Here is a 115,343-nt window from a genome sequence, read left to right on the forward strand (position 1 = left end):
TCGAACCTTGAAAACTGAACAAAACAACCAGTACGTCAATTCGCTATTTAAATAGCATTTTGAATATGAGCATTATGGATTTTAACATCCAAACTTATTGGAGAGTTTGATCCTGGCTCAGGACGAACGCTGGCGGCGTGCCTAATACATGCAAGTCGAGCGCGTGAAACAAGTTGATTCCTTCGGGATGAAACTTGTGGAACGAGCGGCGGACGGGTGAGTAACACGTGGGCAACCTGCCTGTAAGATCGGGATAACTCCGGGAAACCGGGGCTAATACCGGATAACACCTCCGACCGCATGGTCGGAAGTTGAAAGACGGCTTTTATGCTGTCACTTACAGATGGGCCCGCGGCGCATTAGCTAGTTGGTGAGGTAAGAGCTCACCAAGGCAACGATGCGTAGCCGACCTGAGAGGGTGATCGGCCACACTGGGACTGAGACACGGCCCAGACTCCTACGGGAGGCAGCAGTAGGGAATCTTCCGCAATGGACGAAAGTCTGACGGAGCAACGCCGCGTGAGTGATGAAGGTCTTCGGATCGTAAAGCTCTGTTGTCAGGGAAGAACAAGTACAAGAGGAACTGCTTGTGCCTTGACGGTACCTGACCAGAAAGCCACGGCTAACTACGTGCCAGCAGCCGCGGTAATACGTAGGTGGCAAGCGTTGTCCGGAATTATTGGGCGTAAAGCGCGCGCAGGCGGTTTCTTAAGTCTGATGTGAAAGCCCACGGCTTAACCGTGGAGGGTCATTGGAAACTGGGAGGCTTGAGTGCAGGAGAGGAGAGTGGAATTCCACGTGTAGCGGTGAAATGCGTAGATATGTGGAGGAACACCAGTGGCGAAGGCGACTCTCTGGCCTGTAACTGACGCTGAGGCGCGAAAGCGTGGGGAGCGAACAGGATTAGATACCCTGGTAGTCCACGCCGTAAACGTTGAGTGCTAGGTGTTAGGGGGTTTCCGCCCCTTAGTGCTGAAGTTAACGCATTAAGCACTCCGCCTGGGGAGTACGGCCGCAAGGCTGAAACTCAAAGGAATTGACGGGGGCCCGCACAAGCGGTGGAGCATGTGGTTTAATTCGAAGCAACGCGAAGAACCTTACCAGGTCTTGACATCCTCTGCTACCTCTAGAGATAGAGGGTTCCCTTCGGGGACAGAGTGACAGGTGGTGCATGGTTGTCGTCAGCTCGTGTCGTGAGATGTTGGGTTAAGTCCCGCAACGAGCGCAACCCTTGACCTTAGTTGCCAGCATTAAGTTGGGCACTCTAGGGTGACTGCCGGTGACAAACCGGAGGAAGGTGGGGATGACGTCAAATCATCATGCCCCTTATGACCTGGGCTACACACGTGCTACAATGGATGGTACAAAGGGCAGCGAAGCCGCGAGGTGAAGCTAATCCCATAAAACCATTCTCAGTTCGGATTGCAGGCTGCAACTCGCCTGTATGAAGCCGGAATCGCTAGTAATCGCGGATCAGCATGCCGCGGTGAATACGTTCCCGGGCCTTGTACACACCGCCCGTCACACCACGAGAGTTGGCAACACCCGAAGTCGGTGGGGTAACCTTTTGGAGCCAGCCGCCTAAGGTGGGGCCAATGATTGGGGTGAAGTCGTAACAAGGTAGCCGTATCGGAAGGTGCGGCTGGATCACCTCCTTTCTAAGGAAGATAAGGTCACTTCGTGACCAAAAAAGAGCGTACTCGGTTGTTTTGTTTAGTTTTGAAGGATCGAAGGATTCTTCAAATAGCACCTTGAAAACTAGATAAGAAAGCAATCAAGAGCAGACAACGGACAATATTGTCCGTGTGCGTTATAAGTTAAGTGAATAAGAGCGCACGGTGAATGCCTTGGCACTAGGAGCCGATGAAGGACGGGACAAACACCGATATGCTTCGGGGAGCTGTAAGTAAGCTTTGATCCGGAGATTTCCGAATGGGGAAACCCGCTGTCCGTAATGGGGCAGTATCCTTATCTGAATCCATAGGGTAAGGAAGGTAACCCGGGGAACTGAAACATCTCAGTACCCGGAGGAAGAGAAAGCAAACGCGATTTCCTAAGTAGCGGCGAGCGAACGGGAAACAGCCCAAACCAGAAGGCTTGCCTTCTGGGGTTGTAGGACACTCCATACGGAGTTACCAAGAAATCAGGTAGATGAAACGGTCTGGAAAGACCTGCCGAAGAAGGTAACAGCCCTGTAATTCAAACCTGGTTTCCTCCGGAGTGGATCCTGAGTACGGCGGAACACGTGAAATTCCGTCGGAATCCGGGAGGACCATCTCCCAAGGCTAAATACTCCCTAGTGACCGATAGCGAACCAGTACCGTGAGGGAAAGGTGAAAAGCACCCCGGGAGGGGAGTGAAAGAGAACCTGAAACCGTGTGCTTACAAGTAGTTGGAGCCCGTTAATGGGTGACAGCGTGCCTTTTGTAGAATGAACCGGCGAGTTTCGATCTCATGCAAGGTTAAGCAGAAGATGTGGAGCCGCAGCGAAAGCGAGTCTGAACAGGGCGTATGAGTATGAGGTCGCAGACCCGAAACCGTGTGACCTACCCATGTCCAGGGTGAAGGTAAGGTAACACTTACTGGAGGCCCGAACCCACGTACGTTGAAAAGTGCGGGGATGAGGTGTGGGTAGCGGTGAAATGCCAATCGAACACGGAGATAGCTGGTTCTCTCCGAAATAGCTTTAGGGCTAGCCTCAAGAATCGAGTTTTGGAGGTAGAGCACTGATTGGACTAGGGGCCCTCATCGGGTTACCGAATTCAGTCAAACTCCGAATGCCAACAACTTGAGCTTGGGAGTCAGACTATGGGTGATAAGGTTCATAGTCGAGAGGGAAACAGCCCAGACCGCCAGCTAAGGTCCCTAAGTATACGTTAAGTGGAAAAGGATGTGGAGTTGCTTAGACAACCAGGATGTTGGCTTAGAAGCAGCCATCATTTAAAGAGTGCGTAATAGCTCACTGGTCGAGTGACTCTGCGCCGAAAATATACCGGGGCTAAACGTATCACCGAAGCTGCGGATTGTACCGTTGGTACAATGGTAGGAGAGCGTTCTAAGCGCAGCGAAGTCCGATCGGAAGAACGGGTGGAGCGCTTAGAAGTGAGAATGCCGGTATGAGTAGCGAAAGACAAGTGAGAATCTTGTCCACCGAAAGCCTAAGGTTTCCTGAGGAAGGCTCGTCCGCTCAGGGTTAGTCGGGACCTAAGCCGAGGCCGAAAGGCGTAGGCGATGGAAAACAGGTTGATATTCCTGTACCACCTTTCATCCGTTTGAGCAATGGGGTGACGCAGGAGGATAGGGAAGCGTGCTGATGGATATGCACGTCCAAGCAGTGAGAGTGATGAGCAGGCAAATCCGTTCATCGTAAGCTCGGGCTGTGATGGGGAGGGAAATAGAGTACCGAAGTTCCTGATTTCACACTGCCAAGAAAAGCCTCTCGTGAGGATGAGGGTGCCCGTACCGCAAACCGACACAGGTAGGCGAGGAGAGAATCCTAAGGTGAGCGGGATAACTCTCGTTAAGGAACTCGGCAAAATGACCCCGTAACTTCGGGAGAAGGGGTGCTCGTTCAGGCTTCGGTCTGGATGAGCCGCAGTGAAAAGGCCCAAGCGACTGTTTATCAAAAACACAGGTCTCTGCGAAGCCGAAAGGCGAAGTATAGGGGCTGACACCTGCCCGGTGCTGGAAGGTTAAGAGGATGAGTTAGCCCTTTGGGCGAAGCTCTGAATCGAAGCCCCAGTAAACGGCGGCCGTAACTATAACGGTCCTAAGGTAGCGAAATTCCTTGTCGGGTAAGTTCCGACCCGCACGAAAGGTGCAACGACTTGGGCACTGTCTCAACGAGAGACCCGGTGAAATTATACTATGCGTGAAGATGCGCATTACCCGCGACAGGACGGAAAGACCCCGTGGAGCTTTACTGTAGCCTGATATTGAATGTTGGTACAGCTTGTACAGGATAGGTGGGAGCCATCGAAACCGGAGCGCTAGCTTCGGTGGAGGCGCCGGTGGGATACCACCCTGGCTGTACGGACATTCTAACCCAGAACCGTGATCCGGTTCGGAGACAGTGTCAGGTGGGCAGTTTGACTGGGGCGGTCGCCTCCTAAAGAGTAACGGAGGCGCCCAAAGGTTCCCTCAGAATGGTTGGAAATCATTCGCAGAGTGTAAAGGCAGAAGGGAGCTTGACTGCGAGACCTACAAGTCGAGCAGGGACGAAAGTCGGGCTTAGTGATCCGGCGGTACCGAATGGAAGGGCCGTCGCTCAACGGATAAAAGCTACCCCGGGGATAACAGGCTTATCTCCCCCAAGAGTCCACATCGACGGGGAGGTTTGGCACCTCGATGTCGGCTCATCGCATCCTGGGGCTGTAGTCGGTCCCAAGGGTTGGGCTGTTCGCCCATTAAAGCGGTACGCGAGCTGGGTTCAGAACGTCGTGAGACAGTTCGGTCCCTATCCGTCGTGGGCGTTGGAAATTTGAGAGGAGCTGTCCTTAGTACGAGAGGACCGGGATGGACACACCGCTGGTGTACCAGTTGTTCCGCCAGGAGCACGGCTGGGTAGCTACGTGTGGAAGGGATAAGTGCTGAAAGCATCTAAGCATGAAGCCCCCCTCAAGATGAGATTTCCCATCATTTTAAATGAGTAAGATTCCTCAAAGACGATGAGGTAGATAGGTCCGAGGTGGAAGCGTGGTGACACGTGCAGCTGACGGATACTAATCAATCGAGGACTTAACTTATACGAAAAGCGGAGGCAAGCGCATGCAAGTCGAAGCTGGACAAAAAACGCAGACGGATTTATAAACCACTGCCTGCTCACATGATTGCTTTTCTTATCTAGTTTTGAGGGTGTTAAAAATTTATTTAAAAAAACACTTGCTTTTTTAATCAAAAGTAAATATAATATTACTTGTCCTTGAAAAAAGAATAAGTTTGTTATTGTCTGGTGGCGATGGCGGAGAGGTCACACCTGTTCCCATTCCGAACACAGTAGTTAAGCTCTCCAGCGCCGATGGTAGTTGGGGTTCTTCCCCTGCGAGAGTAGGAAGCCGCCAGGCTTAAGATCAAGGAGGATTAGCTCAGCTGGGAGAGCACCTGCCTTACAAGCAGGGGGTCGGTGGTTCGAGCCCGCCATCCTCCACCATATATCTTTTGAAATATGCCGGCCTAGCTCAACTGGTAGAGCAACTGACTTGTAATCAGTAGGTTGGGGGTTCAAGTCCTCTGGCCGGCACCATTTTATTTTGAGCCATTAGCTCAGTTGGTAGAGCATCTGACTTTTAATCAGAGGGTCGGAGGTTCGAATCCTCCATGGCTCACCATCCTTGCGGGTGTGGCGGAATTGGCAGACGCGCTAGACTTAGGATCTAGTGTCTTTCGACGTGGGGGTTCGACTCCCTCCACCCGCACCATGTATATTATAAATTATAGTGATTTTTAAAATAAAATATGTTAATATTTTATTTATTGGGTCTTAAACATTATATCTTGCGGAAGTAGTTCAGTGGTAGAACACCACCTTGCCAAGGTGGGGGTCGCGGGTTCGAATCCCGTCTTCCGCTCCATATAATGCCGGGGTGGCGGAATTGGCAGACGCACAGGACTTAAAATCCTGCGGTAGGTCACCTACCGTGCCGGTTCGAGTCCGGCCCTCGGCACCATATATTTGCGCCCGTAGCTCAATTGGATAGAGCGTCTGACTACGGATCAGAAGGTTAGGGGTTCGACTCCTCTCGGGCGCGCCATTTAACGGGAAGTAGCTCAGCTTGGTAGAGCACATGGTTTGGGACCATGGGGTCGCAGGTTCGAATCCTGTCTTCCCGACCACTTAGTTATAATGGGGCCTTAGCTCAGCTGGGAGAGCGCCTGCTTTGCACGCAGGAGGTCAGCGGTTCGATCCCGCTAGGCTCCACCAATTAATTCGAACCTTGAAAACTGAACAAAACAACCAGTACGTCAATTCGCTATTTAAATAGCATTTTGAATATGAGCATTATGGATTTTAACATCCAAACTTATTGGAGAGTTTGATCCTGGCTCAGGACGAACGCTGGCGGCGTGCCTAATACATGCAAGTCGAGCGCGTGAAACAAGTTGATTCCTTCGGGATGAAACTTGTGGAACGAGCGGCGGACGGGTGAGTAACACGTGGGCAACCTGCCTGTAAGATCGGGATAACTCCGGGAAACCGGGGCTAATACCGGATAACACCTCCGACCGCATGGTCGGAAGTTGAAAGACGGCTTTTATGCTGTCACTTACAGATGGGCCCGCGGCGCATTAGCTAGTTGGTGAGGTAAGAGCTCACCAAGGCAACGATGCGTAGCCGACCTGAGAGGGTGATCGGCCACACTGGGACTGAGACACGGCCCAGACTCCTACGGGAGGCAGCAGTAGGGAATCTTCCGCAATGGACGAAAGTCTGACGGAGCAACGCCGCGTGAGTGATGAAGGTCTTCGGATCGTAAAGCTCTGTTGTCAGGGAAGAACAAGTACAAGAGGAACTGCTTGTGCCTTGACGGTACCTGACCAGAAAGCCACGGCTAACTACGTGCCAGCAGCCGCGGTAATACGTAGGTGGCAAGCGTTGTCCGGAATTATTGGGCGTAAAGCGCGCGCAGGCGGTTTCTTAAGTCTGATGTGAAAGCCCACGGCTTAACCGTGGAGGGTCATTGGAAACTGGGAGGCTTGAGTGCAGGAGAGGAGAGTGGAATTCCACGTGTAGCGGTGAAATGCGTAGATATGTGGAGGAACACCAGTGGCGAAGGCGACTCTCTGGCCTGTAACTGACGCTGAGGCGCGAAAGCGTGGGGAGCGAACAGGATTAGATACCCTGGTAGTCCACGCCGTAAACGTTGAGTGCTAGGTGTTAGGGGGTTTCCGCCCCTTAGTGCTGAAGTTAACGCATTAAGCACTCCGCCTGGGGAGTACGGCCGCAAGGCTGAAACTCAAAGGAATTGACGGGGGCCCGCACAAGCGGTGGAGCATGTGGTTTAATTCGAAGCAACGCGAAGAACCTTACCAGGTCTTGACATCCTCTGCTACCTCTAGAGATAGAGGGTTCCCTTCGGGGACAGAGTGACAGGTGGTGCATGGTTGTCGTCAGCTCGTGTCGTGAGATGTTGGGTTAAGTCCCGCAACGAGCGCAACCCTTGACCTTAGTTGCCAGCATTAAGTTGGGCACTCTAGGGTGACTGCCGGTGACAAACCGGAGGAAGGTGGGGATGACGTCAAATCATCATGCCCCTTATGACCTGGGCTACACACGTGCTACAATGGATGGTACAAAGGGCAGCGAAGCCGCGAGGTGAAGCTAATCCCATAAAACCATTCTCAGTTCGGATTGCAGGCTGCAACTCGCCTGTATGAAGCCGGAATCGCTAGTAATCGCGGATCAGCATGCCGCGGTGAATACGTTCCCGGGCCTTGTACACACCGCCCGTCACACCACGAGAGTTGGCAACACCCGAAGTCGGTGGGGTAACCTTTTGGAGCCAGCCGCCTAAGGTGGGGCCAATGATTGGGGTGAAGTCGTAACAAGGTAGCCGTATCGGAAGGTGCGGCTGGATCACCTCCTTTCTAAGGAAGATAAGGTCACTTCGTGACCAAAAAAGAGCGTACTCGGTTGTTTTGTTTAGTTTTGAAGGATCGAAGGATTCTTCAAATAGCACCTTGAAAACTAGATAAGAAAGCAATCAAGAGCAGACAACGGACAATATTGTCCGTGTGCGTTATAAGTTAAGTGAATAAGAGCGCACGGTGAATGCCTTGGCACTAGGAGCCGATGAAGGACGGGACAAACACCGATATGCTTCGGGGAGCTGTAAGTAAGCTTTGATCCGGAGATTTCCGAATGGGGAAACCCGCTGTCCGTAATGGGGCAGTATCCTTATCTGAATCCATAGGGTAAGGAAGGTAACCCGGGGAACTGAAACATCTCAGTACCCGGAGGAAGAGAAAGCAAACGCGATTTCCTAAGTAGCGGCGAGCGAACGGGAAACAGCCCAAACCAGAAGGCTTGCCTTCTGGGGTTGTAGGACACTCCATACGGAGTTACCAAGAAATCAGGTAGATGAAACGGTCTGGAAAGACCTGCCGAAGAAGGTAACAGCCCTGTAATTCAAACCTGGTTTCCTCCGGAGTGGATCCTGAGTACGGCGGAACACGTGAAATTCCGTCGGAATCCGGGAGGACCATCTCCCAAGGCTAAATACTCCCTAGTGACCGATAGCGAACCAGTACCGTGAGGGAAAGGTGAAAAGCACCCCGGGAGGGGAGTGAAAGAGAACCTGAAACCGTGTGCTTACAAGTAGTTGGAGCCCGTTAATGGGTGACAGCGTGCCTTTTGTAGAATGAACCGGCGAGTTTCGATCTCATGCAAGGTTAAGCAGAAGATGTGGAGCCGCAGCGAAAGCGAGTCTGAACAGGGCGTATGAGTATGAGGTCGCAGACCCGAAACCGTGTGACCTACCCATGTCCAGGGTGAAGGTAAGGTAACACTTACTGGAGGCCCGAACCCACGTACGTTGAAAAGTGCGGGGATGAGGTGTGGGTAGCGGTGAAATGCCAATCGAACACGGAGATAGCTGGTTCTCTCCGAAATAGCTTTAGGGCTAGCCTCAAGAATCGAGTTTTGGAGGTAGAGCACTGATTGGACTAGGGGCCCTCATCGGGTTACCGAATTCAGTCAAACTCCGAATGCCAACAACTTGAGCTTGGGAGTCAGACTATGGGTGATAAGGTTCATAGTCGAGAGGGAAACAGCCCAGACCGCCAGCTAAGGTCCCTAAGTATACGTTAAGTGGAAAAGGATGTGGAGTTGCTTAGACAACCAGGATGTTGGCTTAGAAGCAGCCATCATTTAAAGAGTGCGTAATAGCTCACTGGTCGAGTGACTCTGCGCCGAAAATATACCGGGGCTAAACGTATCACCGAAGCTGCGGATTGTACCGTTGGTACAATGGTAGGAGAGCGTTCTAAGCGCAGCGAAGTCCGATCGGAAGAACGGGTGGAGCGCTTAGAAGTGAGAATGCCGGTATGAGTAGCGAAAGACAAGTGAGAATCTTGTCCACCGAAAGCCTAAGGTTTCCTGAGGAAGGCTCGTCCGCTCAGGGTTAGTCGGGACCTAAGCCGAGGCCGAAAGGCGTAGGCGATGGAAAACAGGTTGATATTCCTGTACCACCTTTCATCCGTTTGAGCAATGGGGTGACGCAGGAGGATAGGGAAGCGTGCTGATGGATATGCACGTCCAAGCAGTGAGAGTGATGAGCAGGCAAATCCGTTCATCGTAAGCTCGGGCTGTGATGGGGAGGGAAATAGAGTACCGAAGTTCCTGATTTCACACTGCCAAGAAAAGCCTCTCGTGAGGATGAGGGTGCCCGTACCGCAAACCGACACAGGTAGGCGAGGAGAGAATCCTAAGGTGAGCGGGATAACTCTCGTTAAGGAACTCGGCAAAATGACCCCGTAACTTCGGGAGAAGGGGTGCTCGTTCAGGCTTCGGTCTGGATGAGCCGCAGTGAAAAGGCCCAAGCGACTGTTTATCAAAAACACAGGTCTCTGCGAAGCCGAAAGGCGAAGTATAGGGGCTGACACCTGCCCGGTGCTGGAAGGTTAAGAGGATGAGTTAGCCCTTTGGGCGAAGCTCTGAATCGAAGCCCCAGTAAACGGCGGCCGTAACTATAACGGTCCTAAGGTAGCGAAATTCCTTGTCGGGTAAGTTCCGACCCGCACGAAAGGTGCAACGACTTGGGCACTGTCTCAACGAGAGACCCGGTGAAATTATACTATGCGTGAAGATGCGCATTACCCGCGACAGGACGGAAAGACCCCGTGGAGCTTTACTGTAGCCTGATATTGAATGTTGGTACAGCTTGTACAGGATAGGTGGGAGCCATCGAAACCGGAGCGCTAGCTTCGGTGGAGGCGCCGGTGGGATACCACCCTGGCTGTACGGACATTCTAACCCAGAACCGTGATCCGGTTCGGAGACAGTGTCAGGTGGGCAGTTTGACTGGGGCGGTCGCCTCCTAAAGAGTAACGGAGGCGCCCAAAGGTTCCCTCAGAATGGTTGGAAATCATTCGCAGAGTGTAAAGGCAGAAGGGAGCTTGACTGCGAGACCTACAAGTCGAGCAGGGACGAAAGTCGGGCTTAGTGATCCGGCGGTACCGAATGGAAGGGCCGTCGCTCAACGGATAAAAGCTACCCCGGGGATAACAGGCTTATCTCCCCCAAGAGTCCACATCGACGGGGAGGTTTGGCACCTCGATGTCGGCTCATCGCATCCTGGGGCTGTAGTCGGTCCCAAGGGTTGGGCTGTTCGCCCATTAAAGCGGTACGCGAGCTGGGTTCAGAACGTCGTGAGACAGTTCGGTCCCTATCCGTCGTGGGCGTTGGAAATTTGAGAGGAGCTGTCCTTAGTACGAGAGGACCGGGATGGACACACCGCTGGTGTACCAGTTGTTCCGCCAGGAGCACGGCTGGGTAGCTACGTGTGGAAGGGATAAGTGCTGAAAGCATCTAAGCATGAAGCCCCCCTCAAGATGAGATTTCCCATCATTTTAAATGAGTAAGATTCCTCAGAGACGATGAGGTAGATAGGTTCGAGGTGGAAGCGTGGTGACACGTGCAGCTGACGGATACTAATCAATCGAGGACTTAACTTATACGAAAAGCGGAGGCGAGCGCATGCAAGTCGAAGCTGGACAAAAAACGCAGACGGATTTATAAACCACTGCCTGCTCACATAATTGCTTTTCTTATCTAGTTTTGAGGGTGCTAGTCACCTGAAATCAATAATGATAAGGAAGTTCTGCTAAAAGCGCTCATTTGTATGAACAACGCAGAACGACCAAGCCAAAGTCCAGTGGCGATGGCGGAGAGGTCACACCTGTTCCCATTCCGAACACAGTAGTTAAGCTCTCCAGCGCCGATGGTAGTTGGGGTTCTTCCCCTGCGAGAGTAGGACGCTGCTGGGCAAAAGCCAAGAAGACATTTTCTTCTTGGCTTTTTTTTCGTATAATAATATTTAATATAATTTATTGAACAAACATTTCATGACCAGTCAGTGAATAATCTATATTAAAGAAAAAATATAAGAGACTGACATTTACACTAAAAAGGGAAAGCAACAGGAGAGAAATTAAATTTCACTGATTATTGCTTGAACAAAGGGACTAAGGGGAGAAAGCTATGTTTGAATCAGTCTATTGGTTAAATGATAACTTTGAAATTATGGCCTTTCGTCTTATATTAGCTGCAACCTTATGTGGGGTTATTGGTTTTGAACGGGAGATAAAAAATCACTCGGCCGGTTTTCGAACTCATATATTAGTTGGTGTAAGTGCCTGTCTGATGATGCTATTATCCCTTTATGGATTTGATCAGTATTTGGATAATTTTGAAAACATCCGGTTTGATCCAGCGCGTATACCATCCTATGTGATTAGTGGAATAGGCTTTTTAGGGGCTGGAACTATAATGGTTCATGGAATGACTATCCGAGGACTTACAACGGCTGCTTCCATATGGACCGTTGCCGGACTTGGTCTCGTTATTGGGGCAGGAATGTATGGACCTGCATTGTTAACAACATTTGTCGTTCTTTTAAGTCTGATTTTCCTCAATCAATTTGAAAATCGTTTAGCGAAAAATAAAAAGAGTGATCGTAAAATCCGATTAATTTTAAATAGAGATGCGAAACTGAATGACCTCCTGAAGGTATTTGATGATTTTCAATTAAGGGTAAAAAGAGTGGAAGTGAACCATCAGGACAATGATGAGAGATATTTGTTAGTTGAAATTGACAAGGGTCAGGATTTTGAACGAAATGATCTGCTCGACCATTTAACCAAAATCAAAAATGTGACATATATATATGATAAAAATTAAATTATTAAATTGTTGTTTTGTCAGGTTTTATTTGAAGTTAAACGGATAAACTTTAAATAGAGAAACGGTTTTTGAGAGTTTTTCCCTTTGTTAATGGCATACATATTATTTGCATGAATGCGTAATTTGAGTATAATGAAGATAAAGTCAAAGATAGTCAAAGTCAAATTGTGCAGAGATACAGTGTTAATAGTGAAATGATTTAAGGAGGAGGGAAGATGCGAAATATATCCGACATCATTGAGAATTATTTAAAAGAAGTTCTGAAACAGAGCCACCAGAACGCAATTGAAATTAAAAGAAGTGAAATTGCAGACCGTTTCCAATGTGTACCTTCTCAAATTAATTATGTTATTAAAACAAGGTTTACCATCGAAAAAGGTTATTTAGTGGAAAGTAAACGTGGTGGTGGTGGATATATTCGTATTATTCGTGTTAAACCACAAAGCAAAGTGGAGTTAATTGAACAAATCATGGAGCTTGTCCAGCCTCAGATTACTCAGCAGGCGAGTTTGGATGTTATTGAGCGTCTGCTTGAAGAAGAGATTATAACTGAACGTGAGGCCAAATTGATGCTCAGTGCATTAGATCGGAATGTAATTTCCATTCAATTACCAGCACGTGACGAACTAAGATCGAAAATTTTAGTAGCTATGCTTGATGTATTAAGATACAGAATGTAAGGGAGGTTGATTCGCATGAAATGTCAGGAGTGCGAGAAAAGACCTGCTACCGTTCATTTCAGCCAGGTAGTAAATGGCGAAAAAACGGAAGTGCACTTGTGTGAATATTGTGCCCAGGAAAAAGGGTATATGGATCAATACAATCAGAATTTTTCCTTCCAGGATTTATTATCAGGTTTGTTTAATTTTGATTCGGGAACATCATTTAAAGAAAGCCAAGGCTCGTCTTTTCAATCAAACCATTCGTTGCAATGTGATAAATGCGGCATGACTTATGAGGAATTTAAACGACGCGGAAAATTTGGATGTGACCAGTGCTATGAAACTTTTGATCAGCATTTAAATCCTATTTTCAGAAGAGTTCACAGTGGAAATACAACTCATGATGGAAAAATTCCAAAACGTGTAGGAGGAAATCTTCATCTGAAGCGTAATCTTCAGCAGTATCGGCTGGAATTACAAAAATTAATTGAAAAAGAACAATTTGAAGAGGCAGCTAAAATGCGGGATCAGATACGTGAATTGGAAAAACAACTTAATAATGATAAGGGCGGTGAAGTCTAATGTCCTTACAGCAATTTATTAACGAAGCCGTTAGCCCATGGTTAAAAGAAGAGGGGCAGGATAGTGATATCGTTCTTAGCAGTCGTATTCGGCTAGCCAGGAATTTTAAAGAATATCCGTTTCCGATTGTTGCTAATTCCGATATGCTGAATAAAGTCCTGGATGTTTTTGAGGATCATTTCGAAAATCAATCCTTAGAAAAGAACGCAAAGCTTGAATTAGTAAGGATGTCCGATTTAGAACCCATTGAAAAGAGGGTATTGGTGGAAAAACATCTCATCAGCCCGCAGTTAACCGAACATAATGAGTCGGGGGCTGCTTTAATTTCAGAGAATGAACAAGTATCCATCATGCTTAACGAAGAGGATCACATACGTATACAGCTTTACTACCCTGGACTTCAGTTAGAGAATGCCCTGGACTATGCATCTAAAATTGATGACTGGCTTGAGGAAAAGATTAATTATGCCTTTGATAAAGACCGTGGTTATTTAACCAGCTGTCCAACAAATGTCGGGACGGGTATGAGAGCTTCGGTCATGATGCATCTGCCAGCTCTTGTGATTACACAGCAAATAAACAGAATGATACCTGCCATCAACCAGTTAGGCCTGGTCGTGAGAGGGATTTATGGAGAAGGCAGTGAAGCGTTAGGCAATCTGTTTCAAATTTCCAATCAGATTACATTAGGTAAATCTGAGGAGGATATTGTTGAAGACTTAAAGAGTGTCGTGACACAGTTAATTGAACAGGAGCGCTATGCACGTCAGCGTCTGATGAGTAATTCAGGTATACAACTGGAGGATAAAGTGTTCCGTTCTTACGGAATTTTAGCCAACAGCCGGATCATCCAATCCAAGGAAGCAGCGCAATGCCTGTCTGATGTAAGGCTTGGAATTGATTTAGGAATTATTGAGAATATCTCAAAAACAATTTTAAACGAACTGACTGTATTAACTCAGCCCGGTTTTCTGCAGCAATATGCGAAAAAGCCATTGAAACCGGAAGAAAGAGATATAAGAAGAGCTGCTTTAATAAGAGAACGACTTCATTTAGAAAAGATGTAAGGAGTGAATAGAGATATGATGTTTGGGCGATTTACAGAAAGAGCACAGAAGGTTTTAGCCCTTGCCCAGGAAGAAGCCATGCGTCTAGGGCACAACAATATTGGTACAGAGCATATTTTGCTTGGATTAGTTACAGAAGGAGAAGGGATTGCTGCGAAGGCCTTAACCACCCTGAACGTAGAACCGGATAAAATCCAGCAGGAAGTTGAGCAGCTAATTGGAAAAGGGGAGAAGGCTAATCAGACGATTCACTATACACCACGGGCCAAAAAAGTAATTGAATTATCTATGGATGAAGCCCGTAAACTTGGTCATTCCTATGTTGGTACTGAACATATACTTCTTGGTCTTATTCGTGAAGGAGAAGGGGTTGCTGCACGTGTTTTAAATAATTTGGGAGTCAGTCTCAATAAAGCCCGTCAACAGGTCCTTCAGCTATTAGGAAGCAATGAATCCACTTCCAGCCACCGCGGAGGAGTCGGTCGTCAGTCTTCAAATGCCAATACACCAACATTGGATTCTCTGGCGAGGGATTTAACGGCCATCGCAAAAGAGGATCACATTGACCCTGTGATTGGAAGAAGCGAGGAAATTGAGCGTGTCGTTCAGGTGCTTTGCCGTCGAACTAAAAATAACCCTGTCTTAATCGGGGAGCCTGGGGTAGGTAAAACAGCCATTGCAGAAGGTTTAGCCCAGCAAATTGTAAATAATGAAATTCCGGAGATTTTAAGGGATAAACGAGTGATGACCCTGGATATGGGTACCGTTGTTGCAGGTACGAAATATCGTGGTGAATTTGAAGACCGTCTGAAAAAGGTGATGGAGGAAATTCGCCAGGCAGGGAATATTATCCTGTTTATTGATGAGCTTCATACTCTTATTGGTGCTGGTGGAGCAGAAGGTGCGATTGATGCTTCCAACATCTTAAAACCAGCGCTTGCCAGAGGAGAGCTCCAGTGTATTGGAGCGACCACGTTAGATGAGTACCGTAAATATATTGAAAAAGATGCGGCACTTGAACGCCGCTTCCAGCCTATTCAGGTGGATGAGCCAACTAAGGAAGAGTCCGTACAGATTTTACAGGGCTTAAGAGATCGCTATGAAGCCCACCATCGTGTCTCGATTACAGATGAGGCCATTGAGTCATCTGTAAGACTTTCTGACCGTTATATCACGGACCGCTTTTTACCGGATAAAGCGATTGATTTGATCGATGAAGCAGCTTCTAAAGTTCGTCTTCGTTCTTACACAGCTCCACCTGATTTAAAAGAACTGGAGCAGCAATTGGAAGAGGTGCGTAAAGAAAAGGATGCTGCGGTTCAAAGTCAGGAATTTGAAAAAGCGGCTTCTTTACGTGATAATGAGCAGCGTCTTCGTGAACGTCTGGAAAAAACACAATCAGAGTGGAAGGAAAAACAGGGGCAGGAAAACTCTGAAGTGACACTTGAAGATATCGCAAGTGTGGTATCCACCTGGACTGGAGTACCCGTGTCAAGACTGGCTAAGGATGAGAGTGAACGCTTGCTTAACCTTGAGGAGACATTACATTCTCGGGTTATTGGGCAGGATGAGGCAGTTAAGGCTATTTCCAAAGCAATTCGCAGAGCCCGTGCAGGTCTGAAGGATCCAAAACGTCCAATCGGTTCCTTTATCTTCTTAGGACCAACCGGTGTGGGTAAAACCGAACTCGCACGTGCCTTAGCATCATCCATGTTTGGTGATGAGGACGCGATGATTCGCATCGATATGTCCGAATATATGGAGAAGCATTCCACCTCAAGACTTGTAGGGTCCCCTCCAGGCTATGTAGGATTCGAAGAAGGAGGACAGTTAACGGAAAAGGTACGTACCAAGCCTTATTCAGTTGTACTTCTGGATGAGATTGAAAAGGCCCATCCGGATGTATTTAACATGCTTCTGCAGGTCCTGGAAGATGGCCGTTTAACAGACTCAAAAGGACGTACCGTTGATTTTCGTAATACGGTTCTCATTATGACCTCCAACGTAGGAGCCCGTGAACTGCGCAGGAATAAATATGTAGGGTTCACATTAGGAGATGAAGAGCAGGATTTCCAAAATATGAAGTCAAAGGTTATGGAGGAACTGAAGAAAGCTTTCCGTCCAGAGTTCCTGAACCGAATTGATGAAACCATTGTCTTCCATTCCCTTGAGAAGAAGCATCTTAAAGAAATTGTCTCATTAATGATTGAACAGCTCAGACAACGATTGGTAGATCAGGAGATTGATTTCGAGGTGACAGATCCGGCGCTGGATAAAATCTCAGATGAAGGCATTGACCTTGAGTATGGTGCCCGTCCATTGCGCAGATCCATTCAGAAAAACATTGAGGATCTGTTATCGGAGGAACTGCTTAAAGGTAATGTGGAAAAAGGTAAAAAAGTCACAATTGATACCAATGATGATGGAGAAATCATCGTAAGACCTTAAAATTTTTCAAAAATTGAAGGATAAAACGTGATAAAATAAAAATATCGGAGGGTGATTCCCTTCCGATATTTTTTTATACTATTAAATAACGGTGTTCAATGATTTGTCACAAAAATGTGCAACTAAGTACATGTTTTATTCGTATATATATATGAAGGGCAAAGAAGGAAGGATATTATGGCTAAACCCAAAGTGAAATTTGTCTGTCAGGAATGTGGATATGAATCGCCAAAATGGATGGGGAAATGTCCGGCCTGTCAGACATGGAATACATTAGTAGAAGAAAAGGAAATAACCAATACACGTCAGACTGTTTCCGGCGGCTCACAGAAGGCGAGCAAGCCTGAACGTATAACAGGTATTGCCATACAGGAGGAAAAACGTATTGCCACTCAAATGCCGGAGTTTAACAGAGTTTTGGGTGGAGGAATTGTACCGGGATCCCTGGTTTTAATCGGTGGCGATCCGGGTATAGGGAAATCAACCCTCCTATTGCAAATTTCTGCTCAGATGGCCCAAAAAGGACTGGACATCTTATACATATCAGGTGAAGAATCCGTTCGTCAAACGAAGCTTCGGGCAGATCGGCTTCAGATAAATTCCGATCGTCTCTATGTAATGGCTGAAACAAATTTACAGCAGTTAGCGGATGCAATATATGATATGAAGCCGTCTCTTGTAGTGGTAGATTCTATTCAAACCGTCTATCATAGTGAGATTACCTCAGCTCCTGGGAGTGTTTCTCAAGTCAGAGAGTCGACATCGGAACTGATGAGAATTGCCAAGCAGAATGGAATCCCTGTGTTTATTGTAGGTCATGTAACAAAAGAAGGGTCCATTGCCGGCCCTCGTTTACTTGAGCATATGGTGGATACAGTACTTTATTTTGAAGGAGAGCGGCACCATACCTTTCGTATTGTAAGAAGTGTAAAAAACCGCTTTGGAAGTACTCACGAGATGGGGATTTTTGAAATGAAGGAGGAAGGTCTTACAGAAGTTCTGAATCCTTCCGAAATTTTCCTGGAAGAACGCTCAAGCGGGGTGGCAGGGTCAACGATTGTAGCATCAATGGAAGGGACAAGACCGGTCCTTGTTGAAATTCAGGCCTTAATTTCACCGACAAGCTTTGGAAATCCGCGTCGAATGGCAACCGGATTGAGTCAGAACCGTGTTCATCTTTTAATGGCGGTACTGGAAAAAAGAGCAGGCTTGTTGCTGCAAAACCAGGATGCCTATATTAAAGTAGCCGGGGGTATAAAACTTGATGAACCTGCAATTGATTTAGCCATCGCTGTCAGTATTGCGTCCAGTTTTAGAGAAAAGTCCCCCCGACCGGACGATATTCTGATTGGTGAGGTTGGACTGACAGGTGAGGTTCGCCGTGTATCGCGAATCGAACAGCGCGTTCAGGAGGCAGCCAAGTTAGGATTTAAACGGGCCATCATTCCAAACAATAATTTATCCGGATGGGACCCGCCCTCATCCATTGAAGTCGTTGGTGTGGATAGTATTCAGGATGCTTTAAAAGTTACTTTTGAAACATAAATGAAATGATTCAGGATTCTTTTTAGGTCTTTGGAATGACTAAGGCCCGTAACCTGACTCATAGGGTTTCCGCGATAAAGGTCTGGGATATCCGCCTGCTAATGATGGTGCCAGTATTTGAAGCAAATCAGGGAACTGTTCAGCTCGTTTTGTAAAATAGGCTGAATTCCGTAATAAGTTTGACACATTGTAAAATTAGTGTTAAACTTGTCTGTTTAATATTTTGACTAGTGCATAATAGCGTGATATAATAAGTATCTACCAAATATTTGTATTTGGTAGTCCATGAAATTATAATTTTTCTTATTATTTTTGTATTTTTTGGTAACAATAGTTGATAGGAGGTGAAATGGATGCTGAAAAAGATTATTCAGGTCTTTATAATAGTTGCCGGAGGGGCAATAGGATATTTATATGTCCCCGATCTCTTAAAGCTGATTGGCCTTGAAAGTCCGTTATGGCTGTTGTCGCCATACGTTGGTACGGTAATAGGTGCTATTATATTATTTTTATCTGCATTTTGGCTGGTTGACTATATTGTGAATTTCATCCGTTGGGTTGAGGAGACGCTGGTTAAAGTCCCTGTTACCGACTTATTGTTTGGAAGTATTGGATTAATTATCGGTTTGATTATTGCGCTGTTGGTAAATAGACCAATACAGGATATTGAAATTCAGCTAGTATCACAGGTTATTCCTATTTTTCTAACGGTGATTTTAGGTTATTTAGGATTTCAGGTTGGTTTTAAGCGGAGAAATGAGTTTACCAACTTATTAGCTAATGCAAAAAAAGAGAAGCGGAAAACGGGAGAGGAAGAAGAGGATACGTCCGGTGCCTTCCTGAACTCAAAACCGAAAATTCTTGATACAAGTGTCATCATTGATGGCCGGATCGCTGATATATGTCAGACAAAGTTTTTAGAAGGTACAATCGTTATTCCGCAATTCGTACTTGAAGAACTGCAGCACATCGCTGATTCATCAGACGTATTGAAACGGAACCGGGGAAGACGGGGTCTGGACGTGTTGAATCGTATGCAAAAGGACCTTCCTGTTGATGTCCAGATTTATGAAGGTGATTTTGAGGATATTCATGAAGTTGACAGCAAGCTGGTAAAGCTCGCTAAAACGTTTCAAGGCATTCTTGTTACAAATGATTTTAACTTAAATAAAGTTTGTGAGTTTCAGAATGTTGAAGTGTTAAATATTAATGATTTGGCTAACGCCGTGAAACCTGTTGTTCTTCCAGGTGAGGAGCTATCTGTACATGTTATTAAAGATGGTAAGGAGGATAAACAGGGGGTTGCCTATCTGGATGATGGAACGATGATCGTCGTTGAAGAAGGGCAGAATTATATCGGCAAAACTATTGAAGTAATTGTCACCAGCGTTTTACAAACCTCTGCAGGACGAATGATTTTTGCAAAGCCAAAATTACTTGAAAAAGCACTGTAAAAACGGAATAATAAAAGGATGAGGACAAAAGTGATAACAAACCAGCTTGTTATCGCTTTTGTTTTGTTAAAGCTCTATAGACATAAGGAAACGAGTTTTGAAAAGGCGGTACATAATATGAATTATCAAGTGATTGTTCTTGCTGCAGGCCTTGGGAAACGAATGAAAACGGGAATGAATAAACAGTTTTTACAGCTTTACAGCAAACCATTAGTGATTCATACTCTGGAGGTTTTCGAGAAGGACTCCTGGTGTACGGATATTTATCTTGTCGTCAATCCTAAAGAAAAAAAGGATATGGAAGCTTTGGTGGATGAATATCAGCTTGCAAAGATTACGAAGCTTGTTGATGGAGGAGCTGAACGTCAGGATAGCGTAAACAATGGTCTAATGGCCTGTCAGACAGAGGATATTGTCCTGATCCATGATGGAGCAAGACCCTTTGTGGCAGAAGAAGCGATTCATCAGTTGGTGGAATCTGCAGCGGAAAAAGGGGCCGGGCTGCTCGCTGTCCCGGTAACAGATACGGTGAAGAAAAAAGAGGGAGAGCTTCTGGAAACCCTCGATCGGAAAAGCCTTTGGGCTGCCCAGACGCCTCAGGGTTTTCAATATCAAAAAATTAAACAGGCACATGATCAGGCGGGACGTGAAGGATACAGAGGCACAGATGATGCTTCACTGGTAGAACGTCTAGGGGAGCATGTTGAAATTGTTCAGGGCAGCTATGATAATTTTAAATTAACAACACCGGAGGATATTAAAAAAGCAGAGAACCTGTTAAGAGAAAGGGAGGAGTCGCGCTTGCAAATGAAGGTGGGTACAGGTTATGATGTTCATCAGCTTGTTGATGGACGTCCATGTATTATCGGAGGCGTGACCATTCCGTACGAGAAGGGTCTGCTTGGTCATTCTGATGCTGATGTTCTTTTACATACAGTAGCCGATGCATGTCTGGGTGCAATTGGAAAAGGGGATATTGGAACTCATTTTCCGGACACAGAAGCTGCTTTTAAAGATGCCGATTCTAAGGTATTATTAAAAGAAGTGTGGAACCTGGTTAAGAATCATGGATTGCAGCTTGGAAATATCGATTGTACGATCATTGCTCAGGCACCCAAAATGTCCCCGTACATAGAACCAATAAAAGAAAATGTTGCTGAGATCCTGGAAGCAGATCCTTCCCAGGTTAATATAAAGGCTACAACAACTGAGAAACTCGGTTTTACAGGACGAAAGGAAGGCATTGCCGCTCAGGCGACAGTCCTTTTGCAAAATAAATAAAGCAATCGTAAAATAAGTTTTACGTGGAATCATAATTGGAAAACGAGAATAAGGAAGGGGTATATATATGACAAATGATATTCGGGTAAGGTACGCACCGAGTCCAACCGGTCACCTTCATATTGGAAATGCGCGTACCGCATTATTTAATTATTTATTTGCCCGTGCGACTGGCGGTAAATTTATCATTCGGATTGAGGATACGGACCAGAAACGAAATGTAGAGGGTGGAGACATCAGCCAGTTAAAATATCTTAAGTGGTTAGGTATTGACTGGGATGAGAGTATCGACATCGGTGGAGATTACGGTCCTTATCGCCAAATGGAGCGCTTGGATCTCTATGAAAAGTATGCAAATGAGCTGTTAGAAAAAGGTCTTGCTTATAAATGTTATATGACCGAAGAGGAACTGGAAAAGGAACGGGAAGAGCAGAGGGCCCGGGGAGAAGTGCCTCGTTATTCCGGTGCTCACCGTGACTTGACCGAGGAACAACAGCAGCAATTTGAAGCGGAAGGCAGAAAACCAAGCCTTCGTTTAAAGGTTCCTCAAAATCACACGTATCGCTTTAAGGACATTGTAAAAGGCAATATTACTTTCGAGTCAGAGGATTTCGGTGACTGGGTGATTATGAAGAAGGATGGAACGCCTACATACAATTTTGCTGTGGCAATTGACGATCATCTCATGGCGATTACCCATGTCCTGCGTGGAGAGGATCATATTTCCAATACACCAAAGCAAATGATGATCTATGAAGCGTTTGGATGGGACGTTCCAACCTTTTGTCATATGACCCTGATCGTAAATGAAGAACGGAAAAAATTGAGCAAGCGGGATGAGAGCATTATCCAGTTTATTGAGCAATATGAGGAGCTTGGGTATTTACCTGAAGCACTGTTTAACTTCATCGCTCTTCTTGGCTGGTCTCCTGAGGGTGAAGAGGAGCTGTTTACGAAAGAGGAGTTTATTGAAATTTTTGATGCAACCCGTCTCGCTACATCTCCGGCTGTTTTTGATCCGAACAAACTAAAATGGATGAACAATCAGTATATCAAAGAAGCCGATTTAGACCGTATTATTGACCTGACGCTTCCGCATTTAGTTCATGCAGGGAAATTACCGGAAAAAATGGACGATACTCAGCGGAAGTGGGCAGAGGAGCTGATCGGACTCTATCAGGAACAGTTAAGCTATGGAGCTGAAATTGTGGAGCTTACTGAACTTTTCTTCAGACAGGAAATTGATTATGATGATGCAGGTATGGAAATTTTAAGCGGTGAACAAGTCCCTGCAGTGATGGAAACCTTCCTGAATAAGCTTGAAGAACTGGAAAGCTTTGAGCCGCAGGAAATTAAGGCAGCTATTAAGGCGACGCAAAAGGAAACGGGCGCAAAAGGCAAGAAATTGTTTATGCCGATCCGTGTGGCTACTACAGGACAAAGCCATGGTCCGGAGCTCCCAAATGCCATTCATTTGTTAGGACTGGAGACAGTTAAAGTAAGATTAAAAAATGTTAAGGAGCGCATACGTTAACGTCACCAAATTTATCGTTTATAATATAGTATAACAGGAATATCTAACTGAACGTTGATGAGGAGAAGTAAAAAGGCTCATCCTGTATACAGAGAGAATCGCCACCGGCTGAAAGTGATTCTACAGGACCCTTTTGAAATGCACCTCTGAGTCCCTTGTTGAATAGTAGTATACAAGGGCGGCGATCTCCCGTTACGAGACTGAGTTGAGGAATGAGTGATCGTTCCTAAACAGAGTGGGACCGCGTGCGAACGTCTCTGTATAGCTTTTATACAGGGACGTTCTTTTTTTATACTTTTTAAAGCTTCGGATTAGAGGAACTGGGGAAAGTCGTGTCTTTCTAAATGGATTTCAGATTTTGATGAATCAACAAGGAGGGGAAACAGGTATGGGTGGATTTTTTAAATTGTTAAAGGCTGATGTGGATGTTGTGTTTGACCAGGATCCAGCTGCACGCAATCGGTTTGAAGTTATTTTATTATATTCAGGTTTGCATGCCATATGGGCGCATCGGGTGGCCCATGCTTGTTATAAACGTAAGCTTTTGTTCCTTGCGCGTCTGATTTCACAGGTATCCCGGTTTTTTACCGGAATTGAAATTCATCCTGGTGCCAAAATTGGAAAACGTTTTTTTATTGATCATGGCATGGGGGTTGTTATCGGGGAAACGTGTGAAATTGGTGATAATGTCACCCTGTTTCAAGGTGTAACATTAGGTGGGACCGGAAAAGAGAAAGGGAAGCGGCATCCTACCGTGAAGAACAATGCATTAATCGCCTCAGGTGCAAAAGTGCTCGGGTCCATTACGATAGGAGAAAATTCAAAAGTCGGAGCAGGTTCGGTTGTATTACGTGATGTGCCGAATAATTCCACCGTGGTCGGTATTCCGGGGAAGGTTGTTGTCCAGGATGGGAAAAAGGTTCGGAAAGACCTCGATCACCATAAAATGCCTGACCCTGTAGCTGATAAAATCAAACAACTGGAAGAGGAAGTACAAGAATTGAAATCTGCCATGCAAAGTGTGCATAAGGAGTGATGAGTAGTGGCCATTCAGATTTATAATACACTGACAAGACAAAAAGAGGCATTTAAACCGTTGGAAGATGGAAAAGTTAGAATGTATGTATGCGGTCCTACCGTTTATAACTATATACACATAGGGAATGCCCGTCCTGCTATTGTGTTTGATACTGTAAGACGTTATCTGGAGTACAGAGGATATGACGTGAAATACGTCTTAAATTTTACAGATGTAGATGATAAATTGATAAAAGCGGCAAACGAATTAGGGATGGAGGTTCCTGAAGTAGCAGACCGTTTTATTAACGCCTACCATGAGGATGTCAGTGCGTTTGGTGTGAGAAAAGCGGACCGCCATCCCCGTGTAACGGAAACGATGGACGATATTATTGAATTTATTCAGGGGTTAATTGATGCTGGCTATGCTTATGAAGAGGATGGAGATGTTTATTTTAAAACCCGTTCCTTTGATGAGTATGGAAAGCTCTCCCATCAGTCCATCGATGAACTGCGGTCAGGGGCAAGAATTGAAGTAGGCGAGAAAAAGCATGACCCACTGGATTTTACTCTCTGGAAGCCTGCCAAGCCGAATGAAATTGCCTGGGATAGTCCATGGGGCAAAGGTCGTCCGGGCTGGCATATTGAATGCTCGACGATGGCGAAAAAATACTTGGGAGAAACCATTGATATTCATGCTGGAGGGCAGGATTTATCCTTTCCACACCACGAAAACGAAATTGCTCAATCTGAATCACTGAACGGAAAAACCTTCGCAAATTACTGGATGCATAATGGTTATATTAATATTGAAAATGAAAAAATGTCTAAATCCCAGGGAAATTTTGTCCTCGTTCACGATGTGGTTAAGGAACAGGATCCTAATGTAGTCCGTTTCTTTATGCTGAGTGTGCACTACAGGAACCCGATTAACTTCAGCAAATCCCTGCTGGAAAGTGCGGAAAACGGACTGGACAGAATCAGAACGGCCCGGGTCAACCTGGCTCACCGTAAGCAGGCAAGCACGAATCTTACCGGCCAGGACGATGAATGGTATCAAAGAATTGAAGAATTTAAAAACCGTTTTATGACCGAAATGGACGATGACTTTAATACGGCAAATGCGATTTCTGTTTTATTTGATTTAGCAAAAGAAGGGAATGTGTATCTGCAGGAGAGTCATACATCCACAGGGGTTATTGATGCTTTTATACAGACCATTGATGACCTTATGAACATCCTCGGGGTATCAATCGCAGAGGAAGAGGATGAACTGCTTGATGATGAGATTGAACAATTAATAGAAGAACGAAATCAGGCCAGAAAAAATCGGGACTTTGCACGTGCAGATCAGATTCGCGATGAATTAAAAGAAAAAAATATTGTTTTGGAAGATACTCCTCAGGGAACCCGGTGGAAAAGAGGCTAGAATATGACGGAGAAAAAACTGGACGTAAAACAAATGAAAAGTTTAACTCTTGCTTATATGGGGGATGTCATATACGACAAGTATATTCGGGAATATTTAATTCAAAAAGGCTTTGTCCAGCCCGATCAATTACACCATAAAGCTGTAGAGTTTGTGGCAGCCACGTCTCAGTCTAAGGTGCTGAAGACGTGGCTGTCGGAGGAGTTTCTTGATGATGAAGAATCAGGTGTTGTTCGCAGAGGCCGAAATGCAAAATCCAGAGTCCCTAAAAATACAGATGTCATGACGTATCGATATAGTACAGCCTTTGAAGCACTTTTGGGTTTTCATTATTTAACGGGCAATAACGAACGACTGGAACAGCTTATTCATCATGCCATACAGAATACTGAAGAAAGGAGCCGGTAGCGTATGAAGGAAGAATGGATTGTCGGTAAAAATCCAGTCATCGAAGCATTGAAGTCGGGCCGCGAAATGAACAAAGTCATGGTTCTGGAAAATTTGAAGCCCCAGTCTGCAAAGCAAATCCAGCAGCTTGCGAAAAAGAAAGGGGTAACGGTACAAGCTGTTCCTAAACGAAAGCTGGATCAGATCGGCCAGCATCATCAGGGGGTTGCTGCCTCCATTGCCGCTTATGATTATGCAACTCTTGATGACTTGTATGATAATGCGGAAAAAAAGGGAGAGAGCCCCTTCTTCATTATTTTAGATGAGCTTGAGGATCCACATAATCTGGGGTCCATTTTACGTACAGCTGATGCAACAGGTGCTCATGGAGTTATTATCCCTAAAAGACGCTCTGTTCAGCTGACCCAGACCGTTGTCAAAGCCTCTACAGGTGCTGTTGAGTATATCCCTGTGGCCAGAGTTACCAACCTGGCTCGAACCATTGATGAGTTAAAAGAGAAAAATATCTGGGTAGCTGGTACAGATGCAAAGGGAACAGAGGATTATCGTGAATTAAACGGTGATATGCCTCTTGCCCTTGTGATTGGCAGTGAAGGAAAAGGAATGAGTCGCCTGGTCAGGGATAAGTGTGACTGGCTGGTCAGTCTGCCGATGAAGGGAAAGGTTACTTCGCTGAACGCATCTGTTGCCGCGGGTTTACTCATGTACGAAGTCTATCGGAAACGCAGTCCAATAGGTGAATAGACAATGGATGTGCTAATTGTGGATGGATATAATATCATTGGTGCCTGGCCCGAACTGCAGGTCCTGAGAGATAGGGATCTGGCACAGGCCCGTGAGCTTCTGGCAGAAAAAATGGCCGATTATCAAGCTTACACTGGCTCCCGCGTAATTATTGTTTTTGATGCTTATGGTGTACAGGGGATTGAAACGAAAAATAAACATCGAAATGTACAAGTGATTTATACCCGGGAACATGAAACTGCAGACGAACGGATTGAAAAGCTTGTAGGGGAGATCAAAAATATTAAGACAAAGGTTTATGTGGCTACCTCTGATTATACAGAGCAGCGCACGATTTTTGCTCAGGGGGCATTTCGGCTCTCAGCAAGGGAATTACTGATTGAGACGGAAAACATAGAAAGTGAAATTGAGCAGGATGTGAAGGTGAGACACTCTGTCCAGACCAGGGCAAAAATTCCGATCGATAAAGATGTCTTAGAAATCTTTGAAAAGTGGAGAAGAGGCAAGAAGTAAAATTAACAACGTTGACGCAATTTTGACAATTCCTGTATAATAACGTTATATCACGGATTATGTGAATCAGGGGGAATCCTGTGTGACCATCAGACTCGAGGATCACGAAAACCAAGATATTGATTTAGAGCATACTTCAGATGAAATATTAGTGGAGCTTGTTCATAGTGGGAATAGTCAGGCGCTGGAGTACTTAATTAACAAATACCGTAATTTTGTACGTGCAAAAGCAAGGACTTATTTTTTAATTGGGGCAGATCGTGAGGATATTGTACAGGAAGGTATGATTGGTCTTTATAAAGCTATACGGGATTATCAGGAGGACAAGCTATCTTCTTTTAAAGCCTTCGCAGAACTTTGTGTAACCAGGCAAATTATTACCGCTATTAAAACCGCTACCAGGCAAAAGCATATTCCGCTGAACTCCTATGTATCCCTGGACAAGCCTATTTATGATGAAGAGTCTGATCGTACATTACTGGATGTATTGGAAGGTTCAAAGACGATGGACCCTGAACAGCTAATCCTTACACGGGAACGCTATGGGGATATGGAAGATAAAATGAGCGAAATCTTAAGTGACCTGGAAAAAGAGGTGCTGAATTTGTATCTGGATGGTCGCTCCTATCAGGAGATTTCCGCAGAATTAAATCGTCATGTAAAATCAATAGACAATGCACTACAGCGAGTGAAACGCAAACTGGAACGATATTTGGAGCTGAATGGACTAACCCCCTAGTATAGATTGACAGACCCCGTGACACATGCTAAATTTAGATAAGTGACAAGACCCTGATAGAGGGATGATAAATCGTGCGTAAAAAAATCATCTTGGCTTGTTCAGAATGCCATAATCGAAATTATACAACTTATAAAAATAGCAAATCAGATTCAGATAGACTTGTAATAAAAAAGTATTGCAGGCAATGTGGAAAGCAAACACTCCATTCAGAAACAAAATAAACGACTGTTTTTTGCAGGTTGGGGGTTCAAACATGAAGTTTTTGAAAGATGTCGTTCGTGAAATGAAGAAGGTTAGCTGGCCTAAAGGCAAAGAGCTGACCCGTTACACGATTACAGTTGTGACAACTGTTGCATTTGTAACCGTATTTTTTGCCGTTGTAGATTTAGGCATTTCACAAATATTAGAACTGTTTTTTGAATAAACGAACGATAAATATGCTATAATGTAAAATATAGTTATTTCATGGAAAAAACCCGCGATAAGGGTTTTTTTCTATTGAACAGATTTTCAGAGATGAAAGGATTGTCCGGAGTCTCATTATACATCAGCTGACACTAGATACTATGAGTAAGGGAGGGAAGGACAAAGGATTGTCCTAACTTATGGAAAAGAATTGGTATGTCGTTCATACGTATTCAGGGTATGAAAATAAAGTAAAAACAAATTTAGAGAAGCGAGTAGAAACCATGGGGATGCAGGATAAAATTTTCCGCGTACTGGTTCCTGAAGAGGAAGAAACGGAGATTAAGAATGGGAAGCGGAAAACCAATAAAAAGAAAGTTTTCCCGGGCTACGTAATTGCTGAAATGGTGATGACGGATGACTCATGGTATGTTGTACGTAATACACCTGGTGTAACAGGTTTTGTTGGTTCAACCGGATCTGGAACGAAGCCTATCCCTCTCTTACCGGAAGAAGTAGACACTATTCTGAAGCGCCTGGGTATTGATGAACCTGTTACCGATATTGATATTGAAATAAATGAAAATGTTCGTGTAACAGATGGACCGTTTGCCAATTTCGCTGGTACAGTGGAGCAGATTGATCTAGATAAGCAAAAAATCAAGGTCCATGTAAATATGTTTGGACGGGAAACCCCGGTAGAACTGGAATTTTCACAGGTGGAAAAACTATAATCCAGGAATACCCCTTGCAATTGTAAGGTAAAGATGCTAAAATTTTTATGTTCTTTATGCCTAGAGTATGAGGATTTTATAAAGTTGAAAATAAGTGGGAGGGGCCAGGACCCCAAATACCACATCACGGACTTAAGGAGGTGTGTCTCGTGGCTAAAAAAGTAATTAAAGTTGTTAAATTGCAAATTCCTGCAGGTAAAGCGAACCCAGCTCCACCAGTAGGTCCTGCATTGGGTCAGGCTGGTATTAATATCATGGGATTCTGTAAGGAATTTAACGCTCGTACGCAGGAACAAGCTGGTATGATTATTCCGGTTGAAATTACGGTTTTTGAAGACCGTTCATTTACATTTGTTACGAAAACCCCGCCTGCTGCAGTTCTATTGAAGGATGCGGCCGGTATCAAGTCAGGATCAGGTGAACCAAACCGCAATAAAGTTGCGACTGTAAAACGCGATAAAGTACGCGAAATTGCAGAGACAAAAATGCCTGATTTAAATGCTGCTAACGTGGAAGCTGCTGTGCGTATGGTTGAAGGAACCGCGCGTAGTATGGGTATTGTAATTGAGGATTAATCCCACGCTTTCGTGGAAGTAGGTAGAGGTTGCGGGGGTTCCAGTAAAACTTCCGCAACCTTTATAGTGGGAGGTAAAACCGTTAAAACCACAATTTTGAGGAGGAAAATAGTATGGCTAAACAAAGCAAAAAGCATGCAGAAGCTTTAAAGCTTGTGGATCGCTCAAAAGCATATGAAATAAATGAAGCTGTTGAAGTTGTGAAAAAGGCTGCAACAGCAAACTTTGATGAATCTGTTGAAGCTGCTTTTCGTCTGGGCGTAGATCCTAAGAAAGCAGACCAGCAAATCCGCGGAGCAATGGTGCTTCCACACGGAACCGGTAAAACTCAGCGAGTATTAGTATTCGCTAAAGGGGATAAAGCCAAGGAAGCAGAAGCTGCTGGAGCTGATTATGTAGGAGAGCAGGACTACATCAACAAAATTAACCAGGGATGGTTTGATTTTGATGTTGTTGTAGCAACTCCTGATATGATGGCTGAAGTAGGTAAGCTTGGTCGTGTGTTAGGACCTAAAGGACTAATGCCAAACCCTAAAACCGGTACTGTAACTTTTGAAGTAGAAAAAGCCGTTAACGAAATTAAAGCTGGTAAGGTTGAATACCGTGTTGATAAATCCGGTAACATCCATGTACCAATCGGTAAAGTATCCTTTGAAGATCAAAAGCTTGTAGAAAACCTTGAAGCTGTTGTTGAACAGGTTGTTAAGGCTAAGCCGCAATCTTCCAAAGGTGTTTACATGCGCAACGTATCTATTTCTTCAACAATGGGACCTGGCGTACACGTAGACGTTTCTAAATATCTATAATTAAAATAGATATTGACACCGGGTTTGATTTTGAATATAATATGATTTGTTGTTAAATTAAATATAAGAAATACCGAAGACAGTAGGTGCGTTTATCGCTTAATTTCCTACCGAGGTGTGTTAATACGATATGTAAAACATACACCATGTATGTTTATAAATTGGTTAATGCGTATACCTCCTCTGTCTTTCAGTGGAGGTATTTTTAATGAATACACCCGCAATCGGTATAAACAAACCATAGGAGGTGGAAAAGTGAGCCAAATCATCGAACACAAAAAACAAATTGTTTCCGATATTGCTGATAAACTAAAAGACAGCAAAACCACTCTTCTTGTTGATTATCGCGGACTTGATGTTGAAGAAGTAACTGAACTCCGTCAACAGCTGCGTGAAGCAGATGTGGATTTTAAAGTTTACAAAAACACAATGACTCGCCGTGCAACAGAAGAGACAGGCTTTCAGGAACTTGACGAAGTGTTAGTTGGACCAACAGCACTAGCATTTGGTAAGGATGATGTTGTAGCTCCGGCTAAAATTATAAATAATTTTGCTAAAGAGCATCAGGATTTAGAAATTAAAGGCGGAATTATTGAGGGGAACGTAGCAACTCTTGATCAAATCAAAGAGCTTGCCGAGCTTCCATCCTACGAAGGTCTTCTATCCATGCTGCTTAATGTGCTTCAGGCACCAGTACGTAACTTCGCATATGCAACAAAAGCTATTGCGGACCAAAAGGATGAAGAAGAAGGGGCTTAATCGCCTGGTTATTCAGATTTTTAAGTCAGTTTATATAGATAAGCCGAAAGAAACGGTTTATAAAATTAATTACAAATTATAAGGAGGAAATGAAATTGACTAAAGAACAAATTATTGACGCAATTAAAGAAATGTCCGTTCTTGAACTGAACGATTTAGTTAAAGCAATCGAAGAAGAATTTGGTGTAACAGCTGCTGCGCCTGTTGCTGTAGCTGGTGGCGCTGCAGGCGGAGAGGCTGCTGAAGAGAAAACAGAATTTGATGTTGAACTTTCAGATGCAGGTTCTTCCAAGATTAAAGTTGTTAAAGCCGTACGCGAAATCACTGGTCTTGGCCTGAAAGATGCAAAAGATCTAGTAGATAACGCACCAAAGCCTGTTAAAGAAGGCGCTTCTAAAGAAGAAGCTGAAGAAATCAAAGGTAAACTAGAAGAAGCTGGTGCTTCTGTAGAATTGAAGTAATAAAATGATAGAGAGAAAAGCTCGCTGGACACCGGCGAGCTTTTCTTATATGGTGCAGGAAATTATAAAGCATCCTCCATGTTATATCAGCTTTTCCAAGTATGTAACTTTATGTTTGGGATATAACTAGATTTAAACATGACATGCTTGAAAAACAGGTGGTGTTCATTCTATGTCGGAGCATTATTATTCAACAGATCCTTCAAGTAAAAGTAACCCTGCAACGTGGACATACAGACTTCGGAATTATCCATTACAATTTACTTCGGATATTGGTGTTTTTTCAAAGGGTGGGGTTGATTTTGGTTCGGGAGTACTAATAGAAAACTTCGAAGAGCCACAAGCGGAAGGTGATTTTCTGGACCTTGGCTGTGGTTATGGACCTATCGGACTAAGCCTTGCTAAATCCTTTCCGCATAGACACGTTTTTATGAGTGATATCAACAAAAGAGCGTTAGGATTAGCTGTGCAGAATGCTGAACAGAATCGCATTTCAAATGTTACGGTTTTAGAGAGTGATTTATTTGCGGCATTCGATCAGCAAAAGTTTGCGGCGATTCTTACCAATCCGCCAATCCGTGCGGGTAAAAAAGTTGTTCACACCATACTTGAAAATAGTTTTGATTATATAAAGAGTGGTGGAGCTTTGTGGGTAGTTATTCAAAAGAAACAGGGGGCTCCATCTGCAAAGAAAAAATTAGAAGAAATTTTTTCGGAAGTAAGTGTGATGAAGAAAGATAAAGGTTATTATCTTTTAAGAGCAGTAAAGTTTGACTGAGTTTTTAAGCTGTGCTATTATTAAAAAATGCCAATAATAACTTCCTCTTGTCAAGGGGGATTTTTATATTTTTGATATAAGGTATAGAACATGCGAAAGTTTGGTTACACTAATAAAATCAGTAGAGATATTGTAAGACTTATAAGAAATATATGATGCAGAACTACATAACCATACTTCTCCATAAAGTGTAAATACCTTTCAGCCTTTATACGTATATGTATTAGGATTCTATTTTCTTTACAGTCCAGCATGATACATCTTGGAATAAACACTGACGTCCATGTTGGCTTTTCTCTGGAACGACTGCTGCCCGATGCTTGTGGAGATTTATAAACAAATCAGAAGCAAGCATGTTCAGTATGCCGTTCTGTTTAAGGTTCCGGATCCGGACAGATAAGGACCGGATAATCTTATCATTACGATTTTGTTCAGTAAACTCCGGGCTTTTAGAGTGTGGAAGTCTGGGTTTTCTATAATAAATATGCTTGTTTTGAGGGGTGAATCAGTTGGCAGGTCAACTAGTTCAATATGGTCGACTACGCAAGCGTAGGACATACGCACGTATAAGTGAGGTACTGGAATTACCAAACCTTATCGAAATTCAGACTGCATCCTACCAGTGGTTTTTAGAAGAAGGTTTGAAGGAAATGTTTAAGGACATTTCTCCAATTGAAGATTTTACTGGCAATTTATCGTTGGAATTTGTGGATTACAGCTTTGGTGAACCAAAGTATCCAGTGGGTGAGGCAAAAGAGCGAGATGTCACTTATTCCGCTCCTCTACGTGTGAAAGTTCGTTTGTTAAATAACGATACAGGTGAAGTGAAAGAACAGGAAGTATTTATGGGAGATTTTCCTCTCATGACAGACACCGGTACTTTTATTATAAATGGTGCTGAACGTGTCATTGTTTCACAGTTAGTCCGTTCTCCAAGTGTGTACTTCAGTGAAAAAATCGATAAAAACGGTAAAAAAGGGTATACCACAACCGTAATCCCTAACCGTGGTGCGTGGCTGGAGTTTGAAACAGATGCGAAAGATGTTGCGCATGTACGTATTGACCGTACGCGTAAACTTCCGATCACTGTTCTGCTTCGCGCTTTAGGATTTGGAACTGATGAAGAAATTATTGATTTAATTGGCGAAAATCAATTTCTGAAAAACACCTTGGATAAGGATAACACTGAAAACAGTGAAAAGGCGCTGCTTGAAATTTACGAGCGTCTGCGTCCAGGTGAACCGCCTACTCTTGAAAGTGCAAAAAGTCTGCTGATTTCACGCTTTTTTGATCCCAAGCGTTATGACCTTGCACGTGTAGGTCGCTATAAAATGAATAAAAAGCTGCATATTAAAAACCGTTTATTTAATCAGACATTGGCTGAAACCATTGTTGATGAGGAAACGGGTGAAGTGATCGGCCGAAAAGGGGATAAAATTGATCGACCACTTCTGAATAAACTTCTGCCTTATCTGGAAGGTTCTGAGGAAAATGTGGGCGAACAGATTCTTGAACCACATGAAGGCGTTCTTGATGATCCTGTGCGCATACAGTCCATTAAGATTATGGATCCATCAGACCCTGAAGGTGAAAGAACGCTAAAGGTAACAGGTAATGCTGGTATTGATTATGATGTGAAGCATATTACCCCTGCTGATATGATTGCATCAATCAGTTATTTCTTCAACATCCTGCATGGTGTTGGAGATACAGATGATATTGACCATTTGGGTAACAGACGTTTACGTTCAGTTGGTGAACTGCTTCAAAACCAATTCCGGATTGGTTTATCCAGGATGGAAAGAGTTGTCCGTGAACGGATGTCCATTCAGGATACGAATTCTATTACACCACAGCAGCTCATTAATATTCGACCTGTTATTGCATCTATTAAAGAATTCTTTGGAAGCTCGCAGCTTTCACAGTTTATGGACCAGACGAACCCATTAGCTGAACTGACTCATAAACGACGTCTGTCAGCACTTGGACCAGGCGGACTCACCCGTGAACGCGCCGGTTTTGAAGTGCGTGACGTTCACTATTCTCACTATGGCCGTATGTGTCCGATTGAAACACCTGAGGGTCCGAACATTGGTTTGATTAACTCATTATCTTCTTATTCCAAGGTCAATGAATTCGGTTTTATTGAAACCCCTTATCGACGAGTGGATCCTGAGACAGGTAAGGTTACTGAGCAGATTGACTATTTGACAGCGGATGAAGAAGATAACTATGTAGTTGCGCAGGCAAACGCCAGCTTAGATGAAGAAGGCCGATTTGTTGAAGAAGAAGTTATTGCCCGTTTTCGAGGAGAAAACACAGTCGTCCGTCGAGATCGTATTGATTATATGGACGTATCACCAAAACAGGTGGTATCTGCGGCGACAGCTTGTATCCCATTCCTTGAAAATGATGACTCCAACCGTGCGCTTATGGGTGCAAACATGCAGCGCCAGGCTGTACCGTTGATTAATCCAAAATCACCAATTGTGGGTACTGGTATGGAATACGTTTCCGGTAAGGACTCAGGTGCTGCGGTTAGAGCCAAGCATGCCGGGGTTGTTGAGCGAGTAGAAGCTAAAGAAGTACATGTCCGTCGCATTTCCGAAGTTGATGGGAAAGAGGTAAAAGGAGATGTAGACGTTTATAAGTTCCAGAAATTCATTCGCTCCAACCAGGGAACTTGCTATAACCAGAAGCCAATTGTTGAGAACGGGGAAAGAGTAAAACAAGGTGATATTCTTGCTGATGGACCATCCATGGAGCAAGGTGAACTGGCTCTTGGTCAAAACGTACTCGTCGGCTTCATGACCTGGGATGGATACAACTATGAGGACGCTATTATTATGAGTGAGCGCCTTGTAAAAGATGATGTTTATACATCTATTCATATTGAAGAGTATGAATCAGAGGCACGTGATACGAAATTAGGGCCGGAAGAAATTACTCGTGACATTCCAAACGTAGGTGAAGATGCCCTGCGCAACCTTGATGAGCGGGGAATTATACGAGTTGGAGCTGAAGTGGGTGACGGAGATCTTTTAGTAGGTAAAGTAACTCCTAAAGGTGTTACAGAACTAACAGCCGAAGAAAGATTGCTGCATGCCATATTTGGTGAAAAAGCCCGTGAAGTACGGGATACTTCATTACGTGTTCCGCATGGCAGCGGAGGTATTGTCCTTGATGTTAAAATCTTTAACCGTGAAGACGACGATGAATTGCCTCCAGGTGTCAATCAATTAGTGCGTGTTTACATTGTTCAGAAACGTAAGATCAATGCCGGGGATAAAATGGCCGGACGTCACGGAAACAAAGGTGTTATTTCAACCATTCTTCCGGAAGAGGATATGCCATTCTTACCTGACGGAACACCTATTGATATCATGCTTAATCCACTGGGTGTGCCATCCCGTATGAATATCGGTCAGGTATTAGAATTACACCTCGGAATGGCTGCTCGTGAACTAGGTATACACGTCGCAACGCCAGTATTTGACGGTGCTTCCGACTATGACGTATGGGATACATTGGAAGAAGCAGGTCTGTCCCGGGATGCAAAAACCGTCCTTTATGACGGTCGTTCAGGGGAACCGTTTGACCACCGTGTCTCCGTTGGTGTCATGTACATGATTAAGTTGGCACATATGGTGGATGACAAACTGCACGCTCGTTCAACTGGACCATATTCCCTTGTAACTCAGCAGCCACTTGGTGGTAAAGCACAGTTCGGGGGACAGCGTTTTGGAGAGATGGAGGTTTGGGCATTAGAGGCCTATGGTGCAGCCTATACACTCCAGGAAATCCTGACTGTCAAGTCCGATGATGTTGTCGGTCGTGTGAAAACTTACGAATCTGTGGTTAAGGGAGATAATGTTCCTGAACCAGGCGTTCCAGAGTCATTCAAGGTATTAATTAAAGAATTGCAAAGTCTTGGCATGGATGTGAAGATTCTATCAAGTGATGAATCTGAGATTGAAATGCGTGATATTGAAGAAGATGATCAATCTGCTGAACAATTGAATGTAGATATGGAACAACGTGAAGACGCAAATTGATAAAAGGTAAACTAGCGAAAATCCGGATAATCTAAGGGAGGTAGGCCCTTTGCTAGATGTAAATAATTTTGAATACATGAAGATAGGTTTAGCCGCACCTGAAAAAATTCGTTCCTGGTCTTATGGTGAGGTTAAAAAACCAGAAACCATTAATTACCGTACGTTAAAGCCGGAAAAAGACGGTTTATTCTGTGAACGTATTTTCGGCCCTCAAAAAGATTGGGAATGTCATTGCGGGAAGTATAAGCGGGTGCGTTATAAAGGGATTGTTTGTGACCGTTGTGGAGTCGAAGTTACAAAATCCAAAGTACGAAGAGAGCGTATGGGGCATATTGAATTAGCTGCCCCTGTCTCTCACATTTGGTATTTTAAGGGAATTCCAAGCCGTATGGGTCTGGTACTTGATATGTCCCCACGTGCGCTTGAGGAAGTCATTTACTTTGCGGCTTATATCGTAACTGATGTTGGTGACACACCACTTGAAAAGAAGCAATTGCTGTCCGAAAGAGAATATCGTCAATACCGGGATAAATATGGGGCAACATTCCAGGCTCAAATGGGAGCTGAAGCCATCCGCAAGCTTCTTCAGGATGTTCATTTAGACGAAGAAGTTGATATGCTGAAGGAAGAGCTGAAAACGGCTCAGGGTCAGCGCAGAACTCGTGCCATTAAGCGCCTGGAGGTACTTGAGTCCTTCCGTAATTCCGGCAATGATCCGTCATGGATGGTGTTAGATGTATTACCAATCATACCTCCAGAACTTCGACCAATGGTTCAACTGGACGGCGGCCGCTTTGCTACATCCGATCTGAACGATTTATACCGTCGTGTGATTAACCGTAACAACCGTTTGAAGCGTTTGTTGGACTTAGGTGCACCAACGATTATCGTTCAAAATGAAAAACGTATGCTTCAGGAAGCTGTAGATGCCCTGATTGATAATGGACGCAGAGGCCGTCCGGTTACAGGACCGGGAAATCGTCCGCTGAAATCCTTATCTCATATGTTAAAAGGTAAGCAGGGTCGTTTCCGTCAGAACTTACTTGGTAAGCGTGTAGACTATTCTGGCCGTTCCGTAATTGCGGTTGGTCCGAGCCTTAAGATGTACCAATGTGGTCTGCCGAAAGAAATGGCTATTGAATTATTCAAGCCATTCGTTATGAAAGAGCTTGTTGACCGTGGTATTGCTCATAATATTAAATCAGCAAAACGTAAAATTGAACGGCTGCATCCGGAGATTTGGGATGTTCTTGAAGAAGTCATTAAGGAACATCCAGTGTTATTAAACCGTGCACCAACCTTGCACAGGCTTGGTATCCAGGCATTCGAACCGACGTTGGTTGAAGGTCGTGCGATTCGTCTTCACCCATTAGTCTGTACAGCATATAATGCAGACTTTGACGGTGACCAAATGGCTGTGCACGTTCCATTATCTGCGGAAGCACAGGCGGAGTCCCGTATTCTGATGCTTGCTGCTCAGAACATCTTGAATCCTAAAGATGGAAAACCAGTTGTTACACCATCACAGGATATGGTATTAGGGAACTATTATTTAACTCTTGAGAGAAAAAATGCTGTTGGTGAAGGGAAGGTATTTAAAGACTTAGACGAAGCATTAATGGCTTATCGAAACGGCTATGTACACCTTCACACGCGTGTTGCTGTAGATGCCGGGTCTTTAAACAACAAAACTTTTACAGAAGAACAAAACGGCATGCTGCTTCTGACTACTGTCGGTAAACTGATCTTTAATAATATGCTGCCAAATGCATTCCCTTATCTGAATGAGCCGACAGCAGATAACTTAGAGGTAAAAACGCCTGAAAAATACTTTATTGCTAAGGGCACAAACGTACCTGAAGAAATCGCCCAACGCGAAGTTATTCCTCCATTTAAGAAAGGTATTCTGGGAGATATCATTGCGGAGGTCTTTAAACGCTATAAGATTACAGAAACATCCAAGATGCTAGACAGAATGAAGGACTTAGGCTTTGAGTACTCGACGAAGGCGGGTATTACTGTCGGTGTATCTGATATCGTTGTTCTTTCTGAAAAGCAGGAAATCCTGGATGAGGCACAGGAAAAAATCGATAAAGTTGTTAAACAGTTCCGCCGAGGCTTAATCACCGGTGAGGAACGTTATGATCGCGTGGTCGCTATCTGGACGGAAGCAAAAGATAATATTCAGGATAAACTGATGCAGTCTCTTGAATCGACAAACCCAATCTTTATGATGAGTGATTCCGGTGCACGTGGTAACGCATCAAACTTCACTCAGCTTGCAGGTATGCGTGGTCTGATGGCCAATCCATCCGGTCGAATTATCGAACTTCCGATCAAATCCAGTTTCCGTGAAGGACTGACTGTACTTGAGTACTTTATTTCAACACACGGTGCCCGTAAAGGTCTTGCGGATACCGCGCTTAAGACAGCTGACTCCGGATACTTGACACGTCGTCTTGTAGATGTTGCACAGGATGTAATTGTTCGTGAAGATGACTGTGGTACCGACCGTGGTATGTTCGTCAGTGCCTTAAAAGAAGGGGACGAAATTATCGTTCCATTAATCGATCGTCTTATCGGACGTACAGCCTTTAAGACTCACCGTCACCCTGAGACCGGTGAAGTTCTTCTTCGTCGTAATCAATACATTACAGAAGACAAAGCAAAAGAGATTGTTAATGCAGGTATTGAGGAAGTTTATATTCGTTCCGTATTCACATGTAATACAAAACATGGGGTATGTAAGGAATGTTATGGACGTAACCTTGCTACAGGTTCAGAAGTTGAAGTGGGAGAAGCAGTGGGAATCATTGCAGCTCAATCCATCGGGGAACCAGGTACACAGCTTACAATGCGTACCTTCCACACTGGTGGGGTAGCAGGAGACGATATCACACAAGGTCTTCCGCGTATTCAGGAATTGTTTGAAGCAAGAAATCCTAAAGGTCAGGCCGTAATCAGCGAAATATTTGGTACGGTTGAGAACATTAATGAAGTAAAAGATAAACTTGAAATTGTTGTACAGGGTGAAGTAGAAAGCAAGACCTATAATGTGCCTTACAACGCACGACTAAAAGTAACTACAGGAGATAAAGTCGAAGCAGGTCAGCCGTTAACAGAAGGTTCTATTGATCCTAAAGAGCTTCTGAAGGTTAGCGGTACAAAAGCGGTTCAGAAGTATATTCTGAAAGAGGTTCAGAAAGTTTACCGTATGCAGGGTGTTGAAATCTCTGATAAGCACATTGAAGTTATGACACGTCAGATGTTTAGAAAGGTTCGTGTCGTTGAATCTGGTGAAACAGATGTACTTCCAGGATCACTGCTGGAAACATTCCAATTCAGAGATGCTAATACGAAGGCGCTTAGAGATGGAGAAAATCCTGCTGTAGGTAAGCCAGTCATTTTAGGTATTACCAAAGCATCCCTTGAAACGGATTCATTCTTATCAGCCGCATCCTTCCAGGAAACAACAAGGGTACTGACAGATGCAGCTATCAAAGGAAAACGGGATGAACTATTAGGCTTGAAAGAAAATGTGATTATTGGTAAACTTGTTCCTGCTGGTACCGGAATGAACCGTTACCGCAGCATAGATATGAAAAAGAACGTTGAACCTGAAGTTGTTTCAGAGGAAGTCAACGAACAAATAACAACACAGTAATCAATGTTAAATAGGTAAATAGAGCACCTTGGATGATATGAAAATCAAGGTTGACTTTCATAATCTAGAGTGATAATATATTCAAGGTGCTTCTATTTAGCCCTGTTGCTTTGGAGGATGCATATGTCTTATGAAAAAGTAGCACAGGATAAATCGAAAGCAGTAATAGGTACAAAACAGACAATGAAGGCTTTAAAGAGCGACCAGGTTTCAGAGGTATTCGTTGCAGAAGATGCTGAACGAAAAGTAACTGATAGGGTAGTACGCCTGGCTGAAGATTTAAAGACACCCGTCGTTTATGTGGATTCCATGAAGCAATTGGGAAAAGCATGCGGGATTGATGTTGGTGCAGCTACCGTCGCAATAAAGAAATAAAGCTCTGGCGATTATGTGATCGTTAAGACTTTGTTTTTTTGCCTTTTTATGAACCACCTGGATGTGTGGTATTACAAAACGGCGAATGAAGGGAGGAAAACTAAGATGCCAACTATTAACCAATTAGTACGTAAAGGTCGTACAACCAGAACTGGAAAGTCAGACTCTCCAGCACTAAACAAAGGATATAATAGTCATAAAAAGAAAATGACTGACCAATCCTCACCACAAAAACGTGGCGTGTGTACACGTGTTGGAACACTAACACCTAAGAAACCGAACTCAGCACTTCGTAAATATGCACGTGTTCGTTTAACAAATGGAATTGAAGTTAGTGCTTACATTCCTGGTATTGGTCATAACTTGCAAGAGCACAGTGTTGTATTAATTCGTGGTGGTCGTGTTAAAGACTTGCCAGGTGTGCGTTACCATGTTGTACGTGGTGCTCTTGATACTGCAGGAGTTGAAGGTCGTCAGCAAGGTCGTTCCAAATACGGCACAAAGAGACCTAAGAAATAACTTTTATACAAACCAGAATAATTGAACAGAATGAAAGGAGGGGAACGTATGCCTCGTAAAGGTCCAGTGGCAAAACGTGACGTACTGCCAGATCCGATTTATAATTCTAAACTCGTAACACGTTTGATTAACCAGATTATGGTTGACGGTAAACGTGGAACAGCACAAAAGATTTTGTACAAAGCGTTCGAACTAGTTAATGAACGCAGCGGACAAGATGCTATGGAAGTATTTGAAGAAGCGATGAAAAACGTAATGCCTGTGCTTGAAGTTCGTGCCCGTCGTGTTGGTGGTTCAAACTATCAGGTACCAGTTGAGGTTCGTCCGGAACGTCGTCAGGCATTAGGTCTTCGTCATATTGTCCTATACTCCCGCCAACGCGGTGAGAAGACGATGGAAGAACGTCTTGCAAACGAAATTCTTGATGCATCCAACAACACAGGTGCAGCAGTAAAAAGACGTGAAGATATGCACAAAATGGCAGAAGCCAATAAAGCATTTGCTCATTATCGCTGGTAATGACATTCATTCTACAAAACTATACTCTAGGAAGGAGAAAAGTTCATGGCTAGAGAGTTCTCCTTGGAAAGAACACGTAATATTGGGATAATGGCCCATATTGATGCCGGTAAAACAACCGCAACTGAACGTATTCTTTTCTATACAGGACGTATCCATAAAATTGGGGAAACTCACGAAGGTGCTTCCCAAATGGACTGGATGGATCAGGAGCAGGAACGCGGAATTACCATTACTTCCGCTGCAACAACTGCTCAGTGGAAAGATCACCGTATCAATATCATTGATACACCAGGACACGTGGACTTCACGGTAGAAGTTGAACGTTCATTGCGTGTTTTGGATGGCTCCGTGGCCGTACTGGATGCGCAATCCGGAGTGGAGCCGCAGACAGAAACGGTTTGGCGTCAGGCTACAACCTATCATGTACCGCGTGTTGTGTTTGTTAACAAAATGGATAAAGTAGGGGCGGACTTCCTATACTCAGTAAGCACCCTGCATGATCGTTTAGGTGCAAACGCACAAGCGGTTCAACTTCCTATCGGTGCCGAAGATGAATTTGAAGGTATTATTGATTTAGTCACCATGCAGGCATTCTATTACATGGATGACCTCGGTACTCGTACAGAATCAAGACCTATTCCTGATGAATACAAGGAGCAGGCAGAAGAATATCGCGCCAAATTAGTGGAATCTGTAGCTGAATTGGATGAGGACCTCATGATGAAGTATCTTGAAGGTGAAGAGATTACGAATGAGGAACTTAAACAAGCAATTCGTACAGCTACACTAAACGTTGAATTCTATCCTGTACTAGTAGGTTCTGCCTTCAAAAACAAAGGGGTTCAATTACTGATTGATGCAGTTATTGACTATCTGCCATCTCCATTAGATGTACCTCCAATTGAAGGTAAAGACAGAGAAACAGAGGAAGAGGTTGTTCGTAAGGCGGATGACAATGAGCCATTCTCAGCTCTTGCCTTTAAGGTAATGTCAGACCCATATGTTGGTAAGCTTACATTCTTCCGGGTATATTCAGGAACGTTGAGCTCTGGTTCTTATATCCAGAACTCAACGAAAGATAAGCGTGAACGTGTAGGACGTATTCTGCAAATGCATGCAAACTCCCGTGAAGAAATTTCAACGGTTTATGCCGGTGATATTGCTGCTGCTGTTGGTTTAAAAGATACAGGTACTGGTGATACTCTGGTTGCAGAGAAAAGTAATATTATTCTTGAATCCATGGAATTCCCAGAGCCGGTTATCTCTGTGGCCATCGAGCCAAAATCAAAAGCAGACCAGGATAAAATGTCCGTTGCCTTGGGTAAATTAGCTGAAGAGGATCCAACCTTTAAGGCTGAAACCAATACAGAGACGGGTCAGACCATTATCTCTGGTATGGGTGAGCTTCACCTTGATATTATCGTTGACCGCTTGAAGCGTGAATTTAAAGTGGAAGCAAACATTGGTTCACCACAGGTTGCTTACCGCGAAACCTTCCGTGCACCTGCCGAAGTTGAAGGTAAATTTGTTCGACAATCCGGTGGACGTGGACAATATGGTCACGTTTGGGTTAAATTCGAACCAAATGATGAAGGTGCAGGATATGAGTTCGTCGATAAAATTGTCGGAGGGGTTGTTCCTCGTGAATACATTCCATCCGTCGATCAGGGAATTCAGGAAGCTCTTGAAAATGGAGTTCTTGCAGGATACCCTCTTATCGATGTAAAAGCTACTTTATATGATGGTTCCTACCACGACGTTGACTCTAACGAGATGGCGTTTAAAGTAGCAGCTTCAATGGCTGTTCGTGAGGCGAAAAACAAATGTAACCCGGTTCTTCTTGAGCCAATGATGAAAGTGGAAATTGTGATTCCTGAAGAATACATGGGTGACATTATGGGTGATGTTACATCCCGTCGTGGACGCGTTGAAGGTATGGAAGGACGTGGAAACGCACAGGTAGTAAATGCCTTTGTTCCACTATCAGAAATGTTTGGTTATGCAACGTCACTACGTTCCAACACACAAGGACGTGGAACGTACACTATGCACTTCAGTCACTATGAAGAGGTGCCAAAATCTATTTCTGATGAAATTATTAAAAAAAATAATGGATGATAATTGATTTTTTCATCCTCATCCATTATAAATGAAGTTAGAGGCTTGGGAGTGTGTGTAAGTCTCTATGATCCGCACTTCCAAGTAAACTATATAAATTCTATCCATAGGAAACAATTATTTATTTAAGGAGGAAATATAAATGGGTAAAGAAAAATTTGATCGTTCCAAATCGCACATTAACATTGGAACTATTGGTCACGTTGACCATGGTAAAACTACTTTAACTGCAGCTATCACTACTGCTCTTTACAACAAGACAGGTACTGGTGAAGCAATGGCTTATGACACTATCGACGGTGCTCCAGAAGAGCGTGAACGTGGAATCACAATCTCTACTGCACACGTTGAGTATGAAACAGATACTCGTCACTATGCACACGTTGACTGCCCAGGTCACGCTGACTATGTTAAAAACATGATCACTGGTGCAGCACAAATGGATGGTGCGATTCTTGTTGTTTCTGCAGCTGATGGTCCAATGCCACAAACTCGTGAGCACATTCTTCTATCCCGTCAGGTTGGTGTGCCAGCGATTGTTGTATTCCTAAACAAAGTTGACATGGTAGACGACGAAGAGCTATTAGAACTAGTAGAAATGGAAGTACGTGATCTTCTATCTGAATACGACTTCCCTGGTGATGACATTCCAGTAGTTGCCGGTTCAGCTCTTAAAGCTCTTGAAGGTGAAGAAGAGTATGTAAACAAAATCTTTGAACTTATGGATGCTGTTGATGAGTACATTCCAGCTCCAGACCGTGACACTGATAAGCCATTCATGATGCCAGTTGAGGACGTATTCTCCATCACTGGTCGTGGTACAGTTGCAACAGGTCGTGTTGAGCGTGGACAAGTAAAAGTAGGTGACGATGTAGAAATCATCGGACTTGCTGAAGAATCCTCCAAAACAACTGTAACTGGTGTTGAGATGTTCCGTAAGCTTCTTGACTACGCTGAAGCTGGTGACAACATTGGTGCACTTCTACGTGGTGTAGCCCGTGAAGAAGTAAACCGTGGCCAAGTTTTAGCTAAGCCTGGTTCCATCACACCACACACAAAGTTTAAAGCAGAGGTTTATGTACTATCTAAAGATGAAGGTGGACGTCACACTCCATTCTTCTCTAACTACCGTCCACAGTTCTACTTCCGTACAACAGACGTAACTGGTGTTATCCAGCTGCCTGAAGGAGTAGAAATGGTTATGCCTGGCGATAACGTAGAAATGGATGTTGAGCTTATTTCTCCAATCGCTATCGAAGACGGTACGAAATTCTCTATCCGTGAAGGCGGACGTACTGTAGGCGCTGGTGTTGTTTCTACAATTGAAAAGTAATGAATAAGGATTTGCAAAAAGGAGCTATCTCAATGAATGAGATAGCTCCTTTTTTTGTTGGATGATTGATATAAATTCGGGAATATGGAAAACTTGTATTGATCTTGAAGGACAAAGAAGATAGAAGAATATAAAGGATATATTAAAAAAACAACTTACTAAAAAGTTCATTATACATATGGTGAATGACCTTGAATCGCAATCGTGTTACAATATAACCTTCATCAGTTGAAAAAAAGACAACTCTCATTAATGCAAAACCCTTTGGTTAAATAAGATATGTATCACAACTCAGAAGGAAAATTATACCATATGCATCTGTATGTTGAAATCCGATGAATATGTATGTATAATAAATCAAGTGTCAATCATGCATAAAGAATGAATTCATGGTTGCAAACCGCCTTTATTTTCTATATAATAAGAAATGTTGGCTATAAAGGCGATGATGCGAAAGGTTGCCGAAACACCCGGCCCCTTTGCCATGGCGGGTGGTTGGGAAATTTTCGCGGAGTATGTCTATTCAAAATGGGCGAAAAGGAGGGAAAGTAATGGCAAAAGAAAAGATTCGTATTCGTTTGAAAGCATATGATCACAGAATTTTGGATCAATCAGCTGTAAAAATCGTGGACACAGCGAAGCGTTCTGGTGCTAATGTTTCAGGGCCAATTCCGCTTCCAACAGAAAGATCGGTTTACACAGTTCTTCGTGCTGTACACAAGTATAAGGATGCTCGTGAGCAATTTGAAATGCGCACACATAAGCGTTTAATTGATATTGTAAACCCAACTCCTCAGACGGTTGATTCACTAATGCGTTTGGATCTTCCATCTGGCGTGGATATTGAAATAAAACTATAAAAAATATGATTGAAAAATAGGAGGTGTAACGGATGGCGAAAGGAATCTTAGGTCGAAAAATTGGCATGACTCAACTTTTCTCTGAAGAAGGAGAAATGGTTCCTGTAACAGTCGTTCAAGCTGAACCTAACGTAGTTTTACAAACAAAGACTGTTGAAAACGATGGTTATGAAGCTGTTCAATTGGGAATTGCCGATAAAAAAGAAGTTCGATCAAATAAACCTGAAAAGGGTCATGCTGAAAAAGCAAATACAAACCCTAAGCGCTACGTTCGCGAAATCCGTAATACAAATCTTGACGACTATGAAGTGGGTCAAGAAGTGAAAGTGAATGTTTTTGAACCTGGAGAAAAAATTGATGTAACAGGTACTTCCAAAGGCAAAGGGTTCCAAGGTGCAATTAAGCGGCACAACCAGGCTCGCGGACCAATGACACACGGTTCTCATTATCACAGAAGCCCAGGTGCAATGGGGGCTATTGACCCTATGCACGTATTTAAAGGGAAAAAGCTTCCTGGTCAAATGGGTGGAAACACTGTTACAATTCAAAACCTTGAAGTAGTCAAAGTAGATGAAGAAAACAATCTACTACTTATTAAAGGTAATGTGCCAGGTGCCAAAAAATCTTACGTAACGATCACAAGTGCGGTAAAGGCGTAGAAGACTATTAAATGAAGGGAGGATATGTCATGCCTAAAGTAGCACTATACAAGCAAGATGGCTCAAAAGCTGGAGATGTAGAACTAGTAGAAGCTGTCTTTGGAATTGAACCAAACACTCACGTATTACATGAAGCGGTTCAGACACAGCAAGCTTCTTTGCGTCAAGGTACGCATAAAGTGAAGAATCGTTCTGAAGTTAGTGGCGGAGGTCGTAAGCCATGGCGTCAAAAAGGAACAGGACGTGCGCGCCAAGGTTCTATCCGTTCACCACAATGGGTAGGTGGAGGAACTGTTTTCGGTCCTACACCGCGCAGTTACAGCTATAAGCTTCCTAAAAAGGTTCGCCGTTTAGCGTTAAGATCTGCACTTTCTTCTAAAGTAAAAGAAGAGAGTATTTATGTGTTAGATAACCTTTCTTTTGATGCACCAAAAACAAAAGAAGTTGTTAAAATGCTAGAAGGTTTAAACGTTCCGGAAGATACGTTGATAGTAACTGCTGACAGTGATGAAAATGTTGAGCGTTCAGCTAATAACATCCAAGGTGTTAAAGTGCTGACAGTTGAGCAGGTAAACGTACTTGACCTGTTAACTCACGACAAGTTAGTGATTACGAAGGATGCAGCCGAAAAAGCAGGGGAGGTGCTCGCATAATGAAAGATCCACGCGATATTATAAAGCGCCCTGTCATTACGGAGGATTCAGCCGACTTGATGATTGACAAGAAATACACTTTTGAAGTTGATTCAAAAGCAAATAAAACAGAAATCAAAAATGCGGTTGAAGTAATTTTTGGTGTTCAAGTAGATAAAGTGAACACATTGAATCAAAAAGGTAAATTCAGAAGAATGGGACGTTACGGTGGATATCGTCCAAATCGTAAAAAGGCTGTTGTGCAGCTTACAGAAGACAGTAAAGAATTGGACTTCTTTGAAGGTGTATAAGCCGAACAATTGAAACTAAAGGAGGGAAATAGAGATGGCGATTAAAAAATTCAAACCAACATCAAACGGTCGTCGTAATATGTCTGCATCAGATTTTGCTGAAATTACGACGAACAAACCTGAAAAAACCTTGCTTGCACCACTAAGTAAAAGAGCAGGTCGTAACAATCAGGGGCGTTTGACCACTCGTCATCAAGGTGGCGGTCATAAGCGTAAATACCGTATTATTGACTTCAAGCGTGATAAAGATGGTATACCAGGACGCGTTGCCACTGTAGAATATGATCCAAACCGTTCTGCAAACATTGCACTTATTCATTATGCAGATGGTGAAAAGCGATATATCCTAGCACCTAAAGGTCTTAAAGTAGGCGATGAGATTCAATCAGGTCAAGGTGCTGACATTAAAACAGGTAATGCTTTAGAGCTTAAAGACATCCCTGTTGGTACAATTATTCACAACGTAGAATTAAAGCCTGGCCGTGGCGGACAGCTTGTTCGTTCAGCAGGAGCACAGGCGCAAATCCTTGGTAGAGAAGGGAAGTATGTATTAGTACGTCTTGCATCCGGTGAGACACGCATGATCTTATCTTCCTGCCGTGCAACTGTAGGTCAAGTTGGAAACATTGAGCACGAACTTATTACTGTAGGTAAAGCTGGACGTACTCGCTGGCAAGGTAAGCGTCCAACAGTACGTGGTTCTGTTATGAACCCAGTTGATCACCCTCACGGTGGTGGTGAAGGTCGCGCACCAGTCGGACTTCCATCTCCAATGTCACCATGGGGCAAACCTACGCTTGGACTTAAGACTCGTAAACGTAACAAACCATCTGATAAATATATTGTACGTAGACGTAAGAAAAAATAGCGGGATTGAAAGGCGCTGCGTTTAAGTCTATCAATCGCGAAGGGAGGTTTACTGATGGGTCGTAGTTTGAAAAAAGGACCTTTCGTGGATGATCATTTAATGAAAAAAGTTGAGAATCTGAACGAATCTAATAAAAAGCAAGTCGTTAAAACATGGTCTCGTCGTTCTACCATCTTTCCTAACTTTGTAGGACACACCATTGCGGTATATGATGGACGCAAACATGTACCTGTTTATGTTACGGAAGATATGGTCGGTCATAAATTAGGTGAATTCGCACCTACACGCACATTTAAAGGCCATGCCGGCGACGATAAAAAAACAAAACGCTAATGAGAGGAGGCACACAAGATGCAAGCTAAAGCCGTTGCAAAAACTGTTCGTATCGCTCCTCGTAAGGCTCGCTTAGTGGTTGACTTAATTCGAGGAAAAGAAGTTGGCGAAGCTTTTGCTATTTTAAATCATACAAACCGTGCGGCTTCTCCAATCGTAGAAAAAGTGTTAAAATCTGCTGTTGCGAACGCAGAGCACAATTATGAATTGGATCCTGATAACCTGGTTATTTCAGAAGCATTTGTAAATGAGGGTGTTACGTTGAAACGTTTCCGTCCTCGTGCACAAGGTCGCGCAACCCAAATCAATAAACGCACTAGCCATATTACGGTTACTGTATCAGAAAAGAAGGAGGGATAATCTGTGGGTCAAAAAGTTAATCCTGTAGGTCTGCGAGTAGGCGTTATTCGCGACTGGGAATCAAAATGGTACGCAGGAAATGATTATTCAGATCTATTGCATGAAGATATTAAAATTCGTGAATATATTGAAAACCGCCTGAGTGATGCTGCCCTTTCCTCTGTTGAGATCGAACGTGCAGCAAGCCGTATCAATATTACCGTTCACACAGCTAAGCCAGGAATGGTAATCGGTAAAGGTGGTTCTGAAGTAGAAGCACTTCGTAAATCATTAAACAACCTTACAGGTAAGAAGGTTCATATCAACATTGTTGAAGTTAAGAAACCAGAGCTTGATGCAACTCTAGTTGCAGATAACATTGCTCGTCAATTGGAAAATCGTGTTTCATTCCGTCGTGTACAAAAGCAGGCCATTCAAAGAGCTATGCGTGCAGGCGCTAAAGGAATCAGAACTCAAGTATCAGGTCGTCTTGGCGGTGCTGATATTGCTCGTGTTGAAGATTACAGCGAAGGTACTGTACCACTTCACACGCTTCGTGCAGACATTGATTATGGAACTGCAGAAGCCGACACTACTTACGGTAAACTAGGTGTTAAAGTGTGGATTTATCGTGGTGAAGTCCTTCCAACGAAGAATGAAGATTAAGGAAGGGGGAAAAGCAAAATGTTAATGCCTAAACGTGTTAAATATCGTAAACAATTTCGTGGTAACCTGAAAGGTCGCGCTAAAGGTGGTACGAGTGTTTCTTTCGGTGAATACGGACTTCAGGCGGTTGATGGTGCATGGATTACCAGTCGTCAAATCGAAGCAGCCCGTATTGCTATGACTCGTTACATGAAGCGTGGAGGTAAAGTCTGGATTAAGATTTTCCCGGATAAGCCAAAAACTGCTAAGCCACTTGAAGTTCGAATGGGTTCCGGTAAAGGTGCTCCTGAAGGATGGGTAGCAGTTGTAAAACCTGGTAAGATCATGTTTGAAGTTGCAGGTGTTTCTGAAGAAGTTGCTCGCGAAGCATTACGTCTTGCTTCTCACAAACTGCCGATTAAAACCAAATTTGTAAAACGTGAAGAAATTGGTGGTGAAAATAATGAAGGCTAATGAAATAAGAGATTTAACCACTGCCGAAATTGAACAAAAAGTTAAGTCTTTAAAAGAAGAGCTCTTCAATTTGCGTTTCCAACTGGCTACCGGACAGCTTGAAAACACTGCCCGTATCCGGGAAGTTCGTAAATCAATTGCTCGTATGAAGACCGTTGTACGTGAAAGAGAACTCGCCGAGTAATTTCAATATTTGAGAGGAGGTATACCTCGATGAGCGAACGTAACAATCGTAAAGTTTACACTGGTCGTGTTATATCCGACAAAATGGATAAAACCATCACAGTATTAGTTGAGACTTATAAATTCCATTCCCTATATGGAAAACGTGTTAAGTATTCTAAGAAGTTCAAAGCTCATGATGAAAACAATCAAGCTAAAAAAGGCGACGTTGTAACCATCATGGAAACTCGACCACTTTCAGCTACAAAACGTTTTCGTTTAGTTGAAGTTGTTGAAGAAGCGGTTATTATATAAGGTTTCAGAAGCTATAACGCATTTTGAAGGGAGGTCACACCGCTATGATCCAACAGGAAAGTCGTTTAAAAGTTGCGGATAACTCTGGTGCTCGTGAAGTTTCCACGATTAAAGTATTAGGTGGCTCAGGCCGCAAAACTGCGAATATCGGTGATGTTATTGTTTGTTCCGTAAAGCAGGCAACACCAGGTGGCGTTGTCAAAAAGGGTGAAGTAGTCAAAGCTGTTATTGTCCGTTCAAAAAGCGGAGTGCGTCGTAAAGATGGTTCCTATATCCGTTTTGACGAAAATGCTGCCGTAATCATTCGTGATGATAAAGGCCCGCGAGGAACACGTATTTTCGGACCTGTAGCTCGTGAATTACGTGATAATAAATTTATGAAAATTGTATCTCTAGCTCCAGAAGTTCTATAAAGAACTTAATTACGAAAAGCCTTGTAAGGAGGTGCGCGAGTCATGCATGTGAAAAAAGGTGACAAAGTTATGGTTATCTCAGGTAAGGATAAAGGCAAACAAGGAACTGTTTTACAGGCTTTCCCTAAGAAAGATCGTGTTTTAGTGGAAGGCGTAAATCAGGTGAAAAAGCACGCTAAGCCTTCTCAGGATAATCCGCAGGGCGGTATTTTAACTCAGGAAGCTGCTATTCATGTTTCAAACGTTATGCCAATTGATCCAAAATCCGGTGAACCAACACGTGTTGGTTATAGTGAAGTAGATGGTAAAAAAGTACGTATTGCAAAAAAATCCGGTGAACCATTAGATAAATAAGTCTAACGGCGAAAGGAGGGCTTAAAAAATGAGCGAACTTAAATCAAAGTATCGAAATGAAATTATTCCATCCTTAATGGAAAAGTTTAATTATGATTCTGTTATGGAAGTGCCACAAATCGAAAAGATTGTAATCAACATGGGTGTTGGTGACGCTGTTCAGAACGCAAAAGCACTGGATAATGCAGTAGAAGAGCTGACCCTTATTTCAGGTCAAAAGCCAGTCGTAACACGTGCGAAAAATTCAATCGCCGGTTTCCGTCTGCGTGAAGGTATGCCTATTGGTGCAAAAGTAACTCTACGTGGAAATCGTATGTATGAGTTTCTACAAAAGCTTATTGACGTTTCTCTTCCACGTGTGCGTGACTTCCGCGGGGTTTCCAACAAAGCCTTTGATGGTCGTGGAAACTACACATTAGGCGTAAAAGAGCAACTGATCTTCCCTGAAATTGATTACGATAAAGTAGATAAAGTACGTGGTATGGATATTGTGATTGTTTCAAGTGCCAATACTGATGAAGAAGCTCGAGAACTTCTAACTCAGTTCGGTATGCCATTCAGAAAATAGATCCTATGTAAAGGAGGTTCATTCATGGCCAAGAAATCAATGATCGCGAAGCAAAAGCGCCAGCAGAAGTTTAAAGTCCGCGAATATACCCGTTGTGAAAGATGTGGACGTCCACATTCCGTTATTCGTAAATTTAAACTTTGCCGTATTTGTTTCCGTGAATTAGCCTATAAAGGTCAAATTCCAGGCGTCAAAAAAGCTAGTTGGTAAACCCCAATAGGGAAGGAGGTAATATAAAATGACTATGACAGATCCAATTGCAGATATGCTAACTCGTATTCGTAACGCAAACATGGTACGTCATGAAAAACTGGAAGTCCCTGCTTCTAAACTAAAACAGGAAATTGCAGATATCTTAAAGCGTGAAGGATTTATTCGCGACTATGAATTTGTAAGTGACGACAAACAAGGAATCATTCGTCTGTTCCTTAAGTACGGACCTAACAATGAACGTGTAATTACGGGTCTTAAGAAAATCAGTAAGCCTGGTCTTCGTGTTTATGCCAAAGCAGACGAACTCCCACGTGTTCTTAACGGACTAGGTGTAGCAGTTGTATCCACATCAAACGGTGTTTTAACCGATAAAGAAGCTCGTCAGCAAGCAGTTGGTGGCGAAGTACTCGCTTATATTTGGTAATCCATTACGACAGGAGGTGTAGAGAATGTCTCGTATAGGCTTTAAACCAGTTGAGATTCCTGAAGGGGTAGAAGTGAACGTTAACGACGGTAAAATTGAAGTTAAAGGGCCAAAAGGTGAATTGGTTCGTTCTTTTAACCCTGACATGAATATTAAGATTGAAGATAACGTTCTAACTGTAGAACGTCCTAGCGAAAGCAAGGAGCACCGTTCTTTGCATGGAACAACACGCAGCTTAATCAGCAATATGGTTGAAGGTGTTTCCAAAGGATTCGAAAAAGCTTTGGAAATCACAGGTGTTGGTTACCGTGCACAAAAACAAGGTGACAAAATCGTTGTTAATGCCGGATATTCACATCCAGTGGAGATCGAACCTATTGAAGGCATTGATATCGAAGTTCCATCGAATACCAGAATCGTTGTAAAAGGTATTGATAAAGAAAAAGTTGGTGCTGTAGCAGCTAATCTTCGTGCGATCCGTCCACCTGAGCCTTATAAAGGTAAAGGAATTCGTTATGAGGGCGAATATGTACGTCGTAAAGAAGGTAAGACAGCTAAATAATGTTCATGTAAGGACAGAAAGGAGTGACCCAAATGATCGCAAAGAAGGACAAAAACGCTGTGCGTAAAAAGCGCCACAGTCGTATGCGTCGAAATTTATTCGGTACAGAATCCCGCCCACGTTTAAATGTGTATCGTTCAAATAAACACATTTATGCACAGCTAATCGATGACATTAATGGTGTTACAGTTGCAAGTGCATCAACTGTGGATAAAGAATTTGACCTTGACACAACAGGCAATGTTGAAGCTGCCCAGAAGGTTGGCGAACTAGTTGCTAAGCGTGCTTTGGATAAAGGCTTCAAATCAATCGTATTTGATCGCGGAGGTTACTTATATCACGGACGTGTAAAGGCATTAGCTGATAGTGCTCGTGAAACAGGTCTTGAATTTTAATCGTAAAAAGGAGGGAAATTGATGCGTACTAATATCGATCCAAACAAATTGGATATTGAAGAACGTGTAGTTACGGTCAACCGAGTAGCGAAAGTTGTGAAAGGTGGACGTCGTTTCCGTTTTACAGCTCTAGTTGTTGTGGGAGATAAAAATGGCCATGTAGGTTTTGGAACAGGAAAAGCGCAAGAGGTTCCTGAGGCTATCCGAAAGGCTATTGAAGACGGTAAGAAAAACCTGATTGAGGTGCCAATCGTAGGTACCACTATTCCGCATGAGATTCATGGTGAATTCAGTGCCGGAAACATTCTTCTAAAACCTGCTGCTGAAGGTACAGGAGTTATTGCTGGCGGACCTGTTCGTGCAGTATTAGAACTTGCTGGTATTGGCGACATTCTATCGAAATCTCTAGGATCCAACACACCAATTAACATGGTTCAAGCAACAATTAACGGCCTAAACAATCTTAAACGTGCTGAAGATGTTGCAAAACTTCGTGGCAAATCAGTAGAAGAATTGCAAGGATAAGGAGGGAAAAAACATGGCCAATAAAATAGAAGTTACCCTCACTAGAAGTTTAATTGGGAGACCAGAAGATCAGCGTGAGACAGTAAAAGCGTTAGGTCTTAAGAAAATCAATCAAAAAGTTGTTCATGATGACTCACCAGCCATTCGCGGAATGGTAGATAAAGTGTCCCATCTTGTAGCAGTTAAAGAAGCGTAATGTAAAATAGCTTAAGAGGAGGTGCAACCATGAAACTACATGAGTTAAAGTCTGAAGAAGGTACTCGTAAAAAACGTAATCGTGTAGGACGCGGAATGTCTTCAGGTAATGGTAAGACATCCGGACGTGGCCACAAAGGACAAAAAGCCCGTTCAGGCGGCGGTACTCGTCCAGGCTTTGAAGGTGGTCAGATGCCATTGTTCCAACGCCTTCCAAAACGTGGTTTTACAAACATTCATCGTAAAGAGTATGCAGTTGTAAACCTAGAAGCACTTAACCGTTTTGAGGATGGTACAGAGGTAACTCCAGAATTGTTGATTGAATCAGGAGTTGTGAGCAAGCTAAAAGCTGGAGTTAAGGTACTTGCAAAAGGTAATCTTGAAAAGAAATTAACTGTTAAAGCTCACAAGTTCTCTGCTTCAGCTAAGGAAGCGATCGAAGCGGCGGGCGGTCAAACTGAGGTGATTTAATGTTCCGTACTCTCTCCAATTTTATGCGCGTAGCTGATATTAGGCGGAAAATATTATATACCTTAATGGCACTGTTTATTTTCCGCTTAGGTACTTTTATACCTGTTCCATTTACCGATAAGGATGCCATTGACTTTATGAACCAATCCAATGTATTTGGCTTTTTGGATACATTCGGAGGGGGAGCTTTAAGTCAATTTTCCATTTTTGCTATGGGGATCATGCCTTACATTACGGCATCCATTGTTGTTCAGTTACTGCAAATGGATGTCGTCCCTAAATTTACAGAGTGGAAAAAGCAAGGTGAAATGGGACGAAAGAAATTAGCACAAGTAACCCGATATGGTACAGTTGGTCTGGCGTTCGTTCAGGCAATTGGGATGTCGGTTGGCTTTAATGCTATGACTGGCGGTCAATTAATTTCAGATCCTGGTCCATTAAAGTTTGTGATGATTGCTATCGTTCTTACTGGTGGTACTACTTTCCTTATGTGGCTGGGTGAACAAATCACGGCCAATGGGGTGGGGAACGGTATATCAATCCTGATTTTTGCAGGTATTGTAGCTGCTATTCCAACAGGTGTTAACCAGTTGTATGAACAATATATCACAGATGCTGGTGATCAGTTATTTATTAATCTGGTTATTCTGGCACTGATAGTACTTGTTATTCTTGCTGTTGTCGTAGGAGTAATCTTCATTCAGCAGGCATTACGTAAAATTCCTGTACAATATGCAAAACGTCTTGTAAATCGTTCACCGGTTGGCGGACAGTCTACACACTTGCCTTTAAAGGTTAATGCTGCAGGAGTTATCCCTGTCATTTTTGCCATTTCATTCATTATTGCACCCCGAACTGTGGCGCAATTTTTTGATGGAGATGTTGCAAGCTTTATTGAGCGTGTGTTTAACTATGAAGAACCAATTGGTATGTTGATTTATGTTACGTTAATTATTGCATTTACGTACTTCTATACATTTGTGCAGGTGAATCCTGAGCAAATGGCTGAAAACCTTAAGAAACAAGGTGGATATGTACCGGGTATTCGTCCTGGTAAAAATACCGAGACGTATCTTACTCGTGTAATGTACCGACTGACTTTTGTTGGTTCGATCTTTCTTGCATCAGTATCGGTACTGCCAATTATTTTAGGTTCGTTAGCAGGTCTTCCATCTGCAGTTCAAATTGGCGGAACCAGCTTACTCATTGTTGTCAGTGTAGGACTTGAAACGATGAAACAACTGGAAAGTCAATTGGTTAAACGCCATTATAAAGGGTTTATTAAATAACTGAAGCTTGTGTAACAAACAGCTTTGAACGGTAAACGAGAGCGAGGGGAAAAGCATGAATTTAATTTTAATGGGTCTGCCAGGTGCCGGAAAAGGTACGCAAGCAGAGAAAATTGTTGATAAGTATGGAATCCCTCATATCTCAACAGGAGATATGTTCCGCTCAGCTATTAAAGAAGGTACTGATTTAGGCAAACAGGCGAAGTCATTCATGGATAAAGGTGAACTTGTCCCAGATGAGGTAACCATTGGTATTGTTCGTGAGCGTTTAGGTAAGCCTGATTGTAAGAATGGATTTTTATTGGATGGTTTTCCAAGAACGATTGCTCAGGCAGAAGCACTTGAAAATCTATTGAATGATATGAATTCCAAGCTTGACTACGTACTTCATATTGATGTACCTAAGGAAAAGCTTGTTGATCGTCTGACGGGTCGTCGCATCTGTCCGAAGTGCGGGGCAACCTATCATGTTGAATTTAACCCTCCTGAAGTTGATGGAAAATGTGATGTGGATGGGGAAGCGTTAATTCAGCGTGAAGATGATCAGCCTGATACCGTTAAAAATCGTCTGGAAGTAAATATGAGCCAGGCAGAGCCATTGTTAAACTTCTATGATGAAAAAGGTTATCTTGTAACTATTGATGGTGATCGGGATATTGATCAGGTATTTTCTGATATTGATGATAAACTTGGAAAGATTTCTTCATAATCATTTGCAAAACTCCCTGTGAAATTGTTATGATTCGAGAGTCCTTTATTTTCACTGGAGGATAAGTTTGTTATGCCATGATGGACTATACATTGAAGCTTTCCTGAAGGTATAATAGACGTTGTGAAGGGATGCCGGTGTTCACATACAATGAAAATGTGAATGATGGGATTCCCATGATTTAAGAAGAATGATAGCAAAAGTTTAGATTTAAAATAAATATTCTTTTTGGCATATATTAATCGTTACTTGAGGAGTTAAAAGGAAAAAACCCCAAGTGAAGGTGATGACATTTGAGTGATCCAGGGTCGAGTCCGAGGTTAGGGCAGGTTGTTCGAATTTCGAAGGGCCGTGAAGCCGGACAGTATGCTATTATTATTGAAGTTGTTGAAGGACGTTCTGTATTATTGGCTGATGGTGATAAGCGAAAATTTGATAAGCCAAAGAGAAAGAATATCCAGCACATTGAAGTGAGTGAATATGTTTCACCTGAAGTGAGAAACAGCTTGTTAGAGACTGGTCGAGTGACAAACGGTAAATTGCGTTATGCCTTATCAAAATTCATCAATGAAAACTTGATTGATTTGAAGAAGGGAGATCAACTCGATGGCGAAAGATGATGTTATTGAAATGGAGGGTAAAGTTGTCGAGACTTTACCGAATGCACAGTTTAAAGTAGAGCTGGAAAATGGCCATACAGTATTGGCGCATGTTTCAGGAAAAATCCGCATGCACTTTATCCGGATTTTAGCTGGAGACAAAGTGACAGTTGAATTATCTCCATATGATTTAACCAGAGGTCGAATTGTCTACCGTTATAAGTAAATACTCCGAGTAAAAGGAGGTAAGAGAAATGAAGGTAAAACCGTCTGTTAAACCAATGTGTGAAAAGTGCAAGGTTATTCGTCGTAAAGGTAAAGTAATGGTGATATGCGAAAACCCTAAACACAAACAAAAACAAGGATAATGAAGGAGGTGCAGGTCTAAATGGCACGTATTGCAGGTATTGATGTTCCTCGCGATAAAAGAGTTGTTGTTTCATTAACATACATTTACGGTATTGGTAAATCTACGGCTGCAAAAGTTGTAGAGGATGCAGGTGTATCCGCTGATACTCGTGTACGCGATCTTACAGAAGATGAGCTTTCCCGTATCCGTAACGAAGTGAATAACCTTACTGTTGAAGGTGACCTTCGTCGTGAAACATCTTTAAACATTAAACGTTTAATCGAAATTGGCTCTTATCGCGGTATCCGTCATCGTCGTGGTTTGCCACTAAGAGGTCAAAAGACAAAAAACAACTCTCGTACACGTAAAGGTCCAAAACGTACAATTGCTAATAAGAGAAAATAACTGAAAAAGGAGGTTAGCTAAATTATGGCTCGTAAATCTACAGCAGCTCGCAGAAAGCGTAAAGTGAAAAAGAATATAGAAACGGGTGTGGCACATATCCGTTCAACATTTAATAACACTATTGTTACGATCACAGATACTCAGGGAAATTCTCTTGCATGGAGCAGTGCTGGTGCATTAGGTTTTAAAGGTTCCCGTAAATCTACACCTTTTGCTGCACAAATGGCCGCAGAAGCAGCAGCTAAGGCTTCTATGGAGCATGGTGTAAAATCTATTGAAGTAGCTGTAAAAGGCCCTGGTGCTGGTCGTGAAGCAGCTATTCGTGCGCTTCAGGCAGCAGGTCTTGAAGTAAGTGCCATCGCTGATGTGACACCGGTGCCTCATAATGGGTGTCGCCCACCAAAACGTCGTCGTGTTTAATATCGTTTTGTATAGACATTTGTTACCCTGTCTATAATGGGTTATGATAGCTTATACACCAAAGCACGCTTGCAGCAGGACATTTTAGTTTCACGTGAAGACACGGGGGAACTTGCCTACCTGAGGAATTTCGGTTAGACATCCGGTCTAGCCGGGGTTTCGACGTTTTGAAGGAGGGTTTTATAGATGATTGAAATTGAAAAACCAAAAATTGAGGCGGTTGAAGTAAGTGAAGATGCTACATTTGGAAAGTTCGTTGTTGAACCACTGGAACGTGGATATGGTACAACAATGGGTAACTCCTTGCGTCGTATCCTATTATCCTCACTCCCGGGTGCAGCTGTAACATCTGTACAGATTGACGGTGTTCTTCATGAGTTTTCAACAATAGACGGCGTTGTGGAAGATGTTACAACCATCATTTTAAATCTTAAGAAACTGGCACTAAAAATCTATTCTGATGATGTTAAAACGATGGAAATTGATGTTCAGGGAGAAGGAACGGTAACAGCTGCTGATATCACCCACGATAGTGATGTGGAAATCTTGAACCCAGATATTCATATCGCAACACTATCCAGTAATGCACATCTCCATATGCGTATTACTGCAGAGCGTGGCCGTGGCTATCGTCCGGCTGAGGACAATAAGAAAGAGGATCAGCCTATTGGTGTCATTCCAGTTGACTCTATCTTCACACCAGTATCCCGCGCGACTTATCAGGTTGAAAGTACGCGTGTAGGTCAAGTAGCTAATTTTGATAAGTTAACGCTTGATGTTTGGACAGATGGTAGTATTCGACCAGAAGAAGCCGTTTCACTAGGTGCAAAAGTATTCACAGAACACTTAAATATTTTTGTAGGACTTACAGATGAAGCACAAAATGCAGAAATTATGGTAGAAAAAGAAGAAGATCAAAAAGAAAAAGTCCTTGAAATGACAATTGAAGAGCTGGACTTGTCCGTTCGTTCTTACAATTGCTTAAAACGTGCTGGTATTAACTCTGTTCAGGAACTCACTCAAAAGTCAGAAGAAGATATGATGAAAGTGCGTAATCTGGGTCGTAAATCTCTGGATGAAGTGAAATATAAGCTCGCTGATTTAGGACTTGGGCTGCGTAACGACGATTAATAATATGCATCCATGATCTTTCAGGAAAAAGGAGGGAAACGAAATGGCTAGAACGAAGCTTGGTCGTACAACTGATCAACGCATTGCGTTACTCCGAAATTTAGCTACAGATCTTATCGTTAAAGAACGCATCGAGACGACTGAGGCAAAAGCAAAGGAGTTACGTTCTGTTGTTGAAAAAATGATTACTCTTGGTAAACGAGGCGATTTGCATGCGCGTCGTCAGGCAGAATCATTTTTACAGAATGTGAACGTTGATGAAGAGGAAAAACAAACAGCTCTTCAGAAGCTGTTTGCCGATGTGGCACCACGTTATGAAGACCGTCAAGGCGGTTACACTCGTATCCTTAAATTAGGAGAGCGTCGTGGAGACGGTGCAAAAACGGTGATTATTGAACTAGTATAATCTTCGCAGGTGAAAGGGCGGGAAGCATCCTGAGATGTGATTCCGACCCTTTTTTTGTTTTATCCAAAATATAGGCAGGCTGATTATCACACATGAACTGGCCGTAATACCCCCACTGATGAAAGTTTCACTTTATGATAAAATAAAAGGAAATTTCAATTCGTGTTTACTAGTTCACAGATCCGAAAGTCAGTTGGCTTTTAGCTGAAAATAATAGGATATTACCTAGGAAATAGTCGAGGCAGAGAAGAGCGGAGGTAATTTTATGAGTACACCTTATGATATTGAATTTAAAAATGTATCCTTTCAATATCCGCAGAGTGACGAGTGGGCTTTGAAGGATGTCTCCTTTCATATAAACGAAAACGAATGGGTAGCCGTTATTGGTCATAATGGTTCAGGCAAATCTACAATTGCCAAGCTGATGAACGGTTTACTCACTCCGCAGCATGGTCATATCCAAGTAAAGGGTATGGAAGTAAATGAGGAGAACATTTGGGAAGTACGTAAAAGGGCAGGTATGGTTTTTCAAAATCCTGATAATCAGTTCGTAGGAACAACGGTCATCGATGATATTGCTTTCGGATTGGAAAATCATGGTTTTTTACGCGATGAAATGCTCAAACGCATGGATTACAGCCTGAAAGCTGTAAATATGGAAGGCTATGAAAATCATGAACCCCATAATCTGTCCGGTGGTCAAAAGCAAAGGGTAGCTATTGCCAGTGTTCTTGCTGTTGAACCAGATATCCTCATCCTGGATGAGGCAACAGCTATGTTAGATCCCAAGGGGCGCCGGTCCATTATGGAAACTGTTCATCATGTCAGACGGGAACGGGAGGTTTCCGTGATTACGATTACTCATGATTTAAATGAAGTCCTTTTTGCCGATCGGGTCATTGTTATGAATGATGGAAAGGTCTGGAGAGAAGGAACCCCAAGAGAAATATTTAACCTTCATGAAGAACTCAATCAAATTGGATTAGACACCCCGTTTGTTACACACCTGTCAAGTTCGTTAAAAGCAGAGGGTATAGAGCTTGGTCAGGAACCATTAACACATAAGGAATTGATGGATGAATTATGGACATTTTATTCGAGAACGTAAGCCATATATACCAAAAGAATACACCATTTGAATTCAGAGCCCTGAAGGATGTATCCTTCCAGATTCCCACTGGATCATTTGCGGCGATCATCGGACATACCGGAAGTGGGAAGTCAACGCTCATCCAGCATTTTAACGGCCTGCTCATACCCTCAAGCGGGCGAATACAAATGGATGATTTTCAATTGAAAGCCGGAGAAAAAGTAAAGGATATTATGTATTTACGAAAACGAGTGGGTGTCGTCTTTCAATATCCGGAGCATCAGCTTTTTGAAGAAACGATAGACAAAGATATTAAGTTTGGGCCGCAGAATTTCGGGCTGTCCCAGGATACGATTGATGCACGTCTTCCTGAAGTGCTAAAATCAGTAGGTTTATCGGAAGGACTCCTGTCAAGATCACCCTTTGATTTAAGCGGAGGGCAAATGAGACGAGTAGCGATTGCAGGAGTATTAATGATGGATCCCGATTTACTCGTATTAGATGAACCAACGGCTGGTCTGGACCCTCGTGGACAAAAGGATATTATGGACATGTTTGCACAGGTTCATAAAGAAAAACAGCGGACTACCATCCTTGTTACACATAGTATGGAAGATGCACTGAAATATGCGGATTATGTGTTCATTATGGATCACGGGAAGCTCGTCATGGAAGGGAATCCTGTAGAACTTTTTCAAAAGGAGCAGGCGTTACATGGAGTAGGCTTAGATGTCCCCGAAGTGATTAAATTTCTTAATGAATTTAAGTCCGCATTCGGATACTCCATTCCTTTTCACGGCCAGTCCATTCAGGAGTTAGCCAAGGATATGGCGAGGATTGTCAAAGGGGGCATAAAAGATGAGTAGTTCTTTTATCATCGGACAATATGTGCCCGGACAATCGGTTGTTCATCGTCTGGATCCACGCATGAAAATTGTTATGGTCTTTCTTTTTATTATTTTTATCTTTCTGGCAAATAGCTGGTTAGGCTATATGGTACTGACGCTATTTGCACTGTTAAGCGTGGTGACGACAAAAATTGCTCCCTCATATGTAATGAAAGGACTTAAGCCTGTCTGGTTTTTGATTATTTTCACCTTTATATTACATTTGATCGTCACGAAAGAGGGACAGGTATTGTTTTCAATCTGGAATTTTGACGTCTATTCGGGCGCCTTATGGAAAGGTCTTGAGATATCTTTACGTTTCTTTCTGTTGATTTTAATGACGACTTTATTAACATTAACGACGACCCCGATTTCGATTACAGATGCGATTGAAAGCCTGTTTCAGCCCTTGAATAAGGTCCGGTTCCCTGTCCATGAGCTGGCGTTGATGATGTCGATTTCCTTACGGTTTATTCCGACGCTCATGCAGGAAACAGATAAAATATCAAAGGCTCAGGCATCCCGCGGGGTAGATTTTCGTACAGGACCGGTAAAAGAGCGACTAAAGGCCGTTGTCCCATTGCTTGTCCCATTGTTTGTGAGTGCTTTTAAGCGTGCGGAGGAACTGGCGATGGCGATGGAAGCCAGGGGTTATAAAGGTGGAGAAGGCCGGACCAAGTTCCGCGAGCTGAAGCTGAAAAACGCGGATATATGGATATTTATCTTTTTTACTGCTGTTCTGATTCTATTCTGGATGTTACGAACATAGAGGGTGAATGAAGTTGGAACGAATAAAATGCACATTACAATATGATGGAACCTTTTTTTCGGGCTTTCAGGTCCAGCCTGATCAGCGTACGGTCCAGGGAGACATTGAAGCGGCCCTCCGGCGTATGCACCGCAATCAGCTTGTCCGGATTACGGCTTCAGGAAGAACGGATACAGGAGTACACGCTCTGGGCCAGGTTTTTCATTACGACACGGATTTAGAGCTTACAGAGGAAAAATGGAAAAAGGCATTGAATTCTCTGTTACCGGATGACATCTATATTACCGATGTCGAAAAGGTTTCGAATGACTTCCATGCGAGATTTAATGTAAAAATAAAGGAATATCGATATAAACTATTGAATCAGAAAAAACCCGATATTTTTCACCGTCATCATTATTGGCACATTTACCAGGATCTGGATGTCGAAAAAATGCGGCAGGCAGGAGAGTACTTAATTGGTACTCATGATTTCACTTCATTTTGTTCGACCAAAACAGAGGTTCAAGGTGATAAAATCCGCACCATATATAATGTGGAAATTTTACAGGATGATCCTGTGCTAACTGTAAGTGTACAGGGAAGTGGATTTTTATATAATATGGTACGCATCATTACAGGGACACTTGTGGAAGTCGGACAGGGTAAGGTCAGTCCGGATGAAGTAAAAGCTATTCTGGAAGGTAAGGACCGGACGTTGGCGGGCCTAACTGCTCCGCCGCAGGGTCTGTATTTATGGCAGGTGGTTTATCAAGAATAAATGACCTGTACGATTCCATCATCAGGGGAGGCCCTCTGCTGATGGACGTTTTACTTTATTTTTCATACATAGGGGAGTGGAGAAAGATGAGGATTAAACGTGCTTTACTGAGTGTATCCGACAAAGAGGGAATTGTTGAATTTGCCCGAATGCTTTCAGACAATGGTATAGAGCTGGTATCTACAGGGGGAACGAAAAAGCTGCTGGATAACGAGGGGATTCCTGTTGTTAGCGTGGAAGAAGTAACCGGATCACCGGAAATTCTGGATGGTCGGGTGAAAACCCTGCACCCGACAATTCATGGAGGAATTCTTGCCAGGCGGGATCAGACTGAGCATATGGGCCAACTGCAAGAGCAGAATATCCAGCTGATCGATTTGATTGTGGTGAATCTGTACCCATTTAAGAAAACCATTTTACGTGGAAATGTAACAGAGGAAGAGGTTATTGAAAACATTGATATAGGTGGACCCACCATGCTTCGTGCGGCAGCCAAAAACGCCCGTGATGTGACAGTAGTCGTTGATCCGAATGATTATCAGGACATTGGAACTGAGATTCAAGAGCATGGTGCTGTTTCTCCAGAGAAGCGCAGAAGATTGGCGGCTAAGGTATTTCGTCATACAGCCCATTATGATGCTTTAATTAGCCAATATTTGAGTGAACAGGTGGAGGAACATGAGCCTGATTATCTCACGCTTACCTATGAGAAAAAGCAGGATTTGCGTTATGGGGAAAATCCTCATCAACAGGCAGCTTTTTATAAACATGTTCAGGCGGATTCCTCGTCAATAGCAAACGCCGAACAGCTTCACGGGAAGGAGCTGTCCTTTAATAATATTCAGGATGCAGACAGTGCTCTGGGGATGGTAAGGGAATTTCAGGAGCCAGCCGTTGTAGCAGTGAAGCATACGAATCCATGCGGAGTGGGTACAGGGGAAACCTTGGATGAAGCATGGAAACGGGCCTATGAAGCAGATCCTGTATCGATTTTTGGCGGAATTGTAGCGTTGAATCGAAACGTGGATGAACGTGTCGCAAAACAGCTAAGTGAAATTTTCCTCGAAATTATTCTGGCACCGTCGTTTTCTGAGGAAGCCCTGTCTATTTTGCAGAAAAAGAAAAATATCAGGCTGTTAACGGCTGATTTTAGCGAAAATCAGAGAGTCCGTCAGCTGATCAAGTCGGTTCGTGGCGGTCTGCTCGTTCAGGAGGAGGATGTCTATTCTCTTGAACAGGCCACCATTCATATTCCGACAAAGCGGAAACCAACCGATGAAGAATGGGCAGATTTAAAGCTTGCATGGCAGGTTGTCAAACACGTAAAGTCAAATGCCATTCTGCTTGTGAAGGATCAGAAGACCATAGGAGTCGGTGCCGGTCAGATGAATCGAGTAGGAGCTGCTGAGATTGCCATTAAACAGGCAGGAGAAAGTGCAGAAGCGGCAGTTATGGCCTCAGACGCCTTTTTCCCGATGGATGATACCGTAGAAGCTGCTGCTCAGGCAGGGATAAGGGCAATTATTCAGCCAGGCGGATCCATCCGGGATGAAGACTCGATTAAAAAATGTGATGAATATGGCATTGCTATGGTGTTTACAGGTGTTCGTCATTTTAAGCATTAAGACTGGCTTTATGGTATTTGAAGAGCTGTAATGGCAGAGAATAAATGAATGTCCCTGCTGTAAATAATGGAAATGGGAACAATCAGGAATAAATCTTGACATTCATACTACAGCTATTATAATATTATCTATGGCATTTTATTTCAAAACCACGATTAGCCCCGGAACTATTCGTGTTGAGATAATGAAAATGAACAGTGAAATCTAGAATTTTGAATGATTGAAAATAGGAGGGAAAACCACATGCGTACAACATTCATGGCGAATGATCAGAACGTTGATCGTAAATGGTATGTTGTTGATGCGGAAGGACAAACTCTTGGTCGTCTGGCTAGTGAAGTTGCCGCTATTCTCCGCGGAAAACATAAACCAACATACACACCGCATGTAGATACTGGTGATCATGTTATCATCGTGAACGCAAATAAAGTAAACCTGACTGGTAAAAAGCTTACAGATAAAATGTATTACCGCCATTCAAACTATCCTGGTGGTCTTAAAGCTCGCAGCGCAAATGAAATGCGTACGAACTATGCGGAAAGAATGATTGAAATTACCGTTTCAGGTATGCTTCCAAAGAACAAATTAGGTCGTAAAATGATCAAAAAACTTCATGTATTTGAAGGACCTGAACACAATCACCAAGCACAAAAACCAGAAGTTTATGAACTTCGTGGGTAATTTTAAGGAGGTTGACTAGAGTGGCTGAAGTACAATACTACGGTACAGGACGTCGTAAAAGCTCCGTAGCTCGTGTTCGTCTCGTTCCTGGTACTGGTAAAGTAGTTGTGAATAAACGCGATGCGGAAGATTATTTCCCATATGAAACACTACGTCGTATTTTAAACCAGCCTTTAGAAGTAACAGAAACTAAAGGCAGCTACGATGTATTGGCAAATGTTGATGGTGGAGGATTCACTGGTCAAGCAGGTGCAATCCGTCTGGGTATTGCCCGTGCTTTGCTTGAAGCAGACCCTGAGTATCGTTCTGCTCTTAAGCGTACCGGTCTTCTCACTCGTGATGCTAGAGAGAAAGAACGTAAGAAATACGGTCTTAAAGCAGCACGTCGCGCACCACAATTCTCAAAGCGTTAATATATGTTTATCAAAGACTCTTTTCACTTATGTGGAAAGAGTCTTTTTTATGGCTTAGGAAATTATAAAATATACGATTTGTGGATATGAAAAACAGGAAAGGCCACGTCCGGCTCAGTCCAGTCCGTACGTCGCTAAACGGGCGGTTCCGCCTTTGTTCTGTCGAGCAATGTTTCCTTGTGTACTTCGATTTGGAGTGAAGGGTCGCCGCTCCGGATTTCATCCAGAATGATAGTAATTAGATTGGATGGAGCAGGAATATGCCGGAGTAAGCGCTCATTGATCCGTGGTGACCGCGATTTGTCCGGAACCAAAGTAATTAATCTTATCGAGGAAAAATCAGTCGAATTTGATGAGAATTAATCGGGTAGATATAGGAATTAGACCTGTTTTAGAAATAATTAATCCGAAAAAGAAAATAATTTGTCCAGTTTTGAGAAAGATTGGTCTGAAATGTGTGGAATTGATCTGAATAGGTAATTATTTTTCCATTAAATGATGAATTATGCCTGAATGGCCCTGATTATGCCAGAGCCGGTCGATATGAGCCGAAGAAAACCTAATCCAGAATCACGACAATTTATCCAATCTCCCATCAATTGAACCAAAAACTAATCTTCTATAAAAACCAATCAGCCATTCCATTTAAATTGCATAATCCCCACCCTTGTCCCATATAGTTTAACGAGCGTAATATGGGGAGGAAATGGTATGAATAGAATCTTTGTTTATCGGTTACTATGGTTATTAGGCTTTATTGCCCTCATTGTTTTACTGAGATATCCAGCTGCGACCGAAGAAGCAGGAAACTCTTTCTCGCTTCCTTTGTCCGGGAAGGTCATTGTACTGGATCCTGGACATGGTGGTGTAGATGGTGGAGCTGTAGGTGAGGATGATTCCCAGGAAAAGGATATTGCCCTGAGTACAGTGAAGTATTTAAGGGATTATCTGCAGGAAGCGGGGGCGCTGGTTTATCTGACAAGAGAGGGAGACTATGATTTAGCGGCTGAGGGAACAAACGGCTATTCCAAGCGAAAAGCAGAGGATATTCGAAAGCGGGTGCAATTTGTTAAGGATAAAAATCCGGATATGTTTATTAGTGTCCATTTGAATGCCATACCGCAGACGAAATGGTCCGGGGCTCAAACCTTTTATCATCCATCTGTAAAGAAGAACGAGCATTTAGCCAAATTTATTCAAAGTGAAATTCGTCGCAATTTGGAAAATACCACACGGAAAGCACAGTCCGTCGACAATATTTATATTCTTAAACATACAGATCAGCCGTCTGCACTAGTGGAAATCGGTTTTTTGTCGAATCCCCATGAGAGAGACTTATTAAAAACGGATGATTATCAGCAGAAGATGGCTGCTTCCATCTATGAAGGGGTTTTACGCTACATAACAGAGGAAAAATATCCAGAAGAATCATAATTTTTTTGTTATCATAAGATGTATATCACTTAGAATTCCAGTAATATGTGTTATACTTGTCTTAGGTAAATACTAGCAAAGGCGGTGGCAAAATGTTATCCAAGTCAGAAATCATCGAAATACTAAAACCCTTTAAAGATCCATATTTACATAGAACCTTTGAAGAAACGGGTGCTATTCAGGAGATTTCTATTAAAGAGGAGAAAAATCATGTCAGTATAAAACTGGCCATCGGAAACCCGAATTCCGCTGAACAGATGCAGCTTCAACAGGAAATTGTAAACGCATTAAAAAAAGAAGGAGCTGCTACAGTAGGCCTGCGCTTCTCTAAGCTGCCTGATGAGGTCATGCAAAAGTATGAAGGAGCTGCGAAAAAGAGTAAAGAGGCAGAGTTATTAGGTGGACAGGAGGATGTCAACTTTATCGCGGTTGCCAGTGGTAAAGGTGGTGTAGGGAAATCCACCGTAACGGTTAACCTGGCTGTTGCTCTTGCCCGCTTAGGTAAAAAGGTCGGGATTGTCGATGCAGATATTTATGGGTTCAGTGTCCCTGACATGATGGGGGTGGAAAATCGCCCGCAAGTACGCGGAGAAAAGATTATTCCAGTCGAACGCTTTGGTGTAAAAATTGTTTCGATGGGCTTTTTCGTGGAAGATAACTCCCCGATTATCTGGAGAGGCCCAATGCTCGGTAAAATGCTGACAAGCTTCTTTAAAGAAGTGGAATGGGGCGATCTTGATTACTTGTTACTTGACCTGCCTCCAGGTACAGGGGATATGGCTCTCGATGTGCACTCCATGCTGCCATCTTCCAAGGAGCTGATTGTCACGACTCCACACCCTACAGCTGCATTTGTCGCTGCGCGTGCAGGTCAAATGGCTCTGAAAACCGAGCATGAAATATTAGGTGTTATCGAAAATATGGCTTACTTTGAAAGTACACTAACAGGTGAAAAAGAGTATGTTTTTGGACAAGGTGGGGGCGACAAGCTGGCCGAAGTCTTAAAGACAGATGTATTGGGACGACTCCCTCTACAGCAGCCTTATGAAGAGGAAGACGAATTTGCTCCTGGTGTGTATCAGAAGGACCATCCAACCGGAAATACATTCCTGAAAATAGCGGATAAAATCACGAAAAAGTTTGGTGAATAATGAGAAACCCTTGCTGAAGAATGATCAGCAAGGGTTTTTTTGGGAAGTAATCATTCCGACTCTGTAGATAGGAAATCATGGGAGGCCGCGTCCGGCTTCAGCGCCCGGCGAGGCCTCTTCTGCCTTTGTTATACCATTTCCTGCAGTAATAAATAAAGCAGCCAGATAATCATTTATGAAGAACCTCCTGATCCTCCTCCGCCATCGGATCCGCCAGAGCCGCCTCCGCTTTGGCCTCCGCCGCTCTGTCCGGAACCTGATTGACCGCCTTGCTGCTTTTGCATATCTTCAGCGGCTTTTAGGAGGATTTCACTCATTTTTGCTTTAAATAATGGACTTTCCAGTGTTTCCTGGATGGACTTTTCCAGGTGCTCTTTAAATTTCTGACTCTGTAAAGTCTGCTGAATCATATCCTCCATTTCCGGATTCTGCATTAAATCCATCATTGATTTTTGATATTCGGAGTCCTTCATAAGTCCCTTTATTAATTTCTCCTGAGAATCCTTTGTTGCTTCTGTATAGGTTTTAACAAACTTCGGATCTTCAAACAGTTTACTCCAGAACTTTTTCCCTTTATCCGAAGTCAGTGTACTATTTATAGCATCCTTCACCATAGCTGAATCCATAACTAACTGCTGTTTCATTTTTTCATCACTTAAAACTTCCTGAAGGGCTTTTTTTCCTTCATCGGTTTTTACAATATCAACCACCATTTTTTTGGTTGTTTCATACTCCGCATCGCCTTGAGATTGACCTGTATCTCCTCCGCAAGCGGTTATAAACATGAAAATGGTTAAGATGAGCAACCATTTTTTTATCATGGCTGGATCTCTCCTTCAATCCGACATCCTATTTTTTAATATGGGAATAAGCCTTGAATTTATACGTTTAACAAATAGGAAATATTAGTGAAAACATGTTAAAATACGATAGAATGGACGAAAACGTATTGTAGGAGGAAATGTTGTGACAACTCAGAAGTGGGTTCACTTATTTTTTAAAACATTATTTTTAGGTGCTATTGCTGCCATTGTTACAAGCTTTTTTGTGAAAACCGATTCATACACAATGTTTATGGACCCAATAAATGTATGGGAGTTGTTTGGTGCCCTCATCTGGTTCATGGGTATTGGCTTTCTTTTTAGTGTTGTGAGTCAGACCGGATTCTTCGCTTATTTATTTCTGAACCGCTTTGGATTGAATATTTTCCGTGGATTCTGGCGTCCTGTTCAGATGGTTCTCATTGCGTTTGTTTTGTTTGATCTTGTATATTTCCCTTACCAGAGTGCAGGGGACGATGCAAACCTGGGCCCATATGTTTTAACCGCGCTTGTTCTATTTTTATATGGAATGGCCGTGGCGTATTTCAAGGCAAAGGAAACAAATCAGAAAGCTTTTCTTCCTGCTGTTTTCTTTATGGTGGTTGTAACGGTTATTGAATGGGTACCGGTGTTAAGAACGAATCAGGTAGACTGGATGTGGCTTATGATTGTACCACTACTGGTCTGTAATACATATCAATTAATGCAGCTCCACCGGCTTACAAGACCCAATGAAGAAAAGCCGGCCGTAACTGCACAGAGCCGTAATACAAATTCAAATGTTAAATAAGAGTTAAAGAGCTGGGCTAAAGCGGAGGAGAATACACGTTTTCCCAGCCCTTGTTTTAATTGAGGGCTTCACTTTCCGATGAACTGTTAGAGATGAGCTCGGAAATAGTGACGAATGATAAGTCCTTCTTAAGTTTCGGTATGGTTTCCTTCAGTGCAGACCCCGTATGTTTAATAACATCAGAAGCATGCAGCAGGATAATGTCTCCGCCTGAAGCTTCATCCAGGATTGTTTCGGCAATCTTTTTCGTGCCGGGATTTTTCCAATCATCAGGATTTATGCTCCAGTAAATGGTCGTCAACCCCAATTGATCAACCGTTTTTAATACCTCTTCATTAAAATGACCGCTTGGGGGCCTTAACAGCTTGATATCCGGGTAGCCCAATTTCCGGAATACCTCTTTCGCCTTTAATAAATCCTTTCTCACTTCTTCCATATCCTGCTTCACGTAACTTTTATAACGATAGCCAAGCATTCCTATTTCGTGATTATCCTCAGCTATCTGCCCCAATATCTTTGGATGACGTTCTGCCCATTCACCACTGACAAAAAAGGTGGCATGAATATCCTGCTGCTTTAAAATATCCAAAATATCAAACACCTTTTCCTGCCCCCAGCTTATGTTAAAAGTAAGGGATAGCTGATCCGAATCTTCCTCTCCACTTTTGATAAAAGCTTTAGGTTCTTCCTTTTTGGATACTATCGAAAAAGAACTCGTTGTTTCGGCAAAAAGATAGAGAGCCGCAAAAAAAGCGGTGATGAATATGATGAACCACCGATTTTTGTTACGTGTATGGGTTCTATAGTTAGATTTCATTCTCTGTCCCTCCTATCAGGTCGGTGTAACTTATTATATGAAGGCATGTCCTCCCTTATGTAACAGTTTGGTCCTGCCTTGAAAAGATAAATTCAGACTATCTGTATAAGAAATCATGAGAGGCCACGTCCGGCTCCAACGCCCAGCGACTAGCGAGACTTCCTTCACCTCCGTCCGATAAGTCAACATCGACTCTCTCCGTTCGTCGTGTTTCCTTTTCCGCGTGTTAACTGGCTGTAAGACCCCTGTAAGATGGGGGCAACAGCCAGTAAACACCTGATTTGTTCAACTAACAATCACTGGGGAATGAACCCCCACTGATTGTAGTTTTACTTTATGTCCGTACGTCGCTAATTTAAAAGCGAAGGCGACCGCTTAGGCCTGCGAGCCGTAGCTGGACAAACGGGCGCTTCCGCCTTTGTTGCTCATAAATTGTTCCTGAAATGGAGAAGATGAAGGATATAAAATAAGAATGAGGAGAATGACAGATGTATGGACTGATGTTAAATGATATGGAGAGAAAAGAATTCGAGTACTTATTGAAACGAGAAATGGAAGAACTAATCTTAGATCTAAAAAGCAGAAATATTGATCATGTTGTAAAAAGAGCGATGAGAGAACGCTATGAGATTTTATTTCGATTATTTAAGAGATTCGCGAATAAATCGGAGTGTTTAAAGTATATGCCGTCTAAGCATTTTTCTAAGCATTCCGGATAATTACCTTTAATTTCCACTAGTCATACTACGAAAACCGTATTATAATAATTTCTGGCTTTGAAAAAAGTCGAAAGGGAGAGGAATTAAGTCAAACACTCAGATATTGTTATTTCCTCTGTTTTTAATGATTAATAGAGTGCATAAGTCAAAAGAGAGATCAGCTGTATAAATCAAAGAACAGCATATACTTTTACAGGCTTTTAAAAGAATTTTATCTGGTATTTATCTCTGTTGAATTTTCTTTTAAAAAGTGTATTGACATTCATATTAATCCATGGTAAATTTATTTTCGTCGTCAGGAAAGACGGCAACGCAATCAAAAAAACAACAAAATAAATTGTTGACATTAAAACAACTATTTGTTATTATAATAAAGTCGCTGTTTTGAGAGGCGACAAACTTCGAACCTTGAAAACTGAACAAAACAACCAGTACGTCAATTCGCTATTTAATAGCATTTTATGAGTAACAGGAAAACTTGTTTCTCGATAATAGTTGAGCACTTCTTATGTGCGATGACAACATTTATTGGAGAGTTTGATCCTGGCTCAGGACGAACGCTGGCGGCGTGCCTAATACATGCAAGTCGAGCGCGTGAAACAAGTTGATTCCTTCGGGATGAAACTTGTGGAACGAGCGGCGGACGGGTGAGTAACACGTGGGCAACCTGCCTGTAAGATCGGGATAACTCCGGGAAACCGGGGCTAATACCGGATAACACCTCCGACCGCATGGTCGGAAGTTGAAAGACGGCTTTTATGCTGTCACTTACAGATGGGCCCGCGGCGCATTAGCTAGTTGGTGAGGTAAGAGCTCACCAAGGCAACGATGCGTAGCCGACCTGAGAGGGTGATCGGCCACACTGGGACTGAGACACGGCCCAGACTCCTACGGGAGGCAGCAGTAGGGAATCTTCCGCAATGGACGAAAGTCTGACGGAGCAACGCCGCGTGAGTGATGAAGGTCTTCGGATCGTAAAGCTCTGTTGTCAGGGAAGAACAAGTACAAGAGGAACTACTTGTACCTTGACGGTACCTGACCAGAAAGCCACGGCTAACTACGTGCCAGCAGCCGCGGTAATACGTAGGTGGCAAGCGTTGTCCGGAATTATTGGGCGTAAAGCGCGCGCAGGCGGTTTCTTAAGTCTGATGTGAAAGCCCACGGCTTAACCGTGGAGGGTCATTGGAAACTGGGAGGCTTGAGTGCAGGAGAGGAGAGTGGAATTCCACGTGTAGCGGTGAAATGCGTAGATATGTGGAGGAACACCAGTGGCGAAGGCGACTCTCTGGCCTGTAACTGACGCTGAGGCGCGAAAGCGTGGGGAGCGAACAGGATTAGATACCCTGGTAGTCCACGCCGTAAACGTTGAGTGCTAGGTGTTAGGGGGTTTCCGCCCCTTAGTGCTGAAGTTAACGCATTAAGCACTCCGCCTGGGGAGTACGGCCGCAAGGCTGAAACTCAAAGGAATTGACGGGGGCCCGCACAAGCGGTGGAGCATGTGGTTTAATTCGAAGCAACGCGAAGAACCTTACCAGGTCTTGACATCCTCTGCTACCTCTAGAGATAGAGGGTTCCCTTCGGGGACAGAGTGACAGGTGGTGCATGGTTGTCGTCAGCTCGTGTCGTGAGATGTTGGGTTAAGTCCCGCAACGAGCGCAACCCTTGACCTTAGTTGCCAGCATTTAGTTGGGCACTCTAGGGTGACTGCCGGTGACAAACCGGAGGAAGGTGGGGATGACGTCAAATCATCATGCCCCTTATGACCTGGGCTACACACGTGCTACAATGGATGGTACAAAGGGCAGCGAAGCCGCGAGGTGAAGCTAATCCCATAAAACCATTCTCAGTTCGGATTGCAGGCTGCAACTCGCCTGTATGAAGCCGGAATCGCTAGTAATCGCGGATCAGCATGCCGCGGTGAATACGTTCCCGGGCCTTGTACACACCGCCCGTCACACCACGAGAGTTGGCAACACCCGAAGTCGGTGGGGTAACCTTTTGGAGCCAGCCGCCTAAGGTGGGGCCAATGATTGGGGTGAAGTCGTAACAAGGTAGCCGTATCGGAAGGTGCGGCTGGATCACCTCCTTTCTAAGGAAGATAAGGTCACTTCGTGACCAAAAAAGAGCGTACTCGGTTGTTTTGTTTAGTTTTGAAGGATCGAAGGATTCTTCAAAATAATGCATGGGCCTGTAGCTCAGTCGGTTAGAGCGCACGCCTGATAAGCGTGAGGTCGGTGGTTCAAGTCCACTCAGGCCCACCATGTAAATACGGGGCCTTAGCTCAGCTGGGAGAGCGCCTGCTTTGCACGCAGGAGGTCAGCGGTTCGATCCCGCTAGGCTCCATTTAGCACCTTGAAAACTAGATAAGAAAGCAATCAAGAGCAGACAACGGACAATGATGTCCGTGTGCGTTATAAGTTAAGTGAATAAGAGCGCACGGTGAATGCCTTGGCACTAGGAGCCGATGAAGGACGGGACAAACACCGATATGCTTCGGGGAGCTGTAAGTAAGCTTTGATCCGGAGATTTCCGAATGGGGAAACCCGCTGTCCGTAATGGGGCAGTATCCTTATCTGAATCCATAGGGTAAGGAAGGTAACCCGGGGAACTGAAACATCTCAGTACCCGGAGGAATAGAAAGCAAATGCGATTTCCTAAGTAGCGGCGAGCGAACGGGAAACAGCCCAAACCAGAAGGCTTGCCTTCTGGGGTTGTAGGACACTCCATACGGAGTTACCAAGAAATCAGGTAGATGAAACGGTCTGGAAAGACCTGCCGAAGAAGGTAACAGCCCTGTAATTCAAACCTGGTTTCCTCCGGAGTGGATCCTGAGTACGGCGGAACACGTGAAATTCCGTCGGAATCCGGGAGGACCATCTCCCAAGGCTAAATACTCCCTAGTGACCGATAGCGAACCAGTACCGTGAGGGAAAGGTGAAAAGCACCCCGGGAGGGGAGTGAAAGAGAACCTGAAACCGTGTGCTTACAAGTAGTTGGAGCCCGTTAATGGGTGACAGCGTGCCTTTTGTAGAATGAACCGGCGAGTTTCGATCTCATGCAAGGTTAAGCAGAAGATGTGGAGCCGCAGCGAAAGCGAGTCTGAACAGGGCGTATGAGTATGAGGTCGCAGACCCGAAACCGTGTGACCTACCCATGTCCAGGGTGAAGGTAAGGTAACACTTACTGGAGGCCCGAACCCACGTACGTTGAAAAGTGCGGGGATGAGGTGTGGGTAGCGGTGAAATGCCAATCGAACACGGAGATAGCTGGTTCTCTCCGAAATAGCTTTAGGGCTAGCCTCAAGAATTGAGTTTTGGAGGTAGAGCACTGATTGGACTAGGGGCCCTCATCGGGTTACCGAATTCAGTCAAACTCCGAATGCCAACAACTTGAGCTTGGGAGTCAGACTATGGGTGATAAGGTTCATAGTCGAGAGGGAAACAGCCCAGACCGCCAGCTAAGGTCCCTAAGTATACGTTAAGTGGAAAAGGATGTGGAGTTGCTTAGACAACCAGGATGTTGGCTTAGAAGCAGCCATCATTTAAAGAGTGCGTAATAGCTCACTGGTCGAGTGACTCTGCGCCGAAAATATACCGGGGCTAAACGTATCACCGAAGCTGCGGATTGTACCGTTGGTACAATGGTAGGAGAGCGTTCTAAGCGCAGCGAAGTCCGATCGGAAGAACGGGTGGAGCGCTTAGAAGTGAGAATGCCGGTATGAGTAGCGAAAGACAAGTGAGAATCTTGTCCACCGAAAGCCTAAGGTTTCCTGAGGAAGGCTCGTCCGCTCAGGGTTAGTCGGGACCTAAGCCGAGGCCGAAAGGCGTAGGCGATGGAAAACAGGTTGACATTCCTGTACCACCTTTCATCCGTTTGAGCAATGGGGTGACGCAGGAGGATAGGGAAGCGTGCTGATGGATATGCACGTCCAAGCAGTGAGAGTGATGAGCAGGCAAATCCGTTCATCGTAAGCTCGGGCTGTGATGGGGAGGGAAATAGAGTACCGAAGTTCCTGATTTCACACTGCCAAGAAAAGCCTCTCGTGAGGATGAGGGTGCCCGTACCGCAAACCGACACAGGTAGGCGAGGAGAGAATCCTAAGGTGAGCGGGATAACTCTCGTTAAGGAACTCGGCAAAATGACCCCGTAACTTCGGGAGAAGGGGTGCTCGTTCAGGCTTCGGTCTGGATGAGCCGCAGTGAAAAGGCCCAAGCGACTGTTTATCAAAAACACAGGTCTCTGCGAAGCCGAAAGGCGAAGTATAGGGGCTGACACCTGCCCGGTGCTGGAAGGTTAAGAGGATGAGTTAGCCCTTCGGGCGAAGCTCTGAATCGAAGCCCCAGTAAACGGCGGCCGTAACTATAACGGTCCTAAGGTAGCGAAATTCCTTGTCGGGTAAGTTCCGACCCGCACGAAAGGTGCAACGACTTGGGCACTGTCTCAACGAGAGACCCGGTGAAATTATACTATGCGTGAAGATGCGCATTACCCGCGACAGGACGGAAAGACCCCGTGGAGCTTTACTGTAGCCTGATATTGAATGTTGGTACAGCTTGTACAGGATAGGTGGGAGCCATCGAAACCGGAGCGCTAGCTTCGGTGGAGGCGCTGGTGGGATACCACCCTGGCTGTACGGACATTCTAACCCAGAACCGTGATCCGGTTCGGAGACAGTGTCAGGTGGGCAGTTTGACTGGGGCGGTCGCCTCCTAAAGAGTAACGGAGGCGCCCAAAGGTTCCCTCAGAATGGTTGGAAATCATTCGCAGAGTGTAAAGGCAGAAGGGAGCTTGACTGCGAGACCTACAAGTCGAGCAGGGACGAAAGTCGGGCTTAGTGATCCGGCGGTACCGAATGGAAGGGCCGTCGCTCAACGGATAAAAGCTACCCCGGGGATAACAGGCTTATCTCCCCCAAGAGTCCACATCGACGGGGAGGTTTGGCACCTCGATGTCGGCTCATCGCATCCTGGGGCTGTAGTCGGTCCCAAGGGTTGGGCTGTTCGCCCATTAAAGCGGTACGCGAGCTGGGTTCAGAACGTCGTGAGACAGTTCGGTCCCTATCCGTCGTGGGCGTTGGAAATTTGAGAGGAGCTGTCCTTAGTACGAGAGGACCGGGATGGACACACCGCTGGTGTACCAGTTGTTCCACCAGGAGCACGGCTGGGTAGCTACGTGTGGAAGGGATAAGTGCTGAAAGCATCTAAGCATGAAGCCCCCCTCAAGATGAGATTTCCCATCATTTTAAATGAGTAAGATTCCTCAGAGACGATGAGGTAGATAGGTCCGAGGTGGAAGCGTGGTGACACGTGCAGCTGACGGATACTAATCAATCGAGGACTTAACTTATACGAAAAGCGCAGGCGAGCGCATGCAAGTCGAAGCTGGACAAAAAACGCAGACGGATTTATAAACCACTGCCTGCTCACATGATTGCCTTTCTTATCTAGTTTTGAAGGTGCTAGTCACCAAAGCTAATAATGATAAGGAAGTTCTGCTAAAAGCGCTCATTTGTATGAACAACGCAGAACGATCAAGCCAAAGTCCAGTGGCGATGGCGGAGAGGTCACACCTGTTCCCATTCCGAACACAGTAGTTAAGCTCTCCAGCGCCGATGGTAGTTGGGGTTCTTCCCCTGCGAGAGTAGGACGCTGCTGGGCCAATTAAAACAATTCCACCGTAGCTCAGAGGTAGAGCAATCGGCTGTTAACCGATCGGTCGTAGGTTCGAATCCTACCGGTGGAGCCATAATGCTTCCATAGCTCAGTCGGTAGAGCGCTTCCATGGTAAGGAAGAGGTCGCCGGTTCAAGTCCGGCTGGAAGCTCTTTGGAAACTTTTCAAGGATAAATTTTATTTTGAATGGCCCGTTGGTCAAGTGGTTAAGACATCGCCCTTTCACGGCGGTATCACGGGTTCGAATCCCGTACGGGTCATCGTAAATATAAGGATGGATGCTGAAAAAAACAGGCATTATCCTTTGTCGGAGGATTAGCTCAGCTGGGAGAGCACCTGCCTTACAAGCAGGGGGTCGGTGGTTCGAGCCCGCCATCCTCCACCATATATCTCTTTAAATATGCCGGCCTAGCTCAACTGGTAGAGCAACTGACTTGTAATCAGTAGGTTGGGGGTTCAAGTCCTCTGGCCGGCACCATTTTAAACTCTATTGTTATCAATGGAGGGGTAGCGAAGTCTGGCTAAACGCGGCGGACTGTAAATCCGCTCCCTTTGGGTTCACAGGTTCGAATCCTGTCCCCTCCACCATATTTTGGGCCATAGCCAAGCGGTATGGCAACGGGTTTTGATCTCGTGATGCGCTGGTTCGAATCCAGCTGGCCCAGCCATGAGCCATTAGCTCAGTTGGTAGAGCATCTGACTTTTAATCAGAGGGTCGGAGGTTCGAATCCTCCATGGCTCATCAAGGAAGTTATGGTTGGATTCTCACCTGCGGTTCCCCTTGTTATCTATTGATATAAAGGTAGGAAACAAGGACTAGCCGGGGGGCGTCGGAATCCTCCATGGCTCATTTTTCTTTTTGCGGAAGTAGTTCAGTGGTAGAACACCACCTTGCCAAGGTGGGGGTCGCGGGTTCGAATCCCGTCTTCCGCTCCAGAAGAAATGATTATATATTAAGGGGCCTTAGCTCAGCTGGGAGAGCGCCTGCTTTGCACGCAGGAGGTCAGCGGTTCGATCCCGCTAGGCTCCACCAGAATATAAATATTGAACAGTGTACTGTCTCGAATTTTCCGTGACAGTTTTTTTGTGTACGAAATTATAAAATAACTGATTTATGGATATGAAATCAGCAAGCCGCGTCCTGCTCCATCACCCTGCGATAACACACAATAGCGTTATAAAGAATTTTGGTTTACCAAAGAATAGTTATATTCAAGCAGGAGATCCTATATGGAATAGGAAGATTAATTAGAAACAGGTAGGTAAAAATGGTGTATCGCTCAGTGAATCATTAGTTATTAAACCACTTCATTATGCAGGAATCATCAACACTTCTAAAGGCCTCCAACGTCTGTCAGCATCAATCATATTCCCTCACAGCCATCTGATCTAAACCGCCCTTCACTTTTTTTCTCACCGTATATATATACATAATTTTGTCAGGTTGAAACATCGTCTCCTTTGTATCTAAAATAGTGATAACTGAGGAGGGGGAGAAGTATGAACAAATATATATCATTAATTGGAGTACCGATGGATTTGGGCCAGAATCGCCGTGGGGTTGATATGGGTCCCAGTGCCATCAGGTATGCAGGGGTAATGGATCGTCTCGAAAAGTTGAATTATATGATAGAAGACTTAGGAGATATTGATATTCCTAATCCGGGAAACCGTCCTGATGATAAGGGGCTGAAAAATTTAGATGAAGTATCGGAAGGAAATATCCGTCTAACCAAGGTTGTGGACGAAACAGCAGCAAGAGGTCATTTTCCTTTAGTTTTGGGAGGTGACCATAGTATCGCTATTGGTACCCTTGCAGGGATCGCCAAGCATGCAGAAAACCTCGGAGTCATCTGGTATGATGCCCATGGAGATTTAAATACCGGAGAAACGTCCCCATCAGGAAATATTCACGGAATGCCGCTTGCGGTCAGTTTAGGGATAGGAAACGAAAAACTGACTCAAATCGGAAAGTATGCTCCGAAAATACGTCCGGAAAACATTGTTATTGTAGGAGCAAGATCTTTGGATGAAGGAGAAAAGAAGCTCATAAAGGATAAAGGAATAAAGGTGTACACCATGCATGAAGTAGATCGGCTGGGTATGACTCAAGTAATGAATGATACAATTGAGTATTTGAAGGAGCGAACAGATCAGGTTCATTTAAGTCTGGATTTGGATGGATTAGATCCACAGGATGCACCGGGAGTAGGGACGCCTGTTGTAGGCGGGCTAAGCTTTAGAGAAAGTCACTTAGCCATGGAAATGCTCTCGGAAGCAAATATTATTACCTCAGCAGAATTTGTGGAGGTGAACCCAATATTAGACGAAAAAAATAAAACAGCCTCTGTCGCCGTTGATTTAATGGGTTCTCTGTTTGGGGAAAAATTGTTATAATTATAGCTGTATAACAAACGTCAGCAACTTGTCTTTGCACAGGTTGCTGAATTTTTATCACGCATTAACTGGCCATAATACCCCCACTTCAGGTCTTGAGGGTACCCCAACAGTACTAAGTGGGGGGATAAATGGCCAGTAAATTCCTAATAAGTTCAACTAACCATCAGTGGGGGATGAAGAAAAGCCCCACTGATGGAAGTTTCACTTTATATAAATCACTTCCAATGGATAAAACGAACAACATGATAAAAAATTTTATAAAAATGAAACCTGATTTGTCTGGTGTTCGTACATATAGAGAACCCGCAGATCTAGCGGAGGTACAGGGATGGAAACGATAATTAAACAAAAAATTCGACAGGTTAAAAAGGGAGATCAATCCGCATTTGAAGATATCGTTAACTTTTACCAAAATAAAGTTATTCAGATATGCTATCGAATGCTCGGAAATTTACATGAAGCAGAAGATATTGCCCAGGAGGCTTTTGTGAGAGCTTATACAAACATCCACTCCTTTGACGAAAAACGTAAATTTTCCACCTGGTTATATCGAATTGCAACAAATTTATCGATTGATCGAATACGAAAAAAGAAACCTGATTATTATTTAGATGCCGAGGTTAAAGGAACAGAAGGATTAACGATGTATTCACAGCTTTCTATGGATGAACCCTTACCAGAGGAAAAAGTAGAGAGTATGGAGCTTAATGATTACATTCAAAAACAAATTTTATCCTTACCTGAAAAATATCGATCGGTTATTTCTCTTCGCTATGTCGATGATTTATCGCTGCAGGAAATTAGTGAAGCACTGGAGATGCCGATGGGTACAGTTAAAACTCGAATACATCGGGGAAGAGAAGCTTTGCGGAAAAAGCTTCGCGATTTGTAAAGGGGTGATACCTTGAGCTGTTCAAAGCGCTATATTGAGTTAATGCATAAATATCTGGATCATGAAATTCTGAAGGACGAAGAGGATGAGCTAAAACAGCATTTGATGCAATGTAAGTCCTGTCAATCACACTTTCATGAATTAAAGCGAACGGAAGCACTGCTTGAGAGTCCTTCTCATGTGCAAGCTCCCGATGACTTTGTGCAACAGGTCATGAATAAACTTCCAAGGGAGAAGAAATCTGTAAGTTACAGAAAATGGCTGAAGGCGCACCCGATTTTTACCGCCGCTGCTATCTTTTTTATTCTGATGTTTTCCAGTGTTGTAACCCAGTGGAGCCAGGATGGACAATTGACGGTTTCAAAGCAGGAAGGGATTGTTATTGAAGATGATACGGTTATTATCCCGGAAGGCCGGACAATCAGTGGAGACCTGGTTGTGAAAAATGGAGATGTTCAAATTGAAGGAAAACTGCAGGGCAATCTTGTACTGATCAATGGGAAAGTAAAAAATAGAAATGCTTTACGGGCTTCGGCTGGAGAAGTGACAGGTCAGATTGAGGAAGTGAATCAGGTTTTTGAATGGGTCTGGTACCATTTAAAAGAGGTTTCTGGTGATATTATCCCCTTTTAACGACAAGAAGCTATTAACTTGGACTTCCATAAAAAAATGGCCGCTAATCAAGCGGTCATTTTTCACGTGGTATAGAAAATAGTCAAATGGCAGAGGAGCGGACAGGAAATCAGGGGAGATCACGTCCGGCTCCAGCACTCAACGAGACTTCCTGCATCTGTACAATAAGTCAACAACGACCCACACAGTTTTTGTCGTGTATCCTTTGTTCTAAGATTGTTCACTTTGAGGTTTAAAGGGTTATGGCTATAGGGAAATATGGTATAATAAGGGAAGTTCAGGATTTAACTACATAGTGATGGTGATTTGTCGAATGATGTTTTACTTCGTCACAATGAAAAACAACGGTAGAAGGAAGTGTGCGCATGCTTGATGGGGGATTTAATTTCGTAGAACTTTTACGAATTGTTGTGGATGTCACCCTCGTATGGTTCGTTTTATATAAACTATTTATGCTGATTCAGGGAACGAAGGCTGTTCAGCTGTTAAAAGGAATATTTGTCATCTTAGCCATTTTTTTTGGCAGCTCCCTTTTAGGGTTGCAGACGGTTCAATGGCTAATGTGGCAAACCATGATGTTTGGTCCTCTCGCCATCATTATTCTCTTCCAGCCAGAATTAAGAAGAGCTTTGGAACAATTGGGTCGAGGAAAGTTCTTCTCAAGAAACACGCATTCTGAGGAAGAGGAAATGAAGGAGTCGATAGAGGCAATCATTAAATCCTGTAAATATATGGGGAAGCGTCGAATCGGTGCTCTTATATCCATTGAAAGAGAAACCGGTATGAGTGATTATGTGGAAACCGGGATTAAAATTAATGCAAATCTGACGAGCGAACTTTTGACGAATATTTTTATTCCGAATACCCCATTACATGACGGTGCTGTTATAATTAAAAGAAATGAAGTGATAGCAGCTGCATGTTATCTTCCGTTGTCCGAAAGCCCCTTTATTTCCAAGGAGCTGGGAACGCGCCATCGTGCAGCATTAGGGATCAGCGAAGTAACCGATGCATTAACTATTATTGTATCTGAAGAAACAGGAGCCATTTCCTGTACCAAAAACGGAGAATTGCATCGTGATTTAGAAGAAAATGCATTAAGGGAAATTTTGACGAGCGAATTAAACCCTGAGTTTGCTCAGACATCAAAAAGCTGGAACTGGAGGGGGAAGAAGAATGGATAAGTGGCTAAAGTCCCCTTGGTTTATTCGAATCATTTCATTACTTCTGGCTATAGGTTTATATGTATCTGTAAGTTTGAGCGATAATGAAGCGAGTGCATTGCTTCCAAAGAGCTCCAGTGAAACAGCAACGATGAGTAATATTCCTTTACAGGTTCGGATGGATGAGGAAAAATATGTTGTACGAGGGGTTCCTCAAACCGTTAATGTTTCGATTGAGGGATCGGGAGGTATCGTAACGACAACAGAAAGAGTAAGGGCTTTTAATGTATTCGTTGATTTGGAAAAGCTTGAGCCTGGTAAACATGATGTGAGGGTTCAGCATCAGGGATTTTCAAATAATTTATCGGTTAATATTGAACCTCAGACCATTGAGGTGGTCATTGAAGAAAGAGCAACAAAAGAATTTAATGCAGAAGTAGATATCCTTAATCAGGATCAGTTAAATGAAGGAATGATTTTAGGTGATCCTTCCGTTGACCCGGAAACTGTAGAAGTAACGGGAGGGAAATCCGAGGTTGATAAAATAGCGATGGTAAAAGCCATTGTTGACCTGAATAAAATAGATGGGGAAAAAATTAGTGTTGATAACGCCCCTGTAAAAGTCTATGATGAGCAGGGGAACGAATTAAACGTTTTTGTAGACCCATCAACTGTACAAGTTGATATTCCGGTTGAAGGGGGACAAAAAGAGGTCCCATTATCCGTACAGACAAAAGGAGAACTTCCGAATGGATTAAGCTTACAATCCATATCAACCAAACCTGAAACAGTCACTGTTTTTGGACAGGAATCTCTCCTGAAAGATGTAAAAGAGATTTCAAACTTAACGGTGGACCTGTCATCCTTTGAGAAGGATGGCTCGGTTGAAATAGATGTTCCGCTGCCATCAGGGTTAACAAGAGTGGAACCGTCCACTGTACAAGCCCAAATCGACGTTGAAGAAACCGTTGAAAAAATACTGGAGGACATACCTGTTCAGGTAAATGGTTTGGAAGAAGGCCGTGATATTACGTTTATTGAGCCTGAAAACCAGGCAATCACAGTTACGGTAATGGGTACCGAGAAGCAGCTTCAGGAAATTACAGCGGAGGACTTTACTGCTACGATCGATGTACAGGGTTATTATGAAGGTGAATTTGACGCTGAAATCCAAATTAATGGTCCTGAAGGCTTTGATTACACAGCAAATTTCAATTATGCACGAGTTCGAATTGAATAAATAGAATGTAAGAACTAGCAGGATAAAATGAAAAAGCCTTGCGCATAAAGGACATAGCCTTAAGTTTAGAACAAATGGTCTCATGCTTGGGCTAACCATGCCTTTGCGCTTTGAAATAAGGACGAAGGAGCGATTATAAATGGGAAAGTATTTTGGTACGGATGGTGTCAGAGGCATAGCAAATAAAGACTTAACACCAGAGCTGGCTTTTAAAGTTGGCCGCTATGGCGGATATGTATTAACAAAAATGAGCGATAGTCAGCCAAAGGTGTTAATTGGCCGTGACACCCGTATCTCCGGTCATATGCTGGAAGGAGCTCTTATAGCCGGTTTGATGTCTATTGGAGCTGAAGTGATGCGTATTGGCGTAATCTCGACTCCTGGAGTTGCCTATTTATCAAAAGCGATAGAAGCACATGCGGGAGTAATGATCTCCGCTTCCCATAATCCTGTTGAGGATAACGGAATTAAATTTTTTGGACCTGATGGGTTTAAGCTGACTGATGAGCAGGAAGCTGAAATTGAAGAACTCATGGACCGTGAGGAGGATGATCTGCCACGACCTATTGGTGCTGAAATCGGACAGGTGAATGATTATTTTGAAGGCGGTCAAAAGTATCTTCAGTATTTGAAACAAACCATAGACTTTGATTTTGAGGATATGCATATAGCTCTGGATTGTGCACATGGTGCGACATCCTCTCTTGCTCCTCACTTATTTGCGGACCTTGAAGCTGACATTACAACGATTGGAACCTCACCAGATGGATTAAATATCAATGATAAAGTAGGTTCCACCCATCCTGAAGCATTACGGGAGGTTGTTCTGGAAAAGGAAGCAGATGTGGGTCTAGCCTTCGACGGAGATGGAGACAGACTTATTGCAATTGATGAAAAGGGAAATATTATCGATGGCGACAAAATTATGTATATATGCGGAAAATACTTAATGGAAACAGGACGTCTTAAGCAGAATACGGTAGTCTCTACAGTAATGAGCAATATAGGACTTTATAAAGCGTTAGAGAACCATGATATTTCCAGTGTGAAAACAGCCGTGGGTGACCGTTACGTAATGGAAGAAATGAGGAAGAATGATTACAATCTTGGCGGTGAGCAATCAGGTCATATCATTTTTCTTGATTATACGACAACTGGTGATGGAATGCTTTCTGCCCTGCAATTAGTAAATGTGATGAAGGATACCGGGAAGCCTTTATCAGAATTAGCGGCGGAAATGGAGAAATTTCCACAGGAACTAAAAAATATAAAAGTGGTTGATAAACATCAGATCCATACCAATCAGCGCATTCAGGAAGAAATTCAAAAGGTGGAGGACATTCTTGGAAACGACGGTCGTGTACTTGTTCGTCCATCAGGTACCGAGCCGCTTGTTCGTGTTATGGTGGAAGCACCGACACGGGAAGATTGTGAAAGGTATGTGGACCAAGTATCAGCCGTTGTTCAGCAGCAATTAGGAATGAAGGAAGAGTAGGATATGCGCAGGTATCACAAAAAAGGGTACCTGCGCATATTTTATTAGTGATTGTGTAGAGGCCTTTATATAAAAATTATATTGACGCATACTTTTCTTTTTCGATAAAATATTAGTGATCTTTATTTTTTAACCAAAAATCAAAGATAGCATTCAGGAATGGAAAAGGAGGATTGCAGTTTATCATTTCTTTAAAAAGCGCCAGGACTATTTCCAATTAGGGAGCAGGGATTGTATTGATTTTACTGGAGCACACTAAGGAAAATTAGATCATATTCCTTATCCCAAGGGAGGAAATAGTTGACGAGGAGGAGGTTCATCGAGATTTCGGCGGATGCCTCCCGGTTGCCATCATCTCAACCGTACGTTTTAAACGAAAAACAAAGAGGTGACTCTTTGCACAAACGTTTAAAACAAGATGAGCGGACGTTAACTTAACACGAGAAGGGGGCAAACATCGCCCCTATTGTTAAAATAGTACTTTGTTTGCCTCTTTCTTAAAAGGGAGGAAACAAATATGTGTGGAATTGTAGGATATATCGGACAGCAGGATACAAAGGAAATTCTGTTAAATGGATTGCAAAAACTTGAGTACCGTGGCTATGACTCAGCTGGTATTTCAGTTCTGAATAATAACGGAGTTCACCTTTTTAAAGTGAAAGGGAGAATTGCAGCTTTACGCGAGGAAGTAGATGAAAACGTTCATGCAACGATGGGAATCGGCCATACACGATGGGCCACACACGGAGCGCCAAGTGTGGAAAATGCTCATCCACATCAAAGTGCGTCTGGCCGCTTTACCCTTGTGCATAACGGCGTCATCGAAAACTATACAGCTTTACGCGATGAATACTTGAAGGATGTTCAATTAAAGAGTGAGACAGATACAGAGGTTATCGTTCAACTGGTTGAAAAGCTCAGTGAACAATATAACGATGTGGAAAAAGCGTTCCGTGAAGCGGTACGTTTACTTGATGGGTCTTACGCAATTGCTTTAATGGATGAACAGGATCCAGACCAAATCTATGTAGCGAAAAACAAAAGCCCGCTTTTAGTTGGCCTGGGCGAGGATGGCTTTAACGTTGTATCCAGTGACTCTTTAGCCATGCTTCAGGTAACAGATCGTTTTGTAGAGCTTATGGATAAAGAGGCAGTCATGGTAAGACGTGATCAGGTAACCATTCAGGATCTGGATGGTCATGAAATTGAAAGAGAACCGTTTACAGCTGAAATTGATGCCAGTGATATTGAAAAGGGTACCTACCCACACTTTATGCTTAAAGAAATTGACGAACAGCCAACTGTCATCCGTAAAATTGTTCAGGAATATCGTGATGAACAGGATGAGATTAAATTAGATTCTGACATTCGTCAGGCTATGCTGGATACAGATCGTGTCTATATTATTGCTGCAGGAACAAGTTACCACGCAGGACTTGTTGGAAAGCAGATGATTGAAAAGCTGGCCAATGTTCCTGTTGAGGTTCATGTAGCCAGTGAGTTTTCCTATAACATGCCTTTACTAAGTGAAAAACCACTGTTCATCTTTATTTCCCAAAGTGGGGAAACAGCGGACAGTCGTTCTGTACTTGTTCAGATTAAAGAGATGGGTCATCCAGCCCTTACGATTACGAATGTTCCGGGATCTACCCTTTCTCGTGAAGCGGATTATACCCTTCATCTTCATGCAGGGCCGGAAATTGCAGTTGCTTCTACCAAAGCATACACAGCGCAAATTTCTGTGTTAGCCATCCTTGCTGTGGATACAGCTAAAGCAAAAGGGATTGACCTTGATTTCGATCCACTGCAGGAGCTTGCAATTGTTTCCTCTGCTATGGAAACCCTGTGTGATCAGAAGGAAGAAATTGAAAAGATTGTCTCGGAATTTTTAGAGACAACACGAAATGCTTTCTTCATTGGCCGTGGCATTGATTATTTTGTCGGTCAGGAAGGAGCACTAAAGCTTAAAGAAATCTCCTATATTCAGGCAGAAGGCTTTGCTGGTGGTGAATTAAAGCATGGAACCATTGCTTTAATTGAAGAAGGAACACCAGTAATCGCTATTGCCACTCAGGAAAATGTGAATTACTCCATCCGTGCCAATGTGCAGGAGGTTGTTGCTCGTGGAGCCAATGCCTGTATAATCAGTATGGAAGGCTTAGATGAGGAAAACGATACATTTGTGGTACCAAAAGTGCATGAACTGCTGACACCACTGGCTTCGGTAGTCCCTATGCAGTTAATTGCTTACTATGCAGCCCTGCATCGTGATTGCGACGTAGATAAACCACGGAATTTGGCGAAAAGTGTTACGGTTGAATAAGGAATAACGTGAATGAGAGTGCGGGTGTCTCCCCGCAACTCTTCTTTTCAAAAATGTAACTCTTCTTACAAGATGTAAGTAAGTTTTACAAAGAAGGGAAAGCGGAGGCACTTATGTATCGGTTCTTATGTATCACTCTAATCAGAATCGGGAGCGTACCGTTGGTACGCCTTCTCGGTTCTTTTTTTATTGGGTGAAAGCCTGGAAAGATAGATGACGTAAGGGATTAAAGCCATCCAAGCAGGAGAAAAAAGCGTGAAGAAAAGCGTGGGAAAACGCAAGAAAATCCCCTGTTAATCCTTAAACCTTATCTCTATTGCCTCCTTAATTTCTATTCTGTTTTGTAAAACCGAGTTCCATTTTTCAATATTTCATCGCATGTTTTTCGCCTGATTTCTGTAAGAAATAGCGGTTTTCTTTGTAAAACTTAGTTAAATTGAAAGGGGATATTTAGGGGGAGAAAAGGGCGTGAGGGCAAGTGGGAGAGGGTGTTGCGGGGGAGGGAGGGGTTTTGTAAAACTTAGTTCCAAAGGCATATAGTAGAAGATAAGGGATAGGGTAAATAGGAAAGGATTGCTAATTAATGTAAAATTGTAAGTTGACTTTTAAATCACTGTTAGTTATCATTTATATAATTTAATAAATAATTTGATGACGAGAAAGAGTAGTTATGTTTATCTTATCTACAGAGAGTTGACGATTTGCTGGAAGTCAATGTTAAGACCATAATGAAAATCCTCTCCGAGAAGCAAAGTTGAAAGGGCTTTTAAACTTTGACGGCATTCTACCGATATCCAGAACACGTATGATAGTACGTAGTGTAATGAACTGATAAAAACCACTACTATGGTTTTTTTATTTTGTTAAAGGAAGATTATATATTTATATATAAACTCGATTCTACGTATGTAGGGTCGAGTTTTTTTAATTATAATGAGGTGATAATGTTGAAGGAGTCCAGTGTAGAAAGGGAATTAAGGGTTCGTGAAAAATGGGAAAAGGATGGAACGTTCGAACGTTCTATATCTAACCGAGAAGGAAGGGAGACCTATGTTTTTTATGAAGGGCCTCCAACTGCAAATGGATTGCCACATGCAGGTCATGCCCTTGGGAGAACAATCAAGGACTTTGTAGCGAGGTACAAAACAATGTCTGGTTATCAGGTTTTAAGAAAAGCGGGTTGGGATACACATGGCTTACCTGTGGAATTAGAAGTTGAAAAACAATTGAATATTCGTGGTAAGGATCAAATTGAGGAGTACGGAATAGAAAATTTTATTCAGAAATGTAAAGAAAGTGTCTTTGCCTATGAAAATGAATGGAAACAATTTACTGAGGCTCTTGGTTATTGGGTAGATATGGAAGATCCTTATGTAACCTTAAACAACGAGTATATTGAGTCTGTCTGGAATATCCTATCCACTATACATGAAAAGGGTTATTTATATAAAGGACACAGGGTTGTACCTTATTGTCCACATTGCGAGACTTCACTTAGTTCTCACGAAGTTGCACAAGGGTATAAAGATGTTTCTGATTTATCCGTTACAGCCAAATTTCGATTAAAGGGAACTTCAAATGAATATCTTTTAGGTTGGACAACGACACCATGGACATTACCAGGTAATGTTGCTGTTGCTGTAAATCCTAATATGAATTATGTACGAGTTAGACAAGGGTCAGAAATATTTGTTCTTGCAGAGTCTTTGGCTTCCATTGTTATGAGGGAGGATTATGAGATTTTGGAAGTTATGAAAGGAAAAGATTTAATTGGTCTCTCTTACGAACCGCCTTTTAATTATGTCGCAGTAACCAATGGACATAAAGTTCTCGGTGCAGATTTTGTTACTGATACAAGTGGAACTGGTATTGTGCATATAGCACCTGCCCATGGAGAAGATGATTACAAGGCAATTAAGGATAACCAATTTGATTATGTAAATGTTGTTGATTCCAAAGGTCGTTATAAGGAATATGTAGCCCCACTTGCAGGACAATTTGTAAAAGATTGTGACGTAGAAATTATCAAAATGCTATCGAAGCAAAACCTTTTATTCGATAAGCAAAAGTATGAACATAGTTATCCCCATTGTTGGAGATGCGACAGTCCTCTTCTTTACTATGCCATGGAGGGTTGGTTTATTAAGACAACAGCAGTTAAGGAAAACATGCAATCAAATAACCAAGGGGTCGAGTGGTTTCCTTCTCACATGAAGGATGGAAGGTTTGGAAACTTTTTGGATAACATGGTGGACTGGAATATTGGAAGAAACAGATATTGGGGGAACTCCGCTAAACGTTTGGGTTTGTCAAGATTGCAGTAAAGAAAAAGCCCCGCATTCTGTTAAAGAATTAAGAGAGCTTTCTATAGAAGAATTGCCAGAAGATATAGAGTTGCATAAACCATACGTAGATAAAGTACATCTAACTTGCTCTTGTGGCGGTACAATGGTTAGAACAAGCGAAGTTATTGATGTATGGTTTGATAGTGGCTCCATGCCATTTGCTCAATATCATTATCCATTTGAAAATAAAGATATGTTTAAAAAGCAATTTCCTGCTGATGTAGTAATTGAGGGTGTTGACCAAACAAGAGGATGGTTCTACAGCTTATTGGCGGTTTCTACTCTGTTTACAGGACAATCACCTTATAAACGTGTCCTTTCTTTAGGACATATTTTAGATGAAAATGGACAAAAGATGTCAAAAAGTAAGGGTAATGCCTTGAACCCTACTGAGCTAATTAATGAGTTTGGTGCTGATTCTTTAAGATGGGCGTTGTTAGCTGACAGTTCACCATGGAATAATAAACGCTTTTCCAAAAAGACTGTTAGTCATGCTAAGTCTAAAGTAATTGATACACTTTTAAACGTTTATTCTTTTTACTCCATGTATGCAGAAATTGATCAATTTAATCCAGATAGTGACATGGGTGGAACTCGAACAACTCTCGATAAATGGGTTCTTTCAAGATTAAATACTGTTATTAGGGAAGTTGTCCAAAGTTTAGATGATTATGATGTAACAAAAGGGGCAAGATCCATTGCAACGTTTGTTGATGAACTTAGTAATTGGTATGTAAGACGTTCCAGACAAAGGTTTTGGAGTAGTGGTATGACTGATGATAAAAGATCGGCATTTAGCACCTTATTTGAGGTCTTAAAGAAGCTCACGCAACTAATGGCTCCTTATACACCTTTTGTTACAGAAGATATATACTCAAATTTAGTGAAAGATAGTGTGCATGTATCTGATTACCCTCAACCAGATGAAACGCAAATTAATAAACAATTAGAAAAGAATATGGATGTTGTCTTACAAATAATAGAGCTAACAAGATCCCTTAGAAATAAAGTTGGAATAAAAACCAAACAACCATTAGCTCAATTGGTTGTAGTCCCGACAGAAGAAACCACTCTATCTCAGTTGCAAAAGTATGTATCTATTATAAAAGATGAAATGAATATAAAAGAAGTAATTTTTAAGAATGATTATCAAGATTTGTTACAGGTTGATTTCAAATTGAATTTCTCAGTAGTTGGGCCAAAGGTAGGCAAAACAGTAGGCGAAGTTAAAAATAAAGTTGATGTGTTAGACGATTACGAGAAGGGAAAATTTCTTGAAAATAGAGAAATACAGTTATTATTAAATTCAGGGGAAACTATCACTCTTAATTCGGATGACATACTTATTGAGAAAAAAGGAAAAAATGGTTTTGAATTGCTGGAAGGGAGTAAATTCATAGCTCTATTAGATACTAATTTGACGCAAGAATTAAAAGAAGAAGGATTAGTAAGGGAATTTGTTCGGGCTGTTCAGACATATCGGAAGGAATTAAATCTTCCAGTTGAATTACGAGTAGATCTTTTTGTTCAGACTGATTTACAGCTTCAAGAAGTATTGATTAAATTTGATGAATTAGTGCAAAAAAACCTAATAATAAATGCAGTTCATTTTGAAAGTAAACCAGATATGATAAGTTTCAAAGTAGAAGGGCATGAGGTTCAACTGTACATTAAGTCATAAAGTTGACCCTAAAAGACCAGTGGAAAACAATAACTATCTGGTCTTTTTTAGGGATTGTCCGCTAACCGATTTATGGTTTAAATATATAGAAGGTGTAGGCTCTTCCGCAAAATGTTCAGAATCATCAATTTCTCGATTTAATAGTTTTAAAAATTTGAAACAAGAACTAAATCCGCCATAAATGGATAATTATGTTATTATTTAATGAATAATTGAAGTTTTGGAAAGCGAGGTTTAATTATGAGTGATATAGAGAAAAAGTTGGATCTAATTTTGGATGGCATAGAAGAACTCAATGAAGAGGTATCCTCGCATCAAAATGAAACGAATGCTAAGTTAGAACAAATTGAATCAATGCTGAGAGAAACTTTGGATGAACGTAAAAATCTAATAGCGAAAGATAAAAGTGAATCGGGTAAAAGCAAGCGATTAAAAATAGTGACTAAAGAACCGAGAGTAAGGTTTGGTGAAGTTGGCGTAGATCCACATACCGAGCAGGTAATGAAGCAAAACGACAATATCATTAATAGGGGCATTAATTAAAAAGGTAGTGTAGAGATTATTTTCATAGAGGGGAGATAGAAAGTTGACGAAAGCTGGAATTAGACGCAGTCCACGAAAAAATCCATCTTGGAGACCAATGAGTGTTGATGTATCAGATAGTTTCAGGCCTTTATTTGAACGGAATGAACAACTGTTGCAACAAATTGATAAACGAAGGAAGCAAGCTATTTTAAATTTGATTATTAAAGAAAGACCTTGACAACTTATATGACTACCTTTCTTTCTTTAGTAAGGTTTGTGTGCTTAAACCAAAAAGATAGTTATATTACCAAAACAAGTAATTGAGGGGGAGAGGCCTTTGTCCAACCAATACGAAAATATAATAGAAAATGCTCTAAGTCATTATGAGATTTGGGTTTATACTAACATTTATGTCTAAGACGCTTGTATAAAGTGTACAGATATTAGAGGGGAAATTTTAGCAATGAAATGTGATTATCTTACTAAGGCTATCCAAAAATTGGATTTAAAAAATATACAGAACAAACAAATTTCCAAAATTGGTGAAGGTGCTTGGCATAATGTATATAAAATAGAAAGGGAATTTGAAGAGGACATTGTAATAAGAATTAAGAAGAAGGTGGCATATGGGCATTTACAAGAATATAAAGAGAATGATTTGATTTCTGAATATGAATCTACAAAAGTTTATTACCAGTATGCTAATAAGTGTTACTTTAACATTTGTCCTACATTTTTTGATTACTATTTAGATGAATCATTAGTATTTACTATAGAAAGTTTTATGGGGAAAGGAAATACACTTCAAAGTTTAAATCATACCGAAGCCTTTTCGGTTGGAGAAAAATTAGGAGACTTTTTTAGTGTTATGCACAGTAATCCCCACGATATAAAAGGATTTGGTACTTTAAAATGGTGTGGGATACATCTTGAAGGGGAAATACAAAAGGAAGCTAACCAAATTTGGCAAGATGATAACGACTTTTACATAAATGTATTAAAGAAATTAATTTCTACTAATTTAAACTTTGATACTGAAATTGTTGCGGATAAGATTTTAAACATAATCGGACAACGACGCAGGAATCAGCAACGAATTTCATTAGTTAATCAAGATGTAACACCAGAAAATATAATACTTAATTTAGATAATGTTTCGATAATTGATCCATTTCCAAGGTTAGATTTCGATTTAAAATATGCGGGCTATTTTGTTTTTTGTTATAAATTCCTCCTTCCTGCTTATTCTAATGCACCAAGATATCGGAGTAGTTCCTATAGTCAAAATGCGAATAAAATGAGAGAAATTGCAGATGGATTTATAAAAGGTTATACAGGAAATAATGTGAGTTTGACTAAGTGGATAATGAGCGAATATATCTTATGGATTTTATTAGAAACTTATGAACATCTCGAAGTTTTGAACGAGAAAGATATAGGTTATAAGACTTTACAGCAAATGGGTGATGAAGACATTATTAAAAATAGACTAATAGTATGTTTAAAAGAGCTTGAAAATTCATGTTTAACTTTTTAATCGTTTTAGATAAATTTACCCTATAAGTTAATGTTACACCTATTATTACACCTATTTTAAAGGTGCAACTCTTATTTTTTCCCTTTCAAAGATGTAAGTAAGTTTTACAAAGAAGGGGAAGTGGAGGCAGGTATGTATCGGGCTTTATGTAATACTCCAATTAGAATCGGGAGCGTATCGATGGTACGTTATCTCGGTTCTTTTTTATGGTTAATATACTGAAATAGCATGTGGGAGTGGGAGGGAAAGTTTAAAGTGGAGAACAATAGGATGAAAAAGGTAGAATTACGTTGGTGAGAGTTTTGTAAAACTAAGTTCCTTTCTAAGAGAATTAGCTATTGATTATTCTAAATAAATGGAATATAATGGCGTAATATTTATTTTTAGGTTAGGAGGGTAATGATGAAGCAGGAAGATGCTGTTAAGGCCATTTCACATAGTTTAATGAAGGATAAACTTGTAAAGGCAATCTTCTTAAAAGGCTCAATGGGAAGAGGGGAATATGATGAATATTCGGATGTTGACCTTTACTGCTTGGTAGACGAAGAAGATGAAGAGAAATTTTTGACACAACGATTAATGCATTTAGAGTCTTATAGAAAGATATTGTTTTATGAAGATTTTTTTATCATTGCACCTCAAATAATAGCAGTTTTTGACAATCTCCTTCATGTAGATTTATTTACTGTTACAGAAAAGAGTTTCAAAGAAAAGGATTTTTTCCATGTGTTATATGATCCAGAAGGAAGACTAACTAAATTTCAATCCACTCAAAATTTGCTTCTTTCCGTAGAGGAGTTTAGTGGTTGTGCTTATGATGTTGCTTGGTATCTATTTCAATATAATAAGGCAAAACAAAGGAGAAATGACTTATGGGCTGTGGAGATGTTGCAACACGTTATGGTCAACCTATCTAAAGTGTTGTTACATAGATATAGACCTGAAAAAGCTCAATTAGGATTAAAAAGTCTTGAATCACAATTACCTCCTATTCAGCTGGATAAAGTACAAACAATTTTCATGTATATAACACCTAATTCTCATAAAAAGGCGGTATATTACTTAATTAACTTATTGAGTAATGAAATCGATTGGATAGAATCCAAGGTGGAAAAGAATTCCCAAGCAGTTCCATTTATAAGAATGATGATAACCCTGTTAAACCAGCAAAAGAGGGAAGGAAAAGGCAGTAAGGTTTAAGTTAGAGAAAGCAAAGTAATGTAAGAAATAAACTTTATCAGACCGCTATGTTAGTATAAGACCTATAATTTGTGTATGGATACTTATACAATGGAGTAGGTAATTAGTTCATTCTATTAACCTAATATTCAAAATGGGAGGCGTAAAATTGATCCAATATCCATTCTTAGAAAAAGGTATGACTATAGGAGTAACTGCACCATCATCAGGAGTGCCAAGTGAATTACATGAATTGCTACATTCAGCGTTTAAAAGTATGGAAAAGAAGGGTTTCCACATTGAATGTGGTGACACACCTTGGACTCAGGATAAGGCAAAGTCTGCATCTGCAAAAAAACGAGCAGAAGAATTTAATGATATGATGTTTAACGAAGATATTAACATTATTATTCCTCCCTGGGGTGGAGAACTACTTATTGAAACGCTTGAATATATCGACTTTAAAAAAATACAGAACAAATGGGTCTTGGGCTATTCTGACATTAGTTTACTATTGTTAGCTATTACCTTAAATACAGGTATAGCTACTGCTCATGGAACAAATTTAGTAGATTTAAGAGGGGATTATTCTGATGGTACGACTGCAATGTGGCAATCTGTTTTATCTACCCAAAAAGGCGAATCAATTCTACAACGTTCATCAGAAAAATATCAAAAAGAATGGCAATTTGATAAACCCACTCCTCATATTTTCAATCTAACAGAGAATACTTACTGGAAGTCAACTGCAAATCATAAAGTTAAGGTTCGAGGAAGATTACTTGGTGGATGTATTGATACGATAAGACATTTAATTGGTACACCATACGGGGATGTACAGCATTTTAAAAATAACTATATTGCAGGAGATTCAGTCATATGGTTTCTCGAAAATTGTGAGTTACCGACCACTGACTTACGTAGATCTCTAATACAAATGAAATTGGCTGGTTGGTTTAATAATTGTAATGGTATTATGTTTGGAAGGAGTTCAGCTAATACACCTGTCAGAAATTATACAGTTGACGATGTTTATAAAGAGCTTTCTGACGAACTCCAAATTCCTATAATATACGATATTGATTGTGGTCATGTACCACCACAAATTACTTTGATAAATGGAGCATTCGCTGAAATAGAAGTCGATAATGGAAAAGGTACTGTATTACAAACCTTTAACTAAAAAAGAGTAACTCCCCTTTTCAACAAAATGGTGTCCTTCTATAAATCTGAATGGAGATTCAAGGGGAGTTGCAAGATAAAAAGAAAAAATGATGCAGACAAATGATCTATTCGATTAAGAATTACAAAGAATGATGACCATTATAAACGTTTATGGAAGGTTTGATTGGTTTGCAGACGAATTTGTATTTTGTTAGACATGCTCATTCTACATATACGCCAGATGAGTTAGGAAGACCTTTGTCTGAATGTGGGTTTACTGATGCAAACACTGTAACTGATTTGCTTAAAAGAGAGGCTATTGATTATGTTTATTCAAGCCCATACAGACGTGCAGTTCAAACAGTTGAAGGGGTTGCAAAATACATAGATAAAGAGATTGAGTTAGTAGAGGGTTTCAAAGAACGCATCTTGGCGGAAAAGCCTGTAGAAGACTTTTCAGTAGCCATTACAAAGGTTTGGAAAGACTATGATTTTTCATGGAAAGGCGGAGAATCGAATAGGGTTGCTCAAAAAAGAGGTATTCATGCTACTTTACAAGTATTAGAAAGCAATATAGGTAGGAATGTAGTAATCGGTACTCATGGTAATATTATGGTGTTAATTATGAACTATTTCGATAATCAGTATGGATTTGATTTTTGGAAGAAACTCGAAATACCAGATATATATAAACTATCATTTAACGGAAAGAAAATGAAAGATGTTCAAAGAATTTGGAATAAATCCTAATGATGTTGTTCAGAAAACAAGAAGAAACATGACTTGGACATAAAAATTTGTTGAATAATTGGTTATATGAGTGATAGAAAGGGAGAGGTATATTTGAAACTTAGGCAAATGGCGGTTGCGTTCTTATTTAACAAAAATCAAGATGTCTTATTTCTTCAAAAAAAACTTAATAACTCCTTTCTTCCTGGATTATTAGTTCCAATCGGCGGTCATATTGAAAAAGAAGAAATGAGTGATCCGAATAAAGCGTGTCAAAGGGAAATCGAAGAGGAAACAGGATTAGTTGATACTGATATTAATAATTTGATGCTTAGGTATGTAGTCCTCAGAATAAAAGGCTATTCAGAAATTAGGATACAATATGTTTATTTTGGAAATGTATTAGATGTCTATAAAGTAACTGAAAGCGAAGAAGGTCAATTATGTTGGAAAAACCTTAATGAAGTATTGTCTGATAACGTTACAGAAACAACAAAGGAAGTAGTAAATCACTATGATGAAATTGGACAATTTTCAGACCAGGTGTATGTTGGCACAATGAAGTCTGATGATGGAACTCCTGAAATTACATGGGCTATTTTAGAAGATTGGGATAGACCTATTAAGTAATAGATTTGGTAAAGAAATAGAGTAAAAGGAGTAGGTAAATGTCATTTAAACATTGCTATTTCATTAATGAGTTGATGTCCGATTTTAATAAAATATGGTTTGTTGTAGGCGGTTGGGCAATTGACCTTCATATCGGTAAAGAAACAAGACTACATAAGGACATAGAGATATCAGTTTTCCGTAAAGACCAACTAAAATTAAAGGAATACCTACAAGAGTGGGAATTCCAAAAGGTCATTAAAGGTGAATTCCATCCTTGGAAAAATGAATACCTGGAACTACCCATTCATGAAATACATGCTATAAATAAATTGAGCGGGGCAAAAATGGAAATCCTTCTAAATGAGACATGTGGTAATAAATGGATATTCAGAAGAGATATGAGGATTTCCTATCCAATTAAAGAATTATATAGATATTCAGTTCAAGGAATCCCGTATCTAAATCCTGAAATTGTACTATTATATAAAGTTAGAAATACAAGAGAAAAAGATCATCAAGATTTCATGACAGTAAAAGACTATCTTAATGACCACCAGAGGAAATGGTTAAGTGAAGCAATACAGATCCACGAACCACAGCACGAATGGCTTAAATGTTTAGGTTGAGATTATTTCTCTTTAGGAGGTTTTCTTTACAGGGAATAAATTCCAGGAAGAGAAAATTACCCTTCTGAGGGTCAATATTATTTCAATGTGGAAGATGTCGATGCACTATGAAACGCAATAGATTAGGTTGTGTTCATGATGACTAAAAAAGTAACTAAAATAGTGCATTATTGACCAGTCTGGCAGGTTATTTTATGATGATAATATAAAATAAAACCTTGAAATTTAGGATGATAAACATGAAGTATCCATCGACCAACCTTCAAAAGTTCATAATAGTGAATTCAAACGCTCAGACAAAATGGGCGTTTTTTTAATGCAGTTAAAAAGTAAACAACATTAGGATGTATCTGCGGGTAGAGGTGTAAATGGTGGAAAGAGTGATGAAAAGGAGATTATACATTTTCCTGAAAGGGTGGGGGGTAGAGCATGAGTGATGCAAAAAATCTGTCTAAAAATGAAATAGTTATTAGAATGTTTGTGAATGCATATACCGAAGATGAAATAGCCAATGTTACTGGACACAGCATAGAACAAGTACAACAGCAATTGTCTTATTTTCAAACTGGAGAAATAACAAGAAGTTTTGATATAGCTTCAAACATGCTTCGAAAAGGATTCGAAAAAGAAGTTATATCTGAAATTACGGAGCTTGAAGTAAAGTTAATAAACGAATTAAGACATGAAATGATCAGAAGAGGAGATTTTCCTGAAGAGAGAAAATAAATGAGCTGGAAAAGTAAAGGTGATTACGGAGATTAGGTAATACTTAGAAAGGGTCGTGGACTATGAGTAATAAACAGGACTTCGAGGGGATTACTAAAGAAGCAAAACAGGAGATTTGGAAAATTATTATTAGTTTGCTTACAAAGAAGGTTGATATCGATACAATTTTTTCTGTTCTAACATTCAATAGAGAAGAATTGGAAGATGTAAAGAGGACAATGCAAGAATCAAAATTCCCTTTGTTAGCAATGAATCCTTTAAACTTAATTTCTTCTTGTTATGCGTGTAATAAAGCCCAAGAGGGTAAAGGTGATCGAGTTTCAAATCCTCCTATAGTAACTCCATACAACGAGATGATTGGTGGAAATTTTGAATTTAAGATTAATTTTGAGGATGAATTTATAACATTGCAAAATAATGGAGGAAAGGCACATGAGAACTATATAAAACTACTAAAACTTGATTCACGATATGCAGATCCATTTATTTTTAGTAATGTTGATGATAGGGCAAAAAGTTTATTTGAATCTTTATCTAATTATGGTTCTCCATCTAAACAGAGTATATTTTCATATATTGATCAAAGAGAGAAAAGAGAAAATTTATCTTTTGCTTTGAGGTCTGCTATAAGTAAATACCCTCAATTTGATAAATATAAGTAATCGTTTGGGGTTAATTCTATTTCTGTGTATGGTCTTACGAAGAACGGTTCTTATGGTAACGGTAGAAGAGTAGTCGAATTATTAAAGAGAGGGAAATTTGTATGTTTGAAACTATTGATTATTTGAGATTTGGCAATCAAAAACAGAAAAATGCTTATAATGCTATTAACAGTTTAGGGATAATGGAGAGTTTATCTGAATTCAATCCTATCCTATGTGGAACGTTACCCATTGGAATTGATATAGAGGGGTCAGATTTAGATATTATTATGGAGGTTTTCGATCCCAATAAGTTTGAGAAAAAGGTGAAATTGTTATTTTCAAATAAGGAAAAATTTATATTTAAGAAGACTGTGATTAGGAATTTCTCCGTAGTAAAAGCAAATTTCATGTATGGTGGATTCGAATTTGAGTTATTTGGTCAACCGCAATCTGTCAAAGAACAATATGCTTATTTACATATGGTAATTGAAAACTTCATAATATCCAATCATCCGTCTGTACAAGAAGAGGTAATATTATTAAAAAAACAAGGATATAAGACAGAGCCTGCTTTTTGTAAAGTTTTAGGGTTAAAAGGAGACGCTTATGAGACACTTATAGATTTTGGGAAAAAGAATAGGATTGTTTGATTTACTTATGGAAATGTAAAGAAGAAATTGATTTGTTCAGTATTATGAAAAAAGAGTATGTCTATGTAATTAGAATTTGCTCTTAAACCCTTAATATCTATTATGTCTCCCTGTAACTCTCCCTTTCAAAGATGTAACTCTTCTTACAAGATGTAAGTAAGTTTTACAAAGAAGGGAAAGCGGAGGCACTTATGTATCGGTTCTTATGTATCACTCTAATCAGAATCCGGGAGCGTACCGTTGGTACGCCTTCTCTGTTCTTTTTTTAATGGGTGAAAGCCTGGAAAGATAGATGACGTAAGGGATTAAAGCCATCCAAGCAGGAGAAAAAAGCGTGGGAAAACGCCAGAAAATCCCCCTGTTAATCCTTAAACCTTATCTCTATTACCTCCTTAATTTCTATTCTGTTTTGTAAAACCGAGTTCCATTTTTCAATATTTCATCGCATGATTTTCGCCTGATTTCTGTAAGAAATAGCGGTTTTCTTTGTAAAACTTAGTTAAATTGAAAGGCGAGGATTTAGAGGTGAAAAAGGGCGTGAGGGCAAGTGGGAGAAGGTGTTGCGGGGGAGGAAGGGGTTTGTAAAACTAAGTTTCAAGGGCACAGTTTTTTAGAACAGTTTAGTCCATTATAATATTTGCACCGTTTCATCCCTTTAGATATGCTTATTTAAAGGGATGTTTTTTTATAAGTAATTTGTAAATAAGATCTGTTTATCCTCCGCCTTTTCAGTATATATATATGGACTGGGGAGTAATGGTATTTATTACAGCTCATGAATAGATGATAAGTAAAATTTAACCAAGGCAGACTGTGGCCACCTATAATATTAAAAGCACTGGTGTTTGATAGGCACCTGTTTGGAGGTGGAAAAATGATACCTGAAGATTGGAAAGAACTGATTAAAGAAACCCTGAAAGATCGCTTGCAGCCAGCATTTTTGATTGTGTTTGGTTCTTATGCCATGGACTCAGCCCATGATGATAGTGATCTTGATCTTGCCTACTATTCAAATCAAATCTCTACTAGTTATGAACGATTTTTGCTGATGGAAGAGCTTGCAGAAAAATGTAATGTTAATGTGGATCTTGTAGATTTAAAAAATGTCGACACTGTCTTTGCTGCACAAATATTTACAACCGGTGAACCCATTTATGTTGCTGATAAAAATGTATTCATTAAGGAACGAATGAAAACTCTTTCCATGTATGCGCGATTAAATGAACAACGTGCAGAAATTATACAAGGAATTAGGGAAAGGGGGAATATTTTTGGTTAGTGACGTAGTATTAAATAAAGCGGAAACCATTGAAAGGTGTATAAAACGTATACTCGATGTATACGGTGATAATCCGGACAATTTAAATGATTTTACGAAACAAGATAGTATCATTTTAAATATACAGCGCGCTTGTGAGGCAAGTATTGATTTAGCTATGCATATGGTTAGTGAAAAGAGACTTGGATTGCCAAAGTCCAGTCGTGATGCATTTAAAATGTTAGAAGAAGAAAATATTATAGATAGAAAGTTATCGAAATCATTGAAGAGTATGGTAGGCTTTCGTAATATCGCAGTTCATGATTACCAGGCAATTAAACTTGATATTTTGCAGACAATTATTGAAAAGCACTTACATGATTTTAAGGATTATACGAGGATTATTTTAAGTTTAAAATAAATTTACCCATCCAGCCTGGAAAACTGCTGCCTTATAAGTTTTCGCATTTGATACCATGTGATTATTAAGTCCAATAAAAAAGGAACCGGAGAAAATCATTCCTCTCCGGTTCCTTTTTTACGTTTTCTATTCTCTTGGTATCCCTTTAAGCCATTCATCTACTTTGTCAGGGTTATTTTCAATAAATTCCTTAACAACATCTGCTGGGTCCTGACCGTCCTTATGAACCTTAGGCATCATTTCCTCCAGCATCTCATAGTTTTCATTATATTGTTCCATTACTTTGTACGCTCTTGGTGCATCTTCTTTTAATCCTTTACGGGCAACCGTGTAAACCTGGTCACCGTCACCGCCATAGATTTCCTGTGGATCTTCAAGCATTTTCAGATCCATGGTTCCGAAAGCCCAGTGTGGTTTCCAAAGGGGTACAATAATAGGCTCCTCGTTTTCAATAGCTGACTGCAGCGCAGCAAGCATAGCTGCTTCAGAGCTTGATGTCAGATTCCAATTTTCCAGCCCGTACTCTTCAAATACCTGTTGAGTATTCTGCATGATTCCGGCACCGGGATCTATTCCAACAATCTCCCAATCAACGGATTCACCTAGTTCTTCATTACCCTTTAAGTCCTCTATTGAATTTACATCTTCCATGTAGCTAGGAACGGTTAAAGCTAATGGTGCCTTATCAAGGACTTGCTTTACTTTCACAATATCGCCCTGGTATTCTTCCCAGTAAGAAGCGTGAGTGGCCGGGAGCCATGCGGATGTATGGAAATCAGCTGAACCTTCCGCAACACTGGACCACATTGGACCTGCCTCTACTTGTGACAGTTCAACATTGTAGCCGACCATCTCAAGCAATTCAGCAAGCATATGTGTACTAACCGTTTCTCTGGCCCAAGCAACGTATGGCTGCGTTAGATCCTTCTGACCGATTGCAGGTCCTTCCGTTGTTTCTTCGGAATTTTTATCGTCTGAGGAGTTGCTATTGTCCTCCTCATTACTATCTCCACCGCATGCAGCTAGAAACATCATGAGCATTAAAGCGAAAACGGTAAGACCAAATTTGATTTTACGATCCTTAAAAATAATAATACCTCCCAAATGAAATAGATTTGAGTAAGTTAAAGGCTATTTAAATTTAAATGGCCTGTTAAAAAGCTGCTGTGTACTGGTAACGGTTACCCAAAATTCAAACACTATTCATAATCATATCAAAAAAATTACATAAAACTAAATGAGCATTTTAAAGATATAGAGCATAAACGAGTATATGTTAGGGATACATAGTGCTATATGAAAATATTAAATAATTTCCAAAGATTATTTTAAATTACCAGACTATTTGCCTGTTTTCTTTCTTTTGCGAAACTTTTCTCGATCAAAAAACGAATCAAAGGGTTTGACGATGGCCATCAGAAGCTGATATTTTTATAATAGTAGAAAGGTTGTTCTATCTAATGAAGGAGAAGTAGATAATATGAGTCGATCTGTAAAAAAAGAAGCACTTCTTGAAGTAGCTGAAGGGCTATTCTATAAGCATGGATTTCGTGGTGTAGGACTAAAGCAAATAATTAATGAAGCGAATGTTGCAACGATGACCCTTTATAATCATTTTGAATCCAAAGACAATCTGGTTGAAGAAGTACTTAAGCAGCGGGAGGCACGTTATTGGTCTTATTTGGACTCTTACGTGGAAATGGATTCTGATTCACCTTTCATTCTTGCAGTTGAAGCCCACTGCCGCTGGCTAAAGGAACAATCCTATCAGGGGGATATGTTTTTAAGGGCGATAGAAGATTATGCAGGAACGGATAATGAGATTGAAAGCATTGCAAGAGGTCATAAAGCTAAATTACTTCAATATTTTCAGCGGTTAGCTCAAAAGAAAGGAAAGGATAACAAACGGGAAATCGCTTATCAGCTTACATTGCTGCTTGAAGGAACCACATCTATGACCACACTAATTGGTGCAGAGAAAGCAACCGAACATTCGATTGCGATGGCCAGGACGATTGTCCGGCATACATCGTAATTTTTTTCCTACAGAAATAGAAAGGTCGTTCTATATAATTTTTGCAGAACCGGGGAGGTGAATATGATGAAATTCTCAAAGCTGGTTCTACCAGGTATTACGATGATTGCGGTCACCTATGGATTAGCAAGGTTTAGTTTTGGACTGCTTCTTCCAGATTTGAATCAGTCACTTGAAATGTCCAACTTTGTATCAGGGATGGTCTCTTCATTATTTTACTTGTCCTATTGTTTTACCATTATTCTGTCTACAGTCATTACAACAAGAGAAGGGCCGAGAAGGATGATTATCGCGGCCGGTCTATCGGCATTTGCCGGATTAATGCTGATGGCAGTAACTCCAAACGTATGGATGCTGGCATTAGGTGTTTTACTGGCTGGAGGAAGCACAGGCCTGGTATCCCCGCCTTATGGTGCAGCGATATCCCTTTGGATTCAGAGGGATGAACAGGGGAAAGCAAATACATGGATCAATTCCGGAACAAGCTTTGGTATCGCTCTTACTGGAGCAGGGGCGATCTTATTATCCCCTAATTGGAGACTGACCTATTTCATCTATGCGATGCTGACACTCTTTATTTTGATCTGGAATTACCGTATCATTCCAAAAATCAGTGCAAATCCAAAGATCATGCTTGAGAAAGGGAGCTATTCGATACAAGGGGTTAAGGGTTCCATTCCTTTGATTCTGGCATCCCTGATTTTAGGGATTTCTACAGCAGCCTTCTGGTCATTTTCAAGAACGTTTATCCAGGTGGCTGGTGATTACAGTGAATGGCAGCTTGCTGTATTCTGGATTGTTATTGGTATATTTGGTGTGCTGGGGGGATTTTCCGGATCCTTAGTTGAAAAAGGAGGCTTACCATTCTCATATAAATTAGGAAGTATCGCTATTGCCTCCGCATCGATGATTCTATCGGTGGCTCCTGAACACTTATTCATGGCTTATTTATCAGCAGGTCTTTTTGGGAGCTCTTATATCTTTTTAACAGGCGTTCTTCTGGTCTGGGGAATTCGAGTATTTATTGATAATGCATCTTTGGGCATTGGGGTTCCGTTTTTGCTTTTGGCAGTAGGTCAGGTGATAGGTTCTGCACTGGCCGGCTGGCTGATTGGAACCTGGGGCTATGCTCCTTCGTTTGTCTTTTATGGTTCCGTTGGCATGGCTGCTGCCCTTTTAGCTCCTAAAAAGAGAAAAGAAGCGACTGGGCTTCCTGTGAATCTGGAACAGAACGTAACCGAGAGTACAAAGTAAAAGAGACTATGACGGATAGCGCTGACGAAAGAACAATGGAATCAAAAACCGGGAAGGCCATACAGATGGTCTTCCCGGTTTTATAAAGATAATCAGTTACTTATGAATGAAACGACGCATTACGCTTTAGTATGCTTATTTTTCGTTAATGTAAAAAAGGCAATACAGCCAATCAGTGACGTACTGAACAAGATCGCCCCCATCGGTACTGCTGTAGATTCATCAAGGCCCACAAGCGGTGAAACCAGGGATCCCAGTAAGAGGGGAAGCATACCAAGCACGGCACTGGCACTCCCAGCCCGTTTCTCCTGATGCTCCATAGCCAGAGTGAAGGTGCTGGTTAAGACCATTCCCATAGATGTCATATAAATAAAAATCGGAATCACAAGACTGAACAGTGGGCCTTCTATAATAGCCATCGTTAAAATAACCGTTGTTGCACTTAAGGCGATAATGACAGCTGTGCGCAGTAATTTTCGTTCAGGAATAATTCCCCCTAAACGGCCAATGATAAAACTTCCTGAAATAATAGCCAGTCCATTGATGCCAAACAGGACCCCGTATACCTGTGGGGAAACCCCATAAATTCCCTGATAAACGAATGGGGTCCCTGAGACATAGGCAAAGCTGCCCCCGTGAACAAAGCCTACAACCAGTGCGTAGCCAATGAACGAACGGTCTTTCATCAGACTTCCCATCGTTTTGATTGTATTTCCGACTGAGCCCGGAATCCGCCGCTCTTCAGGCAGAGTTTCTTTCAGCTTCCATGCTACGGTGAGCACAATTAAAATGCCGATTATCCCTAAAAAGTAAAAAATCGTTTCCCAACTCGCAAACGGCAAGGCTAAAATGGCGCCCCCTGCCATCGGGGCTATCATAGGGGCAACCGCATTAATAACCATTAACAGGGCGAAAAATTTTGTGAGCTCTCGTCCACTGAATACATCACGGACGACTGCCCGGGAAAGCACCACACCGGCAGAAGCGGTAAAGCCCTGGAGGAAGCGTCCGATAACGAGCGTCGTAATATTCGGTGCAATGGCACATATAAAAGAGGACAGGGCAAACAGGGAAATGGAGATTAATAGAGGCGTTCTTCTTCCCTGAGAGTCACTGATCGGTCCAATGATGATTTGACCAATAGCAAGGCCAATTAAACAAGTTGTTAAGCTGAGCTGTACGAGCGAGGCACTGGTATGTAAATCATCGGCAATGCCGGGGAAGCTGGGGAGATACATGTCGATATTTAGCGGTCCTAATATCCCCAGCATGCCAAGAAGAAAAGCCAGTCCCAGACGCTCTTTTCCTGCTGGATTATGAATTTCGAACACTCTCCCTATCAAATAGTGTGTAAGTTAATACAAATAAGATTAGTATAAGGTAAGAAGGATTGCCTGTCCAGAAAGAAATCCTCAAATAAATCTTTATGCTTATGATTCTGTTTTTACTTCATTTGCCCGTTCCTAGCCCGATTCCTTCTTCGATTAGACTGCTTAATCGCCAAACCTTAATGGCATTTTTGGAAATTTGATTTTCAGGTTCTTGAATAGGCTGCATCGGTAGATTCTCCTTTTTTGAACGATGACTACTATGACTAACTCATACGATTGTTTTGCTGATACGTTTCATCTCTTCTGTTTGGTTTTTATTTATAAACGATTATAAATAAAAAATAAATCCACCAGGTAACGAAACCCGAGTGGACTTATCTTCTCCAACTTATATTGTAACAGAATACATTTTTTAGAAAACATAACCTAAGACCTGTTTTTACCATTAAAAATCATATTTTGCCTCTTCTGCCTCACGGACCTTTGCATACGTTTCCGATAAAACCATCGTATCTTCAACAAGCCGGTCGAGACGTAAAAGAACATCATCATTGGTAATTTCTTTGCGATAGAAATCCTTTTCTTCAATAAATACATAGGTTGGAACGATCTGTGCTTTCATATAGGTCAGTATGGGCTTTAACTGCTGCTCAGCAATCAGGTAATGCTTTGGTGAACCGGCTGTAACAATGATACTTACAACCTTATCAAGAAAGGCCTGTTGGGGGAGCAGGTCAAAAATATTTTTTAATGTAGCGGGAATGGATGCCTGGAAAATCGGTGTGCCAATAATGATGGTATCGGCATCCATAAGGGTCTCTGCTACATATTTCGTATCCCCTTCATATTCTAAATAGTTTCGGCCATCACTGAATTGGATGTGATAGTCCGCTAAATCAATCACGGTAATCTCCGCATCCGGATAGCTTTCAGAAAGGGATTGAACTGTATAATTTATAGCTGTCCGTGTTTTTGATCCAACAATGGACCCTGACAATGCCACGACGTTCATATTGTGAGTACCTCCTAGTCTTTTGCTGTATATTTTTTGATGGCAGGAATAATTTCTGTACCAATGATTTCAAGATTCTTTTGCAATTTATCCAATGGCATACCGCCAAAATCAATTTGGGCAATATAGCGCTGGTGGCCAAATTGTTCATGCTGATAGAGAATCTTTTCAATGATCTCCTGTGGGCTGCCAACATTCATTATATTCCGACGGTCGACACCCTGTGCGAAAAGCTGTTTGGCAAAACCCCGGCCGTTGGTTTTTTTCATCCCCTCGTTAATATGAGGATAAAGCTCTCTTAACGCCTGCTGTGAGGTTTCCGCTGCGTAGAAAAATCCTGCTGTGGCTACCGGAAGCTGAGCTGGATCATGACCGCTGCGACGGGCTGCTTCCCGGTAAGCATCCACGGTTTGTTTAAATACGGAAACCGGTCCGCCCAGATGAGCCATAAACATTGGAACACCGGCAAATCCTGCTTTTATGGCACTGGCAGGAGTACCGCCAACTGCCCGCCAAATCGGAAGGGCTCCTTCTTTTGGACGAGGAATGACCTGTGCATTTTCCAGGGGTGCGCGGAATCGTCCCTCCCAGTTCACGGTTTCCTCCTGATTAATTTTTAATAACAAGTCAAATTTCTCTTCATATAAATCCTCGTAATCATTTATATCATAACCGAGTAAGTTAAATAGTCCAACTCTGGAGGCTCGGCCTGCAACAAGCTCGGTCCGTCCTTTTGAAACCAGATCAATCGTTGAAAAGTCCTCATAGACGCGTACAGGGTCGGAGGTACTAATAATGGTAGATGAACTTCCGATTTTTATTTTTTCCGTTGCCTGGGCGATCGCTGATAATACGACGGTGTGTGCCTGAGTTGCAAAATATTCCTGGTGACTTTCCCCTACACTGAAGAAGTCGACACCTGCCTGTTCAGCCAGTTTGGCATATTCAATAATTTCATGTATACGCTGCTGTGCAGAAATTCTTTCCCCTGTTGATGGGTCAGGGAGATGGTCCCCTAATGTGTAAATACCGAATTCCAAGCCTTTTTCCGGATTGAGTCGATACTGTTCCATATGTCTTCACCTTCTTTTCATTGTTAATCGTCCTTCTGTTATTTTACCATTGGTATATAAAATCTTTAGTATAAATGTTTCCACTGTTATTATAGTTTAAAAGGGTGTATCGTGTAAGTACACACTTTTTAGTAATATAGTATACAAAAGGATACTATGGAGGTCGGAACATGAAAATTGAGCCGGAATTATGTCGTGTGGAGGACGCTTTAGGAATTTTAGTAGGAAAATGGAAGCCGATTATTTTGCTTCATTTGCTAAAAGAAGGAACACAGCGGTTTAGTGAATTGAAACGAAATGTCCCTGGAATTACTCAAAAGATGCTGACAAAGCAGTTGCGGGAGCTGGAAGAAGAGGATATTGTCGAGCGTGTCGTTTATCCTCAGGTGCCTCCTAAGGTAGAGTACTCCATTACGGAATATGGAAAAAGCCTGCAGCCGATATTGGAAGCAATGCATGAATGGGGGAAAAAGCATACCCAGCATAAGCAGGAGAAATTAAAAAGGGAAAAAGAAACTTTAAGTGAAGGGTAGTAAGGAGAGAAGACCTGAAATAGGTCCAGCTCTCCTTTTATTTTTATGTTTCAGAGAAAAGTAAACAAAAAAGCGGGGATTTTTGGTTAATTTGTAGAAACGTATATATGAAGAAACATTCAGGGTGTTAATTTTCGGTTTCACTCATAAGATGGTGAGAAACGGCTGTATGTCTCCTTACCTTCTTTATAAACCATTAGAAGGCGGGAGAGGAGAAGCTACTTAAATTTTCTAAGCAAAAGCTCACTTATCCATACTAAGGCAGGCTGATTTCACAAAAGGAGGATCAATATGGATAATCGGGAATATAGGAAGGCAATGGGGAAGTTTGCCACGGGAATCACGGTGGTTACCGGTGAATTTGACGGGGCCTTTCAGGGGATGACGGTCAATGCGTTTATGTCTGTTTCCCTGGATCCGAGGCTCATTACCATTTCGATTGATGAACGGGCCTCCATGTATGAAAAGCTGCAGAGCCATGATCGCTTTGGGGTCAGTGTATTATCGGAGGATCAACAGCCCTTCTCCATGATTTTTGCCAAACAAATGGAGCAGGACAGAGACATTCCGTATGAATATAGAGATGGAGTACCAGTTATTAAAGATTCGCTGGTTACTTTATCCTGTAAAATCGAAAATAAAGTGAAGGCCGGCGATCATATGCTGCTTATTGCTGAGGTCACGGATGTACAGGTTAAAGAAGGAGATCCGCTTCTTTTCTTTAATAGTGAATATCGTCATATAAAAGATAAATAGACGACCAGGGCTGATGAGATCAGTCCTTTTTCTATAGGGAGGAGTTTAATTATGATCATTCATGGACATGCAGTAGAGGGAAAGGTGCGGGATAATAAGACCCGCTGTGAGCATTATCATGGGCGAAGAGATATTATCGCCATCAAATTTAAATGCTGTCAGACCTATTATCCCTGCTACAAATGCCATCAGGAGAAAACGAATCATCCCGTTAGCGTCTGGAAAAAGGATGAGTTTGCGGAAAAAGCTATTTTATGCGGGGCGTGCGGGTATGAATTAACGATTCATGAGTATTTACATAGTCAATCGATCTGTCCGAATTGTAAAGCATCCTTTAATCCAAACTGCAAATATCATTATCCCTTGTATTTTGAGAACAATTAGCGGAAACAGCCTCCTATCTTTCATGATTCTTTCCTATATTGATATAGGTCAATTTCTTTTTACCGCTTGGGCCTTACTATTAAAGATAAGGAGGAAATAAACATGAGTAAAGCTGTCCTGTATAAAAAAGATTGAAGGAACTCTAAATAAAACGGAAGGTGTCGACACAGCCAAGGTATTGTTTAACTCTTCTCATATCACGAATTTGGATTCTATTAAACAGGCAACGCTCATAGTGACCAGTATTATCGCAGCTGTACCTATTTTTATAAAGGCATATCAGGCCCTGCGTATGAAGGCGTTCAGCATTGAGTTACTCGTTTCAATTGCAGTAATCGGTGCATTCATTATTGGGGAATATGTCGAAGCGACTGTAGTAACCTTTCTTTTTTTATTCGGGGATTATTTGGAAGCCGGAACCCTGGAAAAAACCCGTTCTTCACTGAAAGAACTCGTCGAGATGGCCCCAGACGAAGCAACGGTAATCAGAGATGGAGAGGAGACCACCATTGATGCTGAGGATGTTTTAGAAGGAGACCGAGTCATCATTCGTTCTGGCAGTAAAATTCCCGTGGATGGGAAAATTGTCAGCGGGCAGGCCTCTTTAAACGAAGCGGCTGTTACGGGAGAATCCGCTCCTGCCGTAAAAAAGCAGGATGACCAGGTCTTCAGTGGAACAATCGTCGACCAGGGCTACATTGAGCTCATCGCAGAAAAAGTCGGCGATGACACAACCTTTGCCAAGATTATTGAATTGGTTGAAGAAGCTCAGGAGTCGAAATCAAAAACGGTGAAATTCTTAGATAAATTCGCCAATATTTACACTCCTGGAGTGGTCATTTTATCGATTCTCGTTTATGCCATCACACAGAATCTACACCTGGGGATTACGTTTCTGGTGGTAGCGTGCCCTGGGGCATTAGTGATCGGAGCGCCTGTCTCGAACGTAGCGGGAATAGGCAATGGAGCAAAAAACGGTGTACTGGTTAAAGGTGGGGAAGTCATGGACCAGTTTTCCAAGGTGGATACGCTCGTCTTTGATAAAACTGGAACGTTAACAAAAGGAAAACCGGAAGTAACCGATATAAAAACTTTTCATCAGCATAGCTCTGAAAAACTATTACAGCTTGTCGCCCAGGCAGAAACCATTTCAGAGCATCACTTGGGTCAGACAATTGTGAAGGAGGCCAAATCTCAAAAACTTTCTTTAAGTCAGGACGTAAACAATGGTGAAGTAATAAAAGGGAATGGTATCTACGCTGAGGTTAACGGCGATACCGTTGTCGCAGGAAATCGAAAATTGATGGAAGCTCAAAGGATCAAAATACCTGAGGATGTGACAGCTTATGCAATCAACCGAGAAAAGGCAGGAAATACAGCGATATTTGCTGCAATAGATGGAGAAATTGCCGGTATTTTCTCGATTGCCGACCAGATTCGGGCGGATGCACCGCGGGCTCTGGCTCAGATGAGGAAAAACGGGATTAAAAAAATCGTCATGCTTACGGGTGATAACAGACATACGGCAGAACTGGTTGCCAAAAAGATTGGCATTGATGAAGTACACGCAGAATTACTGCCGGAAAATAAAGTAGAAAAGGTCAAAAGGCTGAAGGAACAAGGACACGTGGTAGCGATGGCAGGAGACGGTATCAATGACGCACCTGCTATTGCCACAGCTGATATTGGGCTTGCCATGGGGGAGGGTGGAACCGATATCTCCATGGAAACCGCAGATGTGGTCTTAATGGCTGATAAACTGATGCAGTTCCCCCATGCTTATTCCTTATCCAAAGCAACTATCCGAAACATGAAGCAGAACACATTTTTTGCAGTCGGAACGGTGTTTATTCTCCTGTTGGGCGTATTAATGGGATCGATTCATCTGGCAAGCGGGATGTTTATCCATGAGACAAGTGTACTCCTCGTCATTCTGAATGCGATGAGATTGATTGGGTTTCATCGGACGTCAGCCAAAAGGGAAAGGATAATACAGACTGCAGAAGCTTAGGGGATATTCTATATAAGTGAATAGAATTTTGAGAAAAGAATCAGGAAGCCAGCCTAACAGGTTCAGTTCTAAAGGTGAAAATAATAAATAACAAACTACTTAGGAGTACAAATCGCATAGCGTTTCGTACTCTGTTTTTATTGACATAACAGCATTTATCGCATTTTACAACCTTAATTGACATTGTAAATAGCAACCTTTTTATCAAGTGTACATAGATTTATGTACTGTGTGGAATTAAGGTGCTAAAATAAATGTTAATTACTATGTTATTTTTATTGTCATTTGTGATGTTAATAATAAGTTTTTGCTGTACTTTAAGGACTTTAGGAGTTATATGATAAAATATAATTAAATATTTTGAAAAAATCATATTCTTCAACTAACTAGCGAAAGAGTTGAAAAAAATGGGCCTTAATAGTCTATGTTCGTATATATTGTTACGGAGGTGATTGGGTTGAAACAGACAGATAAACAGAAAAGCAACCTATCTATTTTAATGTATATGTTTACTGTCGTAATTTCTTTTTATACAGTAGGTGAACTTGTTGGTATTGATCATTCACCTGCTTATCATTACGAAACTTATTTAAAGGAAATAGCAATTGCTTTAGTCCCTCTCATAATAACTTTATCCTTTCCACCTATTAGAAAAATGCTTTGGCAATCATTTGACACTTCCCCTTTATCATCCAAAAAAATCTGGTTCTATATAATAGGATTTTTACTTGTATATTATTTTATTTTTAAAATTACCTTTGACTATGAAATATTTATTTCGAAAAGTTGGGTAATATACTATGATTGGGGAATACCTTATATAACTTATTTCACTTATCCAGTGTTAGGGTTTTCGCTATACATTTTTTCAAGAGTTATATTAGCTCCAATTATTGAGGAGTTTATTTATCGTGTATTCTTTATATCTTTTTTTAGCAAGTGGATTAACGTGTGGATAGTAGTTATCCTGCAAGCAGCTATATTCACTTTTAATCATCCGTTTTCTCCTTTTTTAGCTGGCATATTAGGACTTTTCTTGGGGATTCTTTACGTTAAAACAAAGTCTATTATTCCAGTTTTAATCTGTCATTCAGTATGGAACCTTTACAGTGCCTTAGTTATGAATTTTGATTTCTGGTTTATTCCAAGATGGTGATTGATAATATAATGCTGCTTTTTTAAACAACTTCCTTACTGTTATTGTATAAACGGAGGCTTTAGTTGAATAAGGATAGTAAATTTTTACGTTAAAAAACCGCTCATATTAATGTTTGTACTGCTATATTGTTGTTAAATTGTTTGCGAATTAGTCAGTTATTCATACTATTATTAGCATTTTTCTCTCCCAAAACTGACCCCGTTAAAGCCAGCCCTGGTTCTTTTTTTTAATCACGTATGAACTGGCCGTAAAACCCCCCCCACTGCAAGAAGTTTCACTTTATAAAATTGGTTGTTATGAAACGTTTTTCCCTTAAAATTCGTATAGAGGAGTAAGATGTTATAGAATTTTACGCAACAGGGAGGAATAACAGGTGAATGAACTAATATTGGCTGCTATGATTATATTTATCCTTTATAAATCTATCCGTTTTTATCAAGTCATCGCACGAATGAAAAACATTCGATTTCCAGCAATGGAAGATATGGCTGAGATTCGGAAACTTCCGGAGAAACCATTAAACGCCCCTTCCTATTCCCACCAGAAACTAGGGATGACCATTTATATACTAATGCTCGTATTTTTACTGGTTATGTTTTCGGTAGGAATATTTATAGGAGGAACACAATGGTATTCTTTTCTGCCCCTGCTCGTACCATTTGTATATGCCGGTGATTTACTGAATCTGTTTGCTATTTCAGATGACGGAATATTATCTGGTACCAGGTTTATCCCGTGGAAGAATATCCGTTCATTTGAATTTGTGCAAATTGATGTAAATCATCGATATTATGGTCATTCTAAAGAGGTGAATGACACTTACGAACTTAAAATTAAGACTAGAGGATTTCCTGTCAGTATTGTAGTGGTTACAGATGAAATGAAGGAAAAGTTGACCGAGATTTTGAATAATAAGTAAGCATCAGTTCAGTATTAAGAATTAAATGCCCCTAAGCCTGTTTTTAACTTATTAGTTATTAAAAACAGGCTTTTTTCTAAACTTTGTTGAGTTCAGGCTCTTTTCTCAAGGTTTTTTGCTGTCTCGCTTTTTTCAACTTCATCGTGATGTCTGTATGTCCCCAGTGTTTTGTCAACGGTGGTGTGTGTTACACCGTACCAGTAGTTTTCATTTTTATAATGATGCCAAAGATGTGTTTTTTTAATCTTTTTACCAAGCTTTGTTCTTGGTTTAATCGGTTTGTGAGCAACATAATGCTTCCATTCATAAAAAAGAAAATAAGTAATTAATCCTGTAGAAAACGCAACGGTTAACTGTAGATTAGTGGAGATGGAATAGAAAATCAGTGACAGGATTATAAAGTTAGGAAGACTGAACCATAGGGGTAAAAATAGCAGTTTTACATCTTTTGGATCCACATGATGATCATAGTGCAGACGTTTAATCATTTTTAGTAAAACTGGATTTTTAGGGGGTTTCATATGAAATACAAAACGATGAACCATATACTCGCTGATTGCATAAGCTATCGCTCCAATGATCATCGCAATCCATGTACCAATCTGAAGCAAATGCTGAAATGTATAAATTGCAACAGCGAAAAACAGGATAAGCATAACGGTGACATCCGGAAAGAAAACAAACTCCTTCATATATTTCTTCACAAATATCTTCTCCTTTTTAACGAATAGTATCTTCACCCTCTTTATAATCAGAGGAAATATGATTCTTCCATATGGTATAGCTTTTTTCCATCATAGAAGACACAGCACTCTCCGCTTGCTGATAATCCCCATTTAATGCAGCAGTCATCAGGTCCTTATAGTAGTTAAAAGATGCTTTTCGACAAAAATCCAGTGAAAAGTATTTCGTTGCCATTCTTACATATACATGATCAAAACTGTTTAACATCAATAAATAAATTGGATTATGCGACAGCCCTGCTACTCTTTTCTGTAAATGCCAGTCGAATAACGCAAAATCTTCTGCCTGATCATGCAATGTGTCCATTTCAGAGAGGATGGCAACTACTTTAGGATAATGGTTCATAACGGCTTCTTTTATATACTTTGTCGTGATTGCATTCCGCAGTTCCAGAAAATAGAGTACAAATTCGTCAGGGACTTCCTCATATTGCTGCACGATATCAACAATGGTTTTAATATTTCCCTCCTTCCAATAATCTTTTACGTAGCAGGGTGGCCACGTTGCAATCTTATCCACCCAGCATAAGATAAACGCTGTAAAACCTCTCGTATGGTCGGACGGCCCACCTCATATTGAACTGCAAGCTGTCTTTCGGGTTTTAATTGAGTTCCAACTGGGTATTCTCCTTGAATAATCGCTGTAATTATCTGTTTTTCGATAGCAATAGCAGACTGTTTCATGTTTTCCTCCATTTTGGTAAGACCAATTAGTTTTGTGGTATGACCATTCACCTTAAAATATTTAGAAAATTTAGTCAACATTTTATTCAATCATAAACTTGGATTACTCGTTTTATCTATGGA

106 protein-coding genes, 21 tRNA genes, 9 rRNA genes, 2 pseudogenes and 2 other annotated features are annotated in these 115,343 nt (G+C 41.9%); of the genes and pseudogenes, 130 read left to right on the top strand and 8 right to left on the bottom strand.

The window, feature by feature from the left end:
• The first annotated feature begins 94 nt into the window (after positions 1-94).
• The 85 genes from ACZ5OK_RS00005 (at position 95) to ACZ5OK_RS00425 (ending at position 68,265) form a co-directional block, all read left to right on the top strand.
• Positions 95-1,658, top strand: a 16S ribosomal RNA gene (locus tag ACZ5OK_RS00005).
• 157 nt (positions 1,659-1,815) lie between these two features.
• A 23S ribosomal RNA gene (locus ACZ5OK_RS00010) occupies positions 1,816-4,745 on the top strand.
• 202 nt (positions 4,746-4,947) lie between these two features.
• Positions 4,948-5,063, top strand: a 5S ribosomal RNA gene (rrf, locus tag ACZ5OK_RS00015).
• 10 nt (positions 5,064-5,073) lie between these two features.
• Positions 5,074-5,149, top strand: a tRNA-Val gene (locus ACZ5OK_RS00020).
• 17 nt (positions 5,150-5,166) lie between these two features.
• Positions 5,167-5,242, top strand: a tRNA-Thr gene (locus tag ACZ5OK_RS00025).
• Positions 5,243-5,251: 9 nt separating this feature from the next.
• A tRNA-Lys gene (locus ACZ5OK_RS00030) sits at positions 5,252-5,327 on the top strand.
• A 5-nt stretch (positions 5,328-5,332) separates the two neighbouring features.
• Positions 5,333-5,417: transfer RNA gene (locus tag ACZ5OK_RS00035), tRNA-Leu, on the top strand.
• 78 nt (positions 5,418-5,495) lie between these two features.
• Positions 5,496-5,570: transfer RNA gene (locus ACZ5OK_RS00040), tRNA-Gly, on the top strand.
• Between the two features lie 6 nt (positions 5,571-5,576).
• A tRNA-Leu gene (locus ACZ5OK_RS00045) sits at positions 5,577-5,666 on the top strand.
• A gap of 7 nt (positions 5,667-5,673) precedes the next feature.
• Positions 5,674-5,750: transfer RNA gene (locus tag ACZ5OK_RS00050), tRNA-Arg, on the top strand.
• Positions 5,751-5,755: 5 nt separating this feature from the next.
• Positions 5,756-5,832: transfer RNA gene (locus tag ACZ5OK_RS00055), tRNA-Pro, on the top strand.
• A 12-nt stretch (positions 5,833-5,844) separates the two neighbouring features.
• A tRNA-Ala gene (locus ACZ5OK_RS00060) sits at positions 5,845-5,920 on the top strand.
• A gap of 100 nt (positions 5,921-6,020) precedes the next feature.
• Positions 6,021-7,584, top strand: a 16S ribosomal RNA gene (locus tag ACZ5OK_RS00065).
• Positions 7,585-7,741: 157 nt separating this feature from the next.
• Positions 7,742-10,671: ribosomal RNA gene (locus tag ACZ5OK_RS00070) — 23S ribosomal RNA — on the top strand.
• A 196-nt stretch (positions 10,672-10,867) separates the two neighbouring features.
• Positions 10,868-10,983 (top strand): 5S ribosomal RNA (gene rrf, locus ACZ5OK_RS00075).
• The 16S, 23S and 5S rRNA genes sit together here with 9 tRNA genes alongside, the layout of an rRNA operon.
• A 214-nt stretch (positions 10,984-11,197) precedes the next feature.
• A complete protein-coding gene (locus ACZ5OK_RS00080; protein ID WP_343843684.1) occupies positions 11,198-11,896 on the top strand; it encodes an MgtC/SapB family protein in 699 nt (232 codons plus the stop codon).
• Positions 11,897-12,114: 218 nt separating this feature from the next.
• Positions 12,115-12,579 (top strand): CtsR family transcriptional regulator, encoded by a 465-nt coding sequence (locus ACZ5OK_RS00085; RefSeq protein WP_044153387.1) that lies wholly within the window; start codon positions 12,115-12,117, stop codon positions 12,577-12,579.
• Between the two features lie 15 nt (positions 12,580-12,594).
• A complete protein-coding gene (locus ACZ5OK_RS00090) occupies positions 12,595-13,143 on the top strand; it encodes a UvrB/UvrC motif-containing protein (protein WP_343843691.1) in 549 nt (182 codons plus the stop codon).
• Positions 13,143-14,210, top strand: a complete 1,068-nt coding sequence (locus ACZ5OK_RS00095; protein WP_343843694.1) for a protein arginine kinase — start codon at positions 13,143-13,145, stop codon at positions 14,208-14,210. Before ACZ5OK_RS00090 ends, ACZ5OK_RS00095 begins: the two co-directional genes overlap by 1 nt.
• Positions 14,211-14,225: 15 nt before the next feature.
• Positions 14,226-16,658, top strand: a complete 2,433-nt coding sequence (gene clpC, locus ACZ5OK_RS00100) for an ATP-dependent protease ATP-binding subunit ClpC (protein ID WP_343843697.1) — start codon at positions 14,226-14,228, stop codon at positions 16,656-16,658.
• 177 nt (positions 16,659-16,835) lie between these two features.
• Positions 16,836-18,203 carry a DNA repair protein RadA gene (radA, locus tag ACZ5OK_RS00105; RefSeq protein WP_343843700.1) on the top strand — a complete coding sequence of 456 codons (1,368 nt, stop codon included), beginning with the start codon at positions 16,836-16,838 and terminating at the stop codon, positions 18,201-18,203.
• Positions 18,204-18,556: 353 nt separating this feature from the next.
• Positions 18,557-19,657, top strand: coding sequence for a PIN/TRAM domain-containing protein (locus ACZ5OK_RS00110; RefSeq protein WP_343843703.1), 1,101 nt, complete (start codon positions 18,557-18,559; stop codon positions 19,655-19,657).
• Between the two features lie 117 nt (positions 19,658-19,774).
• Positions 19,775-20,938 (top strand): bifunctional 2-C-methyl-D-erythritol 4-phosphate cytidylyltransferase/2-C-methyl-D-erythritol 2,4-cyclodiphosphate synthase, encoded by a 1,164-nt coding sequence (locus ACZ5OK_RS00115; RefSeq protein ID WP_343843864.1) that lies wholly within the window; start codon positions 19,775-19,777, stop codon positions 20,936-20,938.
• 67 nt (positions 20,939-21,005) lie between these two features.
• Positions 21,006-22,472 carry a glutamate--tRNA ligase gene (gene gltX / locus ACZ5OK_RS00120; protein ID WP_343843706.1) on the top strand — a complete coding sequence of 489 codons (1,467 nt, stop codon included), beginning with the start codon at positions 21,006-21,008 and terminating at the stop codon, positions 22,470-22,472.
• A 45-nt stretch (positions 22,473-22,517) separates the two neighbouring features.
• Positions 22,518-22,734, top strand: a binding site (T-box leader).
• A gap of 99 nt (positions 22,735-22,833) precedes the next feature.
• A complete protein-coding gene (gene cysE / locus ACZ5OK_RS00125) occupies positions 22,834-23,508 on the top strand; it encodes a serine O-acetyltransferase (protein WP_343843709.1) in 675 nt (224 codons plus the stop codon).
• A 6-nt stretch (positions 23,509-23,514) separates the two neighbouring features.
• Positions 23,515-24,918, top strand: coding sequence for a cysteine--tRNA ligase (cysS, locus tag ACZ5OK_RS00130; RefSeq protein ID WP_343843712.1), 1,404 nt, complete (start codon positions 23,515-23,517; stop codon positions 24,916-24,918).
• Positions 24,919-24,921: 3 nt separating this feature from the next.
• Complete coding sequence (locus ACZ5OK_RS00135; RefSeq protein WP_343843715.1) at positions 24,922-25,326, top strand: Mini-ribonuclease 3; 405 nt, start codon at positions 24,922-24,924, stop codon at positions 25,324-25,326.
• Between the two features lie 3 nt (positions 25,327-25,329).
• On the top strand, positions 25,330-26,070 hold the full coding sequence (rlmB, locus tag ACZ5OK_RS00140) for a 23S rRNA (guanosine(2251)-2'-O)-methyltransferase RlmB (RefSeq protein ID WP_343843719.1): 741 nt from the start codon (positions 25,330-25,332) through the stop codon (positions 26,068-26,070).
• 3 nt (positions 26,071-26,073) lie between these two features.
• On the top strand, positions 26,074-26,583 hold the full coding sequence (locus ACZ5OK_RS00145) for an NYN domain-containing protein (RefSeq protein ID WP_343843722.1): 510 nt from the start codon (positions 26,074-26,076) through the stop codon (positions 26,581-26,583).
• An 88-nt stretch (positions 26,584-26,671) separates the two neighbouring features.
• A complete protein-coding gene (sigH, locus tag ACZ5OK_RS00150) occupies positions 26,672-27,322 on the top strand; it encodes an RNA polymerase sporulation sigma factor SigH (RefSeq protein ID WP_343843867.1) in 651 nt (216 codons plus the stop codon).
• A 74-nt stretch (positions 27,323-27,396) separates the two neighbouring features.
• Positions 27,397-27,546, top strand: a complete 150-nt coding sequence (rpmG, locus tag ACZ5OK_RS00155) for a 50S ribosomal protein L33 (RefSeq protein ID WP_162038903.1) — start codon at positions 27,397-27,399, stop codon at positions 27,544-27,546.
• A 32-nt stretch (positions 27,547-27,578) separates the two neighbouring features.
• Complete coding sequence (gene secE / locus ACZ5OK_RS00160) at positions 27,579-27,749, top strand: preprotein translocase subunit SecE (RefSeq protein ID WP_343843729.1); 171 nt, start codon at positions 27,579-27,581, stop codon at positions 27,747-27,749.
• A 181-nt stretch (positions 27,750-27,930) separates the two neighbouring features.
• Positions 27,931-28,464, top strand: coding sequence for a transcription termination/antitermination protein NusG (gene nusG / locus ACZ5OK_RS00165; protein WP_044153371.1), 534 nt, complete (start codon positions 27,931-27,933; stop codon positions 28,462-28,464).
• Between the two features lie 149 nt (positions 28,465-28,613).
• Positions 28,614-29,039, top strand: coding sequence for a 50S ribosomal protein L11 (rplK, locus tag ACZ5OK_RS00170; protein ID WP_044153370.1), 426 nt, complete (start codon positions 28,614-28,616; stop codon positions 29,037-29,039).
• A 113-nt stretch (positions 29,040-29,152) separates the two neighbouring features.
• Positions 29,153-29,845 carry a 50S ribosomal protein L1 gene (gene rplA / locus ACZ5OK_RS00175; RefSeq protein WP_343843735.1) on the top strand — a complete coding sequence of 231 codons (693 nt, stop codon included), beginning with the start codon at positions 29,153-29,155 and terminating at the stop codon, positions 29,843-29,845.
• A gap of 55 nt (positions 29,846-29,900) precedes the next feature.
• Positions 29,901-30,061 (top strand) — a sequence feature (ribosomal protein L10 leader region).
• A 39-nt stretch (positions 30,062-30,100) separates the two neighbouring features.
• Positions 30,101-30,604, top strand: coding sequence for a 50S ribosomal protein L10 (gene rplJ, locus ACZ5OK_RS00180; RefSeq protein WP_343843738.1), 504 nt, complete (start codon positions 30,101-30,103; stop codon positions 30,602-30,604).
• Positions 30,605-30,699: 95 nt separating this feature from the next.
• Entirely contained in the window at positions 30,700-31,065 is a 366-nt protein-coding gene (rplL, locus tag ACZ5OK_RS00185; protein ID WP_044153365.1) for a 50S ribosomal protein L7/L12, read from the top strand.
• Between the two features lie 172 nt (positions 31,066-31,237).
• The gene (locus tag ACZ5OK_RS00190) at positions 31,238-31,843 is read left to right on the top strand and encodes a class I SAM-dependent methyltransferase (protein ID WP_343843742.1); all 606 of its coding nucleotides are present in this window, start codon (positions 31,238-31,240) and stop codon (positions 31,841-31,843) included.
• 509 nt (positions 31,844-32,352) lie between these two features.
• Positions 32,353-35,898, top strand: coding sequence for a DNA-directed RNA polymerase subunit beta (gene rpoB / locus ACZ5OK_RS00195; RefSeq protein WP_343843745.1), 3,546 nt, complete (start codon positions 32,353-32,355; stop codon positions 35,896-35,898).
• A gap of 49 nt (positions 35,899-35,947) precedes the next feature.
• Positions 35,948-39,562: a DNA-directed RNA polymerase subunit beta' gene (rpoC, locus tag ACZ5OK_RS00200; protein WP_343843748.1), complete on the top strand. Its 3,615-nt coding sequence runs from the start codon at positions 35,948-35,950 to the stop codon at positions 39,560-39,562.
• Positions 39,563-39,685: 123 nt separating this feature from the next.
• The gene (locus ACZ5OK_RS00205; RefSeq protein WP_343843751.1) at positions 39,686-39,937 is read left to right on the top strand and encodes a 50S ribosomal protein L7ae-like protein; all 252 of its coding nucleotides are present in this window, start codon (positions 39,686-39,688) and stop codon (positions 39,935-39,937) included.
• Positions 39,938-40,042: 105 nt separating this feature from the next.
• A complete protein-coding gene (rpsL, locus tag ACZ5OK_RS00210) occupies positions 40,043-40,456 on the top strand; it encodes a 30S ribosomal protein S12 (protein WP_343843754.1) in 414 nt (137 codons plus the stop codon).
• A 48-nt stretch (positions 40,457-40,504) separates the two neighbouring features.
• Positions 40,505-40,975, top strand: a complete 471-nt coding sequence (gene rpsG, locus ACZ5OK_RS00215) for a 30S ribosomal protein S7 (protein WP_044153359.1) — start codon at positions 40,505-40,507, stop codon at positions 40,973-40,975.
• A 45-nt stretch (positions 40,976-41,020) separates the two neighbouring features.
• A complete protein-coding gene (fusA, locus tag ACZ5OK_RS00220) occupies positions 41,021-43,096 on the top strand; it encodes an elongation factor G (RefSeq protein ID WP_343843757.1) in 2,076 nt (691 codons plus the stop codon).
• 142 nt (positions 43,097-43,238) lie between these two features.
• On the top strand, positions 43,239-44,429 hold the full coding sequence (gene tuf / locus ACZ5OK_RS00225; RefSeq protein ID WP_343843759.1) for an elongation factor Tu: 1,191 nt from the start codon (positions 43,239-43,241) through the stop codon (positions 44,427-44,429).
• Positions 44,430-44,980: 551 nt separating this feature from the next.
• On the top strand, positions 44,981-45,289 hold the full coding sequence (gene rpsJ / locus ACZ5OK_RS00230) for a 30S ribosomal protein S10 (RefSeq protein ID WP_044153356.1): 309 nt from the start codon (positions 44,981-44,983) through the stop codon (positions 45,287-45,289).
• Between the two features lie 32 nt (positions 45,290-45,321).
• Positions 45,322-45,948 carry a 50S ribosomal protein L3 gene (gene rplC / locus ACZ5OK_RS00235; protein ID WP_343843763.1) on the top strand — a complete coding sequence of 209 codons (627 nt, stop codon included), beginning with the start codon at positions 45,322-45,324 and terminating at the stop codon, positions 45,946-45,948.
• Between the two features lie 29 nt (positions 45,949-45,977).
• Complete coding sequence (gene rplD / locus ACZ5OK_RS00240) at positions 45,978-46,601, top strand: 50S ribosomal protein L4 (protein WP_343843766.1); 624 nt, start codon at positions 45,978-45,980, stop codon at positions 46,599-46,601.
• Complete coding sequence (rplW, locus tag ACZ5OK_RS00245) at positions 46,601-46,891, top strand: 50S ribosomal protein L23 (RefSeq protein WP_343843769.1); 291 nt, start codon at positions 46,601-46,603, stop codon at positions 46,889-46,891. The genes rplD and rplW overlap by 1 nt, the downstream gene beginning before the upstream one ends.
• A gap of 34 nt (positions 46,892-46,925) precedes the next feature.
• Positions 46,926-47,759: a 50S ribosomal protein L2 gene (gene rplB, locus ACZ5OK_RS00250; protein WP_343843772.1), complete on the top strand. Its 834-nt coding sequence runs from the start codon at positions 46,926-46,928 to the stop codon at positions 47,757-47,759.
• 54 nt (positions 47,760-47,813) lie between these two features.
• Complete coding sequence (gene rpsS / locus ACZ5OK_RS00255; protein ID WP_044153351.1) at positions 47,814-48,092, top strand: 30S ribosomal protein S19; 279 nt, start codon at positions 47,814-47,816, stop codon at positions 48,090-48,092.
• Between the two features lie 18 nt (positions 48,093-48,110).
• Positions 48,111-48,452 carry a 50S ribosomal protein L22 gene (gene rplV, locus ACZ5OK_RS00260; RefSeq protein ID WP_044153350.1) on the top strand — a complete coding sequence of 114 codons (342 nt, stop codon included), beginning with the start codon at positions 48,111-48,113 and terminating at the stop codon, positions 48,450-48,452.
• A 3-nt stretch (positions 48,453-48,455) separates the two neighbouring features.
• Positions 48,456-49,097: a 30S ribosomal protein S3 gene (gene rpsC, locus ACZ5OK_RS00265; RefSeq protein ID WP_343843777.1), complete on the top strand. Its 642-nt coding sequence runs from the start codon at positions 48,456-48,458 to the stop codon at positions 49,095-49,097.
• A gap of 18 nt (positions 49,098-49,115) precedes the next feature.
• Positions 49,116-49,550, top strand: coding sequence for a 50S ribosomal protein L16 (gene rplP, locus ACZ5OK_RS00270; protein ID WP_044153348.1), 435 nt, complete (start codon positions 49,116-49,118; stop codon positions 49,548-49,550).
• Positions 49,540-49,734 (top strand): 50S ribosomal protein L29, encoded by a 195-nt coding sequence (rpmC, locus tag ACZ5OK_RS00275; RefSeq protein WP_044153347.1) that lies wholly within the window; start codon positions 49,540-49,542, stop codon positions 49,732-49,734. The genes rplP and rpmC overlap by 11 nt, the downstream gene beginning before the upstream one ends.
• A gap of 29 nt (positions 49,735-49,763) precedes the next feature.
• A complete protein-coding gene (gene rpsQ, locus ACZ5OK_RS00280; protein ID WP_343843783.1) occupies positions 49,764-50,027 on the top strand; it encodes a 30S ribosomal protein S17 in 264 nt (87 codons plus the stop codon).
• Between the two features lie 44 nt (positions 50,028-50,071).
• On the top strand, positions 50,072-50,440 hold the full coding sequence (gene rplN, locus ACZ5OK_RS00285) for a 50S ribosomal protein L14 (RefSeq protein ID WP_044153345.1): 369 nt from the start codon (positions 50,072-50,074) through the stop codon (positions 50,438-50,440).
• Positions 50,441-50,482: 42 nt separating this feature from the next.
• A complete protein-coding gene (gene rplX, locus ACZ5OK_RS00290) occupies positions 50,483-50,794 on the top strand; it encodes a 50S ribosomal protein L24 (RefSeq protein WP_343843788.1) in 312 nt (103 codons plus the stop codon).
• Positions 50,795-50,822: 28 nt separating this feature from the next.
• A complete protein-coding gene (gene rplE / locus ACZ5OK_RS00295; protein WP_343843791.1) occupies positions 50,823-51,362 on the top strand; it encodes a 50S ribosomal protein L5 in 540 nt (179 codons plus the stop codon).
• A 24-nt stretch (positions 51,363-51,386) separates the two neighbouring features.
• Positions 51,387-51,572 carry a type Z 30S ribosomal protein S14 gene (locus tag ACZ5OK_RS00300; protein ID WP_044153340.1) on the top strand — a complete coding sequence of 62 codons (186 nt, stop codon included), beginning with the start codon at positions 51,387-51,389 and terminating at the stop codon, positions 51,570-51,572.
• A 28-nt stretch (positions 51,573-51,600) separates the two neighbouring features.
• On the top strand, positions 51,601-51,999 hold the full coding sequence (rpsH, locus tag ACZ5OK_RS00305) for a 30S ribosomal protein S8 (protein ID WP_044153338.1): 399 nt from the start codon (positions 51,601-51,603) through the stop codon (positions 51,997-51,999).
• A 25-nt stretch (positions 52,000-52,024) separates the two neighbouring features.
• Entirely contained in the window at positions 52,025-52,561 is a 537-nt protein-coding gene (gene rplF, locus ACZ5OK_RS00310; protein WP_343843795.1) for a 50S ribosomal protein L6, read from the top strand.
• A gap of 32 nt (positions 52,562-52,593) precedes the next feature.
• Complete coding sequence (rplR, locus tag ACZ5OK_RS00315; protein ID WP_044153334.1) at positions 52,594-52,956, top strand: 50S ribosomal protein L18; 363 nt, start codon at positions 52,594-52,596, stop codon at positions 52,954-52,956.
• Between the two features lie 21 nt (positions 52,957-52,977).
• Complete coding sequence (gene rpsE / locus ACZ5OK_RS00320) at positions 52,978-53,481, top strand: 30S ribosomal protein S5 (RefSeq protein ID WP_343843798.1); 504 nt, start codon at positions 52,978-52,980, stop codon at positions 53,479-53,481.
• Between the two features lie 13 nt (positions 53,482-53,494).
• Positions 53,495-53,677: a 50S ribosomal protein L30 gene (gene rpmD, locus ACZ5OK_RS00325; protein WP_044153329.1), complete on the top strand. Its 183-nt coding sequence runs from the start codon at positions 53,495-53,497 to the stop codon at positions 53,675-53,677.
• 29 nt (positions 53,678-53,706) lie between these two features.
• Entirely contained in the window at positions 53,707-54,147 is a 441-nt protein-coding gene (rplO, locus tag ACZ5OK_RS00330) for a 50S ribosomal protein L15 (RefSeq protein WP_044153321.1), read from the top strand.
• A complete protein-coding gene (gene secY / locus ACZ5OK_RS00335; RefSeq protein ID WP_343843803.1) occupies positions 54,147-55,436 on the top strand; it encodes a preprotein translocase subunit SecY in 1,290 nt (429 codons plus the stop codon). The genes rplO and secY overlap by 1 nt, the downstream gene beginning before the upstream one ends.
• A gap of 55 nt (positions 55,437-55,491) precedes the next feature.
• The gene (locus ACZ5OK_RS00340; RefSeq protein ID WP_343843806.1) at positions 55,492-56,145 is read left to right on the top strand and encodes an adenylate kinase; all 654 of its coding nucleotides are present in this window, start codon (positions 55,492-55,494) and stop codon (positions 56,143-56,145) included.
• A gap of 293 nt (positions 56,146-56,438) precedes the next feature.
• Complete coding sequence (locus tag ACZ5OK_RS00345; RefSeq protein WP_044153306.1) at positions 56,439-56,765, top strand: KOW domain-containing RNA-binding protein; 327 nt, start codon at positions 56,439-56,441, stop codon at positions 56,763-56,765.
• Positions 56,752-56,970 carry a translation initiation factor IF-1 gene (gene infA / locus ACZ5OK_RS00350; RefSeq protein ID WP_343843811.1) on the top strand — a complete coding sequence of 73 codons (219 nt, stop codon included), beginning with the start codon at positions 56,752-56,754 and terminating at the stop codon, positions 56,968-56,970. The genes ACZ5OK_RS00345 and infA overlap by 14 nt, the downstream gene beginning before the upstream one ends.
• A 28-nt stretch (positions 56,971-56,998) precedes the next feature.
• Positions 56,999-57,112, top strand: coding sequence for a 50S ribosomal protein L36 (rpmJ, locus tag ACZ5OK_RS00355; protein ID WP_044153295.1), 114 nt, complete (start codon positions 56,999-57,001; stop codon positions 57,110-57,112).
• Positions 57,113-57,132: 20 nt separating this feature from the next.
• On the top strand, positions 57,133-57,498 hold the full coding sequence (rpsM, locus tag ACZ5OK_RS00360; protein WP_343843816.1) for a 30S ribosomal protein S13: 366 nt from the start codon (positions 57,133-57,135) through the stop codon (positions 57,496-57,498).
• 24 nt (positions 57,499-57,522) lie between these two features.
• Entirely contained in the window at positions 57,523-57,918 is a 396-nt protein-coding gene (rpsK, locus tag ACZ5OK_RS00365) for a 30S ribosomal protein S11 (RefSeq protein WP_343843819.1), read from the top strand.
• Between the two features lie 186 nt (positions 57,919-58,104).
• Positions 58,105-59,049, top strand: coding sequence for a DNA-directed RNA polymerase subunit alpha (locus ACZ5OK_RS00370; RefSeq protein ID WP_343843823.1), 945 nt, complete (start codon positions 58,105-58,107; stop codon positions 59,047-59,049).
• Between the two features lie 43 nt (positions 59,050-59,092).
• On the top strand, positions 59,093-59,455 hold the full coding sequence (gene rplQ / locus ACZ5OK_RS00375; RefSeq protein WP_343843826.1) for a 50S ribosomal protein L17: 363 nt from the start codon (positions 59,093-59,095) through the stop codon (positions 59,453-59,455).
• Positions 59,456-59,720: 265 nt separating this feature from the next.
• Positions 59,721-60,563: an energy-coupling factor ABC transporter ATP-binding protein gene (locus ACZ5OK_RS00380; protein WP_343843829.1), complete on the top strand. Its 843-nt coding sequence runs from the start codon at positions 59,721-59,723 to the stop codon at positions 60,561-60,563.
• Entirely contained in the window at positions 60,539-61,411 is an 873-nt protein-coding gene (locus ACZ5OK_RS00385) for an energy-coupling factor transporter ATPase (RefSeq protein ID WP_343843832.1), read from the top strand. Before ACZ5OK_RS00380 ends, ACZ5OK_RS00385 begins: the two co-directional genes overlap by 25 nt.
• Positions 61,404-62,201: an energy-coupling factor transporter transmembrane component T family protein gene (locus ACZ5OK_RS00390; protein ID WP_343843834.1), complete on the top strand. Its 798-nt coding sequence runs from the start codon at positions 61,404-61,406 to the stop codon at positions 62,199-62,201. Before ACZ5OK_RS00385 ends, ACZ5OK_RS00390 begins: the two co-directional genes overlap by 8 nt.
• A gap of 13 nt (positions 62,202-62,214) precedes the next feature.
• The gene (gene truA / locus ACZ5OK_RS00395) at positions 62,215-62,961 is read left to right on the top strand and encodes a tRNA pseudouridine(38-40) synthase TruA (RefSeq protein ID WP_425542243.1); all 747 of its coding nucleotides are present in this window, start codon (positions 62,215-62,217) and stop codon (positions 62,959-62,961) included.
• Between the two features lie 86 nt (positions 62,962-63,047).
• Complete coding sequence (gene purH / locus ACZ5OK_RS00400) at positions 63,048-64,586, top strand: bifunctional phosphoribosylaminoimidazolecarboxamide formyltransferase/IMP cyclohydrolase (protein WP_343843840.1); 1,539 nt, start codon at positions 63,048-63,050, stop codon at positions 64,584-64,586.
• Between the two features lie 243 nt (positions 64,587-64,829).
• A complete protein-coding gene (gene rplM, locus ACZ5OK_RS00405; protein WP_044153254.1) occupies positions 64,830-65,267 on the top strand; it encodes a 50S ribosomal protein L13 in 438 nt (145 codons plus the stop codon).
• A gap of 20 nt (positions 65,268-65,287) precedes the next feature.
• The gene (rpsI, locus tag ACZ5OK_RS00410) at positions 65,288-65,680 is read left to right on the top strand and encodes a 30S ribosomal protein S9 (protein WP_343843870.1); all 393 of its coding nucleotides are present in this window, start codon (positions 65,288-65,290) and stop codon (positions 65,678-65,680) included.
• Positions 65,681-65,908: 228 nt separating this feature from the next.
• A complete protein-coding gene (locus ACZ5OK_RS00415; RefSeq protein ID WP_343843846.1) occupies positions 65,909-66,043 on the top strand; it encodes a hypothetical protein in 135 nt (44 codons plus the stop codon).
• Positions 66,044-66,391: 348 nt separating this feature from the next.
• A complete protein-coding gene (gene cwlD, locus ACZ5OK_RS00420; RefSeq protein ID WP_343843848.1) occupies positions 66,392-67,114 on the top strand; it encodes an N-acetylmuramoyl-L-alanine amidase CwlD in 723 nt (240 codons plus the stop codon).
• Between the two features lie 92 nt (positions 67,115-67,206).
• On the top strand, positions 67,207-68,265 hold the full coding sequence (locus ACZ5OK_RS00425; RefSeq protein ID WP_343843851.1) for an Mrp/NBP35 family ATP-binding protein: 1,059 nt from the start codon (positions 67,207-67,209) through the stop codon (positions 68,263-68,265).
• A 173-nt stretch (positions 68,266-68,438) separates the two neighbouring features.
• Here the strand turns inward: ACZ5OK_RS00425 and gerD are convergent, their stop codons facing one another.
• Positions 68,439-69,086: a spore germination lipoprotein GerD gene (gene gerD, locus ACZ5OK_RS00430; protein WP_343843854.1), complete on the bottom strand. Its 648-nt coding sequence runs from the start codon at positions 69,084-69,086 to the stop codon at positions 68,439-68,441.
• A gap of 145 nt (positions 69,087-69,231) precedes the next feature.
• On the opposite strand from gerD, the gene ACZ5OK_RS00435 reads away from it, so the two are divergent.
• Entirely contained in the window at positions 69,232-69,876 is a 645-nt protein-coding gene (locus ACZ5OK_RS00435; RefSeq protein WP_343843857.1) for a KinB-signaling pathway activation protein, read from the top strand.
• A gap of 55 nt (positions 69,877-69,931) precedes the next feature.
• On the opposite strand, the gene ACZ5OK_RS00440 is transcribed toward ACZ5OK_RS00435, so the two are convergent.
• Positions 69,932-70,693, bottom strand: coding sequence for a polysaccharide deacetylase family protein (locus ACZ5OK_RS00440; RefSeq protein WP_343843859.1), 762 nt, complete (start codon positions 70,691-70,693; stop codon positions 69,932-69,934).
• Positions 70,694-71,181: 488 nt separating this feature from the next.
• Between ACZ5OK_RS00440 and ACZ5OK_RS00445 the strand changes: the two genes are divergently transcribed.
• From ACZ5OK_RS00445 to hepT, 36 genes and pseudogenes are all read left to right on the top strand, one after another.
• Positions 71,182-71,412 carry a hypothetical protein gene (locus ACZ5OK_RS00445; RefSeq protein WP_044153240.1) on the top strand — a complete coding sequence of 77 codons (231 nt, stop codon included), beginning with the start codon at positions 71,182-71,184 and terminating at the stop codon, positions 71,410-71,412.
• 525 nt (positions 71,413-71,937) lie between these two features.
• A 16S ribosomal RNA gene (locus ACZ5OK_RS00450) occupies positions 71,938-73,501 on the top strand.
• Positions 73,502-73,596: 95 nt separating this feature from the next.
• A tRNA-Ile gene (locus ACZ5OK_RS00455) sits at positions 73,597-73,673 on the top strand.
• 9 nt (positions 73,674-73,682) lie between these two features.
• Positions 73,683-73,755, top strand: a tRNA-Ala gene (locus ACZ5OK_RS00460).
• Between the two features lie 73 nt (positions 73,756-73,828).
• A 23S ribosomal RNA gene (locus ACZ5OK_RS00465) occupies positions 73,829-76,758 on the top strand.
• Positions 76,759-76,953: 195 nt separating this feature from the next.
• Positions 76,954-77,069, top strand: a 5S ribosomal RNA gene (rrf, locus tag ACZ5OK_RS00470).
• 13 nt (positions 77,070-77,082) lie between these two features.
• Positions 77,083-77,157, top strand: a tRNA-Asn gene (locus ACZ5OK_RS00475).
• 4 nt (positions 77,158-77,161) lie between these two features.
• Positions 77,162-77,234, top strand: a tRNA-Thr gene (locus ACZ5OK_RS00480).
• Between the two features lie 37 nt (positions 77,235-77,271).
• A tRNA-Glu gene (locus ACZ5OK_RS00485) sits at positions 77,272-77,343 on the top strand.
• Positions 77,344-77,392: 49 nt separating this feature from the next.
• Positions 77,393-77,468: transfer RNA gene (locus ACZ5OK_RS00490), tRNA-Val, on the top strand.
• Between the two features lie 17 nt (positions 77,469-77,485).
• Positions 77,486-77,561 (top strand) — tRNA-Thr (locus ACZ5OK_RS00495).
• A 23-nt stretch (positions 77,562-77,584) separates the two neighbouring features.
• Positions 77,585-77,671 (top strand) — tRNA-Tyr (locus ACZ5OK_RS00500).
• A 5-nt stretch (positions 77,672-77,676) separates the two neighbouring features.
• Positions 77,677-77,751 (top strand) — tRNA-Gln (locus ACZ5OK_RS00505).
• Position 77,752: 1 nt separating this feature from the next.
• Positions 77,753-77,825, top strand: a tRNA-Lys gene (locus tag ACZ5OK_RS00510).
• Positions 77,826-77,944: 119 nt separating this feature from the next.
• Positions 77,945-78,019, top strand: a tRNA-Gly gene (locus ACZ5OK_RS00515).
• Between the two features lie 21 nt (positions 78,020-78,040).
• Positions 78,041-78,116: transfer RNA gene (locus ACZ5OK_RS00520), tRNA-Ala, on the top strand.
• 467 nt (positions 78,117-78,583) lie between these two features.
• On the top strand, positions 78,584-79,480 hold the full coding sequence (gene rocF, locus ACZ5OK_RS00525; RefSeq protein WP_343842761.1) for an arginase: 897 nt from the start codon (positions 78,584-78,586) through the stop codon (positions 79,478-79,480).
• Between the two features lie 331 nt (positions 79,481-79,811).
• A complete protein-coding gene (sigW, locus tag ACZ5OK_RS00530) occupies positions 79,812-80,375 on the top strand; it encodes an RNA polymerase sigma factor SigW (RefSeq protein ID WP_343842764.1) in 564 nt (187 codons plus the stop codon).
• A gap of 12 nt (positions 80,376-80,387) precedes the next feature.
• Positions 80,388-81,008: an anti-sigma factor gene (locus ACZ5OK_RS00535; RefSeq protein WP_343842767.1), complete on the top strand. Its 621-nt coding sequence runs from the start codon at positions 80,388-80,390 to the stop codon at positions 81,006-81,008.
• A gap of 365 nt (positions 81,009-81,373) precedes the next feature.
• A complete protein-coding gene (gene cdaA, locus ACZ5OK_RS00540) occupies positions 81,374-82,192 on the top strand; it encodes a diadenylate cyclase CdaA (protein ID WP_343842769.1) in 819 nt (272 codons plus the stop codon).
• Positions 82,185-83,411, top strand: a complete 1,227-nt coding sequence (locus tag ACZ5OK_RS00545) for a CdaR family protein (RefSeq protein ID WP_343842772.1) — start codon at positions 82,185-82,187, stop codon at positions 83,409-83,411. Before cdaA ends, ACZ5OK_RS00545 begins: the two co-directional genes overlap by 8 nt.
• 139 nt (positions 83,412-83,550) lie before the next feature.
• Positions 83,551-84,906: a phosphoglucosamine mutase gene (gene glmM / locus ACZ5OK_RS00550; protein ID WP_343842775.1), complete on the top strand. Its 1,356-nt coding sequence runs from the start codon at positions 83,551-83,553 to the stop codon at positions 84,904-84,906.
• Positions 84,907-85,423: 517 nt separating this feature from the next.
• Positions 85,424-87,229: a glutamine--fructose-6-phosphate transaminase (isomerizing) gene (glmS, locus tag ACZ5OK_RS00555; RefSeq protein ID WP_343842778.1), complete on the top strand. Its 1,806-nt coding sequence runs from the start codon at positions 85,424-85,426 to the stop codon at positions 87,227-87,229.
• Between the two features lie 947 nt (positions 87,230-88,176).
• Positions 88,177-91,255, top strand: a pseudogene (ileS, locus tag ACZ5OK_RS00560) (isoleucine--tRNA ligase).
• A 240-nt stretch (positions 91,256-91,495) separates the two neighbouring features.
• A complete protein-coding gene (locus tag ACZ5OK_RS00565) occupies positions 91,496-91,798 on the top strand; it encodes a hypothetical protein (protein ID WP_343842781.1) in 303 nt (100 codons plus the stop codon).
• A 445-nt stretch (positions 91,799-92,243) separates the two neighbouring features.
• On the top strand, positions 92,244-93,317 hold the full coding sequence (locus ACZ5OK_RS00570; RefSeq protein WP_343842783.1) for a hypothetical protein: 1,074 nt from the start codon (positions 92,244-92,246) through the stop codon (positions 93,315-93,317).
• 399 nt (positions 93,318-93,716) lie between these two features.
• Positions 93,717-94,517 carry a nucleotidyltransferase domain-containing protein gene (locus tag ACZ5OK_RS00575; protein WP_464758240.1) on the top strand — a complete coding sequence of 267 codons (801 nt, stop codon included), beginning with the start codon at positions 93,717-93,719 and terminating at the stop codon, positions 94,515-94,517.
• A 148-nt stretch (positions 94,518-94,665) separates the two neighbouring features.
• Positions 94,666-95,679: a S66 family peptidase gene (locus tag ACZ5OK_RS00580; RefSeq protein WP_343842788.1), complete on the top strand. Its 1,014-nt coding sequence runs from the start codon at positions 94,666-94,668 to the stop codon at positions 95,677-95,679.
• A 152-nt stretch (positions 95,680-95,831) separates the two neighbouring features.
• Positions 95,832-96,410, top strand: a complete 579-nt coding sequence (locus ACZ5OK_RS00585; protein ID WP_343842791.1) for a histidine phosphatase family protein — start codon at positions 95,832-95,834, stop codon at positions 96,408-96,410.
• A gap of 66 nt (positions 96,411-96,476) precedes the next feature.
• Positions 96,477-97,019 (top strand): NUDIX hydrolase, encoded by a 543-nt coding sequence (locus ACZ5OK_RS00590; RefSeq protein ID WP_343842794.1) that lies wholly within the window; start codon positions 96,477-96,479, stop codon positions 97,017-97,019.
• 38 nt (positions 97,020-97,057) lie between these two features.
• A complete protein-coding gene (locus ACZ5OK_RS00595) occupies positions 97,058-97,627 on the top strand; it encodes a nucleotidyltransferase domain-containing protein (protein WP_343842797.1) in 570 nt (189 codons plus the stop codon).
• 429 nt (positions 97,628-98,056) lie between these two features.
• Positions 98,057-98,353, top strand: a complete 297-nt coding sequence (locus ACZ5OK_RS00600) for a hypothetical protein (protein WP_343842800.1) — start codon at positions 98,057-98,059, stop codon at positions 98,351-98,353.
• Between the two features lie 62 nt (positions 98,354-98,415).
• Positions 98,416-99,015: a hypothetical protein gene (locus ACZ5OK_RS00605; protein ID WP_343842803.1), complete on the top strand. Its 600-nt coding sequence runs from the start codon at positions 98,416-98,418 to the stop codon at positions 99,013-99,015.
• Between the two features lie 101 nt (positions 99,016-99,116).
• Positions 99,117-99,647, top strand: a complete 531-nt coding sequence (locus tag ACZ5OK_RS00610; protein WP_343842805.1) for a DUF4269 domain-containing protein — start codon at positions 99,117-99,119, stop codon at positions 99,645-99,647.
• 874 nt (positions 99,648-100,521) lie between these two features.
• The gene (gene mntA, locus ACZ5OK_RS00615; protein WP_343842808.1) at positions 100,522-100,926 is read left to right on the top strand and encodes a type VII toxin-antitoxin system MntA family adenylyltransferase antitoxin; all 405 of its coding nucleotides are present in this window, start codon (positions 100,522-100,524) and stop codon (positions 100,924-100,926) included.
• On the top strand, positions 100,919-101,326 hold the full coding sequence (hepT, locus tag ACZ5OK_RS00620; protein ID WP_343842810.1) for a type VII toxin-antitoxin system HepT family RNase toxin: 408 nt from the start codon (positions 100,919-100,921) through the stop codon (positions 101,324-101,326). The genes mntA and hepT overlap by 8 nt, the downstream gene beginning before the upstream one ends.
• Positions 101,327-101,452: 126 nt before the next feature.
• Here hepT and ACZ5OK_RS00625 read toward each other — a convergent pair whose 3' ends face one another.
• A complete protein-coding gene (locus ACZ5OK_RS00625) occupies positions 101,453-102,430 on the bottom strand; it encodes a glycine betaine ABC transporter substrate-binding protein (protein ID WP_343842813.1) in 978 nt (325 codons plus the stop codon).
• A gap of 376 nt (positions 102,431-102,806) precedes the next feature.
• Between ACZ5OK_RS00625 and ACZ5OK_RS00630 the strand changes: the two genes are divergently transcribed.
• Together ACZ5OK_RS00630 and ACZ5OK_RS00635 are read left to right on the top strand one after the other, a co-directional pair.
• A complete protein-coding gene (locus tag ACZ5OK_RS00630) occupies positions 102,807-103,361 on the top strand; it encodes a TetR/AcrR family transcriptional regulator (RefSeq protein WP_343842815.1) in 555 nt (184 codons plus the stop codon).
• A gap of 63 nt (positions 103,362-103,424) precedes the next feature.
• Positions 103,425-104,615: an MFS transporter gene (locus ACZ5OK_RS00635; protein ID WP_464758241.1), complete on the top strand. Its 1,191-nt coding sequence runs from the start codon at positions 103,425-103,427 to the stop codon at positions 104,613-104,615.
• Positions 104,616-104,734: 119 nt separating this feature from the next.
• Here the strand turns inward: ACZ5OK_RS00635 and ACZ5OK_RS00640 are convergent, their stop codons facing one another.
• The 3 genes from ACZ5OK_RS00640 to ACZ5OK_RS00650 form a co-directional block, all read right to left on the bottom strand.
• Complete coding sequence (locus ACZ5OK_RS00640; RefSeq protein WP_343842821.1) at positions 104,735-105,946, bottom strand: Bcr/CflA family efflux MFS transporter; 1,212 nt, start codon at positions 105,944-105,946, stop codon at positions 104,735-104,737.
• Between the two features lie 445 nt (positions 105,947-106,391).
• Complete coding sequence (locus tag ACZ5OK_RS00645; RefSeq protein ID WP_343842823.1) at positions 106,392-106,958, bottom strand: NADPH-dependent FMN reductase; 567 nt, start codon at positions 106,956-106,958, stop codon at positions 106,392-106,394.
• 14 nt (positions 106,959-106,972) lie between these two features.
• The gene (locus tag ACZ5OK_RS00650) at positions 106,973-108,031 is read right to left on the bottom strand and encodes an LLM class flavin-dependent oxidoreductase (protein ID WP_343842826.1); all 1,059 of its coding nucleotides are present in this window, start codon (positions 108,029-108,031) and stop codon (positions 106,973-106,975) included.
• A 170-nt stretch (positions 108,032-108,201) separates the two neighbouring features.
• On the opposite strand from ACZ5OK_RS00650, the gene ACZ5OK_RS00655 reads away from it, so the two are divergent.
• The 6 genes from ACZ5OK_RS00655 (at position 108,202) to ACZ5OK_RS00680 (ending at position 113,793) form a co-directional block, all read left to right on the top strand.
• Positions 108,202-108,564: a winged helix-turn-helix transcriptional regulator gene (locus tag ACZ5OK_RS00655; protein ID WP_343842828.1), complete on the top strand. Its 363-nt coding sequence runs from the start codon at positions 108,202-108,204 to the stop codon at positions 108,562-108,564.
• Between the two features lie 291 nt (positions 108,565-108,855).
• Positions 108,856-109,320 (top strand): flavin reductase family protein, encoded by a 465-nt coding sequence (locus tag ACZ5OK_RS00660; RefSeq protein WP_343842831.1) that lies wholly within the window; start codon positions 108,856-108,858, stop codon positions 109,318-109,320.
• 51 nt (positions 109,321-109,371) lie between these two features.
• On the top strand, positions 109,372-109,704 hold the full coding sequence (locus ACZ5OK_RS00665) for a CHY zinc finger protein (protein ID WP_343842833.1): 333 nt from the start codon (positions 109,372-109,374) through the stop codon (positions 109,702-109,704).
• 205 nt (positions 109,705-109,909) lie between these two features.
• The gene (locus ACZ5OK_RS00670) at positions 109,910-111,715 is read left to right on the top strand and encodes a heavy metal translocating P-type ATPase (RefSeq protein WP_343842836.1); all 1,806 of its coding nucleotides are present in this window, start codon (positions 109,910-109,912) and stop codon (positions 111,713-111,715) included.
• 457 nt (positions 111,716-112,172) lie between these two features.
• The gene (locus ACZ5OK_RS00675) at positions 112,173-112,871 is read left to right on the top strand and encodes a CPBP family intramembrane glutamic endopeptidase (protein ID WP_343842839.1); all 699 of its coding nucleotides are present in this window, start codon (positions 112,173-112,175) and stop codon (positions 112,869-112,871) included.
• 376 nt (positions 112,872-113,247) lie between these two features.
• On the top strand, positions 113,248-113,793 hold the full coding sequence (locus ACZ5OK_RS00680) for a hypothetical protein (RefSeq protein ID WP_343842842.1): 546 nt from the start codon (positions 113,248-113,250) through the stop codon (positions 113,791-113,793).
• A 92-nt stretch (positions 113,794-113,885) separates the two neighbouring features.
• Here ACZ5OK_RS00680 and ACZ5OK_RS00685 read toward each other — a convergent pair whose 3' ends face one another.
• Both ACZ5OK_RS00685 and ACZ5OK_RS00690 read right to left on the bottom strand, forming a co-directional pair.
• Positions 113,886-114,485 (bottom strand): sterol desaturase family protein, encoded by a 600-nt coding sequence (locus tag ACZ5OK_RS00685; protein WP_343843156.1) that lies wholly within the window; start codon positions 114,483-114,485, stop codon positions 113,886-113,888.
• 28 nt (positions 114,486-114,513) lie between these two features.
• Positions 114,514-115,220: pseudogene (locus ACZ5OK_RS00690) on the bottom strand (GntR family transcriptional regulator).
• Positions 115,221-115,343: the final 123 nt, after the last annotated feature.

The sequence above is a fragment of the Salinibacillus aidingensis genome, from assembly GCF_055393355.1.

Excerpts from the sequence above, each read along its gene's own strand:
- ACZ5OK_RS00080 (WP_343843684.1), top strand. The coding sequence starts at position 11,198 with ATGTTTGAATCAGTCTATTGGTTAAATGATAACTTTGAAATTATGGCC.
- ACZ5OK_RS00085 (WP_044153387.1), top strand. The coding sequence starts at position 12,115 with ATGCGAAATATATCCGACATCATTGAGAATTATTTAAAAGAAGTTCTG.
- ACZ5OK_RS00090 (WP_343843691.1), top strand. The coding sequence starts at position 12,595 with ATGAAATGTCAGGAGTGCGAGAAAAGACCTGCTACCGTTCATTTCAGC.
- ACZ5OK_RS00095 (WP_343843694.1), top strand. The coding sequence starts at position 13,143 with ATGTCCTTACAGCAATTTATTAACGAAGCCGTTAGCCCATGGTTAAAA.
- clpC (WP_343843697.1), top strand. The coding sequence starts at position 14,226 with ATGATGTTTGGGCGATTTACAGAAAGAGCACAGAAGGTTTTAGCCCTT.
- radA (WP_343843700.1), top strand. The coding sequence starts at position 16,836 with ATGGCTAAACCCAAAGTGAAATTTGTCTGTCAGGAATGTGGATATGAA.
- ACZ5OK_RS00110 (WP_343843703.1), top strand. The coding sequence starts at position 18,557 with ATGCTGAAAAAGATTATTCAGGTCTTTATAATAGTTGCCGGAGGGGCA.
- ACZ5OK_RS00115 (WP_343843864.1), top strand. The coding sequence starts at position 19,775 with ATGAATTATCAAGTGATTGTTCTTGCTGCAGGCCTTGGGAAACGAATG.
- gltX (WP_343843706.1), top strand. The coding sequence starts at position 21,006 with ATGACAAATGATATTCGGGTAAGGTACGCACCGAGTCCAACCGGTCAC.
- cysE (WP_343843709.1), top strand. The coding sequence starts at position 22,834 with ATGAATCAACAAGGAGGGGAAACAGGTATGGGTGGATTTTTTAAATTG.
- ACZ5OK_RS00135 (WP_343843715.1), top strand. The coding sequence starts at position 24,922 with ATGACGGAGAAAAAACTGGACGTAAAACAAATGAAAAGTTTAACTCTT.
- rlmB (WP_343843719.1), top strand. The coding sequence starts at position 25,330 with ATGAAGGAAGAATGGATTGTCGGTAAAAATCCAGTCATCGAAGCATTG.
- ACZ5OK_RS00145 (WP_343843722.1), top strand. The coding sequence starts at position 26,074 with ATGGATGTGCTAATTGTGGATGGATATAATATCATTGGTGCCTGGCCC.
- secE (WP_343843729.1), top strand. The coding sequence starts at position 27,579 with ATGAAGTTTTTGAAAGATGTCGTTCGTGAAATGAAGAAGGTTAGCTGG.
- nusG (WP_044153371.1), top strand. The coding sequence starts at position 27,931 with ATGGAAAAGAATTGGTATGTCGTTCATACGTATTCAGGGTATGAAAAT.
- rplA (WP_343843735.1), top strand. The coding sequence starts at position 29,153 with ATGGCTAAACAAAGCAAAAAGCATGCAGAAGCTTTAAAGCTTGTGGAT.
- ACZ5OK_RS00190 (WP_343843742.1), top strand. The coding sequence starts at position 31,238 with ATGTCGGAGCATTATTATTCAACAGATCCTTCAAGTAAAAGTAACCCT.
- ACZ5OK_RS00205 (WP_343843751.1), top strand. The coding sequence starts at position 39,686 with ATGTCTTATGAAAAAGTAGCACAGGATAAATCGAAAGCAGTAATAGGT.
- rpsL (WP_343843754.1), top strand. The coding sequence starts at position 40,043 with ATGCCAACTATTAACCAATTAGTACGTAAAGGTCGTACAACCAGAACT.
- rpsG (WP_044153359.1), top strand. The coding sequence starts at position 40,505 with ATGCCTCGTAAAGGTCCAGTGGCAAAACGTGACGTACTGCCAGATCCG.
- fusA (WP_343843757.1), top strand. The coding sequence starts at position 41,021 with ATGGCTAGAGAGTTCTCCTTGGAAAGAACACGTAATATTGGGATAATG.
- tuf (WP_343843759.1), top strand. The coding sequence starts at position 43,239 with ATGGGTAAAGAAAAATTTGATCGTTCCAAATCGCACATTAACATTGGA.
- rpsJ (WP_044153356.1), top strand. The coding sequence starts at position 44,981 with ATGGCAAAAGAAAAGATTCGTATTCGTTTGAAAGCATATGATCACAGA.
- rplC (WP_343843763.1), top strand. The coding sequence starts at position 45,322 with ATGGCGAAAGGAATCTTAGGTCGAAAAATTGGCATGACTCAACTTTTC.
- rplD (WP_343843766.1), top strand. The coding sequence starts at position 45,978 with ATGCCTAAAGTAGCACTATACAAGCAAGATGGCTCAAAAGCTGGAGAT.
- rplW (WP_343843769.1), top strand. The coding sequence starts at position 46,601 with ATGAAAGATCCACGCGATATTATAAAGCGCCCTGTCATTACGGAGGAT.
- rplB (WP_343843772.1), top strand. The coding sequence starts at position 46,926 with ATGGCGATTAAAAAATTCAAACCAACATCAAACGGTCGTCGTAATATG.
- rpsS (WP_044153351.1), top strand. The coding sequence starts at position 47,814 with ATGGGTCGTAGTTTGAAAAAAGGACCTTTCGTGGATGATCATTTAATG.
- rplV (WP_044153350.1), top strand. The coding sequence starts at position 48,111 with ATGCAAGCTAAAGCCGTTGCAAAAACTGTTCGTATCGCTCCTCGTAAG.
- rplP (WP_044153348.1), top strand. The coding sequence starts at position 49,116 with ATGTTAATGCCTAAACGTGTTAAATATCGTAAACAATTTCGTGGTAAC.
- rpmC (WP_044153347.1), top strand. The coding sequence starts at position 49,540 with ATGAAGGCTAATGAAATAAGAGATTTAACCACTGCCGAAATTGAACAA.
- rpsQ (WP_343843783.1), top strand. The coding sequence starts at position 49,764 with ATGAGCGAACGTAACAATCGTAAAGTTTACACTGGTCGTGTTATATCC.
- rplN (WP_044153345.1), top strand. The coding sequence starts at position 50,072 with ATGATCCAACAGGAAAGTCGTTTAAAAGTTGCGGATAACTCTGGTGCT.
- rplX (WP_343843788.1), top strand. The coding sequence starts at position 50,483 with ATGCATGTGAAAAAAGGTGACAAAGTTATGGTTATCTCAGGTAAGGAT.
- rplE (WP_343843791.1), top strand. The coding sequence starts at position 50,823 with ATGAGCGAACTTAAATCAAAGTATCGAAATGAAATTATTCCATCCTTA.
- ACZ5OK_RS00300 (WP_044153340.1), top strand. The coding sequence starts at position 51,387 with ATGGCCAAGAAATCAATGATCGCGAAGCAAAAGCGCCAGCAGAAGTTT.
- rpsH (WP_044153338.1), top strand. The coding sequence starts at position 51,601 with ATGACTATGACAGATCCAATTGCAGATATGCTAACTCGTATTCGTAAC.
- rplF (WP_343843795.1), top strand. The coding sequence starts at position 52,025 with ATGTCTCGTATAGGCTTTAAACCAGTTGAGATTCCTGAAGGGGTAGAA.
- rplR (WP_044153334.1), top strand. The coding sequence starts at position 52,594 with ATGATCGCAAAGAAGGACAAAAACGCTGTGCGTAAAAAGCGCCACAGT.
- rpsE (WP_343843798.1), top strand. The coding sequence starts at position 52,978 with ATGCGTACTAATATCGATCCAAACAAATTGGATATTGAAGAACGTGTA.
- rpmD (WP_044153329.1), top strand. The coding sequence starts at position 53,495 with ATGGCCAATAAAATAGAAGTTACCCTCACTAGAAGTTTAATTGGGAGA.
- rplO (WP_044153321.1), top strand. The coding sequence starts at position 53,707 with ATGAAACTACATGAGTTAAAGTCTGAAGAAGGTACTCGTAAAAAACGT.
- secY (WP_343843803.1), top strand. The coding sequence starts at position 54,147 with ATGTTCCGTACTCTCTCCAATTTTATGCGCGTAGCTGATATTAGGCGG.
- ACZ5OK_RS00340 (WP_343843806.1), top strand. The coding sequence starts at position 55,492 with ATGAATTTAATTTTAATGGGTCTGCCAGGTGCCGGAAAAGGTACGCAA.
- infA (WP_343843811.1), top strand. The coding sequence starts at position 56,752 with ATGGCGAAAGATGATGTTATTGAAATGGAGGGTAAAGTTGTCGAGACT.
- rpmJ (WP_044153295.1), top strand. The coding sequence starts at position 56,999 with ATGAAGGTAAAACCGTCTGTTAAACCAATGTGTGAAAAGTGCAAGGTT.
- rpsM (WP_343843816.1), top strand. The coding sequence starts at position 57,133 with ATGGCACGTATTGCAGGTATTGATGTTCCTCGCGATAAAAGAGTTGTT.
- rpsK (WP_343843819.1), top strand. The coding sequence starts at position 57,523 with ATGGCTCGTAAATCTACAGCAGCTCGCAGAAAGCGTAAAGTGAAAAAG.
- ACZ5OK_RS00370 (WP_343843823.1), top strand. The coding sequence starts at position 58,105 with ATGATTGAAATTGAAAAACCAAAAATTGAGGCGGTTGAAGTAAGTGAA.
- rplQ (WP_343843826.1), top strand. The coding sequence starts at position 59,093 with ATGGCTAGAACGAAGCTTGGTCGTACAACTGATCAACGCATTGCGTTA.
- ACZ5OK_RS00380 (WP_343843829.1), top strand. The coding sequence starts at position 59,721 with ATGAGTACACCTTATGATATTGAATTTAAAAATGTATCCTTTCAATAT.
- ACZ5OK_RS00385 (WP_343843832.1), top strand. The coding sequence starts at position 60,539 with ATGGACATTTTATTCGAGAACGTAAGCCATATATACCAAAAGAATACA.
- ACZ5OK_RS00390 (WP_343843834.1), top strand. The coding sequence starts at position 61,404 with ATGAGTAGTTCTTTTATCATCGGACAATATGTGCCCGGACAATCGGTT.
- purH (WP_343843840.1), top strand. The coding sequence starts at position 63,048 with ATGAGGATTAAACGTGCTTTACTGAGTGTATCCGACAAAGAGGGAATT.
- rplM (WP_044153254.1), top strand. The coding sequence starts at position 64,830 with ATGCGTACAACATTCATGGCGAATGATCAGAACGTTGATCGTAAATGG.
- ACZ5OK_RS00415 (WP_343843846.1), top strand. The coding sequence starts at position 65,909 with ATGATAGTAATTAGATTGGATGGAGCAGGAATATGCCGGAGTAAGCGC.
- cwlD (WP_343843848.1), top strand. The coding sequence starts at position 66,392 with ATGAATAGAATCTTTGTTTATCGGTTACTATGGTTATTAGGCTTTATT.
- ACZ5OK_RS00425 (WP_343843851.1), top strand. The coding sequence starts at position 67,207 with ATGTTATCCAAGTCAGAAATCATCGAAATACTAAAACCCTTTAAAGAT.
- gerD (WP_343843854.1), bottom strand. The coding sequence starts at position 69,086 with ATGATAAAAAAATGGTTGCTCATCTTAACCATTTTCATGTTTATAACC.
- ACZ5OK_RS00440 (WP_343843859.1), bottom strand. The coding sequence starts at position 70,693 with ATGAAATCTAACTATAGAACCCATACACGTAACAAAAATCGGTGGTTC.
- ACZ5OK_RS00445 (WP_044153240.1), top strand. The coding sequence starts at position 71,182 with ATGTATGGACTGATGTTAAATGATATGGAGAGAAAAGAATTCGAGTAC.
- rocF (WP_343842761.1), top strand. The coding sequence starts at position 78,584 with ATGAACAAATATATATCATTAATTGGAGTACCGATGGATTTGGGCCAG.
- sigW (WP_343842764.1), top strand. The coding sequence starts at position 79,812 with ATGGAAACGATAATTAAACAAAAAATTCGACAGGTTAAAAAGGGAGAT.
- cdaA (WP_343842769.1), top strand. The coding sequence starts at position 81,374 with ATGCTTGATGGGGGATTTAATTTCGTAGAACTTTTACGAATTGTTGTG.
- ACZ5OK_RS00545 (WP_343842772.1), top strand. The coding sequence starts at position 82,185 with ATGGATAAGTGGCTAAAGTCCCCTTGGTTTATTCGAATCATTTCATTA.
- glmM (WP_343842775.1), top strand. The coding sequence starts at position 83,551 with ATGGGAAAGTATTTTGGTACGGATGGTGTCAGAGGCATAGCAAATAAA.
- glmS (WP_343842778.1), top strand. The coding sequence starts at position 85,424 with ATGTGTGGAATTGTAGGATATATCGGACAGCAGGATACAAAGGAAATT.
- ACZ5OK_RS00565 (WP_343842781.1), top strand. The coding sequence starts at position 91,496 with ATGAGTGATATAGAGAAAAAGTTGGATCTAATTTTGGATGGCATAGAA.
- ACZ5OK_RS00570 (WP_343842783.1), top strand. The coding sequence starts at position 92,244 with ATGAAATGTGATTATCTTACTAAGGCTATCCAAAAATTGGATTTAAAA.
- ACZ5OK_RS00575 (WP_464758240.1), top strand. The coding sequence starts at position 93,717 with ATGATGAAGCAGGAAGATGCTGTTAAGGCCATTTCACATAGTTTAATG.
- ACZ5OK_RS00585 (WP_343842791.1), top strand. The coding sequence starts at position 95,832 with ATGGAAGGTTTGATTGGTTTGCAGACGAATTTGTATTTTGTTAGACAT.
- ACZ5OK_RS00590 (WP_343842794.1), top strand. The coding sequence starts at position 96,477 with ATGAGTGATAGAAAGGGAGAGGTATATTTGAAACTTAGGCAAATGGCG.
- ACZ5OK_RS00595 (WP_343842797.1), top strand. The coding sequence starts at position 97,058 with ATGTCATTTAAACATTGCTATTTCATTAATGAGTTGATGTCCGATTTT.
- ACZ5OK_RS00600 (WP_343842800.1), top strand. The coding sequence starts at position 98,057 with ATGAGTGATGCAAAAAATCTGTCTAAAAATGAAATAGTTATTAGAATG.
- ACZ5OK_RS00605 (WP_343842803.1), top strand. The coding sequence starts at position 98,416 with ATGAGTAATAAACAGGACTTCGAGGGGATTACTAAAGAAGCAAAACAG.
- ACZ5OK_RS00610 (WP_343842805.1), top strand. The coding sequence starts at position 99,117 with ATGTTTGAAACTATTGATTATTTGAGATTTGGCAATCAAAAACAGAAA.
- mntA (WP_343842808.1), top strand. The coding sequence starts at position 100,522 with ATGATACCTGAAGATTGGAAAGAACTGATTAAAGAAACCCTGAAAGAT.
- ACZ5OK_RS00630 (WP_343842815.1), top strand. The coding sequence starts at position 102,807 with ATGAGTCGATCTGTAAAAAAAGAAGCACTTCTTGAAGTAGCTGAAGGG.
- ACZ5OK_RS00635 (WP_464758241.1), top strand. The coding sequence starts at position 103,425 with ATGATGAAATTCTCAAAGCTGGTTCTACCAGGTATTACGATGATTGCG.
- ACZ5OK_RS00645 (WP_343842823.1), bottom strand. The coding sequence starts at position 106,958 with ATGAACGTCGTGGCATTGTCAGGGTCCATTGTTGGATCAAAAACACGG.
- ACZ5OK_RS00650 (WP_343842826.1), bottom strand. The coding sequence starts at position 108,031 with ATGGAACAGTATCGACTCAATCCGGAAAAAGGCTTGGAATTCGGTATT.
- ACZ5OK_RS00655 (WP_343842828.1), top strand. The coding sequence starts at position 108,202 with ATGAAAATTGAGCCGGAATTATGTCGTGTGGAGGACGCTTTAGGAATT.
- ACZ5OK_RS00660 (WP_343842831.1), top strand. The coding sequence starts at position 108,856 with ATGGATAATCGGGAATATAGGAAGGCAATGGGGAAGTTTGCCACGGGA.
- ACZ5OK_RS00665 (WP_343842833.1), top strand. The coding sequence starts at position 109,372 with ATGATCATTCATGGACATGCAGTAGAGGGAAAGGTGCGGGATAATAAG.
- ACZ5OK_RS00685 (WP_343843156.1), bottom strand. The coding sequence starts at position 114,485 with ATGAAGGAGTTTGTTTTCTTTCCGGATGTCACCGTTATGCTTATCCTG.